Consider the following 115,343-nt stretch of genomic DNA (forward strand, 5'->3'; position numbering starts at 1 on the left):
CGACAAACTACTTCCAGCAAGCACTTACGAAGAGCTTCTTTCCTTGTGGGAACGTGATCGAGGATACCGATCAAAGGATCCAGTAGTCTACGTTGAAAGGCCGGTTCTTGTCTATCCTGTCTCTGTACTATGCGACTTCCATCTTTCGATTCCTGTGCGCAAGAACTGTTCCTTGCGAGATTGGATTGGCCAACGTTCTGACAGAGGCGTTATTGAGAATGTGAATCAAGTTAACTATTTTTGGAAGGTTGAGCCTGATTGCATCGAGTCAGTCACGAAAGAGCTTTGGACTGCTGGGTTCTTTAATGCGAGTGAACATTTTGAAATTGGAGGTTGGGATGGCGAACTCCAGCTACCACTTTTCAGGCACATCAAGCAGTTGGAAAGGCATTTGTTCAAAAGCAAGTAGCTCTTACTTGTTACCGGCCTTTTTGGTGTCGGTCAAGAAAAGGTGTCAGGACTCTTTTTCGGCTCTGTGAGTTCTGTTAAACTCACAGAATGGGTCGAGCCAAACGCGCTGACGAGGCGGGAGCGATTTACCACGCGTTGAACCGTGGCAACGGCAGGGCTACGATTTTCCACAAGCCGGAAGACTACGATGCCTTCGAACGCATTTTGGCCCAAGGGCTGGAGCGATACCCGTGTCAATTGCTCGCCTACCAGTTGATGCCCAATCACTGGCATTTGGTCCGTCAGCTGTTACCGGCCTTTTTGATGTCGCATTTTTGGCCGAAATGAGACTGGGTGGATTTTTGGTTCTTCTGAGGGGTGCGTGGCCGAATTGTTGCGAAGATTGGAGAGGCCTCTCTGTTACCGGCCTTTTTGATGTCGCATTTTTGGCCGAATTGAGACTGGGTGGATTTTTGGTTCTCTTGAGGGGTGCGTGGCCGAATTGTTGCGAAGATTGGAGAGACCTCTCGACGGCGTTTTCTCAATCGACTCTCTTGGGATGGTCTTGGCCGAATTGAGATCGGATGGTTTCATTGACCAGAAGTGACTCATTGTTCACGGTCTCTTTCTGCGATCGCTCGGGCCGGATCGACTCGACAGCGCATCAAAAATGCGACCGTCCTTTTGGAACGGTCGCATTGCGATCTGCTTGTTTCCGATGATACCGGCACGATGCGGTGGCAACAGGTTTAGCTCACGAAGATTGTGATGAGGCCTGTTGCGACGGGGCGGATTGGCCGAGGTCGCTTCGGTATTGCTCCAGCCAACCTTCCAGGATTTTCACCGCCGGCAAGAAGTCGTGCCCGTAGTGCATCATCAAGTCGATGTTGTTGGTGTTCTCCCCGCAACAGAAGCAATGAGCCATGTTGTTTTTCGGATTCACCGTCGCACGTACTTCGCCGCAACGGGGACACTGAAAACGAAAGTATCCGTCCGCTTGTTTCCCGATCGGACCGCGACGACCCAGTCGACATACGGTCAATTTCATCGGTAATTCGTTGCGAATCGCTCGCAGGAGTTGTTTGGTAATCATAGGCTTGCCCGAAGGGTGAAGTAAAGAAGTGGGTGGGGATGATCTTCAAAAATCCGTCAGGTCGACCTCCTTTTGCCAGTGGGGTTGCATCAGCACGCGGTTGACCAAGTCGATGTCGATCGTCGTGCCGGACGACGCACGCACCGCTTCGAGCATCGAAGCCAGACAGAGGTTGCGGCAACGACGAAGCACTCCGTCGGCGGTGCGGATGATCAACTCGATCGCACCGGCGGTGAACGTGTTGTGCCCCAATCCGATGCGATCAAGCTGGCCCTCGATGAACTCACGCATCGCGTCTTCGTGAAGACGTTTGGTTATGACCGAGTAGGTCACACCGCCTTTTCGTAGGTCATGCTGTGCATGACGAAATACGGTACGCTTGCCGTCGCGCTCGGAGGCCCGGATTCAGGAAACGCTTCGTGACATGCGGTATCACCTCGTAGTGATGAACGGATGGTGTCATGCACAGCATGACTTACTGGAATCTCTGTTCGTTTTTATTGCTCTCCACCATTCGATGATTTGCATTGCTGGGCCACTGTGTCGATCGCGCTGGCCGGATCGGCTCGCCGCTATCGTCGCATGCAAAATGCAACCGCTGTCGCACAGCGGTTGCATCTCGATGGTTTTCGCTACAGGGCTAAGTTCAGGGCGACTTCACCCGCGCATTGCGATGAACACGCTGGGAACGGTTCTTCTGTCTGACCCATCTGCGCTTGCTGCTGTTCCAGCCAGGTTGGCAATCTGACAACAGTGAATTTCGTGGAACTCCAGGGAACCATTCATTGAATGTACGCCAACGATCGCCCGGCTTTCGCTGGGTTGGTAGACTTGGTGGACTACGGAGCTTCGCTGGGGTCAGGCCTTGCATTGGGTTTTCGACGGTAATAGATTCGACAGCCGTCTGATCCTCCTCCGCTCCAGGGTTGACCATGCCTCGTCCTCACCGCGTCCAGTTCCCCGGGGCTATTTATCACCTGATCACCCGGGGTGATGGCCGACGGGCACTGTTTCACGATGAGGGACACTACGAACGCTTCACCCGTGGACTCACTGAGCAAGTCTCCCGGTGCGGCTGGGAGGTCTTTGCGTTTTGCTGGATGCCCAATCACATCCACGCGCTCGTTCGCACACCCGAGCCGAACCTGGCCACCGGCATGCAGCACTGGCTTTCCGGATACGCCAACTGGTATGCCAAACGCAACCGACGCACCGGGCATCTGTACCAGGGTCGCTACAAGGCCTTCACGGCGGGGCCGATGCGAATAAGGCCTACCGGAAATACGTCAGCGAGGGTTTGGCCCAGGGGCATGACCTTTTGAAGGACACGATGCACGGCTGGGTGTACGGCAGCGAGTCGTTTCTTCGTCGGATGTTGGAATTGGCCGAGAGCGGGGACGAGACCAGGCATCGCAGCGTCAGCCGTCGATTATTTAGCGTCGATCCGGCAGAACTGATTGCAGCGGTCGCCGAAGACCATGGCGTGGCCGCGTCGGACCACGCAGTGTTTCGCTCCTCAGCTCCCGGTCGGGACATGGCGGCGTGGCTGTGTCGTCGGTGGACCGGGGCGACTTTGGCAGAATTGGGCGAGGCGTTCGGTGTCAGCGGAATAGGCAGCGTCTCGGGGCTTGTCCGCCGAGCCGAGCGACGACATGCCGAGTCGCCGTCGTGGCGACGACGGGCGGCTTCGATTGAGGACAGACTGCAACTGAAAACCCAATGCAAAGCCTGACCCCGGCGAAGCCCTTCCCGGACAGTGTTGACTTCCGACAGTGCCTACTTTCGTGCGGTGCGTGGGGCGTCGTCCAAGTATCGCTCGGTCATTCGGGCACGGTACTCCATCATGCTGTTGGCTCCTTGGAAACCGACAACCGTTTCGTCCCAATTGAGTTCTTTATTGAGCAGGTGTCCGTTGTCCATGTCGAACTTGATCGTTCCATTGCTTAGCTGCTGAACGACTTGAGCCCGGATGGATTCGTCATCCATGGGAGTGAGTGGTTCGCTGCGGATGGAGATCGTAGCGACGCCGCTTTTTACCTTTTCCAGCGTGTACAACTCGCGGATCTTGATGATCTTCATCGTCGCTTCTTCCGTCCGCGTCTTCACTTCACGGGGCACCGCCCAAGAACCGCCGATGGCGATGGGCTCTTCAGGAAAGGCGATCACGAGCGAGCCCATCCCCAGATTGGCTTTGCTGCCGCCGAAGTCTTCACGGTCGGTCTCCTGACCGCGCGGATTGATCGTCACGGTGGAAAGTTTTTCACCGATCTGCTCGGCGACTTTGCCGAACATCGTCGGTGCAATTTCTCCCGACGTGCTGCTCCAACGAACCTCTTCCTTGTCACCTTGCTGTTGCGTCATCTCGACGGTGTCAACGATGTGATCAAAAGTCATCTTCTCGCCGTCGACGTTGACCACATCCCAGTGACGATGACTGATGGTGTGAACCTGTGAAACGTCTTCGGTTCCCTCGATCCGCGTTTTGGTTTTCGCCATGTGGGTGACTTCAAAATGAAGTTGCTGTCCATCGGCGATGGAATGCCGCAGCAGGTAGGTCTGGCCATCGACTTTTGCGTCGTCGTCGGCACATACATGGGACAGAGGTGCGATGCAAATCAGGGTGACGGCGGCGGTCACGGACAAAAAACTCGAAGCAAATCGAAACACGATCACGGTCTCCATACACGGAATCGGAGGGACGGGGAAAACGTGCTCGTGAAACTCGCAGAATCGTTATGCCGCGGCAAGACGGATTCTGGATGGCGAGGCGGCGTGTCGCACAGTCGGATGCAATGCACGCATTGCTCAGCGCGCGATAGAGAACAACCGGTTCTTCCATTCCTAGTGCAACGTCCAAGCTAACCCTGGACTGTTCAAAGTTTGGTGTTGACATTGTTTTTTCAGTCCATGTTTTTGTTCTATGCATCGCAATCGAAGTGAGCCTCAGGCGCTAGCCGTGGGCCGGCACCACAATCCGCCTCAGGCCCACGGCTAGCGCCTGAGGCTCACTGGGGCTACCAGCTGCGCCGGCAGTAGGGACATAGCCCAGTCCGTACCCAGGGTTGCAGCGTCATTCGCCAAGGCGAATGACGGCTTTGACCCTGGGCTATGCTGTCAAGCGTCTTCGGCGTAGGGAGAAAGGATGCGCATGCCAATCCCCAAGTCTTGAACAGCCCTGTGCGTAAAACCCGTGGTCTGACGGCCAGCGGCTATGGCTCCCGTCCAGCGTTTGATAGCACAACCATGCTAAGCGGGACGCTCTCTATGGCACTGTGGCTGATGAATCCAGTGACAATCCTTGGACACTCTTAGCCCGGATTATTCACGCCACTGACTACAGCCTTCGCAATACGTTTGCACCAAACGGTTTACGCGGATTGGCACGAAAACAGTCTGCGCATATCAGCCGGGTTATCGCGCAGCAAAAAGCTCGAACTCGCCAATAGCGAAGAGTTCGAGCTGTTGTTTTAAGAGGCTTTGAGAGGGGAGCGGAACTACTTGAGTTCGATGCTTCCGCCGGCTTCTTCGATTTCTGCCTTGATCTTGTCGGCGTCTTCTTTCGAAACGCCTTCTTTGAGCGTTGCAGGAACGCCTTCGACCATCTTCTTGGCTTCCATCAGCGAAGCACCGGTGAGGTTCTTGACGACCTTGACGACGTTGAGCTTCTTGTCGCCGAAACCGGTCAGGATGACGTCGAACTCGGTTTGCTCAGCAGCGGCTTCTTCAGTCGCAGCGGGACCGGCCATCATGATTGCGCCACCACCGGCGGCAGGCTCGATGCCGTGCACGTCTTTGAGGTAGTCGCTCAACTCTTTGGCTTGCTTCAGGGTCAATTCGGCGATCTTGTCGCCCATTTCTTTTGCTTCGGCGCTGAACTCAGCGACTGCGGTTGCTTCTTCGGACATATCACTTACCTCAAAAAACGGATGGACGGTTGTTTGTAAAGAAGAAAAGGGAGGGTGTTGGTTTCAGCTTCTGGCGAATCACTCGTCGCCGTCGCCGATCTGCTTGATTTGGCTGTTGAGCTTCTTGCCGGGGCCAAGCATCGCGGCGGACAGTCGGGCTCCAGGGCCGAGAATCTGTCCAACCAGCATCGAAATCTGTTCTTCGCGGGATGGCCATTTACTGACCGCACGAACGCCTTCGGCATCGAGGGCTTCGCCATCCATGACACCGCCGCTGGTTTTAAAGACATCGAATTTATCTTTGTCTTTATCCAGTCGAACGATTTCTTTGACCAGCGAGACGAAGTCGTCGCCACCAAAGCACACAGCGACTTGGCCCGCTGCGCCTTCGAAGGCAGGAGCCAGTGAGGTTCCCTCGGTTGCTCGGCGAGCAAGCGATTTCTTAACGACGACCAAGGTGATGTTCTTGCTCGCCAATTCAGTGCGTAGTTCGTTGGTCGTGTTGGCATCCATTCCAGGATAGGTGACCAGCACGGCGTCTTTGACACCGTCGAGTCGCCGCTGGATATCGCGGGTCACGAGTTGTTTGACGTATTTACTCATCGGATAGGTTCACTGCGAGATTCGCGAATGGTTTTGTTGGGGTCCGCTGTGTCAAGTTCAACGCTGTGAAGATGACTGAGCAGTACTCGTTAGCAAGCAACACGAACACTGGGGCTCATCGTCGCACAAATCGCTACGCCTTTGACGTAAGTTCCTTTGACGGCCTGCGGCTTGAGGCTGTCAACGAACTTGATGAATGCGTTGATATTATCGACAAGCTTGGGGGTGTCAAAGCTGATCTTTCCGACCATCGCATGGACGTTTCCGCCCTTGTCATTTCGGAATTCAACCTTACCCGCCTTGTACTCACCAACCACCTTGGCGACATCAGGGGTCACGGTTCCGGCACGTGGGCTGGGCATCAAACCACGGGGACCGAGTACACGTCCCAAAGGACCGACCAGCCCCATCATGTCGGGTGCAGCGATACAAACATCAAAGTCTGTCCAGCCGTCTTTGATCTTCTTGGCCAAGTCATCCTGTCCGACCTCATCGGCACCGGCTTGCTCAGCGGCTTTGGCGGCGTCGCCTTTGGCGAAAACGACAACCCGCTGCGTCTTTCCAATCCCGTGGGGCAGAACCAAGCTGCCGCGAATGATCTGATCGGCTTGATTGGGATCAACACCCAGACGCATGTGGATTTCGACCGTTTGATCAAACTTGGTCGAATCGTATTTCTTGAGAGCCTCAACTGCCTCACTGAGAGGAAGCAAGCTGGATGGCTGTTTTTTGATAGCAGCGCGGTAGCGCTTTGATTTTTTACCCATATTTTCACGACTCGAGTTGGTCGGGTGGTTTTAGCAAAATCACCAGTCCCGCCGGAACGACAAGCCCAGCGGCGGCAAATTCTCCCACTTCATCTCAGCTCTTATCGGCTGAGAGGATGGGGAATGTTGCGAATTTCGGCGATGCCGTCAACGCCAAAACACCGCAACGAGGCGACTTTTTTGTCGAATCGGCTCTCGGACGCAAGATGGGGGCCGAAAAATGAGGGCAAAACTCGGTTTTGGCTGAGTGATTGTGGTGGATCCGACGACGGCAACAGGATACCAGCTATCTGGAATGCGGCTTCAAGTGACCGAGGATGTGCCCGAGTAACTCCCGGGCTGCTTCGACTTGGCGGTCTTCCCGAGCCTTCGCTCGGAGCCGAATGCCGATCGTGGACGCCTCGATGTCGCCGTTTGTTCGACGGGCAAACCCGATGAAGACCTGACCGTCCTGCTCTGGCGGCGCCCCCGGCCCCAGGTGCCCGGTGATCGAGCCCGCGATGTCGGCTTGGCGGGTATTTCGCAACGCTCCCACTGCCATTTGCTGGGCTACTTGGGGGCTGACCGCCGTGAATTGGTTCAAGATCTCAGGTGACACCTCCAACCACTGCGACTTCGTGGCCTCTTGATAGACCACTGCCGAGCCGCAGAGCCAAGAGGAGATTCCGGGGACAGTTGCCAAGCTGGCCGCAGCCAACCCCGCCGTGCAGCTTTCCGCGAGGACCAATTGAGTCCGTGATCCTGCGAGTTGCTCGGCCAAAAGCAATGCCGCTTGCTTCAGATCGCTTGCTGAAGTTGTTGTCATGGGCGATGGGAGGTGGGGAAAAGGATCGGCTTTTGATTCGATTGCTCATTGGCCACAGCGCGATAGAGAACGCGCGGTTTCCGAGTATAGGCGTAAGAACCGGACGCTATCGCGTGGCGGCTAATAGACGCAGAGTGTTTTGATTCACCGCAATAATGTCCCAAGTTCTATTCACCCGTCGCCGAAGGTTAGCCCGAATTATTCATGCGGATGATTGATTTTAGCGCAAGCAGATTCTCGACAATGAGTTACGTCACCGCTGGGAAATGCAGATTGCTTTTCATAACCCGACGACCTAAGAATCCACCCCACGGTTCCATGAAAAAAAGCCGCCCGCGGCGGGGCGCGGACGGCTTGGCAAAACGATTCGCAAACGAGTCATCTCATGGGCGTCTGACACCGCCCACTGTAGATCAGCTATTGGAGATTTCTTCGCCGACTTCTTCGCTGTCCAGCGCTTCGGCGTCGTCGGTCATCACGGCTTCGTCGTCCAATGGTGCCGCGAATCCGCCTGCTGCCATCACCTTTTGGGTGATTTCATCGCGGACATCGACGTTCTCGATCAGGAAATTACGAGCCTTTTCCTTTCCTTGACCCAAATAGGTCTCACCATATTTGAACCACGCCCCGCTGCGGGTGACGACACCGTGGGTGGCACCCAGATCCAACAAGTCGCCTTCGTAGCTGATGCCGTTGGAGTGCATCATGTCGAACTCAGCAACTCGGAACGGAGGTGCAACCTTGTTCTTGACGATCTTTGCTTTCACACGTTGACCGACTTGCTCCTCGCCATCCTTCAGTGCACCGGTGCGACGCACATCGATTCGGCAGGAAGCGTAGAACTTCAAGGCACGACCACCGGGAGTCGTTTCGGGGCTGCCGAACATCACACCGACCTTTTCACGGATCTGGTTGATGAAGATCACCGCGCACTTGCTCTTGGCGATCGCTCCGGTCAGCTTTCGCATCGACTGGCTCATCAAGCGAGCTTGCAAGCCGACGTGGCTGTCGCCGATTTCGCCTTCCAATTCTTTCTTGGGAACCAATGCCGCGACCGAGTCGATCACGATCACATCGACCGCGTTGCTCTTGATCAGCATTTCGCAGATCTGCATGGCTTCTTCACCACTGCTGGGCTGGCTGACCAACAAGGTGTCCAGTTCGACACCGAGCTTCTTGGCCCAACTGGGGTCGAAAGCGTGTTCGGCATCGATGATCGCCGCGATCCCTTCCTGCTTTTGTGCTTCCGCACAAACGTGCAAGGCCAGCGTCGTTTTACCGCTGGACTCTGGGCCATAGATTTCGATGATTCGGCCACGTGGGATGCCTTGGCCGCCCAACGCCATGTCCAAACTCAGACTTCCCGTCGGGATGCCTTCGATTGTCAAGCAGTGCGACGCACCCAAAGGCATGATCGAGCCTTCGCCGAACGCTTTGTCGATCTGCTCCAGCGTGGTCTTCAGTCCCGGTTCGCGTTCCAACACTGCTTTGAGTTTTGGATCGACAGCAGGCTTCTTTGATTTGGTCGGTGCTTTTGTTTTCTTTGCCATCAATTAAATCTCCCCGAGCAGTGACATGTAGAACGAGATGGTCATGGTAGCGATCTGTGGAGATAACGGCAACCAAATGAACCCTCTTGCTGGCGGTCGACTCTTATCGAACCTCACCAAGCTTTGACACAAGTAGTATTCGCGATCCTGAGGACACGTCTGGTCCGGTGACGCTGTAACCTGGAAAAAGCTATGATCGAAGTCCCGATATCCCCCTACGCTGCCCGACAAAGACTGCCTAGCTTAACAGCAACTGTCGCAATCGTTGTCACCCTATCGGAAACAGCCTCTGACAAGCCATGATGGCGAAACACTGATCGGCAACGCCTCTGGATCAAAGAGACCATTGAATTGAGTGATGAATCCTCCCAGCCGAACGATGACTCTGAGCCGTTGACCGTTGACACGGTGCTCGGCGCGGGCGGATTGATCTCACGACGTCTGGCCAACTACGAGCCACGCGCCGCACAGCTTGAAATGGCCAACGCGGTAGCTCAAGCGCTGGCGGAAAAGAAGCACTTGATCGCCGAAGCAGGCACGGGAACAGGAAAGAGCTTTGCCTATCTGATCCCGGCTGTCTTGCATGCCACCGATAGCACGACGTTGATCAACCCTGCCAAGCCCAACGAAAAACCTCGCCGACCGCGAATCCTGATTTCCACGCATACGATCAGTCTGCAAGAACAACTGCTCGCCAAAGACGTTCCTTTGATCAACAGCGTGATCCCTCGCGAGTTTTCCGCGGTGTTGGTCAAAGGACGCAGCAATTACATCTCGTTGCGTCGTCTGGATCGGACGTTGGGCAAGATGACTTCGCTACTGACGTCCGATGTTCAATACGCGCAAATGCGGGAGATCCAAAAATGGTCCAAGACCACGACCGACGGGACTCGCGCCACGCTGCCGATCAAACCGGACGGCCAAGTCTGGGACGAAGTGGGCAGTGACACGGGCAATTGTCTTCGGCAAAACTGCCCGACCTTCAAAGACTGCTTTTATTTCAAAGCTCGACGACGAGCCAGTCATGCCCAGTTGCTGATCGTCAACCACGCGATGTTCTTTAGCGATCTCGCGTTGCGTCGCGATGGCGTCTCGCTATTGCCCGACTACGACGCTGTCATCTTGGACGAATGCCACACGATCGAGTCCGTTGCCAGCGATCATTTGGGTCTGCGGTTGACCAGCGGTCAGTTCACCTATTTGTTTGATCGCCTGTACAACGATCAAAAACAAAAGGGTTTGCTTGTCGACAAGCAGCTTCGCGGCCTGCAAGGCGAAGTCGATCGATTGCGTTTCGCACACAGCGAGTTCTTTGCCGACATCTTGGACTGGTGGAAACGTCACGGTCAAGAAAACGGACGTGTGCATCATCCCGACTTGGTCGACAACCCGCTTTCCGAACCCATGCGTGCCCTGGCGCGAAAGCTGTCCCAGCAGGCTGACGGAGAGAAGAACGAATCCGAGCGCAAGGAGTTTGAGTCGGCACGTGATCGCTTGCTCGTGCTGGCGGATTCATTGCAGTTGTGGATCACGCAATCGCAATCCGATTCGGTCTACTGGTTGGAAAAGACCGCGATGCGTCGCGGAGGCGAACGGGTGACCCTGGCGTCCTCGCCGATCGATGTGGGGCAATCGTTGCGTGAGACACTTTTCCAGTCCGATACGATCAAGAGCGTGATCATGACCAGTGCGACGCTCGCCACGGGTGATGACGACAAGTTCCAGTTCTTTCGATCCCGGATCGGGCTTACCGGAGGGCTCTCCGTTCGTGTGGGCAGCCCCTTTGATTACGAAAAACAATGCCAACTGGTCGTCGTTCGTGACTTGCCCGATCCCTCTCGTGAACGTGACGCGTTCGAGAAACTGTTGCCCGAACAGATCAAGCGATTTGCCGGTCACACCGACGGCCATGCCTTTGTCTTGTTCACCAGCTATGACTTATTGAAACGATGCGCCGAGTCGTTGAGTCGTTGGATGATCGATGAGGGACTTGAGCTGTACACGCAAGGCGGCGATGTGCAGCGAAGTCAGCTGTTGGATCAGTTCCGCGCAAATCCACGCGGCATCCTGTTCGGCACGGATAGCTTTTGGCAGGGCGTCGATGTGCCCGGAGACGCGCTGACCAACGTGATCATCACCAAGCTGCCGTTCGCGGTTCCCAATCATCCTTTGTTGGAAGCAAGGCTGGATGCCATCCGCGCCTCAGGCGGAAACCCATTTGCCGACTATCAACTGCCCGAAGCGGTGATCAAGTTTCGGCAGGGTTTTGGGCGTCTGATCCGCACACGTCAAGACTCCGGTATGGTCGTAGTGCTCGATCCCAGGATCGCGACGAAGCCCTACGGAAAGACTTTCCTGGAGCCACTGCCCAAAATGCCGGTGCACTTTGTCTCCAAAGTCCCCAAGCAGAAAACGTCGACGAAACGAAAGTAGGCGACGTTACCTTTCTTTCACGCCACCGATGACCGGCGACCTCTTCGATTGGCACGCCATTGCTTGACGCCATCGACGAGAATCTTAAGCCACGCGATGCTGAAGACCATGCCGATCATGGTGGCCGGCCAGTCGCCGATGCGAACGTAAAGGCTTGTCCGGTCATCCAGACGCGGTTTCGCAATCACCGCGCCGTCGTCACCACGCGGAACAGAGTCGATGATCCGACCGCAACTGTCGATCCAAACCGTCGGCCCGTTGTTCGCCGCCGACAGGATCGGGCGTCGACATCCCACCGCAACCAATTGGGCGCAACGTTGATGATGATCGATCACGGCCGAGTCGTCGAACCAACCATCGTTGGTCACCGTGACGATGACCTCTGGTGCACCACCATTGTCGGATCGCAACTGGGAAACATGCCTGATGGTCACACGCTCCACAGCGGTCTCGATGCACAAGTTGGGTGCCACAGTGGTCGAGCCGACGTCAAATCGCCGTGGTCCGTCGCCTGAGGTGACCATCGGTATCAAAGCGTGCAGTGACGGGATGTGCCCGATCAACGGAACGTATTCACCGAACATCACCAAGTGATTCTTGCCGTACCACTGGGCGACACGCGATTGCTGGTCGACGTGGACCACACCGCTGAAGATGTCTTGTTGCTGCTCGACACGTAGCACCCCACAGCCGACGATCAGTTGCGGCAGCGTGTCTGCTTTACCGGCAATCTGTTCTTGAACACGTCGCGCACGGAACTCAAACGCGGCTCGTTGTTGATTCAATAAACTGGTCAACTCCGTCGCCGTCAGATTCTCGGTCGCGGCGATCTCCGCTGAACCATCTCCGTCGATCCAGGGCAAGTCGGCCGTGAACATCGACTCCGGCCAAACCACGACATCGACGATTTGGTCAGCCTGTTGGACGGCCTGTGCGGATTGACGGACATAGGCGTCAAAGATTTCCAACGCGCGCTTTTTGTCTTGTTCGTACTCCACCGGCTCGCCGCGTTGCACCAAAGCAAACACCGTGGAGCCGTTGCGTGTGGGTTGCGACAACCGATAGCGACCGTAGCCAAGCGTTGCACCCAACAGGATCGCCGCAACTGCAAACGCAGCGATCCCGTTTTTGTCTCTCTCTCGCCATAGCTGGTACATCGCGGCGCTCACTAATGCGATGACAAAACTGACCGCGTAGGTCCCACCAAGGTCCGCGATCTGGATCATCGTCGGGATGTCGGCCATCGTGTGCCCGAGCATCGCGGCGGAGATCCCCGTCAACATGTAGTTGCGAACCCACTCGGCACCGACCCAAGCGATCGGGAATGCGAGGAACATCGGCACCGACCACCGACGCAGTCGTCGAGTCACCGCGATCGCTGCGACGGGATAAACGGCCAAGTAACAGGCAAGTGCGATCCAACATGGATAGATCAGCGGATTGGCGTGGCGAAGTCCTTGTAGGCTGACCAGCCAGTACAGAGCCGCCGCCGCGTACAAATACAGGTAGTCGCGTCTCGTGCTGGAAATCGACTCGCCGCAGTGCATCCAGGGAATCAACGCGACGAACGCCAGGGGCCAAAATCCGAGCGGCGGCTGCGAGCACCACAGCAAGACCGCCCCCAACAGGGCGTACTTGCGTGAATCAGGTGGGGAATCGGGGAGGTTCATGGCGGCATGTTAGAAAAACCGCCCGCCGGGCGATATTGGGATATTTTCAAGCGGAGGACTCAACCATGCTAAATTGATGGCAGGCTGACACCGGCACCGCCCCACTTGCGTCGCGGTCCTATACTTCACGCACTGCTTCACTCAACGCAGCACGGTTCGCCGCCTCGACGACTCTTTTTCCGCTCCTCCAATCTCCAGTCAACGACATGGATTCGCCAGAATTTTTGGGACCTTATCGCATCGGCGAAAAACTCGGGCGAGGCGGCATGGGCACTGTTTATGCCGGGGTCCACGAAAAGACCGGCGAGCGAGTGGCGGTGAAACTGATCGCGGAGCATGTTTCCGATGAGATGCGATTTCGTCGTCGGTTTGACGCGGAAGTCGAAACACTGAAGCGACTGCGGCATCCCAACATCGTTCGCCTGATCGGCTATGGCGAACAAGAAGGTCGGCTTTTCTACTCCATGGAACTGGTCCAAGGAGAATCGTTGCTCGCCAGGCTGAAGCGAGAAAAACGGTTGCCGTGGATGTTTGTTTTGGACGTCGCGATCCAAGTCTGCTCGGCGTTGAAGCACGCCCATGACTTGGGGGTCATTCACCGCGACCTCAAACCCGCCAATTTGGTTTTGACGCCCAGCGGCGAAATCAAGCTGGTGGATTTTGGCATCGCGAAAATCTTTGGCCACGAACAAACCGCCGAAGGCTCCGTGTTGGGCACCGCCGACTACATGGCACCTGAACAAGCCACGGGCGCAGGCATCACCTCGCGTGTGGATTTGTATGCGTTGGGCTGCGTGATGTACGCGATGCTGTGTGGCAGGCCGCCGTTTCGTGGCAAGACGGTCTCGCAGGTCATCGAGATGGTGAAATCCAAAGACCCCGCGCCGCTGGATTTGATCGATCCCGAATTGCCGGAGGACATTGTTCAGATCGTCCATCATCTGCTCGCCAAAGACCCTGCGGATCGCCCCCCGACAGCCCTGGCGGTCAACAACCGACTCAAGGCAATGCGTGCCGGTTTGAGCCGTCAGATGACCCTCAATGGCGACAACCTCGATACCGGAATTGAGGAACCGCATGTCGAGATCCGCACCCATGGGATTGATCTCAGCGACGAAGCAATTGCAGGTCTAGACTCCACCGGGTCCGCCGCTACACGTCCTCATGACAATCAAACCAATGTTCATACAGGAAATGCAAAGAAAGGGCCACTGACGCGACTGGAAAACCAACGGCAAATGTCAGCCGATCCGTCGGCCGGGACAGCGGATCCATCGGCCGGAACAGTGCACGAGCCCGGTGCCGCCCCTGGGGACAACACGCTGCCAATGATCGGCAAGGCCACGAAAACGCCGCAAACTGGAACGGGATTCACGACCGGCCGCTCGGAAAACGAAGCGACCGACGATGCCTACATGGGAACCAGGGACACGCATTTCCAAACCGTTGCCGATTCCGACACCGACGGCGGCTTCTTTCGCACAACGAACGTCGAAAGCGACGGCAAAGCCAAACACGTTTTTTCGATCGCGGCTTTGGTGATCGGCTTGATTCTCGCGATCGTCGCTGTGTTTTACGCGATGCGAAAACCGACCGCAGATCAGTTGCTGGCAACGATCGACAACGCCGTTGCGGCCGGCCAAACAGACGAAGCCCAACGAGACATCGAGCGTTTTCTGAAACTCCATCCACAACATCCACGGGTCGACGAACTGTCTGAACTGCGTCAATCCTACCAGCTCGACGGCACACTGCGTCGGCTGCGATTGCAGTCCAAAATCAGAACCTCACAGCCTCCGGTTTATGAAACGGAGTTCCTGGCCGCAATGGAATTGCGACGCACCGAACCGGATCAAGCTCAAGAAAAACTACAGCAGTGGCTCAGCGTCTTTGTCGACCCGGACATGACTGCCGCAGACCCTCGCACGGAGCTGCAGACGCTGGCCGAGTTTGAGCTCGCACGGTTGAAACGAGATCGTCCCGCCGCAGAGAACGAACGGAGGCTGGACGAGCTGCTCTCTCGCGTGGGCAGCGCGATGGAGTTGCCCAAAGAGGAATCGATGGAGCGTTTGAGGGCGATCATCAAACTCTATGAAGACGAAGCTTGGGCCGCCCCGGCGGTCCAGGCCGCACGCGATCAACTCAATCGGTGACGATGCGAAAGTTGGTTTTGTGGCACTGCGGCGATCCGCAGGTTGCTGCCACGTGCTCCGGCGCTGGAGAATGCTGACTTAGTGAGCCGTGACGCGTAAGCGGCCGGGCCTACCGCATTGCCCGGTGCCTTACGGCCCACGGCTCACCTGGGTTCCTGGTTTCGATTAAGTCAGCAGTCTCCGCAGCTGGAGGAGGTCGGATCGAGCGAAGCAAGATCCGGGAGGGGGCCTACACTGTGCAAACCTCACTGAATTGTTCAACCGGCGCGCATTGCCCTGGGCTGTTCAAAATTTGGTGTTGACATTGTTTTTTCAGTCCATGTTTTTGTCCCATGCATCGAAATCAAAGTGAGCCTCAGGCGCTAGCCGTGGGCCGGCACCACAATCCGCCTCAGGCCCACGGCTAGCGCCTGAGGCTCACTGGGGCGACCAGCTGCGCCGGCAGCATGGACATAAACTTGCGCAAACCCAAAAAGACACAACCCCAAACTTTGAACAGCCCAGGCACTTGCCCGCCAGTTACCAAACCAATCCGGCGTCACCCAGACGTTGTTTGGTTTCCGCCATCAACGCGTCTTCCTCTGCCAGCGTCGGTGCCACGTAGGTCACGCTGAATCGCAGGAACGATCCGGCGTCGTCCCACGGCACGGTCACGATGCCGAACTGCTCGATCAAATAACGCGTCGCGTCTTCCGCTGCGGCAAAGGATTCGCCGGACTTGGTTCCGCTGGGCGACTTGACGTACAGAAAGTAGCTGCCGCCGGGCATTTCGCATTGGAAGCCGCATTCACGCAGCGTTTCGACGAGTTTTTGCATCCGGCGTCGATACTTGGCATTGATCCGCTCGGGGATCGAATCGTCGTCCAACGCGGCCGCGGCGGCTTTTTGTGTGGCGATGAACTGCCCGCTGTCGCTGTTGTCTTTGACATCGGCAAAGGCGGAAACGATTCGTTCGTGTCCGCACACGAATCCCATCCGCCAGCCGATCATGTCATAGCCCTTGCTCATGCTGTGCGCCTCGACACCGACATCCAATGCGCCGGGCGTTTCCAAAAAGCTGCGAGGCTTGCCGTCGAACGTCAGCATGATGTGGGCAGCGTCGTGGACCACGATGAACTGTTTTTCTTTGGCCAAGGCGACGACCTTTTCAAAGAACTCAGGCGGTGCCGTCTTGCCCGTCGGTGAATTGGGATAGTTGATCACCAGCATCTTGGTGCGACGATAGATGTCCTCGGGCACCGAATCCAAGTCCGGCAGGAAATCGTTCTCGGCCAACAGCGGCAATCGATACACTTCTCCGCCGTAGTACCTCGTGTGCGTGCCGGCGACGGGATAGCCGGGAACGGTCATCATCGTGATATCGCCAGGGTTGATGAAACACGCGGGCAACATCGCGTAGGCCGGTTTGCTGCCGATACAGTGATTGATTTGCGTTGCAGGATTCAGCTCGACGCCGAAATGTCGCTTCATGAAACGAGCTGCGGCTTGCTTGTACTCGATGACGCCGTTGTCGGCGTATCCGCGGTTTTCAACGCGGTTGATTTCCGCTGCCATCACATTGCGAACCGATTCATCGGCCATGGAATCGTTTTCCCCGATCCCAAAATCAAGCAGCTTTCGGTCGGGATGTGCCGCCATCGCATTCCGCTTGGCGCGTTTGATTTTTTCAAACTTGTAGATCTCGGTGCCCTTGCCATAGTTGGCACCTCCGATTCGCTCGGCAAAGAGCGACTGGAAATAGGGATCGGTGACGGTCGTCTCGTGAGCGTTTTCTGAAGCGGTCGACATGGCAGCAATCTACAGGGGGAAAGAAATCCAACGGTATCGTCGTTTCTGGCAAGTCGTCCTTCAGGGCGACCACCAGCCAGCCAGCCAGCCAGCGGGGCAACCCGGTGACGACCCCAGCAGGGTATTTCCGTCGTGGATTTACGACAAGTAGCCGCGCAGGACGATATCCTTTGCAAATCTTAACCGTCCGCCCGCCGGGCAGCTTCCCCGAGCCGCATCATCGTCACTCACGGAGGGGTCGCATCAAATTGGCACAGCCGGATCTGGGCGAAACCGATCTGGTTTGATTCATCGAAAATGCTGGAAACCGCCATTGCATCGCACTATCCGGCGGGAATGTTATCGTGTCGACGCGAGCCCCATCCCTGAGACCTGTTGCTGAGTCATCTCAACAGTCACTTCCAATGGGATTCGAGTTCGGCCTTCGCCTTCCACGAATCGAAAAGGAGTTTCGTCTCCATGAAAAATATCTTTTATCTCTCGGCGGCATTGGCTGTTTTGGTCACCAGCCAACAAGCCGACGCCGGTTGGTACGACAACCAACCGTCCGTTCTGGTCGCCCAACAAGACGGCGGGGCAGCAGCGGGATCGGCAGCGACGATCGTCGATCAAGCCGCCCCTCTGACTGATGGGGCACTGCCTGATGGGGCACTGCCTGATGGGGCACTGTCCGACAATGCTCCTATGCCGCCCGCCCCCGTGCTGACTCCGTTGCCCGAGCCTGCGTTGGACGATCAAGCGATGCCGGCAGCGGATCAGATTCCGATCCCTGAACCGGACGCCTCGAACTTGCCCGACCCTGTCATGGTTTCAGAAACGGCTCCGTCGACGACCGCGGCTCAGGCGGTAACGCCCCACCATCATCACCATCATCATGCGGCTCCTCCCAAATCTTGTCTGCACAAGTTGTGGGCTTTGGAGCAGAAGAAGATGGCGTGGTTGAAACATACGCTGCTGCATCATTGATCGCAGCACGGTATCCATCGCTCAAGAAGCTTGCCAGCGTCTCGAACGCCCGCGTGATTCATCACGCGGGCGTTTTTTCGTGTGCGCAGTTGCCAACTTGACCAAAGAGCAACGACCTATCTATTGGAGCGTCCCGTAATGGGATTCGCCAGAATTCCTGCCGTTACGGATTTCTGGCGAAATCCACTACGCGAACCAAAATCCAAGCCCACATGAACGACTCACCCTACACTCATTCTGATCGCACGTGGCCACTGCCACGTACTCCTTGGGCAATGCGAATGGGATGGCATGACCTGCTGTTTGCCCATTGGCCTGTTGATGCTCAGAGTTTGCGAGCCATCATTCCCGAGCCGCTCGAATTGGATCTCTATGATGGCCAAGCATGGATCGGGGTCGTTCCCTTTCGCATGTCCGACGTCGCGCCTCGATGCATTCCCGCACTTCCCGGCATCAGCGCGTTTCCCGAATTGAACGTGCGGACCTACGTCACCTATGACGGCAAGCCCGGTGTCTGGTTCTTTTCGCTCGACGCGGCCAACCGGCTGGCTGTCCGTGCCGCCCGACTGGCCTTTGCATTGCCCTACATGGATGCCGAGATGTCACTGCGAATCGACAACGGCACCTATCAATACTCTTCCCACAGAACGCATCGGGGCGAGCCACCGGCACGATTCATAGCGTCCTATCAACCTCAGGGGCCGGTCTGGCACGCACAGCCGGCGACGTTGGAACATTGGCTGACCGCACGATACTGCCTGTACAGCTCGCGTTGGCGCAAACAGGGTGATGCGGCATCACCGATCTATCGCGGCGAAATCGATCACGACCCGTGGCCGCTGCAAAATGCGACCTGTCGGATTTCAGAAAACACGCTGTGCGATCCCATCGGTTTGCCGTTGCCCGGTGACCCGCATTTGCTGTTCGTCAAAGACATCCACGTTCATGCGTGGTGGATTCACAAGATTTGATATCAACGACATTCATCAATCTGCCTTTACGCAAAGGGTGTCGCCGTCTATCAACATGCTCACGTCGCGCAAATCCAGCGTGACAATGAACTTGAATTGCTAGCAACGGTTTGCGAGATGAACATAAAGCGTCTTTTGCCATGGCTGATCGGCGTTGTCGTTTTGGGGCTGCGATGGACCTGTCGCGTTCGATACCACAACGATCTCCGCGCGAAGTTGAAATCACAAGGGACGCCGTACATCTACGTCGGTCTGCACGCGCATCAATTGGGAGCCATCATTGCTGCCGAGCCGGGCACCGGCGCGATGGTTTCTCGATCGCTGGACGGCGAGCTGATCGTCAACGCGTTGCAACATGCCAAATGTGTGCCGGTACGCGGCAGTGGTGGTCGGGCATCCAAAGGAGGCGCGTCTGCGTTTCGGGCGTTGGTCGAGCATGTGGAAAACGGGCAGCCCGCATTCTTGGCGGTGGATGGCCCCCGTGGCCCGAGGGGCAAGGTCTATCCGGGTGCTGCCAAGCTTTCACAAAAGACACGGGCGGCGGTGCTCATCGCGATTGCGATTCCCAGTCGTCGGATCGTCATCAAGAAGGCTTGGGATCGACTGCAGATCCCGTTGCCTTTCTCTCGGGTCGAGATCACGTTTTGCGATCCACTGTTTCCCCAGTTGGGAGAATCGGTGGAAGATTTCTCCGCTCGCATCGAGTGGGCGATTGCGGACTTGGAGCGTCAATTGGATCCTGCCGAGGCACCTGATCTGCTGAATTCTGAGCCGATCGAATTGCCTCGCGCGGCTTAGCCGGGGCCGCTGAAAGTTTGGTGTTGACATTGTTTTTCATTCCATGTTTTCGTTCCATGCATCGCAATCAGAGTGAGCCTCAGGCGCTAGCCGTGGGCCGGCACCACAATCCGCCTCAGGCCCACGGCTAGCGCCTGAGGCTCACTGGGGCTACCATCTGCGCCGGCAGTAGGGACATAAACTTGCGCAAACCCAAAAAGACACAACACCAGACTTTGAGCAGTCCAGGCGGCAACAGCGGCACAAAGCGGATGGTGGTGTTCGTTTTCGACTCGAAGAGTCGAACGACAATTGTCGCTCGACTTTCCAAGTCGATGGCGTACCCCGCCAAGCGTTTTTCCGTTTCCAATCGTTGACGTCCGCAGCCCAGCCCAGCCCTCCTTCCTCGCATTCGTCCTCCTCTGGCCCAGACGCTACAATGGCTGGGATTGTGACAGGCTGTTTTACTTTGATACGGTCCCTGCTGTCGAAACTGACTTCCCACCTGAGCTTTCTGACTCGGGCCAACCCACCACGGAGAACTCCTGAGATGATGAAACAACTGACCGCATTCGCCGCGATCGTGATGCTGACCGGAACGGCCTTTGCCGCCGACGTGGATCTCAAAGGAATCCAGTGCGTCGTTGCCGCCAAGCCCGTCGACGCGTCGAAATCGGCTGAGTACAAGGACGGCAAAGTTTATTTCTGTTGCGGCGGGTGCGCGGGCAAGTTTGCCAAGGACAGCAAGCCGTTTGCAGAAAAAGCCAACCATCAATTGGTTGCGACCAAGCAGTACGCACAAAAGGGCTGTCCCTTCAGCGGCGGCCCTGTCGATCCCGAAGTGTTCACCATGATCGGCGAGACCAAGGTCGGTTTCTGCTGTGCAGGCTGCAAGGGGAAAGTGGACAAGGCCGCCGATGACGACGCCAAGCGAAAACTGGTTTTCAACGAAAAGACTTTTGAAAAGACCTTTGAGAAGGCCAAGAAAGAAACCAGCCGCTGAGCTGGTTTGAATCACCACAACATTGCGATGATCAAGCCGGTCACCTTTCTCGGGTGGCCGGCTTTTTTTGTTGGATGTGCAAAACTTCGCGAGATAACTTTTATTCCCGCCGGAACCCGTCTGGTCGTTCTGCGACTAGACTATCACGACCAACCAAGACTCCTGTTTCCGCCATAACCAATCGTTTCCTTCCATGATCGACCGTCGTCATTTCCTCCTTGCCGCGAGCGCGTCCGCAGCGTCCGCTTGCTTGCTCGCCAAATCCGGTTCGGCGTCACCCGCCCCCAATCCCCAAACCGATGCGGCTCAAACCGATGCGGCTCAGACCGGCAAGATGCCGGTTCAGTTTTCGCTCAATACCAGCACGATCCGCGGACACAAACTGTCGATTACAGAACAAGTGGACGTCGCATCCAATGCGGGCTACGACGGCATCGAACCTTGGATTCGAGACTTGGAAGAATACGTCACGGGTGGTGGAAACTTGCCCGATCTAAAGAAACGCATCGAGGATTCAGGTCTCGCCGTTGTCAGCGCCATCGGATTTGCCAAGTGGATCGTCGACGACGATGCGGAGCGCGCCGCGGGGCTTGAGCAAGCCAAACGCGACATGGAGCTGGTCAAAGCCATCGGTGGAACGCGGATGGCCGCGCCACCGATCGGTGCTCATGGCGGCAAGGACACCTCACCGCCATTGGAAGTCATCGCCCAGCGGTATCGCGCGCTTTTGGAAGTAGGCGATGCGACAGGTGTTGTGCCTCAACTGGAACTGTGGGGATTTTCGCCGACACTGAGCAAGCTGCCCGAATTGGCGTACGTTGCCGCAGGTGCCGAGCACGACAGCGCCTGTGTGTTGCCCGATTTTTATCACATCTACAAAGGCGGCAGCGACTTCTCCGCACTCGGCATGATCGAAGCATCACGGATGCACTGCTTTCACATCAACGACTACCCCGACAATCCGCCGCGAAAGGACATCGCCGACAAAGACCGCGTGTTCCCGGGCGACGGCGTTTGTGCTTTGCCGCAAATCATTCGTGGCCTGATCGACAATGGTTTCACCGGAACGTTCTCTCTTGAGTTGTTCAACCCTGAGTACTGGCAACGAGACGCTCTGGAGGTCGCTAAGGAAGGTCTGGAGAAATCCAAAGCCGTGGTCTCACAGGCAATCGCTTTGTAGCCATCGCCGCTCGACGTTGAGGCCAGAGGCAGATGAGGCTTTACCTGTCGTGGACGAGGTAACGAGTCCTGGGCTGCTCAAAGTTTGGTGTTGTGTCTTTTTGGGTTTGCGCAAGTTCATGTCCCTGCTGCCGGCCCCAGTGAGCCTCAGGCGCTAGCCGTGGGCCTGAGGCGGATTGTGGTGCCGGCCCACGGCTAGCGTCTGAGGCTCACTTTGATTGCGATGCATGGAACAAAAACATGGACTGAAAAAACAATGTCAACCCCAAACTTTGAGCAGTCGCAGCCCTAGCGAACGCAGCGATACACAAAGGCCGGCGGTAGGTTTCTCCACACGGTATGGCTTCGCTCCACCGATGAGAACGAGTCTCTCAACCGGCGTGAAAACCTCCGTCCCGCCGGCAACACAACGCCTTGCCAATAGGCGAACGTCGCGAACTGACCGCCGGGCCTGAGTCGGCTTAGCATCGTTTCGATGATCTGCGTCTGCAGCGACTCAGAAAACGACGCCCAGGGCAACCCACAGATGATCGCGTCGATCTGATCGATGGATTCCTGTTCGCAAAGACGATCCAGCTCCGTCACGCTGTCTTCGTAGATGGTCGCCGTGGGACATCGCATGCGGGCTTGCGCGGCCATCTCGGGTGATCGTTCGATTGCAAAAAACGTTGCCTCAGGGTGCAAGCACTTCAACACGCCTTCGGTGAACACGCCGGTTCCAGGTCCGAACTCCACCACACTTCTGGCCTGATCCCACTGAAACCAATCCACCATCGCGTCGACCAAACCCGGACTGCTGGGCGCGATCGCGCCGACTTGGGTCGGGTGTCGCAGGAACTCCTTGATGAACGTCAATGTTTCTCGCACGTTTTCGACAGACTCGTGAGCTGGGTGGCTGATGGCAGGATTGGATGACAGCGGCTTGGTATCTTGGCACGTTGTCGGCCGGTTTCCAATCCGACCGGCAGACCGATACACTACCACGATGCGAGTTCCCACCCATCAACGAGGCCGCTTCACCGGTGCCAATATGACACCCATGATTGATGTGGTGTTTCTGTTGATCATCTTTTTCTTGGTCTCGAGCCACATGGCACGCCAAGAAAACCATTTGCCGGTGGATTTGCCGGTCGCAGCCAGCCATCAGGTGCTCGATCCCGAGTCGACATCGCTCACCATCACGGTCGGTGACGATTCCCAGTGGCGGCTGGGCGGCGAAGTGGTCCTGGAGTCACAGATCAGGCAGGCGATGGCAGACGCACTGGCTCGCGACGGTGCCGCCGCAGCCGTTCGCATTCGTACCGATTCGATCGTCCCGTATCGCCAAGTCGAGCCGATCCTGCGTGCAGCCGCCCAGATAGGAGTCTTTGACGTCTCCATTGCCGTGCAAGATCCGGCAGACATTCGCTAAAAAGATCATTCAGGGACTGAAAAGATCCTGCTGGCGTTTTGAGTAGATTCATAATGTCCCCACATGGGGCGAGTCCCTGCGGATGCCAAGTCGATACAATCGACCCGTCCGTGAAATCACTGCCTGCAAGAACACTGCCCCCTTCCAGATGGCCGACTCACATCGAGGGCCATCCGCTGAGCCGTCACCAATAGGTTTTCCTTTGAACCAGTCCACTTCCCACGACGATGACTTCGTCGCGCCCACAGCCCATGGTGCGACGGATATCGGAAAGAAACGAGCCGTCAATCAGGACCAGTTCCTGATCGCCGAACTGAACAAATCGATGTTGGTGTCGTCCACCAGCCTCAGCTTGACGGGACAGTTCCGTTTGTTTGGCCGAGTCCAGGGACAAGTCCTGTTGGTTGCTGACGGAATGGGCGGCCACGCGGCGGGCGAAAAAGCAAGTTCGTTGGCGATCGATCACTTGGTCACCCGATTGCTCAACAGTGTTCACTGGTTCTTTCAGTCTGACAGCGAAGACGAGACAGCATTCCTGGACTCGATGAAGAAACTCTTTCAAGACGCTCACGCGAGAATCTTGGCCGAGTCCGCCGAACACGTCGATGAACGTGGTATGGGTACCACACTGACGATGGCCTACATCATGTGGCCGCGAATGTATGTGATCCACGCCGGAGACAGCCGCTGTTATTTGGTTCGAGACGGAATCGCCCAACAGGAAACAACCGACCACACACTGGCCAGAAAAATGGTCGAGGCTGGCGGAATGAAACCGGAAGACGAATCGACGAGCCGCTGGAGCAACGTGCTGTGGAACGTCTTGGGCGGAACCAGCGAGGCCGAATTGTCCGCAGAAGTCCGCCGAGTTGATTTGGTCGAAGGTGACGTGGTGCTGTTGTGCAGCGACGGACTGTATCGCTACCTGGACGGCGCGGCGATCGCCGAGCAAGTCGGAAAGCAAAATGCACTGCCAGAGCTTTGCAAGACCCTGATCCAGATGGCCAACGACGCGGGCGGCGAAGACAACATCACGGTCGTTGTCGCCAAACCAGAACCCAACCATTTGGCGTCTCACGAAAGGGTCGCTCAGTGCCCTGACGAAGTTTCCACGATTGTGACAAGCAACTCCAGCATCGCATTGGACGACACGCTACCTGACGACACGTTGCCAGGCGAATGAGCCACGCACCCGCTCAATTGCGGCCGCCGGTCGGTCTCGTCGTCGGTGGCATCTGCGGGATGATTTCAGCGTTTCTGTATACGGGCGCCAACATTGCGCTCAGACAGAGCGTTGCCTTGGACCCGTTCTTGGTCGCAGCCGTCAAGGCTCTGCCGACCGTGGTGGTATTGCTGCCGATGCTGATCTGGATGCGGCAAGCCGGTCGACCGATCGCGACCAGCACTCAGTGGGTGGGACGATTTATCCTCGTGGCTTTGATCGGACAGTTCGTCGGCAACGGAGCTTTTCAGGTCGCGCTGCAGCAAATCGGCCTGGCCGCTTCTGTGCCGATCACTCTGGGTGTCTTGATCATCGGCGGTGCCATTTTGGGACGGTTGATTCTGGGCGAGCCCGTCAGCAAGGTAAAGATCTTGGCGATGGTCACCCTGATCGCCGCGGTGATCATCCTCTCGCTTCCCCACTCCGGTGAGTCCAATCTCGATTCGGTTTCCAAGACTGATGTTCTCTGGGGAGCCGGGTTTCTCTGGGGAGCACTGTGCGCCGCCGCGTCCGGTGCAGCCTATTCGCTCTTTGGCGTCACCATGCGTCAAGCCATGACCGGTGGGTTGTCCGCGCCGGTTGCGATGTTCATCAGCGGATGCGTCGGCTCGGTTTCTCTCTGGTCGTTTTATCTTGTGCGGTCAGGTTGGCAGCAGCTCTGGGTGGTCACCGCGGATCAGTGGTGGGTGATGCTGATTGCAGGCATTTTGAACTTCAGCGCCTTTGTGGCCTTGGCGATTGCGCTCAAAGCATTGCCCGTTGTTGCGGTCAATCTGATCAACGCGTCCCAGGTCGCGATGGCTGCCTTGGCCGGCGTCCTGATGTTTCATGAACCCCTCACCGGCACCCTGATGTCGGGAATCGCATTGACCTTCACCGGCCTGCTGATCCTGACCGCTGGACGCCGTAAAGGTTGAACGGGGGCTCACGCAGATTTTGACGCTATCGAAGACTTCCGATCGCTCTACAATGCTGTAACCGGCCTCGAACTCGCCGTTTGCCCCCTGTTTGAAGCGTTTTCTGATGCAATTACCGATCATCGACCAGCCCGAAATCGACGCTGCCGCCAAACTGGCGCCCGCGATGTCGCGTGATTATCTTTCCAATCTGACCGCCGGTGGTCGCGTTCCCACCGGGCCTGTCGCGGCACGTTCCTTACCGATGACCATGCGTGAGGCGCGCAAACGGGGCTGGGATGAACTGGATGTCGTGTTCATCACCGGTGACGCGTACATCGACCATCCAAGCTTTGCGATGGCCATTTTGGGCCGTGTCCTGGAGGCGGCCGGTTATCGGGTCGGAATCATCAGCCAACCCGAGTGGCGGAACTGCGATGCTTGGAAAGAGTTCGGTCGACCACGCCTTTTCTTCGGCGTCAGTGCGGGCAACATGGATTCGATGATCAACCACTACACCGCGAACAAGAAAGTCCGAAACGACGACGCGTACTCGCCCGGTGGTCGCATCGGCCGTCGCCCCGACCGCGCGACACTGGCGTACTGTCAGCGGGCTCGGGAAGCGTTCAAGGGTGTTCCCGTGATCGCCGGCGGTGTGGAAGCTTCGCTGCGTCGCTTAGCCCACTACGACTATTGGAGCGACAAGGTCAAACGCAGCATCCTGATGGACAGCAAGGCAGACCTCGTCGCCTTTGGCATGGGCGAGAACGCGATTGTGGAAATCGCGCGGAGGCTGGAGGCGGGCGAGACGGTCAAGGACCTGCGTGACATGCGAGGTGTCGCCTACACCCTGGGGGCATCCGAGGAGATTCCCGAGGATGCACTGCGGCTGCCCAGTTACGAAGAAGTCTGCAGCGACAAAATGGCGTTCGCCGAAGCGACACGGATCATCCACAACGAAACCAATCCGCACAACGCGCAGCGGTTGGTGCAGCAGCACGCAGCGCAAGCGGTCGTTTGCAACGTCCCGCAGATGCCGATCTCCGAAGCCGCGATGGATCAGATCTACGGATTACCCTACACCCGTCAGCCGCACCCGATCTACAAGGAACCCATTCCCGCGTACGAGATGATCAAAAATTCCGTCACGATCATGCGAGGCTGTTTCGGTGGCTGCACCTTTTGTTCGATCACGGCTCACCAGGGACGCATCATCCAGTCCCGCAGCAAAGAATCGGTGCTCAAGGAAATCTCCAAGATGGCCGAGGAAAAATCCTTCACCGGCGTGGTCAGTGACATCGGCGGCCCGACAGCCAATATGTACCAAATGCAGTGCACCAAGCCGGAGGTGGAAGCGGTCTGCCGACGTCAATCTTGTGTGCATCCCAAGATTTGCAAGCTGCTGGGTGTCGATCACACACCGGTCATCGAACTGATGCGAGAAGCACGAAGTCTGCCGGGTGTAAAGAAAGTGCTTGTGGCCAGTGGCATCCGCATGGACTTGGCCCGTACTTCACCGGAGTACCTCAAGGAACTGACCGAGCACCACGTCGGCGGAAAACTGAAAGTCGCGCCGGAACACGTCGATGCCGGTACGCTTCACAAAATGCGCAAGCCCAAGAACGACGACTTTGAACACTTCACCGAAGTCTTTGAGAAAGAATCCAAACGCGTTGGTAAGAAACAGTTCATCGTGCCGTACTTCATCGCCTCGCACCCGGGCAGCGACGTCAATGCGATGATCGAGCTGGCGTTGTTCCTCAAGCGAAACGGCTACAAGCCTGATGCGGTGCAAGATTTCATTCCTGCGCCCTTGGATGTCGCAACCACGATGTACTACACCGAGATGGATCCGTTTACCAAGCAACCCGTGTACATCGCCAAAGCGATGAAAGAACGCAAGATGCAGCGGGCGTTGATGCAATTCTTCAAGCCTGAGAACTACTTCGAGGTCCGCGAGGCGCTGCGATCAGTTGGCCGCACGGACTTGATCGGCGACGGCTGTGACAGCCTGATCCCATCACGACCACCATTGGAAGCGGTCAAGAAGCGTCGCAAGGACGCGAATAAACGATTCCGGGGCGACTACGTCCACACCATCCCCGGCACCGAAGATGCAGCGGCGCCAGCAGACGCCGGTGAAGAGTTAAAAAAAGGCAGCAAGAAACAACGCCGAAACCGCAAGAGCACCGGCTACCGCCCCAAACGCCGAGGCGCCGATAACTGAGAACAACGCCGCCCAACATTCATCAACCGCCCCCTCTGCTTCACTCGTCTCATAGGTCTCATAGGTCTCATCTGTCCCATAAGTCCCATCCGCGACGACGGAACCACGTGGAGACAACGCCCAAGCAAACGAGATGGATTGCAACCCTCTCAGCCGGCCCGTGCGATTCGCGAAAGTAGATCGATGAGGATCGCGTGTTGTTTGTCCGGGTCGAATCGCATTGCAGCAGTAGCGATTGCATTTTGCGAGAGCTGGGACCGCAATTCAGAATCGTTCGCGATGCGCATCAGTGATTCTGCATGTGCATCGATATCTCCGGGGGGAAACAGGAGAGAATTGTGTTCATGGCTGAGAAAGGTTGATGGTCCAGCGTGCCGGCCTGTCACGACGGGTAACCCAGCCCCCAAAGCCTCTGCAAATGCGACGCCAAAGGCTTCACATTGATTGGTCACCGGATCCTGGCGAGTATGCGCAGTAAAGACGTGCGATTCGCCAAATAGCTTGGCGCCCTGCGCGGCGCTGACAACTCCAGGAAAGTCGACCAGGTGATCGACTCTCAGACGGATCGCCAGATTGCGACATTCGTTGAACAGCGTTCCGCCCCCCGCCATCACGAGCCTCGCCCTCAAGCCGCGACTGACTGCCAATGCGAATGCCCGCAACGTTTCGATAGGCCCTTTAAAGCCGACGAACCTCCCCAAGTACAAGAAATGCACAAGATCAGTACTCACTCGAGTAGCGGTTCGAGTGATTGGCACTCCGAAGTACCAAGTGGTGACGCGATCCTCAGCTATGCCGTGTTCGATCAGTCGATGCCGAGTGAAGTCAGAATTTGCGATCATGTGAGAGTACTGACTCAGTCGCACGACTCGCTGCAAATAGCCATCCGAGTATCGTCGCCGACCCTTGGCGTTCTTGAGATCGAACGTCACGTCGTACCCATGGCAGTGAACTGCCAATGGAGTTCGCAGGCTTCTCCAGCACGAATCAAGCCGGGTCGCCAAGTTCACGTAGTGGCAGTACACGAGGTTTGCCCGGGCACCTCGCACAGAGCTGACCAGAGCACGACGACGTGGTGGTGCAAATATGAAATCGTCGGTCAAGCGAGTCTTACGCACCAACGACCACCACTGCCGCATGAGAGACAACGTGTTCGATGAAGTCGAGCCACTGGTGTCAAAGTAGGCGTCGCCACAGATGTACTGTTGCATGGCGTCTCGAATTCTCGCCAGCCACAACTCACTTGATCGATTGAAATAATGGGCCACCAAGTAGGCTCTTAATTCCATATTGGATACTCCCTATGGCCTGAACAAGAACAAAACAAAATGACCAAGGCCCATCCGTGCAGCTGCATCGTCAAGTCTAGATAGACGCCTATTGAATTCACTGTGGCTTTTGAGCTACGAGGAAATACCCAAGTGGGTACTTGGGTGAAGTTCGTTGAGAAATTCGTTTCCCAATGCCAGTCCGAACAAACCTTGCGACAAACCATTGAACAAACGAGGCGGCAATGCGGCCAACCACCGGAGTCATTGAAAGCGTCTTTGCTGCAAGATCCCCGACCACTTCAGGGATTCCCCCGATCGCCTCCAATCGCACCATCTGAAGCCCTGATCCCGACACGAATCGCTTCAATGCAAACTCAGTGTAGCGGTAGTAGTCATGCGGTGATTCATGAATGCAGTAATAGAAAGGCACGTTAAGGATGAGTTTACCGCCCGGCGAAAGAATTCGAGCAATGTCCTTGATCAAGGCGTCCGGCGTTGGGATGTGCTCCAGTACGTCTGACAGAAGAACGGTATCGAACTCTTGCTCCCCAAACGGTAGCGGCTGCGAAAGGTCGTGTTCGACATCGAGATGCTGAACGTTGTGCGGCGAAGCTTGCCAGTCTACGCAGACGACTTCGGCGACGTGAGGGCGGTACAAAGCATAGAGCGGGACCGTTCCGCAACCGACATCGAGCAGGCGCCCACGGGAGTGTCGAGGCAGATTCTCTGCGTACAACCGCGCAACTAGGTCGCCAATCAATCTCGACGAAACTCCCACCAATGCCGGATCACGAGACGCGACGGCGGATGAACCACGCAGTACATATTTTCCCGGTTTCCAATCGCTCTCGTTCTTCATCGTTTCAGTATCCCAGATTCCTCGATTATCTACTCGTGTTTTCGCTGGCAGTATCTTCATCGACTGGGCCATCGCTGACTGGGCCATCGCTGACTGCGCCATCGCTGACTGGGCCATCGCTGACTGGGCCATCATGACGATTGCCCTTCGACAAGAATCCCACCATCGCGATGCCTCGCCTAAAGTCAGAGGCTCGGGGAATCCAGATGTCCCTCCATTTCGATCCGGTTTTGGAAACGAAGCTAATGCTCAGGATCAAACTGATGCAAATGAGAGACACTGACGTTGCAATGGCAGCGCCAACGACCCCAAGCCCCGGGATCAGGAGCGTGTTGAGCACACAGTTGACGACCAACCCAACGACAGATGCATTGAGCGTTGCTCGAAACTCTGTCACGACGGCTAAGTACGCCGAAATCGCCCGGGCAGGCGTCAGTACGATGTACCCCGGCAAGATCCACCACAGGGGCTTCATCGAGTCGGCGAATGCATCGCCCCAAATCGCACGCAAAAACCAGGGACTGGCCAAAGCAATCAAAACTCCTGCAAAGACGGTAAATAGCGTTATGCAGCGACTGGCATCGCAGACGTCAGTCGCATTCATCTCCTTGCGAGCAACCGACGGATACAACACAAAGCCAACCGAATCGCCCAAGTGGTTGAGTTGTGAAGCGAGGAATACAGCAGGAACATAGATTCCGAGCGATTCCTCGCCGACGAAATATGCCAATAAAAAGAGGTCAAAGCGGTAGATGAGAAGTTGAGATATTCGATTCAGGCTCGATCTCCAACTGCGTTGGAACAACTCCTTCAAGCTACTGAGACGAGCAGTTCGACGTTCGGCAACATCTGGCGATTCATCTTGGAGCCCAATCGCCCAAACCATTGCCACAGATGTGATCGCTACGTAAGTGCTGGCCAATACGATCAACGCGGCCTCGGGCGTCAAGAGTTCGCTCCACCAAAGGGCAGCGATTATCGGTAGATTCAGCAGTGGTGGCAGCAAGATCAGGGCGTTGGCAAGACTTGTCTTTCGCAAACGACGCAGAACTCCAATTTCCAGTAGATGCACAAGGGTTGAAAGGGAGATCACACAGCATGCAACAACGGATGCCCAACTCACCTGATCGACAAGCAGAAACATCAGACAGCATGTGACAACTGCTGTTGGCAATAGCATCGCAAAGAGGTACCAGAGGACGATGCGATCAACTCGCGGACGTCCAATGGTTGTATCCGCCGGCATGCTGACGATGGCGGTGCCGACTCCTGCCTCGCACACTTGCCCGATTTGAACCGCTAGGTTTGTTACAAGCTGATATCGTCCGTAACCCGCGACCCCCAACCCACGCCCCAGCACTGACGCTGACAGAACGCCGACCGCGGTTGTGCTGATGCTCCGGAGCAATGTGAACCGAATCGCCGAACTGGAGTGTTCTCGATGTGTAGCAACTGGAGCGTCACTCATGGTGATCGAGTTTTCGACACACGCTCATCAGGCTCTGCCCATACGTCTTCTTGCGTCGGAAGATTGTTCTCGACATTTTGCCACCGCCTATTCCTCCAGGCGAAAAATCGATAGCCCTGAGATCGAAGCAACTCATAAACATCTGACACATCAAATCCGGCCGCGGTGGACGTAATGGTGTTGATCTCGATGATGATGCTGGGCCGGAACCGAGCAAGGCTTTGCTTGGCCCCTGAAAGTACTTTGAGCTCGAATCCTTCGACATCAATCTTTACAACATCAAGACGGTCCAAGCTCATTGACCGAACCAAATTGTCGAGCATGCAGACTTCGGCTTCGGCGGTCGCCGCATGGTCCGATGAAATGGGGACGAAGCTGGTGAGCAACGAATCGTTGCACTGGTAGAGTGTTTCGGTTCCTTCTTGATCACCTAACGCAATGGGCAGTACAGAGACGTTCGTTAAATGATTCGCAGTGATGTTTGCCTCTAAATTGGTTCGAACGATCGGATTAGGTTCAATGGCCAATATCTTAGCCTGGGGCTTATCGATGGCCATCGCAACGGTGAATTCGCCGACATTCGCCCCCACATCCAGAAAAACACCGTCTGTCGGAAGCAGTTTTTTTGCCAATTGGACCTGCTGGCGATGATGCCGGCCAATCCAAAAAAAGAGATTGCCAATTCGTTCTGAGCGGTCGACGATCATTCGTTGACCCCCGCCTGGCAAGATGATTTCAACCGGCTGCTGGCTGGCTGCACGGCATCGTTCGATATCGCGTCGCTGCAGATGAGTGACCCATGGTCTGAAACCACCGGCGTAGGGCAGTCGATTCAGTTGTCTGGATACAGCGGCGAGCGTTTCCACGTTGAGAAATGTCGGCATCGATCGACTGTGTTGGATTTGGTTGAGAACAAGAACGATACCTGTTCACTGGATGCGATTCAGCGAAGAAGTTTCAGTGAGATTCGGGCAGCCAGAAACGTCGCGGTAGCTGATTCGTTTCGAAACACCCCGCACGTCAGAAGTTGTCGGATGCCACGTACGGCCCTTCACTCAATCATACTCATCGACTTGGGTGTCATTGCCACCTCGGTTTGCTCTGCCGCCCCTCAATCCGTTGGGTTGGCTGATGGCGATGAGGCTGATGGAGAGATCCGCGTTGACGGCTTCGGCGAGCTGCTCGCACAGTGCCATTGGGCTCGTCGCGTCGCCTTCCTCGGCCTCGTCAAGTCGATTCTTGACGTGCAGCCGATCGAGTGATTCCGGCATCACCTCGTAGGCATTGGAGTACCAGGCGACCGCGCGATCCTGAGCGGCTTGGCGATATGCACCGCGGGCACGGCGACTGAGATTCCACCAGCCATCGCCGATCGCAACGCTATCGACATAACTCTTGCTTCCTTGCAAATCCAGTTTCGCAATCTCCATCACCTCTTCGTTCCCCCCCTCGGCGATCAATGGCAGACCGGTACCCCAATCGCCTTTGATGAAGCACAGAAAACGCCCAAAGGCCGCGCCGGCTTCGACATTCGCAGGGTCATTTCGATAAATCGATAGGGCTTCCGCGGCTTTGTCGAACTCCTTTTGGGCCGCCAGGATCTGAGATTTGACCTTGTTGAGTAAACGTGGGATGTCTTCATCACGTTGCTGCCCCGTCAAACGATAGGCCAGACGCGCCACCGCAGCGGCTTGCAAGAAATCGTTGTCGACGACCCCGGCGTGGATGACGTGTGCGGCGCGAGTGATGATGGGGTTTCCATCAACTGAGTCAGGATCACGACCGGACAACGCATCGTTGAACGCGAGCAACCACTCGACGGTTTCGTCATACGCGTCGACTTCGAAGCGTCCGACGCGCTGGTCAATTCCTTGAATGAGCTCCGCCGCGCCGCCGGAGTCGACAGCCAGTCGCAGAGCAGCGGTCTGCAGGGCGTAGGCTCCCGCGACATCGTCCTCCATCGCCATGGCTTGTGCCAGCAAAGTCTTTGCAAGCTCTCGTTTGTCATCGTCGTACCTGGCTTCGCGAATCTGCTCGGCGAACACTTTGCGAAGCTTTTCTTGTGCGATGGCCAAATCGGCTGCACTGGGAACGGTCTCACGGACCACGACGGGTTCCGGTGCGACCGGGGCTTGTTCGGGTGGTCCACTGGGCAATCTGGAGTTGTCGTCGAGCATCTCCTCCGGTTTGGTAGACGTTGCAACAGCGGCTTCAGAGACTTCGGAGATCGTTATTTCGCGGTGAATCTTTCCTGCGAGTTGACCGTCGCCTTTGTCACAGGTCAACGCATTGAAGACTTCTATGTTGGAAAGGCCAGATGAAATCAGAACCGGCCAGCCGTTTGCCCACGCCGCGTAGGTTCCGTCTTTCCTCAGTCCGCCCAACACGGTCTTGAAGTCCGTGTCGAACGAATAAGAAAAGTCATCCGGTTTGGTCCACTCGACCGCCATGCTGTCAGGGACTTCGAGCAGTAGGATCGTGTTCTCCACTCCGTCCTCGATGCGATTGAATCGTCGAACTTGAGTACCTTGTTCGAAAATGGCGTCTGATCCACACGGGACCAAATAGTTGGTCTTGGTGTCAAAACGCTCTGGAGACACGTATTCGTCCGGGATGTACTGCAACAGCGAAAGATTGGGTTCTTTATTCCACGGTTTTTCGGGGTCAAATTTCTTGTAGAGTTCCTCGTAACCTAGATAGGGAAGCAACTCGACTCGCCACGAAAGCGTCGCGATCCCGTTTCCTGCCACGCGGTATCGAACGGGAAAGCCAGCATACTTGACCGAGTGTTTTTGCAGTGCATCGGCAATCTTTTCAATGTTGGAAACCGCGCGTTTGCGTCGCTCGGTGTCATTGAGCGGTTCGGCGGGAACCCGCTCGCTGATCGGCAGTAATGCGGGTTTCGCCGGCTCACCGGCGTCGCCGCTGGCAGTGGACTCGTCCGTTTTCGTAGCAACGTCTGATGCGGGCATCGCCCCAGGTTGCTCGTTGACGACGGGTGCCGGCGGCGGCGTGTCAGGCTTTTCATCTTGATCTTTCATTGCTTGATTGCGTGCCTGGCGTGCCTTGGCAGCCGCCATCATGCGATCGGCTTGGCTTTGTCCACAACCGGAGAGCAACAACGAAAGAACTGCGAGCGATCCAATGAATCGCGTCGCGATGGAGGGCTTGCCGTCTGTTTGAGATCGAGTGTTGACCATTTTTCTAATTGGGTTTTATCTGAATGTGGTTGGATCAGTTGCTCAGCAGTACCCTGCGGAGAAATTGATGCGTCAGTGCTCCACCACCGAGGCACCAAGTTTGAACGATCTCAAATCGATCATTTTGGTTTTGTGCATCGTTAAAAACGAGCTCCAGTCGACTGCGAGTTTCCGCCAACCGGTTCTCAACCGCAGCGTACTGCGACGCAGGTGACTGGATGGCAGCCGGGTTCCGTTTCAACTTTTCGGCGTCATCGTGCGTCACCTTATTGGACTTCGCAAGCAGGCTGGTCAAATCCTCGCTGCCATTCTCGATCGACCAAGACCACTGAGTCTCGGCGGACACCAAGACCACACTGGTCTTCTCCGCTCCACAATCAATGAATGCGATCGTGGGCGTTTTGGTAGATGCTGTCGTCGTTTCCATCTCGGCGATCGACTCGCTTTCGGGCTCGCTTTCGTCGGATTTGGACTTCTTTTTTGGTTTCTCTTTCTCGTCCTTGGTGGGATTGAGTAACTCGGGAAACTCGCAGACGGCGAAATTGACCAATGCCATGGCATCGCCTTGCATCCCAGAGACATCCAGTCCCAGCCCTTTGAGCAACTCGATGCGTTGCTCGACGGCGTGTTTGCGAGCGGCGACGATGGTGGCGGGGCGACCATGCTGCGACTCTTTCTCAAGTTCAGCCACCCACTTCACCGCGATCAACTCGTCCAGCGGAATGGGAATTCTTGCCTCGATTTCATTGTCTAAATGGGGACCGACCATCTTATCCGCCAGTGGCGGCAGTCGAACGAACCGACTGACCAGTTGACGTGACGGCAAGTTGACCCATATCGCTGCATCGGCGAGATCTTTCGATTCCAGCATCTTGGTGATGCACTGGCCGATCACTTCGCTGTGCTGGGCTTCGGAGCCTCGGCGACACAGCGGTGCATCGAACTCATCGATGAAGCAATCCGTGAAAGTGATCCCGGTTTCTCCGACAGCCAAGCATACCGCCCGGACACCGGATGCACCGATATCGATTCCCCAGCACTTCTTAGGCTTCTTTCTCAGGCTGCTGAGAAAACCTTTCTTGGGGGCGAACTGTTCCTTGATGCGACCTTGACCCAAACCCTGCAGCGCCAGTCCGAGTGCAACATTCATTCTGCCCGCGGCGGCTTTCATTTCTGGTGCGTCGAGTCCGCTGACGCAGGTGGGAACCCCCAGATAACCCAGGGGACCACCGCACCAGCTATCGACCACTGGCAACAAAGTCGGAAACGGATTTTTGGGTTCACGCTTCTTTTGCTTGAGGTCGGTCGCCAGACGCTGCACCCATCGTTTTGCGGAGGGATCATCAGGCGCATCCTTCGTCCAGCGAACCGCGAGTCGCCCCAGCACGGGAGTTGCGTAGGGCTCCACCTCAAACTGATGAGCCATCCACCTCAGGTTGTCCACGGACAATCGCATTTTCTCAAAGGCGTCGTCCTGGCCGATGGACGGGACACTGTCCAAGACGCTGACGGCATCGTCGTATCGGTGTGCATCCAAGTATTTCTTGCACCGCGAAAGCAGTTTTTTGGTGACGGCACGAGCCAAACGCTGGTAGTCCTGTTGGTCCGGCTCCAATTGCAACAGTTGGTCCAATAGCGGGCCAGCGAGTGCCCAGTCCTTCTTTGCGATGGCTGCCTGAGCGTCTCGCTCATAGCTGCCCAGTTGGTCACGCAGGGTGGTCGCCTTTTCGAGGATCGACTTGGACTCCAAATCGAGCAGATTGGTCGGAACCTTGCTGAGCAACTCGATGACGGTGACGTGGTCTTTTCTGGCGTTGGCTTCTTTCGCCCGCTGAATCACTTCGCTCGCCTGGCTGACTTCGCGACTGGCAAGCTGCTGGACCTTCTCTGCGGCAATCTTGGCCTTTTTCGCTAGATCCGCATATCGATAGTCTGTGACGGTCGAGACACGTTTCAACAAGGACTGAGCGCGATCGAAATCGTGTTGTTTGGCGACCGCGATCGCTTCTCCCATCCAAGTCTCGTATTTCTCGCGATTCGTCTCGACTGTTTTCTTCAGGTCATGGCCGCATGTCCCGCAGAACGCCTGACCTAGAAGAGTCGGTTTGCTGCATCCAGGACATTGTTCGTGCAGTGCGTGTCCGCAGCCTTGACAGAATTGCGCATCGGACAGGTTGGGGGCCTCACAGGCGCCGCAATTGATGGTCTGACCGGAGAGTGAGTGAGCGGATGCCATGAAAATGTTGCTCAGCGTGTTCCTTGAACAAATGACGGATGGTGGGGCAGGCAGTGAGACGGCCTGAACCTCAACGTTGATCCAGATCGACGACCGCTCCCATCAACGGAAACCAATTGGAAAAGTCGTGGTTCTGTGGATCGCCGACTTGAACATATCCGTGTTTTTCGTCTGCATTAAAGGTCACCATCGGGCAATCTTTGGGAACAATGATGCTCAATCGATAACTGCCTTCGGTCGTGGTCGGTGTGAGTTCCGCACGCAATTGCTTGGGCTCGATGTCCAAGACCTCCACATGACGAGAGATGTCTCCGCGAACTCGACAGATCAAGTGAAATCGGTGCTCCTTGCTCGAGTCCAGCGTTCCGATCTCCAGCCCTTGCTCCATGTGAATGTCGGGGCTGTAAAAGTTGATCGGTGCGCGGACGGTGCCCTTGTACTGAATCTCGTGTTCGATCGTCTCACTGCCATCAGCGGGGCGGACGACCAAAGTCAGCTTTCCGGTGTAGTCTTCGTGCGAATTGGTGGAGGTGAACAGGTTCAGTTTCCAAGCCGAGCGTGGATACTTGTCGGCCAATTCTGGTGCGGAGTTGTCGATCGGTTCGGCGTGCCATTCAAACGGCTCGCGATCTGCGCGAACGTCTTCGATGACAAAGTCTTCCCAAAGTTGGCTAAACACCACAAACCTGGAATCGGTTTCCACTCCCGGATCCGTCTTGTTGAAACCGATCGAGTCCGGAGCAATGAACTTCGCCCGGACTTCGCCGACAACCGCCAGTTCGATCGTCTCGTGCTCCGGATCATTGGTGACCAACACCGCAGTCTGGCGGTACTTTTCGGCTTGGTATCCCGTATTCCAAGTCAGCGTCACGGTGGTCTCTTCACCTGGCATGACGAGTCCGTCCTTCAAGTCTCCGACGGTGCATTTGCAACTGGTTTCACGCAGGGTCAGAGTCAGTGGATCGGTGCCGGTATTGCCGATCGTGAAGGTGTGTGACTCTGTGGTGTGGGGATCGATCATTCCGAAATCGTGCGAGCGTTTCTTCAAGCTCACTTTCGGACGCGCCGCTTCGCCAAGCTCCTTGACCTGCTGAAGCTTCTCTTTTCGCTGCTTCAACGCCGTGAGTTTAGCCTCGTATTCGGCGCGACGGCTGTCGGGAACCCCGAACGGCTTGTAGGTCACCGTCAACGCGAACGCTGCCGTCACACAGGCGAAGACCAAGAGGAATGCAAGAAACCAACTGAAACGTTTGGCGAAGGTATTCATGTTTTGTTTTGAGTTGTAGCGTAGAACGAAAAAGCCCTCGCGGCTGCATGGCAACCGCGAGGACCGAGTTTTCAAGGTGATTATGCTGCGTTAAGCAACGTTAGGATCACTCGAAGACACCTTTGAAGTACATGTCGTTGAGGAACAGTCCACCGAAGAACTGGTCGCGGCTCATTTCGACGGTGTCGTCAGCATATCCCACTCCGTCCACTTCGGTTTCTGACAGACCGGTGACGCCGAAGCCTGGGTTCAGGAAGCCGTCGGCGTTGTCGTCATAGAAGGTCTTGACCGAGCCGTCACCCATCAGGATGTTGGCCGAACCTTGGTGAAGAGCGAACCAGTCACGAGTGTCTTGCAGGTAGACGCCGTATCCGGTCGATGCAGCACCAACGCCAATGCCGGTTCCTTGAGGAGAAGCACAAGCAGCGGTCGTGGGCTGGCTACGCTCGCAGCTCAGTTGGTTTGCCAAGGTCACGCCACCACCGATCAGGTTGATCGACTTGCTGCCGGTGTCCCAGTAAGCAGGACCGTCGTTGAACGCTTCGGTGAGCAACTCACCAGCTTTGATCAACTCTTTGCTGGTCGCGTCGTTCAACGCAGTACCATAGTGGTCGTCTGGGCTGATGATGAGGTCAGCACCCAGGATGGCTTCGTCGATGTCACCAGGAGCGGCACAGCCGATCAGGCCAACGTTGCTGGAGCTGACGCGGCTCTTGTCCAAAACGGAAGCAGCCAGAGGACCGGTCGTTCCACCGAGTCCCTTGAACTTGCCACCGGTCAACGAGAACAACTCGTTCTTGGTGGTGTCGACCAAACCAGTTGCGGTTTCGGTCTTGATCATTCCACGGACCAAGTGCCAGCTAGCTGCGTAGTTGGTGTTGAAGCCGTTTTCCAAGAAGTAACGAGCAACCAGAGAGGCACGCTCTGCACTGCTTGCATCGGTTCCGGCGAAGCCAGTTGAACCAGCGCTGGGGCCGTTGACGCCAGCCCAGCTCGTCATGTTTCCACAGAGACCTTTGCTCAAACGAGCAAGAGGAGCATTGTCCTTGCTGTCGTTGGTGTCGCCGCCGATCAAGTCGTTGAGCTTCTCCGAACCCTTCAGAGGATTCGATGGGTCCAACGATTCGTTCATGTTTGCGTCACCGATGTTGACCAAGTCAGCGACCCAGCCGTAGGTGTCCATGCAGCCATCGCGCTTGAAGTCGCTAGCACCCGAGCACAAGGCGCCACCGGGGTTACGGACACTGTACTTGAACAGACCAATACCAACGTTCTTGAGGTTGGCACGGCACTGAGCAGCACGAGCTGCTTCACGTGCCTTGGTGATTGCTGGCAACAACAAAGCTGCCAACAGAGCGATGATGGCGATAACCACCAACAACTCGATCAGGGTAAAACCTGCATTTCGCTTACGCGACATCTCAAAATTCCTTTCGGATTTCTCTGGACGAGCGGTACATTGCTCGGCCAAAATGGGGGAACTACCAGCAGGGGGAAGCGGCGAGACTCCGATGGCATGGTCGTTGACTCCGACCGCCTCGCCATCCTCGTCGCTTCTCCTGCACCACTACAAATACGGACTGAATTCGCACGCGTTGCTTCAGGCAACGCCGTCTCTCCTCCGCGGTTCCTGAACATCAGATCAGGTTGGCGAAATTAGAAACCATTCAAGCGAAAGCAGTATTCAGTCAGTGTTAGAAACGCGTGAATCTGTCTGAGGACTTTCTTTCGCTCGTCAGCGTCGATGGTGATTCCCAATCGGTCATCCCAACTCCACGTGACGCGGGTCATTTCAACAAGGAAAAGTCGATCCACAACTTCAAATTGTCGATCTCATCGAGTCTTCATCATTCCTTTGCAAAGACGGATTCGGGCGAGAGACCGCAAACGCAGTAAACACCAATGAATTCCGGGGAAATCACCCAGAAGGGCCAGGAACGCTTCACACTTTCTTAACAAAATGGGCGAGCGGGGAATCGTGCTTTGCGGGGGCACGTCAGCCTAGCCCGGATCATATTCATCAGCCGGCACGCGATAGCGTCCGGTTCCCGAGTACAGGTGCAAGAACCGGACGCTATCGCGTGGCGGCTGATGTGCGCAGACTGTTTTCGTGCCAATCCGCGCAAGCCGTTTCACGCAAACGTGTTGTGAGTCGCATGAATCATTCGGGCTAGTGCCGTGTCCAATCCAAGAATTAGGGTTACCCGTAGCGAAAGTCGTCAAGACTTTCGGCAATCTGCACGTTGCCGAAACTCTTGACGAGCTTCGCTACCCGAAAACCAAGCTGACGAGAAGCACTCGTGCCAAGATCATGAGTTGAGCTTTGATACCAGCACGAAGCGCAAGTGAGTGATTCACGGCGCTTCGTTCACTCGATTGCGTTTCGTGCTGGTATTTGCCTTGCTTCCAAGCAACGTCAATTCAAATTCGCAGCACTAGAAAGACTGACGTACGGGTTTCGAATTAGCGGTATGTCAGTCTAGAAAGACTGACGTACTTATTGTCACTGGTTCAGTTGTTCCTGGATCACTTCGCCAGAGGCTCGGGTTCCAAGTGCTCCCCATAATCCGTACGGGCTCATCGAGCCGACGGTGCTGTGGCCGGTGCCATTGGTCCATACGTTGGAATCGTGAACATCACCGGCTTCGATGGAGTCGCTCAAAAAGACCACCGCACCATCGCCCATCAGCACATGGACACCGCCCTGGTGACGACTGCTCGGTGGTGCCATTCCCATCGAACTGGCATCGCCCGTCGCACCGCCGCCCAGGCACACCATTCGGTTGGGAGGCAAAATGGTGTTCATTGCGGTAAAGGAGGTTCCGCCGGACGCCCAACGAGCGCCACGTCCTTCGGCCGATCCCGCGAGCGTGGGCGCGTTACCTCCGTCGGTACCCGTCGACCAAAAACGCGGTCGATTCGGACTGACAAACATTTCGTCATGCTCGCAGACATCGGGCTCGTCGCGAATTTCATCCGATTCGACTTGGATCGCCGCGATCGTTCTCACGTCACGATCGCCCAGATCGGTTGCGATTTCTCCACCAAAGATCGTATTGGATAGCCCGTCCAGCACATCACGAAAACGCATCTTTCGGCGTGCCACGAATGCGCCACGACACGAAGCATTGGCATCGATCGCGACGCTCGACGGTGCGGGGTTCTGTACGATAAAGTTGTTGGCGATCCACGGACCTTGGTCCATCATCGGAGTGGAGTCACCCAGGCAAGCGGCGTAGTTGGTCCGCCCGAAGGCTGGGAGCCCTTGCCCGGGATCGCTCGGGCATCGCAATGTTGGGATTTCGATCTGCCAAGGAACATAGCCTGCTTGCGACGTCCGTGGTCCCATCGCAGGCCATGGCGGAGTGCGAACGGCTGTGCTGCTAAAGATCTGTTGATTTGGGTTGGAGATCTGCTCCCAAATGCCTTGTTGCTCAAAGAATGGGGTCAAGCCGACCCAGATCGACAAGTCCATTCGGTTGTCCTGATCGGTCGTGCCATCCAGGCCGTTTACCCAAGTCCCACCTTTGTAAGTAGGCAGTTGTTTGTAAGTGCCGTGATAGTTTTGGATGGCAAGACCGAGTTGTTTGAAGTTGTTGCTGCAGCTCATTCGTCGCGCCGCTTCTCGCGCGGCTTGGACTGCGGGCAACAGCAGTCCGACCAAAATGCCAATGATGGCGATGACAACAAGCAGTTCAACAAGCGTGAAACCGTGTGAGCGTCGCAGTGAGGGTGAACAGGGACGCGAGGATGAAAGGGATGAATCCATGACCAGGGAGCTCTATTTGAAAGTATGAATGCAGGGATAACTCATCGATGGAAGCCATACCGGCGAACATCGATCGTGCAGCGCAAGCGATACTCGCGGAGGAGTTTCGCTACGTGCAAACTTGGAGTTGAATCAGCGCTGACGTGTCAAACACGCAGTGCATTCATCGGTGGTCCGCGTGTCAGATTGGCGGACGAGAGGAGCAACGGCAGCAGTGGAGCATCGCTTACCGCAGCGATGTCGGTGACGATGACAATGCCAGTGATCGTGGCATCTACGGTCACACGATCGGTGGTCAGTGTTCGCGCCGTACACAGCAAACACAAATCGGAGCATTCGTGATGACTGCCGCGGTCATATTGCGGCACCGTAGAGCCATCCGAGCAGTCGGCACCAACCTCAGCCGCCTCGCTAGGCTGGCACGCGGAGGCAACCGAGGGCGTGAAGGAGCTGCAACAACCACCGCAACAGTCGGGCGATGGCTCAGCATCGCAAACCGCGACATTCAGTGATTCACACCGTTCGGCTCGGTCGCCGTCTTGCTGGTGATCGTGGTCGGTGGCGTCGACATGGCAGCAAGAAACGCTGCCACCGGTTGCCACGTGATGGCCATGATGGTGCATCGCCGGCAGGAGTAAACCTCCCACCAGATAGCCCAGCAAAGCGATTCGAGCAACGAGTTGTGACACAGACGGGTCCAAGAGCCAATTTCAAACAGAAATCACTGATTCACCCTAAACAAACGGCCGTCCCAGCAAAAGGGCGATCCGTGTAAATCTTTGGTGAAATCCAGAACATAGGGCCGACGCCACCTGTCAATTTGCGGCAAAGATCCCTCGGTCTGAATGCTACGAACACGGACAGCATCGGGTTCGGCGAAGGGCATTTGGCAACCACTGTCACCTCCCTCTGGAGACCTGGGTGAGGTCGCGATCAGCCGCTGAGGCGAATGCGAGGGAGGGGGGCGGTCTGAGCAATTGAGCGTTTGGGATTGGGAAAACGCTTGCCGGGGCACGCTATCGATTTGGAAAATCGAGCGACATTGTCGTTCGACTTTCCAAGTCGAAAACGAACGCTACCAACCGCCTTAATCCGCGACGCACACTGTCACCTTCCCAAAGGAACTTGGGTGAGGTCGCGATCAGCCGCTGAGGCGAATGCGAGGGAGGGGGGCGGTCTGAGCAATTGAGCGTTTGGGATTGGGAAAACGCTTGCCGGGGCACGCTATCGATTTGGAAAATCGAGCGACATTGTCGTTCGACTTTCCAAGTCGAAAACGAACGCTACCAACCGCCTTAATCCGCGACGCACACTGTCACCTTCCCAAAGGAACTTGGGTGAGGTCGCGTTTAGCCGTTGAGGCGACTGCGAGGGAGGGGGGCGGCCTGAGCAATTGAGCGTTTGGGATTGGGAAAACGCTTGCCGGGGCACGCTATCGATTTGGAAAATCGAGCGACATTGTCGTTCGACTCTCCAAGTCGAAAACGAACAGCCCAGGCTTGCCCGGGATTTATTTTTCCGGACCTCCATCGGGTGCCCTGCCCGGGAGTGGACTGGCTATACTCACAGCTCGTTCCCGGCGTCGTGGAGGGTGTATCGAGCTACTCATCACGGTCAGCGGGATTAGAGTCCGTCTTGTTTGGTATTGGAGTAACTCAAGATGCGCAATCATGTTTTGAATCGAGTGCTGTCGACGCTGGCACTCATGCTTGTAATCAGTCCGACCGCCGACGCGGGTGGGTTCCTGAAGCGATTGCTGGGGCGCTGTGATCGACCATCAAGCAGCGTATGTGTCACGCCGCCGGTTTCCACGCCACCCGTCCAATGCAATCCCTGCTGCCAACCCACTGTTGTGGTGAATCCGTGCGGTGGTCAGGTCGGCACAGAAGTCATGCCGATGCAGAGCGTCGTCTATTCCACGCCGGTAACGATCGCGGCCCCCTTAGGCTGCGCACCCTGCGGCGAATTCTCTACATCCGTTGGATTCTCTGCTTCTATCGCCGACACGAAGCCGTGCTGTTGGAATTACGAGCGTCTTGATGGAGAAGGAACGGATCTGTCCATCGCGGACATTGAAAAGATCAACAAGGGAGGCTATTGGACACTCATTCAGAGACGGACGGACCCGGATGAGACGATTCCCTACGTGGCTCTCGAGTGGGAGCAAGATCCGAATAAAGTACCGAACCCAAAAGTGGCCCCCAAATCAGACCCCATCTATCAAATTACGCAACATTCTTGGTGCAAAGTGATGGAGTACCTGAAAACTACCGTGCGATTGAAGGATAACTTCACGGCACCAACAGATGTGTCGCGTGAAGAAAAAGAAGCATTTGATCTTATTGAAACCGCTCGGCGAACGGTACGCGACGGAAGGGAAACACAACCGTCAGATACTGACGGATTTGACCAAACCGTAAAAACTCTCTTTAACTGCACCGTCTGCAATGCACCAAACTTTGGTTGCTCCTATGGAGGCGGATACGAGGCCTACATGAAATGTATGTCAGAGCGAATGGCGGGTTGTCTGCAGTGTTTTACTTGCAGCAGTTCTGGGTGTGTTGAGGGCAACTGCTCTGAAGGATACTGCAAACAGAATTGCTGCGGCGTTGTCGAACAATGGTGATTGTTGCTCAACCACAGCATCAAACCATAATCGCTTGTGGATTTCGTCGTAGGTTGGCGGCAGTGCGATAAGTCCTGGCCGCTGACGCGTCGCGGCTCACGATGGGATGAAATTTCGGGCTACTGTGAATCATTCTGCACCAAGTAGATCGACTCCAGCGGCGCGCGATGGAGCGCCGACTCTGGATTGTAGCGATGATACGGCAATGCATTGAGATGCAGATTGGTGCGAATGAACATCCCCTTAACGTTTCCCGTCAGCCAAGAACCGCAGATGGGGTCGTTGATGAATAAGCCCCAGCGATTCGGGATCAACGTGTCGAACCGCCTTGGATACGCGTTTCCTAAATATTCCTCGTAGTCTCCACCTGCCCTGCCAATTTCCAGCACGTGGAGCCATGGAATGCCATCGTTGTACGTGCTGCGCACCGCTACATTGAATTCATCGTACGTCGGCAGTCGATAGCCGTTGATCTTTAAGTTCGGCGTCCATGGATTATGATAAAAACCGTCCTCCTGTTTCTTGTCTCGTTCGGCATTGTAGGAGTAGACGGGCTGAAGCCCGTTCCGCTTGCTCAGCCAATTGCAAAACGAAACCGCGTGGCGAAGGTCGATGTTGCTGATCGGGTAACTGAGGTCGCCTTGGAGTTCCACAGGCATACGCCCCTCAGGAAGGTACTCAACACGATCGGTCTTGCCGTCGGCCAGGGGAGCGGGATCGTCGAGAAACTCTTTATACAGTCGTCGTGTCACAGGCTGCATCGCGAACCAAACATTGACGACGACTTTCCCAATATGAGGTTCATCTTGTGTTCGAGGAATCTCGTAGAAAGGGTATTCCCCGGCATCAATTTTGCGCATCGGAATGCTTTCAGGTCCGATTTTCCAATTGGCGTTGGCCGGCGGTTGCACCGCAATCGTTGAAACGTCGTCGCCCATGTGAGTGGCCAAGAATCGTCCCATCGAATGCATGCTTGCCTTGGGGTGATTGATGAGCGGTTCGTAATCCAGACCGATTTCTTCTGCTCGAAGTTGCTCCTTGCGAAACGATCCCAACACCACACCTGTGTGATAACGGATGTCATCATCATCGGTTTGCGTGAACAGAGTTGCCCAGGGTTTCGCACTGCCGTGAAATCGACTGACTTCGGTCAAGAAAGCACAGTCGATCTTTGCATCGTCCGTGCCTTGCAAATAGCTCTCGGCGACCGACGTATCTCCCAGTTCGACCAACAGTGCGGCGGCGCGAGCACTGGCAATAGACGACTTTGAGTCGCTCAACAGTTTCAACACAGCCGGTGCATCCGTCATGCGTTTTGCCGTTGCCGCGATGGGTTCAAAGTATTCCGTCGGCGCGGTTTCGATGCCGCTGGCGAGCTGGCTGAATGAAGTCAATTGCGATTGCAAATAGAGGTTTGCTCTCAGGGACGCTTCGGGATTGAGCGAGTTGCTCCAGGGCCGCAATGCATCGACCGCGTCAGAGCCAAATTTGTCCAAATCCGCCATGTGTTCTTTGATGTCTCCGGCGGGGCCATGGATCAACGCATCGATCTTGGATGCCAACTCAGATCGCCGAGACTCCGCGGACTCTTGCCTCGCATGGATCGCCTCACTTCGTTGATGCCATGCGACGATGGACATGCCCACAAAGGCCAGTAAAGCCAACGCGGTCATCGAGATGCGACCACTGTGGTGACGTGTCGCCGCTCGCAGAAAGCTTCTTTGGGTCGCGTTCTTCTTGGTCCCAAATGGCGACATCGCCACCAACGTCAGGTATTCAACGTAGCCCGGCATCGTTCCGCTGCCCGGTCGTGTTGCCCAAGACCGACTCAGCTCGTTCAAACGAACACCGACGCGACCCCGCAGTGTTTGTTTTTTGGTTCGATCAATCCACTGGCGAATGGGTTGGACGAGAAAATCGTGCGAGAGCCGATACTGTGTGTGGTTTGCCGTCTCGCCAACCCCGTCGACTTGTACACCTGAGCCATAGTCGTTTTGAACAACGCCAATGACGCAGACGTCTTCCCCGAGAATCCGCAAACAGTCTTCCAGCAGGTGTCCGTGACCCGATCCTGCCAGCAAGGCGGCCAATTCAGCTTTGGTTTTCGTGTTGGTCATTACCGAGTCGCCCTCGAGCGGCAGCAGTGCTTCCAGGATCGGCAGAACGGCCGGCGCAACGCGGCGATACTCGGGAGATCTGGAACCGGTGCCCGATGTCGGTGTGAACAATTCTTGGAAGAACAAGCTGCACGCGCCCGAGACGCCACCCGCCGCCTTCAGTCCACGCGGCGACCAGTCCTGCAGCCGCAACATTTGCGAGAACATCACCAAATGAACGCAGATCACCGAACCGCCCACACTGAGTTCGTCGATGGCTTGGGTGATGAATTGCGATTGCTTGGACGAGAGAGGTTCCGGGGACTTGGGCAGTGTTCCCGATTCACGACCGATCGCTTCCAAGATCCGGCTTGCATGATCACGATCCAACAGGTCCACCGAAGCGATATTGCGTCCTTCCTGGAGTGGGATCTCCAACCATTTCAAAAACTCGGTCGCCGCCATCCAGTAGTCGTCACGAATCACGACCAACGCACGAATGTGTTGTCCGTCGCACTGCCGCAGAGCTTCGGCAAAATCACGGCGTTCCTCCAACGTCGCCTCACGCGACCAAGCCTCAAACTGATCAAACACGATCAGTAACTTGCGGAACGGATGACTCGATTCGTCGCTTCGCAACCGCGTCAAAACGTCTCGCAGCGACGAACCTGTGTTCTTTTCGCTGGGAATCTGCGAGGCGATGATGCGAATGATGCGATCGGCCAAATCGCCCGGTCGGCATTCGACATAGGCGGTACAGACACCGGGACCCAGGTTGGGGATCAATCCGGCGCGGACGTACGAAGATTTTCCGGAGCCACTGGGGCCGTACAGCACGCCGACGGGATGTTCCTTGTCGGGCTGGTCACTGTGAACCCAGTGCCGCCAAAAGAGGATTGATTCGGGCAGCCCAGAATGATCGCGTGGGCCAGGGATCAGCTCCAAATAGGCGTCCGTATCGTCTTCCGTGTAAGGCTGCAAACCACGCGACCGCACGCTGATCTTGGAACTGCGGACGGAGCTCTCATTGCGACTGGAGAGATCCGACCCCGGATGCGACACACTTACCAAGGCTTGACCCATGTATGACTGTTGCCAACGGGTCAGATCATCAATCAGTGCTTGCGCCGAGTCGTACCGATCCGACATGCGTTTTTCCAAACAACGCAAAACAATTCGCTGCATCTCGGGATCGATGGCAGTGTTGAACTGTCGCGGCGGTGGCACTTCTTTTTTCAACGTCGCCAACAAGACGGCCTTGCCATCTGGACCCACAAATGGTCGCGTGTTGGTCAGCATCAAATACATCACGACGCCGAGCGCAAAGATATCGGCGCGGCCATCAATACGGTGTGATTCCCCGCGGATTTGTTCGGGTGACATGTACCCCGGAGTGCCGCCCAGTCGCCCGGCCATGTCATCGGGAAAATAGGCCACGGCCAACCCAAAATCCAACAGTTTAATGTTGCCATCATCGGTGACGAACAAATTGCTTGGCTTGATGTCGCTGTGGACAAGTTTCCGGTTGTGGGCGTGCTTGAGCGCCTCAGCGACCTGTAGCACGATTTGAGCGACCTCGCCGAGCGTCAAGTTCTTCTTTTTCAAATGGTCTGTCAGCGTGCAACCCGACAGACACTCCATCACAATCAACAGCTCACGCTTGGAGATTGTGATCAAGTCATAGATCGAAACGATCCCTGGGTGGCTCAGTGATGCGACCGCTTTGGCTTCATCACGCACACGACCAGCGACAAAGCTGATCAGACCCGACGACTGCTTGATCGCAACGGGTCGATTGAGCTCGATGTCGCGGGCGCGAAACACCCTGCCAAAACCACCCGCACCGATCTGTTCCTGTATCTCATATCGACCCTCGATACGCGTCCCGACTTCATAGGGCTCTCGACGAACCGAGACAGTATCATCGAGGTCGTCGAGACCAGACGATTCGGCGGCATACTCCTTGGTCGGTAATTGATCACCGTGCTTCTGAGTGAGTTCACCTGCTGTTAACGGCGAATCGCTGACGGGATCCACAATGGGTTCGTCACTGCTAATGCCGGCGCTATCGGTTACCTCACTGATCGCATCGACATCCTCGATCGGTGAGCCTGATGACTCAGACTCATGATTCACGACACTCGAACTCTCGTCCATCGGATCGTTCCCCTCGGGCAATCGGCTTTGTAGTCCTAGAGAGGTAAAGGTTAGCCGTTGTGTCGGTCGAAATCAATCATTCACGCGGCGAATCCGGCTTCCGCTGAGCTTTGCAATGAATTCTCCTTTTTCTACCTCAGGACGGTCTGCTTGCCGCGTATAAGGACTTGAATGGATCGCTTTTCAACGCAGAGCCTTTGATTCTTGTCGTCTATCAGCCTGTTGATTTAGTGAGCCGCGACGCGTGAGCGGCCGGGCCATACGCATTGCCCGAGGCCTTACGGCCAACGGCTCACCAGTACTTCAGCAACACCAAATAAATCAACAGGCTGCTATGCCTCCACCAGATGAACATTTATCCGATGAACATCTGGTCGACCGGTGGCGACAGCACAACGACCAATCCGCCATCGCTGAATTGGCTGAACGCTATTTGGAAAGGTTTTACGCGACCGCGCGGGCGATGACGCTTCGCTGCACGCAGGCCGAAGACGTTGCGCAGGAAACGATGCTCAAGATCGTTCGTTCGATCGGCTCGTTCGACTCCCGCAAGTCCTTCCGCACTTGGTCGTACACGATCTTGCTGAACACGGTTCGTTCCCACCAGCGACGCAGCAGTATTCGATCACAACGCACCGATGCTTCCGTCGATGTCGGACAGATCGCCATCCACCAGCACACCTTGGAAACACAACTCGTCGAGAATGAAACTCGTCAGAAAATCCAACAGGAGCTTGCAAACCTGTCTGATAAGCAACGCACCGCGATCGTGCTGACCTTGATGGACGGGCTCGCGGCGGCCGCGGTCGCTGAAATGGAGAACTGCAGCGTTGATGCCATCTATCAACGTGTCGCCGAAGCTCGAAAGACACTTCGCAATGCACCTTCGCTGAAACAATTTTGGCAAGACGACCGATGATCACCACAACAAACGATCGTAGATCGACCCCATCGGAGGAATCTCGATGACAACGCCTTCGGATGACCAGCAACTCGATCGCATGTTGCAAGACTTGCACGACGGTTTGCAATGCAACACACAACAACGAGACCGAATGCGACAGCGATTTCTTGAGTCACTGTCAGAGGATGTTTTGCCTGAGAATGTTCTACCTGACGACTCACTGCCCACAGAATCGTCGTCCACTGACATGATCCCACAAGTTGATCGCGGTGGACGCTGGTTACCGCTCATGGTGGTTCTGTCATTGGCTGCCGCCATTCTCGCCGCCGTATTCTTGATACCGTGGCAGAATGATTCCGACACCTCAACGGCGATGCATTCGACGGACCCCAGCACCAGTTCAACGATTGATACGCCATCGGTTGATTCATTAGCGTTCACCTCCGGAGATCTCCAGCGAAGTGCAATCTTGACGTGTGAAGTTCAACGCCTCTTTGAGACGCAGGTTCAGTTGATTCATCGACATGACGAACGCATCGATTTTGATTTTGCAGACGACAGTACGATGCGGTCAACATCGGCAGCACCAACAACGGCATCGACTCGGCTGATCATCCGATTCGTCTTACAACACCGAAACGATGATTTGGCTTGGCAAACGGTTCAGACTCACGAGGTGATCGGCAGTAACGATCAACAATTCTCGTTCTCTCATGCCGATGGACTTTCGCTGCGATATTGGTCTCACCTGTTGCCGGACGACACGTTGTGGACAGAAGTCGCGGTTTCACCAACGAGCCAGTCCACTGCGGAGACCGCCAGCTTGCACTGCCGCCCCAACCAACCCAAGCTCGCTTGGACAAGAACGATCAATGGCCAAGCGTGGCGGTTGCTCATCGTCCATGAACTTCTTGGCACTTGTGACGGAGAGGTGATCTGATGCTCATTCGATGTCTGGTCATCCTGGTGCTTGCATGTTCCTGCGTCTGGGCGCGAGGCGAGACCACCTCCCTTGCCCTGACAACGACCCTTTCCGATTCAGAAACGAGCTCGCGTCAGACTTTGGCGACCTCGTTCGTTGACTTGCTGGAAATGCAGGTCGGTCAAATCGATTCGTTTCAGGTCATCCAGCGTCAACAATTGACGTTAGTCCTGCAGGAGCAGCTCTTGGCCACGGCATTTGCCGACACGCAGAAGGACATGATTAAACTGGAAAAACTGCTCTCGGCCGACTGGATTGTCGACGCGCAGTTGCTCGCTGGTCAGGGGACGCCTGAAAAGACACAGATGTTGATTCGAGTGGTCGAATCCAAGACCGGAGTGGTTCGTGGGGTCACGATGGCACTGATCGATGCCGCCTCTCTGGAAGAGTCTGCCGAGCAAGTCACCCGCTACCTGGGGACGCTGCATGAGTCACCGCAAGACGCCAACGTGACCGTTGCCGTGGGGGCCTTTGAAAGCGAGGCACGATTCGTTCGCTTGCGACCACTGGAACTAGGTGTGCGTGACATGCTGACGAATGAACTGCTGCATCACAGTCGCTTTCACGTCTTGCAACGATCGGACATGGGTGACTTGGTTCGCGAGATGGAGTTGATCCATGCTGGCTACGTTGACGCAAGCTCGCTGCCCAAAACCATGCCGCGACGTTCCGCCGCCTACTTTGTGGGCGGAACCATCGACGAGCGGAACTCAGGCGGTTTGTTAGAAATCCATGTTTCTGGCCAAGTCACCCAAGCGGGCCAGTCCGAACCACTGTATGAGTTTCAGTTTCAATCCGAGCCGATTGAATTGGCAGGCGAGTTGTCCAAGGTCGCACTGGTGGTCGCAGGTGTTCTCGCCAAGGAAGCACAACTCCCCCAGCAAGAACACGTGGAGCGAGCACCAGCCGACTCGGCGACTCCAAAGACAGACGGCGAAACGCAATCGTTGCTGCAGCTCGTCCTGCGTGATCTGTATCGTTTCCGCATTCAGTCACCGATCACGGGTGGTGAACATAGTTTTCGAATTCCCGGCATCGATCTACGGGAAAAGAACGCGGACGAGACAACGCCCAAGTTCGAATCGCGTGGCTATTGGGCTTCAGCCGTCAAACCGAATTCGATCCTCGGTTCACACTTGCTGAGAAAATCGATCGATCGCTTGGAAACCATCCTGTACATCGATCCCGACAACATCGTTGCGGCCTACTGTCTCGCATTCTGCTTTCGGCATCAAATCGACGGTGTTTTCAATCCTCAACGAGCCACCGAACTATTGCGTGAAATCGCCCATCGGCATCCAGACAGCGAGTGGACCCCGTTGTCGCTTCATTTGCTCTGTGGAGTCGGACGAGACCATCGATTTGGAACCAATCGCCTCCTCTCTCCCGAACTCAGTCGCCTGTCGACCGAAAACGTCATTTTCGCATTCGAAAAGATGCCGCCCAAGAACCGCGATTTGCAATGGGTTCACATCTTGCAACTGCTTCGCTTCCCCTATCTGCAACCTGCCGACGCGCAGTCATTGATGCCCGTGATGCAAATGGCGGCTCGCCGGATCGACGAGACAGACAACGACATGGTCCAGAAAGGGCTTGCAACACAATGCAGTCGAATCGCTCAGATGCTGGGAACAACCGAGGCGGAGGAACTGATCCGATCTTGGATCGGTGGCGAACACAAATGGAAACATCACGCCGCTTGCAGGTCCCTGGCGACCAAAGCGAATAAGGAACACGATCACGATGCGGCGGCACTTTGGTATCAACGAGCAGCGGATCCCTTGCGTGAAAGCGAGGAATACGCCGAACGCTATGCGTACGAGAATCTGCTGATTCATTCAGCAACCCATTGGCGTCTGGCCGGTCAAGTCGAGCGTGCGATACGTACCTTGGATTCCTTTTCTCCAAGCGTTCCCAAATCGCTGAATCATGGCTACTACGAAATCGAGCGTGGCCACTGCCTTCTGGATAGCGGGCAAAAACGCCAAGCCGTCGAAACATGGGTCTCGGCCGCCGAATCGATTCCGTACCTGATCAATCGTGCTTCGTTGTCGCAGGCGATCACCCAGGCTGGCGGTGTGCCGTTGCGTGAAGACCGCGAGGTCGATGTCCGTTACTTGACCGCTGCCGACGGATACCCACGTACATGCACCGCCCTTACAACCGATGGATCAACGATCTACTGCGCCGGGTACGAGAAAACGAACCATCGCGTTTTCGCTTTTCATATTCCGACACAGACCTGGAGGATCCTCAAGCTAGAAACCGACCGCGTCACCTGCATGCAGTATCAAGACGGCAGCCTTTGGGTCGGCACTGATCAAGACGGCCTGTGGCGATGCGATATCGCCGCCAACCAATGGCACCACTGGGGCGTCGGCGAAGGCTTACCGGATTCGCACGTCGAATCCCTCGCCGTCAGTGCAGGAGACTGCTACGTCGGAGTCGGCACGCTCAGAGGAGGCGGCCTGATCAAAATCGATACGAGTGGCAGCATGCAGATCTTTGAAGGCCTGCACGCTCCCAGCCAAGCGCCCACGCACATCATCATCAATGACGATCGCATTTTGGCGCGGACGCCGAAGTCGATCAGCAGGTATGACCGCCACAAGAAAGCTTGGAGTCCACTTCAAATCTCTACGCCGAAATCCCCATTGATCTTTGTGGGAACCTCTGGACTGTGGGCCTCCACCAGTCAGCGAGAATTGTATCCGCTCAATCAAGACGACATCGCAGAGGATCACTTCAAGGATGCTTGGTATCCCTCGGGCGGTCTGAAGGTTGGTTACGTCGTGAAATTCGTGATCGAACGACAGGATGAGATCTGGTTCGGCGGCACGCCCTATGAGTCATTTCTCTGCAGCGGCGTCTATCGCGTCGACAAACGTACGGGCAACTTCACGATGTTCGGTCCGCGTGACGGATTCAGAATGGATCGCTACTACTCCACCGACGGAGGCGTTTGGGCTGCCGACCGACTATGGCTGGCGACCCATGCCGGACTTGTCGAACTGAAACCGAAACCCCCACGCGAAACGGAGCAGCCAAGTGATGAACAATAGTCTGTGTCAGATCAACGTGCCGTGTTTCGTCACGAAAGCCGTCTTGGCTTTCGCTATTTTGCTCTGTGGCATGAACGATCACGAAGCGATCGCTCAAGTCATCCCCGGTCAGACCGATCAATTCGCGGGCTCACTGTGCAAACTTGCCATCGTTCCCCCAAAGTCAATCGATCAGCCACGAGTCACGTGGCGATTGACGACCGCCAACCGTACGCTCGGCCAAGGGGTCAGCGAACTTGGGCCCGTTGCTATCGACGACGATACACGCGACGAGAAACCAAACACCAAATGGGTCTTCGCCTTCAAGACACCTGACCTTGATGACGGCGTCGTCCTCAGCGTGGACCTCTATTTTCACTTCGGTGACCCATCTGCCGAAATCCACCACCCCATCCGTTTGCACGCGACGGATTGCTTTACCGCTGTTCATCAAACCATCCAGGATCACGGGATCGCAATTTACGATCCAACCGGCGATACACTCGCCGCACTCCAGCCGCTCTCGCTGAACCCGCGCGTTGTGTCATCACTGAAACACGTCGATGACGAGGCGATCGTGGTACTGGGCGAAGCGATCGCGTGGGACAAACGAACCATGCAGTACGTCAAGCAGCTTGTCGCTGATGGAAAGTGGGTGATCGTCCTGCGTCCTACCGACGAATCCCAATGGCCGTTGCCATTGTCGGCCACAAGTATCCGAAATCTCGAATTCAAACCACTTGTGGAAAGTCGATGGATCCCCAAAAAGCTCGACGCAAAATTCTTTGACCAAGTCACCGGATGGGAACTCCGCGTTTCACGTGGTGAATTGCTACTGGCTCCCGCGATTGGACCTCAGATTTTTCAACTTGCGGAGTATCAATCACAGGCAGACCACGGCGGTTGCCTGTTTGTCGGCGTCTCGCTGGTCGAACGCTGGAAAACCTCGCCTGTGCCGCGTGAATTGCTGAAACACATGCTTGTTCACATCCTGCCAAAACAACAACCCATCCAAAACCCCTGAGAGGACGAACCATGTTCAACACGAGATCCATTCTCTGCGCAGCCATCACATTGGTGCTGGCGTTTTGCGGTCACCTTTCAGCAGCCGAACCAAAGCTGCCGGTTTCCGCTGCGATCTTGCCCTTTGAAAGCCGCGGCGATGTTGCTGAGCAAGCCGCGCAGGTGACGCAGCTGCTCCTGGCAAACTTGATCACGTCGGAAAGCGTGATGCTGGTGGAACGCCAAGCAATCGACGAGGTGTTTGAAGAATTGAAACTCAGCAAGTCCGGCGCCGTCAAAGCCTCCGACGCTGTCCGAGTCGGCGAATTGTCGGGCGCAAAGCTGTTGATCACCGGTAGCGTTTTGCAAGTCAACGGTGACCTGTACTTGATCGCAAAAGTCATTGGGACAGAAACAAGCCGCTTGGCCGGAGCATCAGTCAAAGGAGCCGAAAACGCCGATTTGGGAACTTTGGTCGAACAGCTTGCCGCCGAGATCAATCAGGTGGTCGCCCAGAAAGCCGAATCGATTCTGCCCAAGACAATCTCGGTCGATGATTGGATTCAACAGGCAAAGAAAACACTCAAGGGCAAGAAACTACCGTCCGTCACGGTCGCCGTCACTGAACAACACCTCGGACAGCAAACCTTTGATCCAGCAGCGCAAACGGAAATGGAGCGACTGCTGACCGAACTGGGTTTCAACGTGATCGCATCCGACAGCGCCGCTGCGATCCGAGCCGATATCTTGATCAAAGGCGAAGCATTGTCGCAGTTTGCCACCAGCCGATCCGATCTCGTCTCCGTCAAATGTCGCGTCGAGACGCAAGTCACACATCAAGCGGATGGCAATGTATTGACTTCCGACTCGGAAACGACGATGTCGATCGGACTTGCCGAACAGCTTGCCGCCAAACAGGGACTTCAGGACGCCGCCCAACAACTGGTCAAGCGTTTGATTGCGAAGCTCGTGAAGTAGTGTCCTGACGACTGCTTTCCAGCTTCGGTTGTAGACGTCGCCGTTGAGCGGCAATCGATATCCCGGTCGCGACGATCGCCGCACCGGGATAGACCAACGATGAAAGCTGACTGTTCGTTGCCTCGGAAACGGGGACCACGATCGGTGACGATTGCTCTCCCGCCATCGCCGCCAACACCGCATCCCGCGTCTCGTTGATCCCCAAGTCAGACCTTCCAGAGTCCATCCTGGACCCTGCGATCAGTTCAACGCTGCGATGCAAACCGACCGTCGCGTTGAGAACGACATCGACAATCGAGTCCTCCAGGGTCAACCCGGCCGGAATGCTCTCGGTGCTCCTCAACTCGATCAAACCGGTCTGCTCGCCAAACCAAGACGCGATCGCGGCGTCCGTGATCCGCGGATGCGTGTGTCGCCTTGGCAGAGACGACTCAATCGCATCCGACTCAGGATAAATCAACGAAGGTGACGCGTTGCGTGCGATCTCACGCAAACGTTTCAACGATTGCGAGTCGATCTGCCAATCGCCGTCTGCGGAATCGTCTGCGGAATCACTCTCGTTGGACCGCAACTCACGACGCAGCAACGGAACCGTCTCGATCATGCCCACGCTGGAACGATCTCCAGACGAAACGTTGGCACCAAACGATTCTGAATAAAGACTCGGTGATGACTGGTCAGTTGCTCCGCTTGATTGGCCTTCATTCAGCCGACGTTCCTCAGACACCCTCGTGACGTCCGACACATTGGCGGTCGATACATTGGCGGTCGATACCGTTGCCGCTGAGGCAACCACGCCAGGATTCTTGTTTGACTGCCGCGCCGGGTCCTCAGGCGGGTTTGACGAATCGGCCGATGACGCAGCGGGCTGGGTCGACTTCTCGCCGACTTGCCCCGACCTGCTTGCGATCTCCGATCCGATGGGCAATGAAGCCGATGTCAGCGTGGTCGGCGCTGACCGCAGGCTTGGCGAGGACATGACGCGCGACGGCACTCGCTCAACCGGCATCTCGATCAAGATAGTCAGTCGGGTGATCTCGGGGACAAGCACAGGCGGTGCTTGCGTCCGACGCGCTAAAACGTCGACGACGAAAGGCTCAATTCGGATCACCGTGGTCGGCCTGATTTCATTCGCAAGACTTTGCACCGGCGATTCCGAACGCACCATCATCCCATCGCAATGGCGATCCTGATGACGTTCCAGTGAGTGCGAAAACACGCCGCCAGCTAGCAGGCAACGAGATTCCAGTTGCTCCAGCAACAATGCGCGGGTGAGCTCAGAGTCTTTCATGAATCGCCCCTTCCATTGGTCACGGCCCGGTAGTTTTCCCGATGTTTACGCAGAAACTGACGGTACCGTTTGACTTCCGGTGCCAATCGAACCGCAAGCGACTGCGCCTTGATCGCGTCCTGATAGGTTACCGAAGCGGCCTCGTTTTGGCCAAGCTGTTGTTGTAGGAATCCCAAGTTGTTCAGCACGCCGCCGAGCATGGATTGTATCTCCGCGTCCGAACCGAACTCCAAGGCAAGCGGACGACCTTGATCAAGTGCCTCTTGAAACGTCTGGGCGGCTCGCTGAAGTTCTCCCATTTGAGAATAGGCAAGCCCCAAGTGATTGAGCCCGATGACAAGGTCACGTTGATAGGTGGGCTGATCCGGCCAGCGGACGAGCAATTGTCTTGCGATCTCGATGCCACGCCCAAACGTGTCGATCGCCTCGTCGAGCTGTCCAGCAGACGATTGCGATGCCCCCAGCGTGTTCAAGGTCACCACGACCTGTGTCGCCAACTTTGCATTGCCCGGATCCGATTCCAATGCATCGGTCTGTTGAGAGAGCGCCCGTCCCGCATAGTCGATCGCACGCTCGGGAGCCTGCTTGGCCAGCAACCCGCTGAGGTTCGAAAACACGGTGGCGAGTTGCTGTTGAGTTTCAGCATCTGCGGCCCGGCGTGGGTCGGTCTCCAGCAACGAAACCGCTTCGAGGTAAGTCTTCTCTGCTTCATCGATCGCCATCGAATCGGCGAGCAGCAATCCCAGATTGTTCAGCGTCGTCGCCAACGCCAGCCTTGCCTGGTGTCGCTCGGTGTCGGCCAAATTCTCCGCAGCAAGCCATTCTCGTTGTGAACCAATCGCGCGTGCAAAGAATCGAGCGGCTTCTGCCAGTTGGCCGGATTTCGCCAAGGCTTGCGCGAGATTGTTTTGACTGGTCGCCCAGTCAGGGCGAATCGAGTCGTCGCTCTCGGCGAGCTCGGCGTACAATGTTTCGCTGCGACGTAACGAATCAATGGCGTCAGCGGTCTCTCCGAGTTCACTTTGTAAGCCGCCGATTTTTCCAAACGTGATGGCGATGTCTTGCTTGGAGCTCGGATCGTTGTCTGCGATGGCGGCAAAGGTTTGGTAGTAGCCGAGTGTTTCCTTGAGCAACGTGCTGCGCACCGGTCCCGCAGCCGGGATGCCCTCCAGCAATTCAGCCATCTGAGACCCCAAGCGATCGACCGCGTCACGCCAGAGTTGCTCGTTGCGAAACGCTCGATTCGCGTTCGCTTCGGACACTCGCATTTGATTGGCGATCATGGCAGTGCTGGTCGCCAATCCGACCAATCCCAGCAAACCGACAGCAGCAACACTGAGAACCGTCGTGCGGTACCGCGATGCCAGTCGGCCGATCCGATCCAAGACCGTGGGCGGACGCGCCATCGTGGGTTCACCAGAAAGCACGCGTCGCAAATCGTCGGCGAAATCGGCTCCTGTTTCGTACCGGCCGTCCCGGTTTTTGGAAAGCGCTTTGGCGATCACCGTTTCCAAATCTCTGGGCAGATCGCTGCGCAACTGCCTCAACGGCGTGATCTCGTGCTGGTCGATCATTTTCAGAATGGTCGGCGCGTCATTTCCCTGGTGAGCCGGTCGCAATGTCAGCATCTCGTAGGCAGTGGCCGCCAGCGAATAAACATCCGTACGACTGTCCACCAAAGCCGTTTGGCCCCGAGCCTGCTCTGGGCTCATGTATCGCATCGTACCGATTACATCACCCGACCGCGTCAGTGATACCTCTGTTTGGCACCGCGCCAGGCCAAAGTCTGTGATCCAAATCTTTTCATTCTGGTCCAACATCAAGTTGGATGGTTTGACGTCGCGGTGCACGACCCCCGTCTCGTGCGCCGCGTGCAAAGCGTCCGCGATATCAATGGTCCATTTCAGAATGGTCCGCCAATCGGTGCGTTCCATCCCGCCTCGCACGCCGGCATCGTATCCGCTGCTCGATTCATGTTTGGCCAACCACGCGTCCACCGACTCGCCGTCGATCAACTGCATCGCGTAGTAGTGGATTCCCTTTTCACTGCCGACGCTGTGAACAGGGACGATGTTGGGATGCTGCAGCAATCCGGCCGCGTGAGCTTCGTTCTTGAATCGCACGATCTGCTTGGAATCGAGCAAAGAAGCGATCGGCAACAGCTTGATCGCCACGCGACGATTCAACGATTCCTGCATCGCTTCGTAAACGATGCCCATCCCGCCTCGGCCGATCTCTCGCGTGATCGTGAAATCACCCAGTTGCATCGTGCCCGTCGCGATCGCCGCAAGAGATTCATCGATCCCCGATGCGTTGAAATTCTGCGCGTTGAAACCCACAGCCACGCCATACAATGCATTGAGTTTCTCAAGGTACGCATGGAAGACCGGTGCAATGTCCGGGTTCGCCCGCGAAAGCTCATCCACGTCCAACGGCTGGCCGTTTTCCAAACCGACAAGGTATCGATCCAATTGCTCCGTCAGCCGTGTTTGCTGATCCTCCGTCAGCCCGTCCAAAAGAGACGGCTCGGCGTCGATGCTGGCATCAATGAAAGACTGATTGAGGGCGACCATCAAACCTGCTCCCCAGCAGACTCGTCACCGGATTTCAGATCACCAATCGTGCGGAAAGCCTCCAACGCGCGAAGCCACAGCATCCTCACCGCACCACAATTGCGATCCATCCGCGTTGCAATCTCCTCGAACGAAAGACCTTGCAGGACTCGCAACGTGATGACTTCGCGGTAAGACGGCTTGAGCTGACTGAGCTGATTGGCCAGTTCCACGCAGCGTTCACGCGCCTGCATCGGCGCGCTAGGGGATGGACCGACAGCGGGCAGAATCGCCGCGAAATTCGACGCCGACTCCTCCAATCGGTTGGTGACATGATCCAACGAGATCTCACGACGCACGTCGCGTTTTTCCACCTTGATGTGCTTGGCAAAGCTACGGTGCAGCGTGTGGATCAAAATGCTGCGGAGCCAACACAGCAACTCACCCTGACTCTGACCGCGAAAATCACCAAAATCCCGGTGTGCCGCCATCATGGCTTCCTGAACGATATCGGAGGGGTTCAGCCGACGACGCAGTCGACGGTCCAACTGCGTGCTGGCCAGCACCGTCAAATAGTTTCCGTACCACTGCAACAGCCGCCCCAACGCGTCGCGATCGCCTGCCCGAGCAAGCGACAGCAATTGCGAAAACTCACCATCACCCGTGCGGTGATCCGAGTTTCGGGAATGCGACGAATCGGTACTCAACACGTCATGGGACTCGGCAGAAGAGGAAAAGCAACCTAAAAGGCAAACACTGCACTAGTGCATCGTCCAGTCTTAGAACGTGGGTTCGGTAGATGAGCCGTTTTGGCGTTAGCCACGGTTTTCGTGACACAACCGTGGCTAACGCCAAAACGGCTAACCCCAAAATCAAGACCGGACACTGCACTAGGGACTTCATTCTCTCGGGCAGTGTTCCGCCTAGGTTCATCAACGGATGGTTTCACGTCACGTCCACACGATTTTAGTGTCTACCACGCAGAAATCGACCGACAAGTCCCCTGCCGATGGCGTTGAAAACAGCGTCCGCCAGCTCTGCATGGCGGTGCGGGTGCCCACCGATTTCAGGCGATTGCACCGGTTGCGTTGCCGCCAGTGCACTGAGCTCCTCCAGGGAAACCCCTCCGTCGGCATCGGTGTCGGCAGCGGAAATTTTATTCCACCGCCGCGTCGACACTTCGGTTTCCACCAGCAACCCGTCGTCATCGGCATCCAATGAGTTAAACGCCTCCTGCTGGGCAGCGGTGATCGCCGACTGCAACTCGTCCAAACTGACCAGGGCGTCACCGTCCGCGTCGGCCTCCCGTGTGGTCAGTTTTTCCCACAACCGCATCGAAACTTCATCCTCTGAAATCGCCCCATCGGCGTCGGCATCAAATCGAGTGATGATCGCTTCGGCGTCAGCTCCGAACAAACCTAAAAGCGGAGCACGATGAGGGCCACGTCGACCAAGAAACTGGCCAAAGAGCCCGACAAATTGTTCGCCGGAGTGTTCACCGCTATGATCGCCGCTGTAATCGCCGCTGTGATCGCCATCATGACAATCTTCGTCGCCCTCGGTGTCATCTGTCACACCGCCGTCGTCGATCATCTCGTCGGCATCGTCCGTTTCATTGGTGTCGTCAGTTTCGTCGGTTTCGTCATTTGTGTCGGTAGTATCGGTCGTGGTTGTCTCGTCAGCCGCTGCTGATGCCGTGTTGGAATTGCCCATCGCGTTGATGACCGTCAGTGCGTCCAACGCAGTGATCTTGCCGTCGCCCGTGCTGTCGCACAACCCGATCACTTCCACATCGCCCAGTGAATCAGAGTTCAGTGAATCAGAGTTCAGTGAATCAGAGTTCAGTGAATCGGACAATGACTTTGCGATCTGGTTGATGATCATCAACGCATCCATCGCAGTCGTGACGTTGTCGCCGTTGACATCCGTGGGGTTGACGTAGTTCTGAAAAACGATTTCCACGTCCAGCCGACCGCCGAAACGATGCCAACGACCGCCCCGACGCCAACGGTTGCGTGGGAACGGATTGTCATCTGTGTCACCCGGATCCATATCCGACGTACCGGTTTGGTCCGTCGGTGTATCATCCGTCGGCGTTTCGTCCACGACGGTGTCGTCGCCAACCGGGTCGTCCACCGTACTGTCCGTGACGGTGGAACTTTCGGCGGCCGCGTACAGCGTTTGGATCGCTGCTGCATCGCTCGCATCTAGTGTGTCAAAGGATTGACTGGGCGACACGAACGGCGCCAACACGCTATCGCTGAACGAGTTGTGATCCAAACCGAGCGAGTGCCCGATTTCATGAACGGCGACATAGACGAGATCGAATGCGCGGTTGCCCAATGCATTGCCGACTTCCCAAGCCTCCGAAATGTCAAACTGAATGTCACCAGCGATCCTGGCCGGGTTCACATCGTCAGGGAAATAGGCCTGCGCGAGCGTCCGACCGACACCGTCGATGTTCGTGAATGAGATGTCGATCGAATCCCGCAGCCCCGGCTGGTTTGTCGGAGTAAACGTGATGTCGGCCGCACTGGACCACGCATCCAACGCCGTCTGGATCGCTGCGTTGGTCTCCGCTTGTGAGAGTGAACTGGGCGAGTTGGCGACATAATACGTCAGCTCGACGCTGCCCAGGCCGGGGCCATCCCACCCCAAACTGGCGGCCAGCACACGACGGGTTTCCAAGGGTTGGGCTGCCAGCCGACGACGTTTGATTCTTCTATCACGCTGTTTCACGGATCGAAACATTCTGTTTTCCCTCTGACCTCAATGAAATGTGGAAGCAGCGATCGCTCTTCCCACAGATAGGTAGGGGAGTTTTTTGTCCCGACGTGTCACGTTCTCACTCAGAAATTCGTCATCACCTCAAAATCCACCCCTCGAATCCGGTCTCCGCCACCGGAAATCACGACATCTTGCGTGTCGCCCGTCTCCGACAAACGGACTTGATAGCTACCCGTTTCGGGGAACGATCGAAAGCGATAATTGCCCCGTTGGTCCGTCACGGCAGTGTCAATCACCGCTCCGCCAACACTGAGCAACTCCAACGTAAAACCGGCCACTCCTGTGATGCGATCGTCCACCGTAGAACTCATCGCATCCAGTGCAGCTTTTCCCGTCAGGCCGGATGCCATGGCCACTGTGACCCGCCCGCGGACTTCGGATTGCATGAAGAACACATTTGCCTGCAATCCATCCAACTGCGTGTTCCGCTCGATCACATCAGCAAGTGTCGTCTCGGAAATGAATCTCAGTTCATCGCCTGAAAAAATGTTTTCAAAGTAAAACCGGTCGCCGTCACGCGATCGACCGAATTGGTCTGCAATGATCGCCGCGGTCAACTCGCCCACCGACGAGTCACTCAGGTGATCTTCCGCCATCAAACCGACCCACAAATCGATGTCGTTGACGTCCCCGTAGAGACGGCTCAGTTCGTCTTGGAGCATCACATCACTGGTGATGGCATCAAACGATTCGACTGGGTCCAATCCAAAGGCAACACGAGTCGTGTTGTAGTCGCTCAAACCGTGGTCACGACCACGTTGGATGTTCATCGCGACCAAATCCATTCCACCAGCTCCGGGCGGACCAAACAGAAAATTACGCAGACCGTCGACAACCCCAACGTCCACTTCCAGTGATCGTGTCGAGGCAGCGTATTTCAGAATCGAATCGATCCCGGTTTCTTCCAACATCACAGAATGAAAGAACGCATCCTTCAGCGGAACCGCATCACGTACCGGTCGTCCCTCGTTGTCAAGAAACTTGATGTCTTCGTTCAACGTGCTGTGACCAAAGCGATATGCCGCCGTCGAAAACTCCGTCACGATCCCAGGATTGACTTGGGCGTCATAGCCGGCATACCGGGCAACGGAGTGCACGCCCAGCAATGCGGGCAAGTATTCATGGTAGGTGATCGATTGGATTTGCCCGATCACGATCGCTCTGGCGCGTTGATAGATCTGCTCGTCCGTGGCCGCAGGATCTTCGTCAGCAATCCGATCGGCGAGCCGGTTGTGCTCGCGGACAAACAGCGTGTGAATCGCGGTCAACGAAAGATTTTCGCTCGCACGCACGTCGCCCGCGATCACCATCCCGGCGTCATCCATCGGCAGCAGTCCCTCTGCGGTGATCGTCAATCGACCGCCAACGAAGGAACGCAGCGCATGGGCCGTCTCGATATCGCTGCCATAGACCTGTGACCCGTCAATGTACGCAGTGATTTCATTGACGTGCTGAGCCGGGTTGCCCGCCGACGTGCCCGTTCCCTCTTGGATCATTGACCGTTTGAATGGCATGACGACTTCGCCTGTGCCGCCAGGATCAAACATGGGATCGCCCATCGGGATCGCAATGTCAAACGCATCGCCATCCTCTACAGACTCGGTCAGCCCCAAGTCATGATCAACGAATTGTCCCCAAACCGACAGAAACGCCGACAATCCACGTTCACTGCGAGCCGCCGTCTGCGCTGCCCCGGCAATCGCATTGCTGATCTCTCGGGGACTAGGTCGATCGGCCCCGCCCGGCGATGCGATTCCATCGCCGTACTGCGCCGCCGCGGCACGCAGCAATGTTTGTCCCGAACTGCCCCAATCGGGATGTTCAATATGATTGCCCGAACCATCGATCGATCGAACTTCGCTGGGCAGCATCGGTAACAACGTGATCGGCTCGTCCGCCGGATCGGGATCGTCCAAACCCATGCGATCTCGTCGAACGCGGTTGATGACCATCAGGGCATCCAAGGCACTCCGCCGCCCATCACCATTGACATCACTGAACATTTCTTTGTCGATGCTCTCATCACCGTGCATCGCATTGATCACCAACAAAGCGTCGATGGCAGAGACCACGCCATCATCATTGACGTCTTCGGCATCGAAAACGTTGTGCCGATAGCTGTCGACATCCCCGGCCATCATCTGACGCGACTCCAACGCCTCAGCAAACAATCTCCGATTGGCTCTCCGACGAGGTGACGATCGATGCGGCTTGTGAACGCGCGGCTCAGAACGAACCGTTTTTCGTTGCAATGTTTGGATTGAGAGGATGGAAAGCAATCGCATGAATGTCGGTCGGGGCGTTGGGCTCAGGATTGAGTCGCCAGTTTAGTCCGTCAAACGCCTGTTTGTCATATTCACAGCCGTACACCCACAGCCCAAGACGCGGCTCATATGTGCTGATTTCGCACTAATCCGGGCTAGGAGTTTGTTGGCACAGCGTGTGCACCTGTGCCGTCTGTGTCGCCCCTTTGTGTCGCCACGTCTTTGCCCCCCGCAATTTCGCCGCCCCCCGTAGCGACTCTCCCCCCACGATTTTGCGTGGCAAAAACCGAATGAATTTCCACCCATCCAACTCCAACGCAAACCTTTCGGAGCTATCCCGCATGTCTCGACGATGGATTTTCCGCCCCACTCGACGCTTTTTTGTCCTCGGATGCCTGCTAGTCCTGTCACCAGGGCTCAGCGTGGCAGAGAAAAATGGCGATCCAACCGGGGCGTCTCCTGAACTCACCGAAACTCAGATTCAATGCCGCCAATTGGTGGACAAAGGACTTGAGTACCTCGCCAAAGAGGGACAATCCGATGCCGGCACGTTTTCGGACAAGGTCGGACCGGGCGTGACGGCGCTGGCACTGACCGCCGCCATGAAGAACGGTCGTGATGTGAACGATCCGATGGTCGCCAAGGGACTGGATGCCCTGGAGGGATTCATCAAACCCGATGGCGGAATCTATGGCAGCGGCCGTCTGAAAAACTACGAAACTTGCGTCGCCATGGTCTGCTTTGCCCAAGCCAATCAGTCGGGCAAGTACACCGAGACCTTGCAACGAGCCAAAGAATTTGTCACCGGAGTCCAACTCGATGGTGCGAATCGCGATCCGTCGGACCCTTGGTATGGCGGCGTCGGCTATGGCGGACCGGGACGTCCCGACCTGTCCAATACAGGCTATTTCATCGAAGCTCTTCGCGCCGCAAAGTCCGAACCCAGTGACCCGGCGATCAAGAAAGCACTGGCGTTTGTTTCCCGATGCCAAAACCTTGACTCAGAGCATAACGACACCGAGTTTGCCTCCAAAGTCAACGACGGTGGATTCTATTACGAAATCCCCACGACCAAAATCGACCCGAGCACTTCAGAGGAACGCTTCACCGCCGACGGTGGACTTCGCAGCTACGGCTCGATGTCCTACACGGGACTCAAAAGCATGATCTTTGCCGGCCTGACCTCCGACGATCCCCGAGTGAAAGCCGCAGTGCAGTGGGTCACCGATCACTACGACGTCAAGAATAACCCAGGAATGGGTTCCGCCGGACTGTACTACTACTATCACACCTTCGCAGCAGGGCTCAGCGCCGCAGACATCGAGTCACTCAAGACGACTGATGGAACCACGCATGACTGGAAAGCAGACTTGGTCGACGAACTTGCAAGCCGTCAGAACGAAGACGGGTCCTGGAGCAATGACAACTCACGCTGGTTTGAGAGCGACAAGAACCTCGCCACGGCGTTCTCTCTGATGGCCTTGTCATACTGTCGCTAAAGCTGCTCATCACGAACACATCCACGCCATGCATTCGCCTGCCCTATTACTCCTCCGCTATGCCTTGCCCCTCGTGATCGCCACCCTTTCGGTGCAACACACGTCGCTTTCATGGCAAGGCAAACGGGTGCGACTGGCTGTTCAAATCAAGACCTTGAACGCCATCGCGGAACCGCTGCGAGAATCCTGGCCGCGGCAGGACGGAGAGGTCGCGCCGATCGGTCCGTTCATGGCTTATCCATTTGGCCACCCCAGAACATTGCTGCTGTTGCAACCGCCCCAGGTTGCAACGGGCGGAATCAGTGTCACGGAAATTCAACGCGATCCCAATGGTGCGATCAAGTTGAAACTCAATGGGGTTGAGCATGATGACTGGGTGGAATGGCACCCACAGAATAGTCGTCCGCATTCGTTCGTCGGTGGACTTGGCGATCGACACCGATTGCTGATGTCAGCAGAAATCGGCAGCGGGTGGCACCTGGTGCGTTACGATTTTCACGTGGCTTCGTCCATTCCGTAAGCCCGCAAGCGTTCACGCAACGTACCACGATGGATGCCAAGCAACTCGGCCGCTTTTGCGCGGTTGCCGGCCGTATGCTTGAGCAACTCATCGAACAACGGCGGTTCCGTTGCCGCCAGAAAATCAGCGTGCAACGTTTGCGTATCAGGTTGCAAATCCTGCAGCATGGTCTTTGCCCATTGACGCACCATCTGGTCGAGTGTCGCCTGACCAAAGGAATTTCGCGATGATGGATCACGTCCCGGTTTCGCCGGCGGAAAATCGTTGATGATCAAGCGACGACCGCGAGCGACCACGGCCGCATGTTCGATCGCGTTGCGTAGCTCACGTATGTTTCCGTACCACGGTCGCTCAGCAAGCTCAGCGAGAAGCGTTTCATCGATGGCCTCGTCAGCAGCGGTATACTTCATCGACTCCAAAAAATACAAACACAACGCAGCGATGTCTTCGGGCCGCTCACGCAGCGGTGGCAAATGAATTTGCATGCCAGTCAAACGATGAAAGAGATCTTCACGAAAGTCCCCCCTGGCAACGGCGTCATGCAAATCACAGTTCGTGGCGGCAAGGATTCGCACGTCCGCCGACATCGGTCGGACATCGCCCACTCGACTGAACTGGCCTTGCTCCAGCACCCTCAACAGCTTGACTTGAATTCCCAGCGGCAAGTCTCCGATCTCGTCCAGCAAAACCGTTCCCGTCTCGGCTCGCTCAAACAACCCGGCGCGATCATCCGCCGCTCCCGTGAACGCACCTTTGACGTGACCGAACAACTCACTTTCAATCAAATCAGGATTCAAGGCCACCGGCGCGATGGGAACGTAGGGACCGTCGGATCGCCGACTGTGTCGATGAATCGCGGCGGCAACCAGTTCCTTGCCGGTGCCGGTCTCACCGGTGATCAAAACCGACAAATCGCTTTCGGCAACCAACGCGATCTGACGAAACACTTGCTGCATCGCGGGTGATCGACCGACCAACACCGAGGGGTCGACGTTCATCGGACCGGTCGCTCGAGGAGTTGCCCGGGAAGTCTCGCGACTGGCCGATTTCAACAACGCCTGTCGGCACGCCCGCGAAGCATCCTGCAGTGCGAACGGCTTGGTCAAATAGTCCGTCGCACCGTTCTTCACAGCCGATACCGCTGTCTCCAAATCGCCAAAAGCAGTGATCACAATCACGGGGGCATTTCTAGACGCCTGCAAGAACTTCGGAAGCGCTGTGATGCCGTCTTCATTTGGCAAACGGACATCCAAGATGATCAGATCCGGGGCGTGCTCGGCTGCCTTCTCCAGTCCCTCCTCGGCCGAAGATGCCGTGTAGACGCGGTGCCCATCTTGGCTGAGCATCTTTTCGAATGCCCAGCAGATCGAGGGTTCGTCATCGACCACCAAAACCGACTGTTGTGTCGTACTCATTCGCTTCCCGCCGTCCTTTCGACAGCCACATCCATTTCAAAGATTGTCCACTGCTCATCGCGTCGCCAGCGGACGGAGCCACCCAGATAGTCCGCTGCCCGACGAACCACCGGCAACCCCAGCCCCATGCCTTCCGGCTTGCTGGTCACAAAGGGCTCGAACAACTCATCAGCGACCTCGTCGGGCACGCCCGCTCCGTTGTCCGAGATGCGAAATCGCACTTGACTTTCATCCGCGTTCTCGTCGGCTCGTCCCAATTCGATTTTGACTTGATCTGCGGCCTGCATCGCGTTGTGAATCAAATTGGTCATCGCCGCCACCAACGTCGGACCGTCGCGAACCACCGCAGATTCGATCGAGCGATCCATCTGCCACTGCAGCTTCACACGCAAATGCTTTGCCAGCGGTGTCAGGCTGGTCTGCAAATCGTTCCAGCATTCTCTCAGCATCACCGGACGATCCTGATCCTGGCGTCCCGACGCGACCAGCAACAGACGCCGAACATAGTCTTCTGACGACTCAATCTGTTTGATGGCAACGTCAAGACTATCGTCCATCTTCTGATCGCAAGACATCGCGTGCAACTCCACCGCCATGCGAGCCCCGGTCAGGCTGTTGCGCAACTGATGTGCCATGCCGCCTGCGATTTGATGCAACAGTTTTTCACTCTGCTGGCGATTGACCTGCTTCCAAAGCTGTCCCAGTTGCCCCGCCATCGCATCGACGGCCTGCCCCAACCGGCCCACTTCGTCGGGTCCGTGATCGGTTACTTGATCGGACACTGCGGTTTGAAAGTCACCACCAGCGACCGCTTCCACTCGCCGTTGCAGCTTCGTCAATCGGCCGACCAACCGAGTGCTCAACAGCAACGTCAGCGAGCTGATTGCCAAAATCGTCGAGAGCCCCGTGATCAGCGGCAACAAAGCCGCACGCCGCCGCGTCGCATCAACTTGCCTGCGATCAAACAACACGGCCACGCTGAGAACGCCGTCCGAGCGAGCGTACCCCTGCGTGGTCTCAAAACGGTGCACGATATAGTTCTCAGCATCCAAGATCTCGTCGCCCGAACCCGACGTGGTGCTGTTGAGCTGCCGATCCGAGGGCCCCAAAGTCACCAGTTGCGTCTGAGTCAACTTGGCCAGCGAGTCCAAGACAATTTGGTTCAGTGGAAAAGGGGCGTTCTGTAGAGCAGCTTGGATACCCGCGAAACGCGAGTCCACATCATCCTGAGCCCAGCGGGCGCCCAGCCGAGAGGACACCACCGCCACGACCACCGCAGCCCCCAAAGCAACAGCAACGATCGGCCCCAGTAGCCGAAAGCGAAGAGATCGAAAGGCGGATGGCGTGGTCAACGATCAGTTGTTGTTATTGTTCAGCAAGCCGACGGGGACGACGCCGTAGATTCCTCGAGTGAAGACTTGATCGATCCAGTTGTCGAGCACTTCGATCGGTCGTGCGGGCACGATGACGACGTCGTTGTCGCGGAGCCAAATCTCGTCCGCGGGCGTGGGTCGCTTTCCATAGATCGCGCCTTGTAAGTCCAGCATGGTGGAGATCAATCGCCAATCTTCGGCGCGGCGGAACACCACGACTTGACGCAGATTAGCACCGGGCAAATGACCACCGGCTGCTGCGATCGCACCCAACACCGTCGTGGGACCTTGCAGTTCGACCCGCGCCGGCTGGCCGACTTGTCCCAGCACGTGAACGAAATGGGGAGCTTGTTGACTCAGAATCGGTTCGGTTTCCAAGCCCACTACCAGTTCACCGTAGCGAAGATTGATTTCTCGTTTCAGCTCACCGAGTGAGAAACCTTGAACGCAAATCCCGCCGATGCCGGGCAGACGAATCTTGCCGTCGGGCATCACGGTGATGTTCAATGCTTGCTGCTGCAAGCCGCTGGCTCCACCGACCGCGTTTCGAATGTCTTCGGCCAGCGTGTTGACTTTCACAGGTGTGACATCGATCGATGGTTCGTCGTAGAGATCCTTGTACTTTTCCTCCAACACTTTGCGAAGTTGGGGAACCGTCAAGCCCTTGGCTTGCACCTGTCCCACCAATCGTACCGTGATCGTGCCGTCGGGTTGAACGACGAGGCCTCGTTCCAAGCTGCCTCGATCCAAGTCTGTGTCGGCCACTGACTCAATGAGGACTTCGTCGCCCGGTGCTAAACGATACTCGCCGGTTTCTTGTCGACGCGTGATCAAGTAGATGATTTGCAGTTGGTCGCCCGGTCGCAGACGGTACTCACCCAAGTGCGCATAGCGACTGGGTCCCGCGTAACCGCCGGGACCGTAGTTGTCCAGCGCGATGGGTCGCATGTCGCGCCATCGCGATTCCGCACCACAATTATCAGCACAATCGACTCCCATCATGCATTTCTGGCAACCGCCTTTGCACGGATAACCGCCTTCGCTACGACGGCATCCACAATTCTGTTCCACTGACAACGAGGGAACCAATGCGGACGCGACATGGTTGCTCGCGGCGGGCGTCTGAGCCGGCGTCGCGGGTGCACCCGCAATGAACCACATCGCGACAACGTACGATGCGAGACACAGTCGATGGTGGTGTGTGTTGAACATAGTGCGAATGAACAGTCGACGTGGTAGGGACGCGAATAAAGTGCCAGTGCGAATCAAAGGATTGATTCTCCGTTGAATCACCACATCTCGGTGACTTTGTCGAGGAAACGTTGCACGTTGGATACCGGAGCGGGTTGAAACCCGCCGGACTGAATGAATCGCGGATCGGGGACGTGCGGCTGAGCCGACGGCGAGTTCACGTACGGGCTGGCCGACGGAACGCCATCGACGACCGATCCTGTGCCAAACGTCGTTGATCCGGTAGCTGAAACGGGAAATGGCGAAACGGGAGCCTGAGCGATTGTACCTGCCCCCGCTTGGGATGCATTCATCCGATAAGAGACCGGCACAACGGGCAGCCCCTGCGGTTGCATTGCCGATGCGTTGGAAAGCGGCGTTGCAATGCTGGTTTGATGGATACTGGGCGAAACCGATGCGAATTGCTCGGGTGTCAGCTGGATGATGTCCGGCACACGAGGGCTCTCCGATGGCGGCGACAAATCGTTCCGCAATTGCGCGGTCAATTGCATAGCCGCTTCACGATCACCGCTGCGGCTCATCACGGTTGCCAAGGCCTGCGCGGTGTCGGCTGCCGGCTGGATGTTCATCGCGTGCTCCAGCGTCCACATGGCCTCTTTGTCCAATCCCATGTCAGCGAGTTGCTGCCCGAGTCGTTTGGCAAGTGATCCGTTGCCGGGTTGACCTTGAAATGCAGCGCGACGCAGACACAGGGCTGTGACGGCGGGCATCCGATCGGCTTCATCACGCCCCAATTCGATGGCGGCCAATAGATCGAGAGTTGCGGCCGTTGAAACGTGGTAGCTCGCCATGCGGCCGAGCAATTGCCGGGCGTGATCCAGATAGCGGTCAGCGGCCTCGGACGGCGTCATGCCATCCAGTGGCACTTCGTGCAGGATGGACGTGGCGTGAGATCGAATCAGTCGAGAGATTCCGTCTTCGTCAAGTGTTTCACTGTGAAGACCAAAATCCCGTGCTTCGCGAATCGCCGTCTTGGCTTCAGAGAGTTGTTCGCTTGCGCTCTTGGAATCAACCGGCGCGGCGAGCTGCCGCTGGGCAACATCAATGGCTTGGGCGGCGTAGCTGAGTGACTGCCACGCAGACGTTTCTGCCGACATCCACGCTTTGACGCTGTACTCGCGACTGGCGTCATCCAAACGCTCCAACGCTAGCTTGCGACAGGTCGATGGGGTGACCGACTGCAGCCATTGCGATTTGGGCTCTGGTTGTTTTGTTCGAGCGGTCACGTCAGCCGGCTGCATCGGTGTTGCCGCGGGCAACGCTGGGATCAAATCCTGACGCACCGACACGCTTTGGCTGACGTCGGGCTGCGTTTTGACGGACGCCGGCGGTCGCTGACTCGGCTGAGAAATGGGAGCCGTTGCGGGTTGTGCTACCACAGCCCCAAGCTGCTCAGCGTGCAGGCCAAGCGGTGGCGGTGGAGGCAAGTACGTTGGTCGCGAAAGGTTCGGCGGAACGGCCGGCATCGCATTGGACGCAGCAACGATGGGAGCGAAAACAGGACGGTCGTCTTGAGACGGAGTCGGCAGACGTTGAGGAATCGGCCGAGCAGCGGCGGCTGGACGCAATGACGCTGCGATTGCCGGCAAATCACTCGATGCGACTTGCTGGTGAACGTACGCGGGTCGCTGCGTCATCGGCGGCGTGACGTTCGAAGTCGCCGGTGGGGCTGGCAATCGTATCGCCGCAATGGGAGCCGATTTCACCGCCGGAGCTGATTCCATCTCGGTCGTCGATGAGCTTGTACCATCCTTCGAGCGGTCGTTCCGCTGATCAGCTTCCGCAGACTCGCTAAAGAATGGATTCAGGTAGGTATCCGCCACGAGGTTGGCGGCGGGGCAAGCGAGCAGCAGCGCCAGGAACACTCGGCGAAGTCTACGACGCGACCATTCCGCACGGCGTCCGCTGTTCTGTGTCATAGTTAGCATCCCTGCAACCAAGCTTTCGCTAGCCCTGTTGAGCTAGCATTCCGATCCAATGATTTCAACCGTCGCAACCCTGAGGACACGACGTTGTGGGAGTAATCGGACCAAACGCACCAGAGATCATTGACAAACCCTGCCGGTACGATCGTCGCGACCAATCCCGGCCAGAGGAACTGGCATAACCGACAAAGCTTAACAGCCGGGGAGTCAGGCTGGAGAAGGCCGTCCGTAGTGATAGCCTTGGCCGAGATCGAAGCCGAGATCTTTGCAGGCTTCGGCTTCCTCGAGTGTCTCGACACCCTCCGCCAGTGCTCGTATTTCTAAGTCTCTGACCATTTGCACCAACGTTTGCAGCATTCGTCGCCGATGCGTGTCTGCGGTATCGATCGCACGGATGAGCGAGATGTCAAACTTGACAAAATTTGGACGCGATTCGATCAGTTCGGCCAATCGCGCCTGACCGGCACCAAAATCGTCAAATGCGAGCCGGATATCCAGGTCCTTCATGGCACTGGAAAGCTCTGACATCAGTCGACGATTGGTCACCGCGGCTTCATGGATTTCGAGGACCAGGTCGGTGTTGCCCGACATCTCGCGGACTTTGACCAGGGAATGAATCAATCCCTGGCTGTCGGTCATTTCCTTGGGGTGTGTGTTGACAAACAGGGTCGGATGGCCGGGCAATTCTCGCCCTACTCGAATGCCTTCCCAGCGGAGCAACCGACTCAGTTCGACTTCCATGTTCAACTGCTCAGCGGCTTGAAACATAGCACCGACGGACTCGAGGCCAAAAACGCTACCGCGTCCCAGCACTTCGTATCCCACTGTCGCGTTGTCATCGATGTCGATGATCACTTGAAAGTGGGGACGGACGAGACGTTGGTTCATCATCCGATCGAACTGAACGAGCGCCAGGGCTTCGTCACAGACATTTCGAGCGAGGGTTCCGGAGGCATGTCCGGTGGGCGACTGACGGAGCACCCGAAAGGGCGCTTCGGCAAAATGGATCAGGTCCTCTTCACCCACCGGGACTTCTTCCGTGACACGCTTGCCGTTGACGTAAGTCCCGTTGGTGCTACCCAAGTCTTGCAGATAGAGTCGGCCTTCACGCACGCTCAGTCGGGCATGGTTGCCGCTGACGGTTCGATATTGCAACCTCAATGCGTTTCCGGATTTGCGACCCACGACAAAATCCGGCTCGTCGATCGCGAAATGGCGTAGCGAATCTTCGGGTTGTAGGGATCCCGAGAGAAACCACACATCGCCGTGCACGACCGTGCTCGTACGAAGTCGATCAAAGGCGACGCTATCGATCGAAGGCATGTGAATTCGTCCAGAACCAGCGTGAAGGATGAAGGCAGTAATCAGTGAAAACATAGGTTGCATACAACGCGTGGCGACTGGCGTCACATTTTTCTTGCTCTCACCGCGGTTGAAATGCTTCGCCCTGCGAATTCTCGCTGCATCACGGACTGAGTTTCATCAGACACTAAGTGCGAGCTAGTTTTCAACCGATCGGTCTGCCAGTGCCGAACCAATCACCGTCCTTGAAAACCTCATATTCGTCATGAACTCTCTGATCCACGAAACACAATCGATCGATGGAAGCCTGCTGGGTAGCCTGCTGACCGACGACACGTTCTGGCCGACAGAACCACAGAGTCTCGAGGAAACAGGATTGAGCGAGTCATTCATCGAGGGATTGGTGCTCAAGATCGTTCGTCAGGGAGGAACATTGAGCGGGCGTTCGACGTCGGAGAAAGTAGGACTGCCGTTTCGCGTTGTGGAACCACTGTTGGATGTTCTGCGAACGCGCAAGCTGATCGCACACGTCCGTCCGGCTCCTTTCAACGACTACTACTATTCACTGACCGAACTGGGCCAAACTCGTGCTCAGCAATGCATCAAGCAATGCAGTTACGTCGGCCCCGCGCCTGTCCCTCTGTCCGACTACGTGCTCAGCGTGGAGGCCCAAGCGGCCGGGCTGGACCCGATCTCGCAAGACGAATTGCGTCGTGCGTTGGCCGGGATCTCCTACCAGATGGATCTGTTGGAAGAGATCGGACCTGCAATCAACAGCAATACAGGCATGTTTCTGTTCGGTGATCCGGGCAATGGCAAGACAACGCTGGCGAAATGCCTGACGACTTGCTTGGGCCAAGAAATCTGGATCCCGCATGCGATTTTGGATGACGGCAATCTGATCAAGCTGCAAGATGACGCGTTTCATCACACAGCACCGGTGCCGGAATCCAACAGCAATTTCCTCAAAGCGCAAGAGTGGGATCGCCGTTGGGTTCGCATCCAGCGTCCCACAGTGATGGTCGGTGGCGAACTGGTAATGGACAATCTGGAAGTGCGTCATGATCCACGCAGCAACATCAGCGAGGCACCGTTGCAAATGAAGAGCAATTGCGGCTGCCTGCTCATCGATGACTTTGGACGCCAACGCATCGCGCCGGAGGAGTTGCTCAATCGATGGATCGTTCCGTTGGAGAATCGCTGCGACTTCTTGACCTTGCCGACCGGAAAGAAGATTCAGATTCCGTTTGCGCAGATGCTGATCTTTTCGACCAATCTGGATCCAAACTCGTTGGTCGACGAAGCGTTCTTGCGTCGCGTGCCGTACAAGATCTTTGTCGGCGATCCCGGACCGGATGAGTTTCGCAGGCTGATGGAAAGCGTCGCGGAGAAGATCGGTTTTCCCAAAACACCCGAAGCCGCCGAACATTTGTTGGCTTACTACCAAAAGAGCAAACGCAAGATGCGTCGATGCCATCCACGTGACTTGCTGACTCAAGTCGCCAACTACTGTCGGTATCGTCAGATTCCTTTGACGATTCGCCCCGAGTATCTCGACCGTGCATGTCGAACCTATTTCAGCCATCTGTAAACGAACCGCAAGTGGTCCTCGTGCCGGATGGCACTGTTCCCTGATCTGTCACATCTCCTGAATTCCCGATGAAGACCGAAACCGAAAAGAAGATTCAACCCGGATACGAGCCGATCAGCGGCTACGTATTGGAACAGTTGATCGGTCGTGGTGGTTATGGCGAAGTCTGGCGGGCAGTGGCTCCGGGTGGATTGAAAAAGGCGGTGAAGTTTGTCTTCGGCCAACACGATGAACACCGCGCTCAGCAGGAACTGAAATCGCTCGAACGTATCAAGTGTGTTCAGCACCCCTTCATTCTGACCTTGGAACGATTTGAGTTGATCGACAATCAGCTCGTGATCGTGACCGAACTGGCAGACGGATCGCTCGAAGACATCTTTCAACAACACCGTGACCGCGGGTCATGCGGCATTCCGCGTGCTGCGTTGTTGTCGTATTTGAAAGACACCGCCGATGCATTGGACTACTTGCATCAGCTCTATCAACTGCAGCACTTGGACATCAAGCCGGCCAATCTGCTGATCGTCGGTGGCCACGTCAAGGTCGCCGACTTTGGACTGTTGAAGGACTTGGGTGAATCGGACTGCAGTTTGGTCGGTGGATTGACGCCCATTTATGCGCCCCCGGAACTCTTTGACGGGCGGCCGAGCATGCACAGCGACCAGTACAGTCTGGCGGTCATGTATCAGGAATTGGTCAGTGGTGTCCGACCATTCACCGGACGTACCATTGCTCAATTGGCGACTCAGCACGTCCACAATGCGCCGAATCTTGAGTCGCTGCCAGCGGCAGACCGACCGATCGTTGCGCGGGCCTTGGAAAAATCTCCCGAACGACGCTTCGGCAGTTGCACGGAATTCGTCTCCAAGCTGACAACACCGCGATCAACTCCCTCTGTTTCCTCCAGCCACGAGAGTGAGCCTCCGCAGGAGCCCACAGAGCATCGTGTCGAAGATCTGCCTCAATTGCAGGCGGCTTCTGGGCTCAAGCATGGAATCATGTCTCGCGATGCGTTGGTCATTGCCTTGGGGGGAACCGGGGCTGACATCCTGCACGCGCTGCGTCGACGAGTCGCCGAAATGCACTCGGCCCCGCCGGTTCGTCTGCACAGTGTGCTGATCGATACCGATCCGATCGCTTTGCAAGCCGCCAAGGTCATCGAACCGACGGATTGGATGCCCGGCTGCCGAGTGATCGACACGCCGCTGCGAAGAGCAACCGAGTATCGTGAACGTGGCACCGAACACTTGAGAACGCTCTCCCGACGCTGGATCTATAACATTCCTCGCAGCGGGACAACCGAAGGCATGCGGCCGCTGGGCCGCCTGGCTCTGGTCGATCATGCCGCTGCTGTGACCCGCGGCATCAAGAATGCGATCGCCGAACTGAAGTCCGATGGGGATGAAGATGACCTCTCGATCTACGTCGTGGGCTCCCTTTCGGGAGGAACCGGCAGCGGCATGTACATCGATGTCGTGCACCTGCTGCGATACTTGTTGGACGACGCCGGCTTGGAGAGGCTGGAGATCATTTCCCTGCTGACGACCAATCGAATGAAGGGAGACCCCAATCGCGTTCTGGGGCTTCATGGCACGCATGCCGCGTTGCATGAGATGATGCACTTCATGAAAATCGAAAACGGCTATCCCGGGGATCCCGGGGCCGGCTGGCCAAGCATTCCTGCAGCTCGTACTCCACTAAAAAGCGCCTACTTATTTCCTCAATCCGATGCGCAGGGTGCTCGATCACCGCGCGAGATCGCGACGGAGTACCTGTGGGCAGACGCCACGGCCTGCGGTCACTTGCTCGAAACCGGACGGCGTCTGGTCGAGTCCGACGACTTGGTGATGGACCAACCACAAATCCGTTCCGCTTCGATGGTTTGGATCGGTGACGCCAGACGAGTCCAGGCCGGTGTCTTAGCTCAGCCGACGACTCGATTGTTGTTGATGCAATGGCTCGGTGATCCCAAATCTGCGGCTGAACTTGCACGTCCCGTCGTCGATCGCACCATCCGCCGATCCTTTTTGAATCACGAATCATGGATCAAGCAGTCCTTGCAGTACTTTGGCAAAGATCGAGCAGATCGCCGCACCGCGTTGATGGAACACCTGCGCACCATCACGCCGGACAGACTTAGCATCGCCGATGTCGCTCATGCGGAAACGGTGAAGTGGTTGCAGAGCATCATCGATGGCGAACGTGAACTGATCGCCGTTCAAGAAATCACGCGAAACATCCAACATGAGATTTCCATCCGACTACAAGATCGCCGCATGAACCTCGCATCGGCGATCGAGGCTCTGTCGACTCTCGAAAACCACATCGCATCGATGATACCAAGCCTGATCGAACAGGCTGAGTCTGCCCTGCCAGCCGCTCCCCATTCCGGTTCGAACCAAACTCTACCGTCCTCGCTGGGTAACTTGCGGGTACTGCGGACCGCGTGCGATCGTGGAGAAACTGTGATGCAAGCTGTCGCAGCGAGACTCGCAGCCGATACAGCGCATGCCCTGAAAGCAGAACTTTCCAAGTTAAAGGAAGACATCTGTGACGGTGCCGCCAAAGTAGCGCTCGCAATCAGTCGACTGTCCGAGGACACAAACCAGCGCGGCAATCCATGGGATACCATGGATGGGCAAAGTCGATCTCAATTCCAGCCGCTATTGGAGAGTCTGCACGCTCGGGCATCCAGCCAATGGCTGATCAAGCTGGCTGGACCAAACATTCAATCGGTCAGCGTCGATGCGATGAACACCGCGATCAGCGGGCTTGCCATGAGCCTCATCGGTGAGTTGTTGGAACATCTGGGCAGCGAAAGGATCGCTCAATCGATGGAAAGCGATTCAAGACTGGGGCTCAATGACTCCGGTTCAGGCAAGGAGACAGCTGCCATGTCGAGCGTGGGTTCCGATTCGATCGGAATGACAGGCACACATTCCCTGAGCGAGAACAGAGAAACGACGAGCGCACCCGTTCCGCTCAACATGTCTGATGCGTTGGTTGCCGTGCGACCACCGCTGCTGCAATGCGGCGGAAAACAACGTTTATTCCTGGTTTGCAGCTCTGACAACGAGTGCGAGAAATTCGAGTCCGAGATCCGCCAATCGCACGAGGGCACACTGACAACCTTTGTGGCTCGCTCCGCTGCGTCGATGTTGATTCACGAAGCCCAGCAAATACCGCTGGACCGAGTCATTCGTTTGCTGGGTTCCGTAACGGGTGATGACGGCAGGATCAGCGGTCGACTGCACGCTCGAACCGACGTCCAGTTCGACAAACCTTAACCGTGACAGGCTGCCGCCACACTGCATCCGCTGCAACCGCCACTGCCACAGCCGCTCGATTCGCCACCGCAACCGGGTCCGCAGCCCTCTTGCAACAGCTTTGCAAAATGATCCGAGCGGACCGTCTCTTCGTAACAGGCCGCAATCTGCGCCGAGATCCGTTCGGCTATCGCATCGACGTCACCCAGAAAGTGCATCACCAGCGCGCCGCCATTGATCATCTGATCCACATCCAACAAGACCGCTTGGCTGCCCGCCTCGGCCAACGCCCGTCGACAGCTCTCCACGGCATCACGCTTGTGTTGCTCCAGTCGTTCAATCAGCAATTCATCCGATGCGTCGGTCGGCCTCAGAATCTTGTACCCCGGTGCCGCATCGGCCAACTGCCGACTTTGCGCCGCCGGCGACGTGGAACTGCGTCCACAGACGACCCCCAGCTCCAGGCCACGTGGTGATCGCAGCACAACTCGACAGCCGTGCTCCAAAGTCAGGAGGGAGCCGGCCACACGGACCTGCGCCAGTGCCCCCACGCGGACGAAATACTGTTCCATTGGGTTTTTCAATCACAAAATAGTCAGGTGACTTGTCGGATCGCTCCGCTCTGCCCACCATGGTGGTCGATTTGCCCACGCATCGCAAACCAGCCTTCCCAAAACGGCAAAATGAGCACAGAAATCGACTCCGCCCCCTCCTCTCTCGAATCGTCCGTGGATAGCCGCGAGCGGGATTTTGACCAATTGGCCTCCGACGTCCTGGAGGGCAAATCGATCAGTCGCGAAGACGCCCTGGCCATCCTGAATTGCCCCGATGACGAGATTTTGTCTCTGCTGGCCGCCGGCTTTCGGATTCGAAAACGCTTTTTCGGCAAGACAGTGCAGCTGTACTTTCTGATGAACGCCAAAAGCGGTTTGTGCCCCGAGGATTGCCACTATTGCAGTCAATCCAAGATTTCCGACGCACCGGTGCCGAAGTACAACATTCTCAAACGTGACAAGTTGATGGATGCGGCGAAAATTGCCGCCGAGCAAGGTGCCAAGACCTACTGCTTGGTCATCTCAGCTCGTGGCCCCAACGAACGCGAAATGACCGCGGTGGAAACCATCGTCCCGGAAATCAAACAGAAATATGGCTTGGACATCTGTGCCTGCCTGGGACTGCTGACGCGGGAGCAAGCCGACCGACTCAAGGCATGCGGCGTGGACCGCGTCAATCACAACCTCAACACCAGCGAAGACCACTACGCAGATATCTGCACGACACACACCTACGCCGATCGCGTCCAAACCCTTCGTCACGTCCGTGACGCAGGCATGGAAATGTGCAGCGGCGGCATCATCGGCATGGGCGAAACGCATGACGACATCGTCTCGATGGCGATGGATCTGCGAGACTTGGGCGTGCAATCCATCCCGCTGAATTTCCTCAACTCCATCGACGGCACACCGCTGCAGGGCAAGAAAGACTTGAGCCCTCAAGATTGCCTCCGCGCGCTGGCCATGTTCCGATTCGTCAATCCGGATCGCGAACTGCGAATCTCCGGCGGTCGTGAAATCCACCTTCGCTCACTCCAGTCGCTCGGACTCTATGTCGCCAACAGCGTGTTCGTCGGCGACTACCTGACGACCAAAGGACAAGCACCCGAGGAAGACTACCAGATGGTCCGCGATCTCGGTTTCGAAGTCACCACGTCAGTAGGCGACTGAAGGAGTCGGTGTCCGGTTACACATTTGCCGCCCGTCGGGTAGGTAGTGTTCCGTTGAGCGTCGCCTACGGCTTTTGAGGTTGCGCCTTTTTGGGTAACCCGCTGCGCAAGCGAGTGATTCATGGCGATGCTGCGTCGCTGACAAAGTGTTCTGTTCCCGTCACTCTCTGGGGCAAATCGCCCGTGCAGTGTTACAATGCCGCAGGTGTTTTTCCAAACTACGAAACACGTCTGCACATCGAAAGAAGCGACGAATTGGCTGACCGCACTTCCATCTCACAAACCTACTCTGAAGTCACACGGGCTGCTGCTCTCGGGCTTGTAGTGAACCTGACTTTAGGAGTCGTGAAACTCATCGGTGGAATCGTCGGCAACTCCTTTGCCCTCATCGCTGATGCGGTCAATTCCATCGGCGATGTCGTGACGACAGTGATTGTTCTCTTCGCTCTCCGAGTGGCTCAGCGTCCCGCTGACGCTGAACATCCTTACGGCCACACACGAGCAGAAGGGATTGCGGCATCGAACGTGGCTTTGCTTGTCATCATCTCGGCCCTCATGGTCGGCTGGGAGGCGATTCGTCGGATCACGAATCAGCACGACATTCCTCCCATCTGGACCCTTTGGATCGCCGGCGCCAATATCCTCATCAAAGAGAGCCTCTATCAGTACAACGTGCGTGTTGGAAAACGCACCGGATCATCCGCCATCATTGCAAATGCATGGGACCACCGCAGCGACGCCTTGTGTGCGCTCGCCGTACTGATCGGCTTGGGCACAATTCGATTCGGTGGATCACAATTCGTCTGGGCCGACGAAGTGGCCTCGTTGATTGTGGTCGCTTTCATTGTCTGGTCTGGGGTTCAACTGTTCCGCTCCAGTGCGAGCGAACTGATGGACGTGCAGGCCGATTCCGAGTTCGTGGATCGAATTCGTGCAGTGGCGATGGCGGTCGCTGGTATTGAGGAAGTAGAAACTCTCTGGGTGCGTAAATCTGGTCTGGAGTTCTTTGCTGACATTCACATTGAAGTCGATCAACAACTCACAGTCGCAGAAGGACACCGCATTGGCCATCAAGTGAAGGATCGATTGCTCGCAGAGTTTCCGAACCTGAAAGATGTCCTTGTACATCTGGAACCATTTCCGCACACGCCCGATGCCATATGAACAAGAAGCCCCCACTGGAAACACAGCAGCACGGCGAGTAAGTGCAAAAAAATACTCGTGCTGCAACCCTCCACACATCTTTTTGCCCATTCTGTCTGCTCTCTGCCACAACGCAGCTCTTTGCCTCGTCGCTGACGTAGTGCTCTGTCCCTGTTTGCTCTGCTGTTTGCTCAAAAAACTGGCTCCCCTCTCCCCCAAGAATTTCGCGAAACAAGCCAGCCATCGCCAACGACGACGTCGCGAAAATATTGGGGGAGAGGGGCAGGGGGTGAGGGGGCATGCGTCGCCACCCGACGTGCGAGTGAACAACCAGGAAAACGCGAACGAGATTGCCGTCGGTTGGAGGAAGGACTCACGCGAAGGCGCTAAAGCGCGAAGCTGAGGTCGAAATCATTTTCTTCGCGATTTCGCGTGAGCTAAGTCGAATCTGAAAGCCGCGGAGGCGGCGGAAGCGTAAAGCCTGGGACGTCAGTCCCAGGTCACCTACGCAACGATTCCAGGCAAGCCGCGGAGGCGGCGACAGAGTGCGGGCGATCCTCCGGTGTATCTGTCGCCGCGTCGCGGCTTTCCTGTCGCGATGTTGTGCCCCCATGGGGCTCACGCCCCATGCTTTACGCTGCCGTCGCATCCGCGACTGAGAACCGGCGAGATGCTGTCATCTCGGTGAAAGTGCCTTTTCCCGAGAAGGCCGTGTGATCCTCGTAATTCGAATCCATCTTCTTGCGTACAATGCAGTTGAGCGAGTGATTTAGAAAGCATAAAACTCGCTCAGCCAGCCACCATTGTGCCAATTGAAGTGCCTCATGTTGTTCAAGAGCAACTCTCGTCTCGGGAACTTGATCCTTGTCGCGATTGCAGTTTTCGCGGCCGTGAGCTTGTCTCGCATGGGGTTAGCGTACGCGCAGATCCAGCGGCTTCACACACGAATTGTCGAACTGGAACGACAAGACTCGATTAGGAAAGGCATCAACGCCGCGATTCGGGATCAGTACCAGTCCATTGGACGAATTCGCGAAAAAGCAGAGGAGAAGTTTACGGACTTGCAACTCAAATACGGAGGTTTGGTTGATCGAGGCGGCTCTGTCTTTTCGTTTCGGAGTGTTCCAAGCATTCAAATCGAAGAAGAATCACCACCGATCATCTTTCGTGTCATCGTGCCAGAGGGTCGTACCGTGTGGCTTCGTTATGGTGTTTTCCCCAGCAACAATGACATTGTGAAAAACCCACACATGTTCCGATCAGCTGATGGGTTAGCCAAGGGAACAGCATTTCAGCATGAAGGGGTTTTTCAGCACCTACTTCCGACCGGTCCACACCTCATCTCGATTCGATGCGAGATCGGAGTGAAAGTCCCGATCGAAGTTTTGCTGGACGATCGACGTATTTTGTCAACGGTCTACGAGAGCGGATTCTTTACGTACTACGGCCGTGACCAGGCATATCAGCACGAACAAGGAGACAGAGAAGTCGGACAAAGATTGCCGTGGCTCTTTTCGAGCGAGATGTACCCACAGACGAATTCAGAGGCGTCTTTCGAACCTGCACCGCATGCTTGCTCCATCTGGCTCAGTGAAGACAAACTCGACGTCGCTCCGTTTCCGCATTAACCTTGGATACCGAACAAATACAATCCGTGTCGTCAACACCGCTTGCGCGACAACGTGTGCCTGTTGGAAACGTCATTTTGTTTTCCATTCTTGCAACGGTGACGGCGTGGGCACTCATTCGCCATTCCTCGCTACGTGTTGAAATTGAAGAATTGACCGAACGCATCAATGAACTTGATCCCAGTGATACTCAGCGTTCTCAAGCATACATGAACTCGCAGTACGACAAGCGATATGTCTTCTCTGTCATGCGGTCTTGTCGTGCTGCAAACGACATTCCTCGATTCGCGTGTTCCCGCATCATTGTCCAGAAAAAGGGGAGAGATGGTTCGCTGTTTTATGTGCCGAAGGGAAATCACAAGCTTTTGGTGAGGGCCAGTTGGCGGAAAAGTGAGAAGGATGCGAGAGCAATTGACGATTTGTTCAACGAATATCCAAATACAAACGGACAATCGTGGACGATCAAGTTACAGGGCGATAGCGGCTACTACTGCCATTGGTTGAGCGAAGACGATCCAGGCACAATTGGTTGGCGTCTGACATCAAACAACGAAGAATTTGAAACGGTCTCAGCCGATCTTCCACTTTTTAACTTTTCAGAATCTGACGTTAGCTGGACCAACGGAGGTACGGAGATGCGATTCCCCAACGCGTTGATGGGTCATGACCATTCCGATCGCCCCACTGCCTCAGTGAGTCTTGGCCACTGGGATCGAGTTGGCAAGAATGACAACGAAACTTGGTGTGTGCGGTTCGCGGCTGAAATCATTTCTGACACCCCTGCGGTGATTTGCGTAGAAAGCACGCAATGGTTTGAAGGAACCAATGAAAGGAAGATCATTGGAGAATACGTCGGAGACGGGAGATTCCTATTCCTTTCGCGTTGACGCACGGAGCTAAGTTCCCCTTAACCGCGTTAAAAACCCCCTTTCTGGTCTTACGAAGACGCGAAGGGGGGGTACCTGCTTTCACGCCTTCGCGTGAGCAAAGTCGAATCTGAAAGCCGCGGAGACGGCGGAAGCGTATAGCCTGGGACGTCAGTCCCAGGTCACCTATGCAACGGTGCTAGGCAAGCCGCGGAGGCGGCGGCAGATTGCGGGCGATCCTCCGATGTATCTATCGCCGCGTTGCGGCTTTTCTGTTGCGGTGATGCCACCCATGGGGCTCACGCCCCATGCTTTAAGCTGCAGTCGCATCCGCGACTGGGAACTGGCGACAACAACGGGGACAGACCGCTTTCTTGATGACGCCAATTCGCATTCCCCGGTTGTCAGGGGGCGGCGATGCCGTCACGATGGGGCTCTTCTTTATTGAGCTTTTCGCTTTGTCTGGGGGCAAATTGGGGTGCGGAGCACATGCTAGCACGACTGAAAACGTTTACGTTGCTGGGCATCGAAGCGATGCCGGTCGACGTGGAAGTCGATATCTCGCCAGCGGCAATGCCCAAGACCATTCTGGTCGGATTGCCCGACACGGCCGTCAAAGAATCCACACACCGCGTCGAACGGGCGATCGTCAACAGCGGCTTCACCCGCCCCCACGACCGTGTCGTGATCAACTTGGCACCCGGTGACCTGCCCAAACAAGCCGCTTCGTTTGACTTGCCCGTCGCTCTGGGCGTCCTGGCGGGCAGCGGACAACTGATCCCCGATCGACTGGAACACTACGCGATCGTCGGCGAACTGGCTTTGGAAGGTTTCACTCGCCCGGTGAAAGGTGCCCTGTCGATCGCGATCGAGACCGCTAAGAACGAAGGACTACGCGGCATCGTGCTGCCGGCCGAGAACGCAGGCGAAGCCGCCGTGGTGGAAGGCATCGAAGTGATCCCGGTGGAAAGCCTCGCGCAAGCCGTCGCGTTCATGGCCGGTGAAATCGACATCGCGCCGGCGCCCAGTCGCCTGACCGAGCTGTTCGAACAATTCAGCATCTACGACGTGGACTTCGGCGACGTGCGAGGCCAAGAGTCTGCCAAGCGAGCCATGACCCTGGCCGCCGCCGGACGCCACAACCTGATCATGATCGGTCCACCGGGATCGGGTAAAACGATGCTCGCCAAACGCATGCCCACGGTCTTGCCGCAACTGGGCGCGCCCGAGTCGATCGAGACCACGCGGATCTATAGCGCATTGGGGCAACTGCCGTCCGGACAACCGTTGCTCGCGCGGCGTCCCTTTCGTAGTCCCCACCACACGATCAGCGACGCCGGTTTGGTCGGAGGCGGCAGCCCTCCCTCGCCAGGCGAGATCAGCAAAGCACACAATGGGATCCTGTTTCTGGACGAGTTGCCCGAGTTCAACCGCAAGACGCTTGAGGTCATGCGGCAACCACTGGAAGACGGCGTGGTCACCATCTCACGAGCGTTGCGTTCGACGACCTTTCCCGCGGACTTCATGCTCATCGCGGCGGCTAATCCTTGTCCATGCGGTTATCGCTCCGATCCCCGACGCGCGTGCAACTGCACGCCGCCGCAGGTGGAGAAGTACATGAGCAAGATCTCGGGACCGTTGATGGACCGCATCGACATTCATATCGAAGTCCCCGCGGTGCCGTTCGACGAGCTGGCGGGCAAGTCCGCAGCCGGCACCAATAGCCAAGCCATGCGTGACGATGTCGCGCGAGCGCGGGAGGCTCAGTCCGATCGTTTCTCCGACGGTCCCGCGGACGTCCGTTACAACGCCCAGATGACGAGCCGACAAGTGCGTGAGTTCTGCAAGCTCACCACGACCTGCCAACAAATGCTTCGACACAGCGTCGAGGAAATGGGTTTGTCCGCCCGAGCGCACGACAAGATCTTACGCGTCGCCCGCACGATCGCGGACGTCGCCTCTGCACCGGACATCAACGAAGAGCACCTCGCCGAAGCCATCGGCTACCGAAGCCTCGACCGAGACTTGTGGACATAGCCACGGTTCTCAAGCATGCCAAAGGGGTCAGACCTACTTGTTTTAGTTTGGGGCCCAGCTGGGCTGCGGTTTTCCTTTCTCAGCCGGAAAGATCGATGCTTTTTTCTTTCTATCGCAGTGAATGAAAGACTTGCTCGCGTCAAACCGTCAGCTCGAATCTTTTTGCCCACCCATTTTTCTGACTACTGGACACCTGACTCGATACAAGAACCTTTCCAGTTCCGCGTCACTGCCACGATGAGTTCGGTAAAGTTTTCTTGCGAAGTCGTTATTCTTTCGCGGGGAGTTCGCCTGCTGCGTATCGGGACGGAGCAAGGGCAGAAAAATGTGTGGGCAAGACAATGAAGTGCTCAGAAGTGCTCGGGATAGAAGACGCCTTGTGCACACACGGAAGCGGGTAGGTCTCTTTGTGTTTTAGGTTGGAGGCGAGTTAGGCTGCGGTTTTCCATTCGCAGTCGCGAACATCGATGCTCAGAGCACGTCGCTGTGCCCAACGCGGCGCACCCTGGGACGATGAACGCTGGACCGAATCGATCGCGCGACGACTGAACCTCGAGTCCACCCTGCGATCAAAGGTGAATCCCTTGAGTCCAAAAAGAAGGCGAAACGCAAAATAAAGAGTCCTGACACCTTTTGGCTTCGTTTCATTTGCTGGCGGAGGAGGGATAGGGCTGGCGATTTTGGAATCGTTGACGAAGGTATTCGTAACGCTGCCTTTGATCCGCCGGCGCGTCGCTGATTGCGGCCTCCAATTCCTTGGACGCAGCGTTAAAGTCACCGTCTTGTGCCAACGCGACCGCGAGCGCCAAGCGATAACCCCAGCTCTTTTTGCTGTCCAACTCCAAGGCTCGGCGGGCATGAACGACAGCTTGCTTGCCGTCTCTGATCGGCCCGGTGCCGTAGGACCATCCAAGTTTGTAGTGAGCCAATGTGTAATCGGGATTGGCCAGGACGGCTTTCTTGTAATGGGCTATCCCCGTGGAATACTCTCGCGTGCCATATGCTTTCTCGGCTTGGGCGAATTCGTAGCGAGCCAAATAATCGAGCGAGATATTCAGTAGCTCCTGCAATTGCCCATCGTTGCGGACATCCGGAATGCCGGGCAACGTAGCGACTTCGATTTCATCGGGTCGATCCGATCGTTGCTCCGCGATAAACGCCTCGCGATTCAATGGAATCGTTTTTCGAGCCTTTCTGGTCTCATAGGCCGCAATCTCTTCAGTCAATTTCTGAAAGTACGGTGACGCCGTCTGCCGAGCATTCGACTTCTCCTGGATTGACTCCAGTAGCTTTTCGTTGATTCCAAAATCCAATGGGGAAAAGGAGGCAGGCAGTATCTTGTCGAATTCCACCGCGTAAGGAATTGACGATTCACGCTGTTCCGTCGACCAAGTCATCGAGGGCGCCGTGACATCGGCGGCAACTCCTCGCATCTGGGTGCTGTCACCAGAAGGTCGATAAAAGCGTTGCGATGCCAATTTCGTGACACCCATCTCCCCGTTCTGCGAATCTCTCTGGGTTTCCTTTGCCAGATCCCAAAGGCTGTACACTACACCCGATCCATGAGTGCCTGGATCGCCGACGATGATTGCCCGTCGGTAGTCCTGCAATGCTCCCGCCAGAATCTCGGCTCCGCTAGAAGTCCTAGCCGAGGTCAGGATCACGACAGGCTTATCTGGAACGAGAGCGGAACCCCTACCAGCATACTGTTGGACTTGTCCGTCACGCCCCTTGACCTGCACGACGTTACCCTGCCCGACGAACAGGCCTGTCGTGTCGATGCACTCCACGAGGCTGCCGCCCGAATTGGTTCGCAGATCCAGCACAATCATGTCGACTTGCCGGGACTGAAAATCGGAGAGGATCTTGTGTATGTCACGAGTCGCTGAGGTCCTGAGTTGTTGTTTTTCGTCCTTGATCCCCACATCTCGATAAAAGTAGCCGAGATAGATGTACCCGACCTTTCCGTCGCGACCGTCAGGCAATAGTTCGCCGCTCAAGACCGTTGACTGAGCGGTTTGCAAATCGAAAAGTTCCCGTGTGATTGAATAGGTCTTTGTTTCGAAGCCACCTCGGGGGATGACTTTGAGTCGAACGACCGTATTGGGCGTGCCACGAATCAGCTGCACAACATCGGCCAATTTTTTCTCGCGGATGTCCAGCAGTTCCCCGGAGTCTCCTTCGGCGACCGCAATGATACGATCGCCGACCTTTAACTTTCCGTGTTTATACGACGGACTACCGTAAACGATGGCTGCGACCTGAACATCACTGTCAACAATCTTCAACGACGCACCGATTCCCGTCAATTGCTGTTCGTTCTGAATGACAAAATCCCGCCAGCTCGAGGGCGAAATGTATTTGCTCTGGGGGTCATACGAACTGAGCAAAATCGACAATGCATCTTCCAAAAGATCCTCGTCGGACCTCTGCACAAGCTGATTGAGACGGGATGTCAAACGCACTTGAATCTTATGTCGGGCTTCATCGATATCGCTGCCACCGGCGATCTCTTGAAGCAACCAATACTTCAAGTATTTTCTCCATCGTTCTTGCAGGTCTGCCTCACTCGAGGCGAAAGGGCTGGACAAAAAGTCCGTGTCGATCGATTCATCGACATCAAAGTCATGAGTTTGATTCAGTAATGCTGGTAAACGCTCCGCTCTCTCGGCTACACGCTGGGTAAGACGCCGAAAGAATGTATAGAAGAACTCAATATCACCATCACGATACAGCGAATCCAATTCATATTCATAGCGTTTGAACTCATCAATGTCGGAGCGAAAGAGATACAGCCGTCTTGGATCAAATCCATCAACCATATGACTGAATGCGCGGCGGCTGATTTCATCGTCCAGGGGTCGGCCCGACAGGTGATGTTGAGCCAACATCGAGATTGCCGCCTTGACCACCATGACAGTCTTGGCGTCCGGCCCCGACAGATTGCGGAACTCTACGACGGGTTTCGAAGGAGTCGCTTTCGTCGTGGCTTCAGACTCTGCGGTTGCCGTCGACACGACGCTGCCCGGCAATTTGGCAGAATCTCGGTTCTGCATTGCGGCATCGCTGTAAATCGTGATCACCATCTCACCGCCCTTTGCCATGGTTCCGCCGGCCACCGGATTCTGTTCATAGACCGTGTGTGGCTGCACGCCCACCGGTGCAGGCAATCCAACCTTGAACTTCGCTGTCAAACCGGCGGCCGCGACAGCTTTCTTGGCGTCGGTAGCAGATCGTCCAATCAATACCGGAACATTTTTCCCCGACCGATTCACGGGGTTCGTTGAGTCGATGCTGACGTCTTGTCCAACCAGAACTTTTCCGGATGCTTGGTTGATCGTCGCAATCACCATCGAGTCATCCGACTGGCTGATGGTCGCGGTACCCACCGACGCTTCCCCCACACCGGGAACATCAACATAGATATTGCATTTGTCTCCTACCGCGGGGAGCAAATCACCCTGAATCTCTAAGCCAAGCTTGGTACCCTCGACGGATGTAATCACGCCTGCGAGATCATCCGCGACAACAACCGATGTCAGGACTGATGAGAAAACCATGCACGGGAAAACAAGTTGCTTGATCAGGTTCATTTCGACGTCTTGATGAGTTGACCGGTTCACGCGACAGAACGCTCATTCCGGATGTTTAATTTGCTGGACCCCTGAGACCAGTTTACCTCCCCAAACGAGCCGGGATTTAAGATCGATCCTTATTGTTGATCCAATCTCGCAAAATGGAGTGTAGACAATTGTTCAGCAGCGATGGCATCCAACGAAGGTAGCCGTCAGTTGTTCCCTCCGCCGAGACAAGCTCGACGAAAGGAGCTGGACTGCTCAAAGTTTGGTGTTGTTTCTTTTTGGGTTTGCGCAAGTTTATGTCGCTATTGCCGGCGCAGCTGGTGGCCCCCAGTGAGCCTCTGTCGCTAGCCGTGGGCCTGAGGCGGATTGTGGTGCCGGCCCACGGCTAGCGTCTGAGGCTCACTTTGATTGCGATGCATGGAACAAAAACATGGATTGAAAAAACAATGTCAACACCAAACGTTGAGCAGTCCAGCATAAAGGTCGGCAACTGTGGTCGCTCGGCATGGGCGGGCGATATCGCGTAGAATGGGCCGCGGTGCCGGGGCGTTCTCGAATGCGGAGTCCAGGAGCGAACAAAATGATTGAGCGAGTGGAGATCGGGGGATTGCAGTTTGTTGCCGATTCACAAGGCCGCTGCTGGGACGCAAAAATACCGTTGGACGGCTGGAACGAAGACGGTTCGCCGCTGCAGATGCCGATTCGCATCGAAGCCGGTAGCGATGACTACGCGTCGAAAATCGACCAGCCGAGCGACGCTCAGGTTGCCGCCGTCGAGTTTATCCTCGGCAATGGGAAACGTGTCTCTCAAGAAATCTTGGCCGAGGCGTTTGCTTATGCCAGTGACTATTGCCAAGACGATGAGTGGATGGAAGAGTCGATTCAATCGATCGACGACCTTCGTGATAGCCTGGAATCGCCGGAGTTGCTGGTCCAGATCCAGGAAGTCGATGGCATGGCCTGGTACGCCTTGGGCGCATCGGTGGACTGGGACATGGAACACGATTTTGGCATCGCGATGTGGAAAGACATCGTGTTGGAAGTCGGCCATGCGGATGTCACCTTCTCGACACCTAGCGGACTGATCTATCGCTGCATCGACCCGCAGCGGGAACCGACCAGAGAACGCGTGCTGGGCCAATTGCAACGCGAATGCGAGGAGATGGACGAACAAGCGATGGCGGTTTTCTGGGAAAACCTGCCGGCGGGGATTCAACTGGCCACGGCGATTTGTATCGAAGACCACGAGTTGGTGAAAACGTTGACCGAGCAAGGTGCCGACATCAATGCACCCACCGGGGATTATCCCGCAGCCATCTTTCGCGCGATGGAAACCCAAGAACCCGACACGGTGAAGCGGATGATTGCCGCGGGCGCTTCGCTGAAGGTCAAGAACGAACTGGACATGACGCCGCTGCAATGGGCTCAACACATGGTCGGCATGCACGAGCGGGGCGAACGCATGCGAAGTGGTGACTCAGGTGCGATCAACGAGATGCTCCGGGAATTGATGGGCGGTGATGACGACCATCCGTTGCAATCGATCATGGACGATTTGCAAGCTCTGCAGGGCGAAGGCGGCATGATCGGTGATGCCGCCAAGAACATGGCAGGCACTTGGGAGAAACTCGCCGGCGGCATGGATGCTCGCATGGCGGATGCGCCCGAAGCAGAACGTCAGCACTTGCAAGGCGTCCAGGACGAAGGGAAGCAGTTCGCAGAAAACTGGCGTCAGATTGCTCAACTGATTCAGAACGCTTCGTCGCAAGGCTGAACGCTGGGTGGCAGGGTTTGTGCTTGAACGGCTGAAGCCTGGACTCCAACAGGGACTGATCATTGGAATTGGATGTCGCTGCTGACCGTTGCGCCGCGGTGATCGATGACTTCGATGAACCACGTGTTGGCTTGGGTCGGTGGTTTTGCCGCAGTCACTTCGCTCTCACCAATTGTTGCGGCGATCGTTTCCCACTTTCGTTTGGATCGTGGTCCGTCATCTGTGGTGTAGTTGAGTGCAGCGCTCGTCAGCGGAGACTTGCTGTGCACTGGCATACGAACGATCTCTTCCGTCACCGCGACGTCACCGGTCTTCGGTAGAGGTTCGCCATCGAGGCAATGGGAATCGATGAACAATCCGATCTCCTTTGGTGCCCAACCTGCCGGATGGCTGTGTCGCATGTTGACTTCCATCCGCATCTGCTTTTCGCCGGGAACGACGGCAAAGGATTTCTGATAACTGTCCATCGGATAATGAATGTCGTTGGTGCCATTGACGAACAAGATCGGTACTTTGCAATCGACCAGCGAGCTGGATGGATCGTACGCCGCGATCCACGACTCACGTCGGTCGCCCAACGCGTCGATGGAGGGTTTCTGAACCGATTCGCCTTCGTACAAGAAGCCGCAACCGTAGACGGGCACGGCGGCGCGAAAACGGTGATCCACCGAAGCAACCAAGCACGTCGTGTAGCCTCCCCAACTGATCCCCGTCACGGCAGTTCGATCCTTGATGACATCAGGCAGCGACCTCAGCAGTGTGTGCGCGCGGATCACGCTGGCGACGGCGTGGTAGGGCCAATCATCTGAAATGTCTCCGCCGATACAGTCAAACTTCTGTGGATGTCCCTGCTCGGGGCCTCCGTTGCTCAGTCGTGTGCGGGTGTCTCGTTTGGCGGCTTGGTTTGCGACGGGGACGCCTTGTTCGTCGTAAATCGGGTCGATCGGTCGGCAGCCGGACAAGTCCATCGCGATCGCGGCGTATCCACGTTTGGCCCACAACCAAGCCCACTCGGCGAACGCGGTGCCACCACCGCCGTGGATCAACACGACCCCGGGAAACTTTGCGTTGGGCTCGGCCAGTCCGAGAGTTGCCGGCGACGCGAAAAACGCAAAGACTTCTGAGGGTTGGCCTTGAAAGGGCTCGCTTGTGTAGAGCAACGAGTGGACGGGACCGGATTGTGAAACCCAACGCATCGGAACGTCTTGGCTCAGCCGTTCCAAATCCCACCGAGCGATGCCGATCGGTTCTTGCGCCGTCGCGGCGGTTTGTTCTTGGGCGTTGCTGTGGCCGCAGAGGGCGATCATCACGGCGAGTGCGAGGAGTGCCGTGCGATGAGAGATAGCGGGATGGATCATGGGATTTTGAAACTCGGCTGTTAAGACAACGGGGAGCGAATAGTTTAACTCGTCGGCGGGCGGCACACGTAGACGCGTCTCTCCGAGACGCGAAATGTTTCGTGCCGCGGAGAGGCACGGCTACGTGAGATTGGAATAGACTGTGTGAACGCATCTTTTGCTTCGTCGTTTTCACCAATGCATCAGGGCACCTACATGTTTCTTCGTCCGTTCGTGGTTGTTGTCGTTGCCGTCACTGCGACCCTTTTGACAAATTCACTCCTGGCGGTGGAATCTCGCAAGGCGAATGCCAAGCCAAACGTGTTGTTCATTGCGATCGACGACATGAACGACTGGACGGGATTCCTGGGCGGGCATCCTCAAGCGATGACACCGAACCTGGATCGTTTGGCCAAACGCGGCGTGAACTTCACCAATGCGCACTGCATCGCGCCTGCGTGTTCACCGTGCCGACTGGGATTGCTATACGGCGTGCAACCGTTTCACTCGGGGCTGTATCCGTTTTACGATCATGGCAAGATTCCCAAAGCGGTGCTGGGAAAATACACCAGTTTGCCGAAACATTTTCGCAACAACGGTTATCACGCTTACGGTGCCGGCAAGATCTTTCACGGATCCAAAGCGATGCCGGACGACTGGGATGACTATTTGAAACAGTCCGGAGTGAAACTGAACTACGCGTCGGAGTTGGGGTATCAGCAAGGCAAGTCGGCGAAGATGGCATTCTGCCCAACGACCAATGAACTGGCAGATCATCCCGATCATCAAGTCGCATCGTATGGCATAGATGTCTTGTCACGCGAGCATGATCAGCCATTCTTTCTTGCCGTCGGGATCGTCAAACCGCACCTCGCATTTGTATGTCCACAACAGTTCTTTGATGCGTTGCCGGAAAAGATCACGCCGCCGTTGATTCGTCGCAACGATTTGGTCGATGTGCCCTTTGCGGCTCGCGCGATGGCGAACTTGAACGACGACTATCGATTCCGGACGGACGAGGCATGGGAGAACGTTCATCGATCCTATCTCGCTTGCATCGCTTGGGCGGATTTCAACATCGGTCGTGTACTCGACGCGTTGGATGCGTCACCGTATGCCGACAACACCGTCGTCGTGCTTTGGTCCGACCACGGATATCACCAAGGAGAGAAGCGTAGTTTTCGCAAGTTCTCGCTTTGGGAAGAATCCACGCGTGTACCGTTTGTGATCTTCGATCCTCGGATCCATAGCGGGGCAGCCAACCGCGAATGCAAAGAAGCCGTTTCGTTGATTCATGTCTATCCAACGCTATGTGAGCTGGCCGGGCTCCAGTCGCCCGACTATGTCGACGGCACAAGCCTGGTCGCGCAGTTGCGTGATCCCGGTGCACCGCTTGTCGAGCCCGCGATCACGACTTGGGGACGCGGCAACTACAGCGTCCGCGACGAACGGTTTCGTTTCACGCGATATTTTGATGAGTCCACTGAGCTGTACGATCATGAGGTGGACCCCAATGAATGGAACAATCTGACGGATGATGCGAGTTTGGCGAAAGTGAAGTCCGAATTGGCGGGACATATACCTGGCGAGGAAGCACCGCTGGTTCGAGAAGGCATCGCGTTGTGGAATGTGATCGACGCGGATCGTCCCGAGCGGCTGAAGTCCTTTGAGCAGAAAGACTGGCCGGCTTGGCTGGAAAAGATACGACCGCGTTTGGAGTGACCAGCGGTAGATAGAAAAACATCTTTCGCTCGACGGTGGTGTTTTGATACGTCCGTTGGCATGACCGTCACCAAGATCATTGTCCGAGATACCATGAAATGGATCCGCCGGCTGTTGCCCGGCGCGGTCGTCTTATTAATCGTGATGTTGCTGCTGCATGGATGGTCAGGAACGGCACAGGCGATTCGTGTGCAAACTCATGCGATGTTGACGGGCTTTTTCGGACCGGGAGACGACGTGGCTGGTGTGATCGCTCACACGTTGCCATTGGCGCTGGCGTCGGCATTGGCAACGTTTGCGGTGGTCAGCAAATGGCTGACCTTTGAATCGTTCTCCTCCGTCGTGATCTTGTCCTGTATCATTTTGGCCGGGACAAGCGTGGGCGGATTCTTGCGATGCGTGTTGCCGCAACCAGCGAGCGTCGTGACACAAGTCGACGACGCGAGCCCGTTACCGTCCTTGGCAGTGATCGATGTGAAACCGTCCGCCGCGCCAGTGGATCAACTACGACAACTCGATTGGTGGGCAAAGCCGGATTTGTCTCGCGCGGCGCAACGCGAGATCGCGCCGGTGGCATTGTTCCCCAAAGCTTCCGGCTTGATCGGTTTGGTCTTTACCATGTTCAATCAAGTACTTGGATTCATGGTCGCCTATCAGCCTCGATTGTTCGCCGCCGCCGTGATTGCGGGTGGGTCGTTGGGGTGGGGCTGGCACAGCAAGCTGCAATCGCTGCAGCAGAGAGTGCTGGAGTTTGCTGACGGGGAGACGCTGGATGGCGATGTCGTCCAAGAGCGTTTGCCTCGTCGCCGCGCGGCGTGAGGTGACAAACAAAAATGACCCGCAGACGACAGGTGTCGCGTGCGGGTCATTTGTGATTTGGAGTGAACGATCGGGTTGCCTGCGTTTGGAACGCGATCGATCAGCTGGCGATCAATCGTCGGCCAGAGGCTCTTTCTTTTCGGTGATCACTTCGCACTCTTCCGACTTGGTCGCGTTGAGTTCGATGTAGCTCTTCCATTCTTCGGGCAGGTTATCTTCGTGGAAGATCGCTTCGACGGGGCATTCGGGCACGCACGCTTCGCAGTCGATGCATTCTTCTGGGTGGATGTAGACCATCTGATCACCTTCGTAGAAACATTCTACGGGGCAAACGACGACGCAATCCGTGTATTTACATCCCGAGCATGGCTCGGCAACAACGTGAGTCATGGTGGAGACCTTTTTCTTTTCTGCTCTGCAAGTCTGGTGCGAATGAAAAACGAACGAGAGCCCCGAGGCCGCCCGTCACCTTTCCGCCCCCAATATATCGGCGAGACAAGCAATTGACTGTACCCCAAGGCACCAAATTGCCCGACTGGCATTTTTTCACAGCGGATTAAAGGCTCGGGAGGCCGGTTGGGGCAACGCTGAGACGCACTATTGACAGTCGAAAAACCAGCTCGGAGCGCAAGCGAGTGAATTTGGCGTCTCATTGACTCGCTCGCGCGTCGTGCTGATATGTCTCACGTTTCAGCGAATAAAATTCTTCACAGCGTTGCCGCTCAGGGCGGTCCTGGATCGACATTTTCGGCCTCTGGCTGGCTCTTCAAACGCCTTCGGCGGGATCATCAAACGCCTTCGGCGGGATCATCAAACGCCTTCGGCGGGCTCATTTAACGCTTTCGGCGGGCTCATTTAACGCTTTTTGCCACTGGCGGTCCTGCCCCACAAGCGTGACAATCGCCGATCCACTTCTGATTCCGACCCCTAGCGAAACCTCATATTCCCGTGTCAGACACCGATCCGGCGGCCACCGATTTCCTGCCCCCAGCCGCCACCCCCTCAACCACCTTGCGTCTGCGACCCGGGCGTCATTTCCCCTTCCTGGCGCGACATCCATGGGTTCACGCCCATGCGATGGCGGAGGATGGACGGGATTTGGCGTGTGGACAAGTCGTCGACTTGATCGATCACGACGGCAATTGGGTCGCCCGCGGGATCATCAATCCCAACAGCCGTTTGAGGGTCCGCTTGTATGTTTTCACCTCGGACGTCTCGATCGACGAGACGCTGTGGCGGGAGCGGATCGACGCGGCGATCGCACGTCGTCGATTGAATTCGACGATGGATCGCCAAGCCGCCGAGCGATTGATCTTCAGTGAATCCGATTTGATCAGCGGATTGATCGTCGACCGCTACGCGGATTGTTTGGGAGTCCAGTTCACCGCCGGCGCGTTGTTGCCGTGGCGTGAAGCGATTTTGCGTCATTTGCACGAGGTCCTGGAGCCCCGCCAGATCGTGGTCAAAGTCGATGAACGGACAGCGAAATTCGAGGGCATGGAGCCCGAGGAGGGGACCGTTTGGTCGGCGACCGCCGCTGGCGAAATCCCACAAGCGGACGTCGGAAACCCGACGGAGTTCACCGGAACGGTTCATTACCAGCAAAACGGGTTGCAGCTGGCGGTGGACCTGTTGGGCGGTCAGAAAACCGGAGGTTACCTCGATCAACGAAACAATCACGCGGTCGCTGCGGGGTATTGCCATGGACGTCGCGTTCTAGATGTGTGCTGCTACACCGGTGGCTTTGGGTTGGTCGCAGCCAAAGCCGGTGCGGCCGGCGTCGTCGGGGTGGACTCCAGTCAAATCGCGTTGGACGCTGCGGCCAGTGCGGCGGCGGAGAACGGCATTGAGAACATCGAGTTCATTCGCAAGGACTGCTTTGACGCGTTGAAGCAAATGGGTGAACAGGGGGACCGTTTCGACGTCGTGGTCTTGGACCCGCCGCGGTTTGCCGGGTCGCGAAAACAGGTGGATTCCGCGATCAGGGCTTATCGCCGACTCAACGGGCTGGCAGTCGACTTGCTGCCACCGGGCGGTATTTTGGTGACCTGCAGTTGTTCGGGGAGGGTGTCGCGAGCCGATTTCATGAACATGTTGTTGGACGTGGGCAGGCGGCGCGGCCGAGATATCATTTTGCTGGAAAATCGCGGGCCATCGTCCGACCACCCCGTGGCGGCCTCGTGCCCGGAAAGCGACTACTTGAAATGTTTGATTTGCCAGGTGATGTGAAGCACCTGATCCGGCAAGCAGTACCGTCTATACTGGTGTAAACGAGCACGCCCCTTGCCGGTTCCGGGCAGACTGCTGCGGAACATGTCGGACGAGAGTTTATGACGTACAATTAGCATCGACGTGGTTCCGTTCATCGCGGCACAATATCCTTTTCATCGATCGGACACCGACGTGCATACTGATTCTATTCTTGTTGGAGATGGCCCATGTCGGGCGTGACGCTCAAGGTTCTGCACGGTGCCGACCGGGGGCGGGTCTATGCAGACTTGGAACCGCCGCTGACCGTCGGTCGTGAGGAAGGCAACGACATCCAGCTCAATGATGAACGAGTCAGTCGTTGTCACTTCAAAATCCAACGTGACAACGATCGCTTGGTGTTGACCGATTTGGACAGCACCAACGGCACCAAAGTCAACGGAGTGGAATGCCCGCTGAAGATCCTCCGCAGTGGAGACTTGATCGCCGTGGGCCGCAGCCTGATGCTGGTCGGCAGCGAAGAAGAGATCGCCGAGCGATTGGCGAGCATGGGCAGCGACAACCAAACGCTTTCACGCGAACTCGCATCGTCGGACAGCAGCGTTGCGATGGACTTGGGCAACGGTTCCCAGTCACCGTTTCACATGGATCTTGCACAAGTTCGCGAGTTGCCGTCGATCCCGGACAATCTGAGTCCTGGCCAAAAGGCGCAGCTCTGCGAAATCCTGGACTTCCTGCAAACACGTTTGTGCAAACTGGTGCAGACGGCAAAGATCGATGAGAACAGTGGTCAAGTCACTTTGTCGTTGCCGGCGTGGCAGCGATTGTTGGGCGCGCAAGCCCGACTGAGTGAGATGCACCGCCAAATCGCGGACCCGGATTGGCCCGACGAAACGCCGTAGGCGTGTGGAGAACAACGAATGTAGCTTGGGCACTCTTGCCCGAGAGATCACCGACGGGCAAGAGTGCCCATCCTACTTTTGTTTACCGCATGCGGATTGTCGTTCGACTCTCCGAGTCGACAACGTACAGCGGAGAACGCTATCGACTTGGAAAGTCGAGCGACAATGGCTCATGCGCGCGGGTGAAACTGCTTGTGTACGCGTTTGAGTCGCGAGTGTTCCACGTGAGTGTAGATCTGCGTCGTTTGAATGCTGGCGTGTCCCAGCATCTCTTGGACTTGACGTAAATCCGCGCCGCCGGCCAACAGGTGTGTGGCAAAACTATGTCGCAGCGAGTGTGGGCTCATCTTGTCGTCGATTCCGACGCGACGTGCGTAGCGTTTGACCAGACGCCATAGTTGAATTCGATCCAAAGCTCGGCCGCCGCGTGAGAGAAAGAGTTCTTCGGGAGGATGCAACGCTTTCTCGGCCAACTCGCCACGCAGGTCACTCATGTATCGCTCGATCGCCTCGATCGCTTTGGTCCCCACGGGCACCATCCGTTGTTTGCCACCTTTGCCCTCGCATCGCAAGTGTCGTTGAGGCAGCGAGAGATCGCGGACACGCAAGTTACAGACTTCGGAAGCCCGGCAACCGGTCGCGTAAAGGACTTCCAGCATCGCGACGTCACGCAAGTAGAACGAGTCGGATTTACGGGGCGCGGCGAGGAACGCATCGACTTGTCGGCGTGACAGGACGCCGGGCATGCGTTGCCACATTTTTTGCGCGGCCAGCAGATCGGCGGGATTCTCGATGACGACGCCTTCGAGCTGCAGGTACTTGAAAAAGGTCCGCACAGCGACGATGTTGCGGGCCATCGAGCTGGGAGCCAGTTGGGCGGCTTGCAGGGTGCCCATGTAATTCGTCAGGTCACCCACCGCGATCCGAGCCAGGGAGCGGTCACCCAGCCATTCAAAGAATTTCGTCAGGTCGCGTCCGTAGGCGGCGATCGTGTTGTCCGCCAAATGGCATTCGCCACGCAGGTATTTGAGAAACTCCTCGCGGTGCGTGTCGGTGGGCTGCGAGGACTTTGCCGGTGGACCGGATTCTTGCAGCAATTGCAGTTTCGTTCGTCGTTTTGCCAAAGCGGGCTCCTGGAAGGCAAAAAAACGCGGCGGGTTGGCGTTTCCCTGGCGTAGCTTTCCGAGTACGAAAGCAATTCTGGGGCGGCGATTTGCTGTCCCATTTTTACTATCGGTTCCCATCGATCTCACGCAACAACCTTTGCCATGAATGTCTTAGTTGTCGGCGGTGCCGGCTATATCGGTTCTCACGCCGTCCGATTGCTCGTTGATGCCGGGCACGACGTCTGGGTCTATGACAACCTTTCTCGCGGCCATCGTCAGGCGGTCCCTGAGGGGCGTCTGATCGAGGGCGAGCTGTCCGATCGGGCCACGTTGGTCGCTGCATTGCGGGACAAGCAGATCGAAGCCGTCATGCACTTCGCCGCCTTTGCCCTGGTCAACGAATCGGTCAACGACCCGGCCTTGTACTACCGAAACAACGTGGTCGCCGCGATCGATTTGCTCGACGCGATGCGTGAAGCGGACGTTAAGAAAATCGTTTTCAGCAGCACGACGGCGACCTATGGCGAACCGGACGTGGTACCGATCCCGGAAACAACACCACAGAAACCGATCAATCCCTACGGTTTCACCAAGCTGGTGTTTGAGCAGGCGCTTGCGGACTACGCAGCTGCCTACGGGTTTGCCTATGCGGCGCTGCGATATTTCAACGCCGCCGGTGCGCGTCCGGACGGGACGATCGGCGAAGATCACGATCCGGAGTCGCACATCATCCCGATCGTGTTGCAGGTTGCTCTGGGTCAGCGTGACAAGATCACGATCTTTGGCGACGACTACGCCACGCCCGATGGAACCTGCGTCCGCGACTACATCCACGTCGACGACTTGGGCGACGCCCACCTGCGCGCCCTGGAGCGGCTGGAGCCTGGCAAAGGACTGTGCGTGAATCTGGGCACCGGCCGCGGCACCAGCGTTCGCGAGATCGTCGAGGCCTGTCGCGCGGTCACCGGGCATCCGATTCCCGAGACGATGGGCCAGCGTCGTGCCGGGGATCCCCCCGAGCTGATCGCTGATGCCCGCTTGGCCAAGCAGTTATTGGGTTGGACGCCGAAGTACACCGATGTACGGCAAATCGTCGAAACCGCCTGGAATTGGCACAAATCCCACCCCAAGGGGTACGCCAAGAGCTGAGCGAGCTTGGGCTGCGGGTCATCTTGTCTTTCGTTTGACCCGATTTTCGTTTGACCCACAGCCGAAGGCGCAGGAGTGGGTGACCCAAAACGTCGGCATGACGTATTGCTGCGCCTTCGGCTGCGGGTCAAACAGGCTGGAACGACGACAGCGAGTAAATGCATAAGGGCAGCTCAAATCTTCTCCGTTCGATGTTTTTTTGAGGCTGCTATACTAGGTCAATGCGTTCTTCTCCGTACGCACGCCCCAGTTCCCGAGAGACCGATATGCGATTTGTTGGCTTATTCGCCCTGTGGATCACGATTTTGCTTGTGGCCGACTCCGTGTTTGCAGCGGACCTATCGTCCCGCGAGCGAAAGATGGTCGAGACGGTCAACGCCACGCTTCGCCGCGCCGGTGCCAGCTATTCCGCCGGCAACCATGACGAAGCCGCCAAGAGCGTTCGTGCGGCGATGGAGCAGTTGGATCTCGCCGTGCGTGTCGGTGGTCCGAGCGTGTTTGATGAGTTGGAACCGGCAATGAAACGGATCGCGACGGCGCGTACGATGCTGGAGTTGGAGGGCGTTTCCCTGCCACCATTCCGCAAACCAGAGCGTCCCGCTGCAAAGCCCGCAGCGGAGACTCCCGCGGCCAATCCGGCTCAGCCCGGCATGACCCCTGACGGCAAGCCAACCATGGGATTCTTTGACCCCAAGGGTGGCATCAGCTTTACCAAACAAGTCGCACCGATTCTGGTGGGACGATGCGGCGGCTGCCACGTCCAAAGCAGCAAGGGCGGATTCAACACGGCGTCTTACGCTGCGTTGATGAAGGGGCCGCCCGAAGGCGTCGTGGTCTTCGCCGGTGATGTCATCGGTAGCCGTTTGATCGAAACGATCGAGACCGGCGACATGCCCCGCGGCGGCGGCAAAGTCTCGCCAGCGGAATTGAACGTGCTGAAAGTCTGGATTTCGGAGGGTGCCCGCTTTGACGGCCCGGACCCGGCCGCCGCAATCACCGCGGCCGGCGCGCCCGCACCTGCCCCGATGCCCAACGTGCCACCGCCGACTGCTAAGAAAGCAACCGGCAACGAAACCGTCAGCTTCGCATCGGACGTCGCACCTCTGTTGATCGAGAACTGCGTCGGTTGTCACATCGATGCGATGCAAGTGCGAGGAGGACTGAGAATGGATACCTTTGCACAATTGTTGCGAGGTGGAGACAGCGGACAGATCGTCACGGCCGGACAAGGCGAACAGAGCTTGCTCGTCAAGAAACTACGCGGAACCGCAGCCGACGGCGATCGCATGCCCGCCGGACGTCCACCATTGTCCGATGACTCCATTGCGTTGATCAGCAAATGGATCGACGAGGGCGCAGCGATTGATGGGCCGGAGGCACAGCCGATCAAAGTGATGAGCCAGTTGGCTTGGGCATCCAAAGCAACCACGGAGGAAATGTCCGCGCGTCGAGCAGAGTTGGCCGACAAGAACATGCAACTCATCGCGATGTCCAACGCCCAGCCGCAAACTGAAGAAACCGAACACTTTCGCGTCATCGGCACCGGGTCCTCGGCGACGTTGGGAGCGGTTGCTCAGGCGGCCGAAAAGCACATGAAGACCGTGCGTGATCTGGTCGATGGCGGGGCAGGCGCGGATTACTTTCACGGAAAAGCAACGATCTTTGTGTTGCCCAAACGCTACGACTACAGCGAGTTTGCCAAGATGGTCGAGCAACGCAGCATCCCCACGGAGTGGACCGGACACTGGTCATTTGACGGCATCGACGCTTATCTCGCAGTGGTCGCGACCGACCGTGACGAAGAAGACGAGGTCTCTGCTCGTGTGCTCGGCCCGCTCACGTCGCTGGCCGTTGCCACGCGAGGAAGCGATGTGCCGCGTTGGTTCGCCGAAGGAATCGGAGTGAATATCGGTGCTCGCGGTCAAGCGACCACACGAAATGAAAAGCAGCGACAGCAAGCCGAACTGGTCGAAGCGGTCGGGCTGCTGAAAAACGCGAAATCATTTTTGGAGAACAAGATGACCGCCGAGCACACCGACCGAGTCGGTGCGGCGTTGGCAATGACGATGCTGGATCGTACGCGTCGCAGCTCGCTCAATGCCGTCTTGCGGGCATTGTCCGCCGGCGAACCTTTTGAAGTCGCCTTTGCCAAGGGATTCGGCGGTCCACCGGAAACGTACATCGAGAATTTCCGTTCTTGGGTGCAGTGACCAAATTCTCTGCCCCACCCTCACCTCACCGTAATGGGAACGCCGCGCATCGGGTCGACGCGTCACCTTTTGTTCGCCACACACACCCGCGAACCTTTTGCTCTGGACGCATGTCCGCTTGAAAAATTGGCCGCGACGACCAGAATCGGCGGTATCTCCCCTTCTTTCTCAGCCAACCAAAACAGGCGGACGCAGCGATGATCGTGGTCATGGAACAAGGTGCAACGGACGAACAAGTCCAAGCCACCGTCAAACGGATCGAGAGCCTGGGGCTCAAAGCGTCGGTCATCGTGGGCACCGAGCGGACGGTCGTCGCGGCCATCGGCGAGAAACGCGAGCACGCCAAAGAGTCCTTGGAAAGCGGCGAGGGGGTGGCCACGGTCACACCGATTTCCGCCCCGTACAAGATGGCCAGCCGCGAAGTCCGGCCCGAACCGAGCTGTATCACGACGCTGGATTTCGCCGCCGGAGCGGGCAAGATCGGTTACGTCGCCGGCCCGTGCAGCGTCGAAAGCGAAGAGCAGATCCTGGCCACCGCACGAGCCGTCAAAGCCGCCGGAGCGACCGGCTTGCGTGGCGGTGCGTTCAAACCACGTACCAGCCCGTACAGTTTCCAGGGACTCAAGGAAGACGGGCTGAAGATGCTGGCCGCCGCGAGAAGCGAAACCGGCCTGGCGGTCTTCACCGAAGTGATGAGCACCGAGGATGTCGACCTTGTCGCTCGTTACGCCGATGTCCTGCAAGTCGGTGCACGCAACATGCAAAACTATCGCTTGCTCGAAGCCGTAGGGCGGGCCGGCAAACCCGTCCTACTCAAACGCGGTGCGTCGGCCACGATGGACGAGTTCTTGCTCGCCGCGGAATACATCCTCAACGAAGGCAACGATCAAGTCATGCTGTGTGAGCGTGGCATCCGCACGTTCGAAAGCCACACGCGATTCACTCTGCCACTTGCCAGCGTGACCTACTTGCATCGCCGCACTCACTTGCCCGTCATTATCGACCCCAGCCACGGCACCGGTCACACCTACATGGTTTGTGACATGGCCGTCGCTGCCATTGCCGCAGGCGCAGATGGCTTGATCATCGAAGTCCACCCGGACCCGTCTACCGCGGCGAGCGATGGTTACCAGTCGCAAACCTTTGATGAATTCCAGCGGACAATGAATCGATGCAAGATCGTGGCCGATGCTCTGGCTGGCGTGAAATAACCCGTGTCCACACCTGACGAATCAAACGACGACTCGGACCCACGCGCATCCGCTGCCAGCTCTGCACAAGATCGCACGCTGCAACAGTACCACCAGTGGATGCAAATCAATGCGATGTCGCATCTGCTACGCACTGCCCGTACGTCAGGAGTCTTGGATGCGTTGCGTGGGGGGCAAAAGACGTTGGATCAACTCTGCGCGGACTTATCGCTGGACACTGCGATCACCTCATTGTTCCTGGACGCGCTGATCTCGATCGGGATTGTCGAGCAATACGGCGAAGATTTCGCGCTCGCGCGGGCGGCTCAATTGTTGTGCCAGTACGACCATGATTTCGGTGATGAAGCCTGGTCGGGACTTGAGCAGAAACTGCGTGAGGGTCGTCCCAACGTGGCTGCACCGGAGATGGATCAAGCGATGGTCGATCACACGGCGGCGACGCAGTGGTCGCAAACCGGCGCGGCGATCCAAGCCGCAGAGATCTTGAACATCGGTGGCGAAGGCGAACCGCAAGGCGTCAGGATCTTGGACCTGGGATGCGGCTCGGCCGTTTTCAGTTGTGCGATCGCCCATCACGATCCCCAATCGACTCTCGTCGCGGTGGACCATCGCGGTGCGCTCCAAGCGGCCAAATCGACCGGCGACTCGATCGAACTTTCCGATCGCATGGAGTTGGTCGAAGCCGATTTGCAGTCGGGTGAAATGGACTGGGCCGACACTTTGGACGAGGCATCGTTTGACTTGGTGCTGTTGGCTCAGCGATTGAGCGTGTTGAGCTCCGAGGCTGCTGTATCGATGCTGGGCGTGGCGGCCAAGCTGACCAAGCCGGGCGGACGTGTCGTGTTGGTCGACGTCTTTCGCGGCCAATCGCGACCGACGCTGACGGAGTCCATCGGCGCGTTACGGATTGCGACCGGGACGGGCGCGGGTTACGTCCGCAGCCTCAAAGAAGCCCAGCAACTCATGTTGGGAGCCGGCTTGGGCGAAATTCAATTCACGTACTTGGCCGCCAGCCGAGAACACCTCGGAATGATGGTCGCCCGAAAAATCACGTAGCCGCGTCTCTCCGAGACACGAAATCCAGAGTCATTGTCGCTCGACGTTCCACGTCGATAGCGGGCTGCAGCGTTTCGCACGCAATTGCCAGACGCGTTCTCAGCGAAGCCGCTCGTCAGTCCGTCCACGTCTCTCCGGACGCGAAATCCAGAGCCTCGCCCACCGTCCGGCCCGCCCAAAGCTATCAACCGCCGGCCTGAAACGACCCAAATTCCCAATTCGCACCCAAAAATCGGCCCCAAACTGGCAATCGTCCATTGACGACCTGCCGGGGTCATTCGTAGGATGCTGGGCCAAATTCATCCCAAATTCCCTTTACAGACTGACAGACAGAAGCCATGGCTGTCCCCAAGCGAAAACACTCCAACAGCCGTAGCGGCAAACGTCGTAGCCACCACAAGGTCAAACGCCGCCAGGTCGGCTATTGCCCACAGTGCAACACCGCCACGCCGACGCACACGATCTGCCCGAAATGCGGCTACTATCAAGGTCGTACTGTCGTCGAATCCACCGAAGAATAGAACTTCGGTCGGCGAAATTCTTTCTGGCCGTCTGTGACTCGTTGGTTCTGTACCGATCGGTTCTGTGCTCATCGGTTTCATTCTCATCCGAGAATCCCGACGTCTGCGGTACGTGTCGATAGCGGACCGCATCAACAGCGGTTCCACCAATCAAAGTCGGACCTAGCGGAGGAAGCCCCGTGTCATTGGACGTGAAGAAGGCCGGGATTCTGTTCCCCGGTCAAGGCGCTCAGAATGTCGGTATGGGCCGCTGGTTGTGCGAAACCTACCCGACTGCAAAGAAGCTCTTTGACGAGGCGGGCGAGATCCTCGGTTACGACCTCGCGCAATTGTGCCAAGACGGCCCCGCTGAAAAACTCAACCAGACCGAGTTCAGTCAGCCCGCTTTGTTTGTCGTCGGGATGGCCGCCGCCAACGTCTTGGCCGAGCATCATCCCGAGCGTATCGAGTCCGTCGTCGCCACGGCCGGATTGAGCTTGGGCGAATACACCGCAGTTTGCTTTGCCGGTGGTCTCGATTTCCCCGATGCGTTGCGATTGGTTCACCGACGCGGCGTCGCCATGCAAGCCGCTGCGGATGCAGTGGACAGTGGCATGGCCAGCGTCCTGGGCATGTCGCTGCAGGAAGTCCAAAAGCTTTGTGATGACCATCGCGGCGACGGCGAAATCCTGCAACCCGCCAACTTGCTCTGCTCGGGCAACATCGCCGTCTCAGGACACACCGCCGCCGTGGATCGCCTGGAAGCCTCCGGTGCCAAAGCGGTACGTCTTGCCGTCGCCGGTGCCTTTCACACGCCGTTGATGCAACCAGCCGTTCAGAGTTTGCAAGAAGCGCTCGCGGAGATGCCGATTCGACAAACCCGAATCCCCGTCTACAGCAACGTGGACGCCAAACCGCACCAGGCCCCCGATGAGATCCGGGACTTGCTCAGCCGACAAGTCGTCCAGCCGGTGCAGTGGGAAGCTTCGATCGAGCAGATGATCGACGACGGCATTGAAGGATTCTTGGAAGCCGGCACCGGCAAAGTCCTGCGTGGCATCCTGAAACGCATCGACAAGTTCGGCCGCAAAGGTCCCACCGATGGCTTCGGCGACGGGGACTGAACCCGAGAAACAAACCGAGAATGACCCAATAAGCCTTTGTCGATCGCACAGGCGATCCAGCACCCCAACCCAATCACGTCTTTCACCTTCCAATCCCAACCATCCATCATGACGCTCTCCATCTCTGCCGACCTTTCCGATCAAGTCGCCGTTGTCACGGGAGCCTCACAAGGGCTAGGCAAAGCCGTCGCGATCGCCCTGGGCGCCAACGGTGCCACCGTCGTTTGTCTGGCTCGCAATGCTGAGAAACTTGCCGCCACGGTCAGTGAGATCGAAGCCGCCGGTGGAAAGGCTCAAGCGGTCGCCTGTGACGTCACCGATCGAGCAGCCGCGGCGGCCGCGATCGAAGGCGCCGCCAAAGAACACGGACGGCTGGACATCCTGGTCAACAACGCCGGCGTCACGCGTGACAAGCTGATGCGTGGGATGTCCGACGATGAATGGGATACGGTGATCGCGACCAACCTGACATCGTGTTTCGTGTGCTGCCGAGCCGCCGCCGGGATCATGCGTCGAGCCAAGTACGGGCGGATCATCAACATGGCCAGCATTTCGGGGTTGATCGGCAACCCAGGCCAAGCCAACTACAGCGCCAGCAAGGCGGGCATGATCGGCATGACGCGGACGATGAGCAAAGAACTTGTCAGCCGCGGCGTGACCGTCAACGCAGTGGCACCGGGATTCATCGCCAGCGAGATGACCGCCGAGTTGGGCGACGTGGTTTTGGAAGAAGTGAAAAAACGCATTCCCGCTAAACGCGTCGGAGATCCCGAAGACGTCGCCGCCGCAGTTCTCTTCCTGGCATCCAAGAGCGCCGGCTACATCTCCGGCCAAACCATCGTCGTCGACGGCGGCATGGTCGGCTAAAGCAATCGTAGGTCATGCTCTGCATGACGAAATGCGGCACGCCTGTCTTGACGCTTGGCGACCCGGATTCGCGGGAACCTCATAGTGCTTCGTCCAGTCTTAGAACGCGGGTTCGATCAATGAGCCGTTTTGGCGTTAGCCACGGTTTTCGCGACACAACCGTGGCTATCGCCAAAACGGCTAACCCCAAAATCAAGTCTGGACGATGCACTAGTGCTGCGGGAACGAATTGAGCTTGCTTCATAACCCGACGCGTCAGCGAGGGATTTTCCCGTTATCCCTCGCTGACGCGTCGGGTTAGGAAATCTTCAAGCCACATTAGTTCGTTCCCGCGGCACTAGTGACATCAGGTGCGGCCCGGTTTTGTTCTACGGATCACGTCATGCAAAGCATGACCTACCAACGGTCCCTCGATGCGGGACCGTTTTTTTGTGTGAACCTGTTTCACCCGCCGTGACTCTTGTTGGGTAAGGCACACTCCCTGCACCTCTCGCCCTCTCGGGATTCCTGAATCATGCACTAGCAACTTCATCTTCAACATCTGAACTCAAGGTGGTCGCGTCTACCGCGGTGGTAGAGCTACGCGCCCATCTTCGTTTTCCTATGTTGGAGCAAGCAAGATGTTGCGAGAAAGTGATTTCGATTCCACCCTCGGCCGAGTTGTCGTCTGCCAAGTCGTCGTTGCCCGTTCTTTCCGCGTCATGGTCACGCAAGCCGGCGGCGATGTGGCTCTCTTTCAAGCTGCCCCCACGCTGGGAGCGGCACGTCGGATTGCGGAGGCAGCCTGCCTTCGCCACCAAGCCCGTTTGGAACGAGAGCATCACGTCGTGATGGCCGATCCCAGGCGACCACGTCGGGTGTACGTCGAACAGTGGGTCGGCACGGCGATCGAGGGCGAGTGGGCACCGGTCCCGCAAATCCAAGGCGGCTTTCAACGCTACTTTAGCGACGAAGCACCCGGTGTGGAGCAGCGACGAATCCGCAGCGGCGAATGGGTTCGCTGTGTTCTGCTGGACGAAAGGACGCGGCGTGGTGGCTGGAGAGCAAGGCTGGAGGGCAAACGCCACATCGGTCCGGTCCTCGGTGACCCGCCCGCTGGGATCAAAGCGGGCGACACGGTGCTGCTAAAATTGAGCAGCCTGTCGCATCGCAGCCACGCCGCCCAATTTGCCTGGACATAGAGCTGGACAGGACAGCATTTCGGTTGAACACGAAGGCCGACTTGCTAGAGTAGAACCCAGTCAATCCGCCTCGATTCTGGATTTCTTTCATGCAACGACTCTTGCCACACGTTTTGCTTTGTGTTCTCTCGCTGGCCTGGATGCCGCAACTCGCCAACGCGAGACAATGGTCCAGCACCAACGGTGCCTACACACTCGAAGCCGAGTTGATCGCTTTCAATGACACAACCGTCGTACTGCGTCGGTTGAAGGGCAGCCTCGTTGCCGTCGAACTGGCCGAGCTTTCCGACGCCGACAAAGAGTACGTCCGGTCAAAAGAGGCCGCCGAGCAAACGGAAAAGGAATCCAGCCAACTGCAAACTTGGACCTCGGCGAGAGGCCTGAAGGTACGTGGCAGGGTGTTGGCGTACGGCAGGAAACAACTGAACGTTCAGCGACAGCTCGGCAAGGTGATGATCAATGATCAGCCCTTTGACCGACTCAGTGATCTTAAGAAAACCGTGGTATTGCGTACGCTCTCACATCTGGAGGGCACCGAAATGGACAAAACCGGCCTGGAAAAGTGGGCCCGGACGTTGGGACCGAACATCAAGAGCTACCCGCTGGAGGGCGTGTTGATGGAACTGGAAAGCGGAGACGTCATCGGCGTTCCGTTCTTTCTCTTTTCACCCGAGGACCTGGCCATCCTGGAGCCGGGATGGAATCAGTGGGTCGCGCAAACGGCAGACGAAGAAGCCAGGAGCCGCGAAGACTTGCTCGTTCAATCCCAGGCGGCGGAGTACCATCGTGACCGCCAGCAGCAACAACAGATGGAGATGTTGAAGCTGGAAATGATCGGGCGTGCGACCGGCTTGATCAAGGTCTGGGAAGTCCTTTTGGAACCCGCCGGAGTGGCCTACGGTCGCCGCATCGTTGTTCCTGTTCACGCCAATGATAGTGAGACCGCTTCCCAGATGGTTTTGCAACAGTATCCAGGCTACAAGATCATCGCGGTGAAACGTTCCCGCCGACTGTAGAGACACGTAGCCGAGCCTCACCGAGGCTCGGAGTTTCGCGTCTCGGGGGACGTGCGGTAAACAATTGTCGCTCGACTTTCCAAGTCGATAGCGTTCTCCACTGTACGTTGTCGACTCGGAGAGTCGAACGACAATCCGCAAGCGGTAACTTATTAATCGCACGTCCCGAGAGACGCGAATACGTGAAGTCCAGCGACTGTCGATCGCACGGAGTGTCATTCGCTCCGCATTCCACCTCCATTGAAAGAACGAACGGTCACCAGTGAAAAAACGAGTCAAAGAATACTGGAGATCGTTCTCCTTCGTCGGGCTCACGATCGCGACGGTTTTCTTTTCCATCTCAGTTACCCCTTCACTGCTGCCCCGCAACTATCTGTTTCAAGGATTGCTTTCGGGTTTTTCGATCGCAATCGGCTACGCCCTCGGTGTCGCTTCGGTTGCCCTCTATCTATTTCTGGAACTGCGTCAGCCGAGCGGTCGCATCCAACTCATCTCAAAACGCATCACGGTCGGCGTGGTTGCGATCGTTTTCGTGACATTCCTGTGGCGAATGACCTATTGGCAGAACTCGATTCGCGAGTTGATGGAGATGCCACTGCTGGAGACGGCATATCCCTATCGAACCGCCGCGATCGCTCTCCTTTGGGGAGCCTTGCTGGTTGCTGCCGGGCGACTCTTTCTCGCCGCATGTCGCTACGTCGCGACCAAGCTACAAAGTTTCCTGCCACGACGCATCGCGTTGGCATCCGGCTTCGCTCTGGTTGCCTTTCTGACGTTCTTTTTGACCAACGATCTGCTCGCGGTCGGCTTGCTGAATGTTGCCGATTCGTTTTTCTTGAACCTGGATGAGCATGCGGAAGAAAGCGAGACGCAACCCTCACGCGAGTTGCAAACCGGCAGCACAGAGTCCCTGGTCGCATGGCAATCGATTGGTCGCCAAGGGAAAAGCTTCTTGGTCGATGGACCGACACGCGAACAAATCAGCGAATTCTTGGGGCGAGAGGCAAAGGATCCGATTCGTGTTTACGTCGGCATGCGTTCGCGTTCGACACCTGAGGAGCGTGCCGAGTTGGCGTTGCAGGAATTGATACGAGTGGGCGGCTTTGATCGCTCGGTACTGATCATCGCAACACCGACTGGAACCGGATGGCTGGATCCCTCCGCGGTCGACACCGTGGAATACCTTCACGGTGGCGATACCGCGATGGTCAGCACCCAGTACTCGTACTTGCCCAGTTGGATCACGATCTTGGTCGACCCTCGACGATCGATCGATTCCGCAGTCGCGCTTTTTGACGAGATTTACGGCCACTGGAAGACGTTGCCCAAGGACTCTCGCCCGCGTCTTTACTTGCAAGGCCTGAGCCTCGGTTCACTGGGCTCTGAGATGTCGGCGGACATGTACAGCATCTTTGAAGATCCGATTGACGGAGCTTTGTGGAGCGGTCCTCCATTCCCGAGTGCCCATTGGCGTCAGGCCGTCCGCAACCGAAACGAAGGAACACCGATCTGGATGCCCGAGTTTCGCGACGGTCGCATGTTGCGATTCACAGCTCAGGAAAACCATTTGGATTCCGGCAAGGCATGGGGACCGATGCGAAGTGTTTACATTCAATACGCAAGTGACCCGATGGTCTGGTTTTCCCCCGAGCTTGCCTGGAGTCGACCGGAGTGGCTCGGCGATGAGCGTGGACCAGACGTTTCTCCACAATTGCGTTGGTATCCCTTAGTGACTTTCCTGCAAGTCGCTTTCGACCTGCCGATGGCGACCACCGTTCCGATCGGATACGGACACAACTACTCGCCATCCAGTTACATCGACGGTTGGATCTCCGTCACGCAACCGCCACAGTGGGATCAGAACATGACTCGACGTCTGAAGACCATGTTCGCGGAGCGAACGGCCCCCAAACCATGACGCGTGCAAGAGTGAATCGCGATCCAGTTGCGTTTGACCCGTAGCCGAAGGCGTAGGCGGAAGCGTAGGCGGAAGCAGCGTCTGAGTTTGCGGTGTAATCCGGTTGGTTGCGGCGATGACGCCTGCGGCTAGTCGTTAAACGACGTCCACTGCCACCTCTCCCAGCTGCGCCGGGGGAGGTGACTGAAACTTGCGGATCGCTGCTTGATCACAACCCGAATTCCTAAGACAGACGCTCATTCAACCGCGGGTTGCCACCACGATCAATACGACCAGCAAAACGATGGCAACGGAGGCGAGTCCCGCGATCATCATGCCACGTTTGGCCGTTCGTTCGCGGCGTGTTTTTCCCAAGTCGTTCGCACCCGAGAGGCGTTGAACCTGGGACTCGTCTTCGATCGGTCGGTTCAATGGATTCTCGGTGACCTTCTTTTGAGGCCTCGACGAACTGCGACGCGAAAACGGGGTGTCTTCATAGCCAAACGTTTCACCCGCCGACGGCAACGCTTGAGCGAGTTCCGGTAACACTTCGCTTGCTTCCCGCCACTGGGGCCAACCGTCTCGCCAAAGCAACGATTTGGTCGCCACACGACCTTCGTCGATCCATTGCTGCAAGACATCTCCCGTTGCCGGACCATACTGACCGCCGCTGGGAGGTCGGACGTACCAATTCGCGGTGGGGTCACCCGAGAGCAACTCCAGAGAGCTGATCGGGTGAGAGGATGCCCGTTGTGTACTGCTGGTTTCCGTCTGGCTTTGCTTGCTCGCCGGCTGCCGTGACGTGACATCTCCCGTGCCATGATCGGACGGATCCGCCGGCTGGGAGGTTGCGGCGTCGCGGAGCGGAATACGAAAACGAACACGGCACGCGGGACAGATGCCACGCTTGCCAGCGAGTTCCTGTTTGATGTTCAGTGCTTTACCACACGCGTGGCAGGCGAAGTGGATGCCCATGAGACGTCAGAGTGCGGGACATGAAAACGGAGACGAGAACTTAACGAACACTATAGTCCAACCCTCCGCCTGACGCGTCACCACAGCTCCCAGTGGCCCGCCCAGACGATGTACAGGCCGAGAATCAAGTTGGTGACAGCGTGAGCTAGCACGCAATTCCAGAACCGGTTGGTTCGGACCATCAGCCAAGTTACCAACGAAAACCAGACCGCAGCGGCAAAAAACTCCGACGGATGCGTTAACACCCCGTAACCGGTCCCGGCAATCAATCCGGTCCATCCAACCGATTTCAAAGGTAAATATTCCCATTCACCCTGATCGACCGCTCGCATGAAGAATCCCCTTAGGAACAGCTCCTCTGCAATCGGGACGCACACCACCAGCAACGCAAAGCGAAAACCCAGGAAGGCGTACAGGCTGCTTGCCTCCGGATAGGCTTGCCAGGGATCCAGTCCACTACGTTGCCCCAACAGTGATTCCGAAAACCCCAATGCGGCGGTCAACTGCGACTCGATCCCCCATCTACACAGTGCGATCCAAATGACGCCGCCGATCACGCCGACCAGCAGTCCCCAATGGTCGACTCGGAGGGGAAAGACATTCAGGATGGTTTTCGCGAACAAACCGATCGCGCATGCCATCGCCACGACACGAATCACGTTCATCCACAGGAACGGCATGGGGTCGATGCCGCTGGGACCGTCAACGCGTTCGTGCGGAACGATCGCGCTGATGAAAAAGAACAACGCGATCGGCAAGCACATCGCGAGCAAGATCGCGTGCGTTCGAATCCACTGCATCGAGGCCCTCAGTTGACCGAGGGATCAAGTTCGCGGGCGTACACCGCCAAGTTGGTTTCAAAGGTTTCGGCTTTGATTTTGAACTCCGGATTGGCATCCGTGTAGCGATTGCAGTGATCGACCAACACGCGATACAGAAATCGAAACAGGTGACGCGGCACACGCAAGGATTGGAATGCCGAGATCATTCTCTGGTAATCCAAATCGGATTGAAACAGATCCTTGGGTTCTGGCGAGCGTCCCTGATCGGCACACGCCATCATGCGTGCACGCGCCAAGTCGTACAACGATTCGCCGGTCCATTGAAACGACGGGATGACGTTTTGCTTGTCCAGACGCGCACGTTCGTGAAAGTCACGTGACTCTCGCTCCATGTCGCGATGCAACTCTTGCGGCAGCATCATCTTGAAACCCAAGCCGGGATGTTTCAGCAGCTTATTGTCCAGGATCGGCCAAACAAAACGCCGCATCAACTCGGGCTTGCCGCCGGTCATGTGGGGCTCATCGACACGGTCCATCAACACGATCGTCCCCTTGTAGCCTAGACGATCCAGCACCGACTGAAGCTTGTTAAGCAACTCATAACGATCGTCGGTTCGGTCGTAGCGGGGCAACGGTTGACTAGCGAGTTCTTTGTCGGGAATCCAGTGCAGAACCTTTCGCATCGAACCGATCTCGCGACGCCCGACTCGCATGTGACGCCGAATGCCCATCGCGGCCCATTGGCACTTGGACAGCCGAATCAAATAGGGCGCGGCACCGATCACGATCAACAACGGGGCGACCCACAGGTAATCCCAAACGGTCGACGGAGCGTCACTGACCTGTTCCTCCGTCGCGGTGTCCTCGGCCAACATTGACGCCATTTGGACTTGCGGTTTGGCAGCGCCCGCCTGAACGTCCTGCGGCTGTGTTTCTCCGCTGCCGCGTATCATCAACCAGAGGAACAACAACAACACGGCGACCGCCCAAACGGCGGCGAACCATCCGCTCGCCTTCGCCATGAAATTGCCATACCGCAAATGTTTTCGCAACGAATCCCAACGTCCGGTAAAGGATGAATCGTTGGATTGGTCGTAGCAAGCGGCCAACAGCAACAGGTCCCGGGATGCGGTGCGATCCAAGTTTCGCAATTGCTGTTTATCCAGGTCGCTGCCGTTCTCATCCGTCTTGAGCACTTGATCAACCAATTGCGTCACGCCCAAGCACAGGATGGAATCCATGTGGTCCCACAAACGCCACGCATCGAGCACGCGTTCAGGTTTGCGAGTGGTGCGACGACTGAGTCGTTCGCAAAAATGGTCCAAGAAGGGATTGAAATCGTCGTAGCGAATCACATACACCCGCTTGCCCGGGTGTTCGTCGTTGTACTGGCGCAGATGACGATCGATCTGCAGTCGCATCGCCGTTTTTCCAGAGCCCTTGGGGCCAAAGATCATTGCCGTCGAAGGTTCACTGGGATCTCCGTAGACTTTATCCCAGATCGGATGATAAGCGCTGCTGATGCAGTATTCTTTGAATACTGGATCGGTCTGCGCGTCTTCTTCGGCGAACGGGTTGCGAACAATCCCGTGGTGTTCCAAGAAACTCTGAATGTTCATGACGTGTGCTTCGTGCGAGGGTCAGGCCAGTGGTGGGTAGAACCCGACGTCGATTACTTTTCGATCGACTTGATCATCTTGACGAACGCTTCGTGATTGTCGGCGATGACTTCCGCAGGCCCGATCAACTTCACAAAGAACGTTCGGCCTTTGGGTTCGACAAGGATCGCACCGGCCATCGCGTAGTTTTCTCGCTGGACGACTTTGCC

The 115,343-nt window shown here is 56.6% G+C and carries 88 protein-coding genes (2 of these 88 running past the window's edge); 45 read left to right on the top strand and 43 right to left on the bottom strand.

Annotated elements, in window-relative coordinates; genetic code table 11:
- Both Pla52nx_RS32110 and Pla52nx_RS32115 read left to right on the top strand, forming a co-directional pair.
- Window positions 1-409 carry the final stretch of a hypothetical protein gene (locus Pla52nx_RS32110; protein ID WP_146523117.1) on the top strand. It extends 419 nt beyond the left edge of the window, so 409 of the gene's 828 nt are visible here — the last part of the coding sequence; its start codon lies off the left edge, out of view; its stop codon occupies window positions 407-409.
- Window positions 410-498: 89 nt separating this feature from the next.
- Window positions 499-738 carry a transposase gene (locus tag Pla52nx_RS32115; RefSeq protein ID WP_146523116.1) on the top strand — a complete coding sequence of 80 codons (240 nt, stop codon included), beginning with the start codon at window positions 499-501 and terminating at the stop codon, window positions 736-738.
- A 406-nt stretch (window positions 739-1,144) separates the two neighbouring features.
- Here Pla52nx_RS32115 and Pla52nx_RS32120 read toward each other — a convergent pair whose 3' ends face one another.
- From Pla52nx_RS32120 to Pla52nx_RS32130, 3 genes are read right to left on the bottom strand one after another with little or no spacing between them, the layout of a single operon-like run.
- Complete coding sequence (locus Pla52nx_RS32120) at window positions 1,145-1,483, bottom strand: hypothetical protein (protein WP_146523115.1); 339 nt, start codon at window positions 1,481-1,483, stop codon at window positions 1,145-1,147.
- A gap of 45 nt (window positions 1,484-1,528) precedes the next feature.
- Window positions 1,529-1,774 carry a hypothetical protein gene (locus tag Pla52nx_RS32125; RefSeq protein WP_146523114.1) on the bottom strand — a complete coding sequence of 82 codons (246 nt, stop codon included), beginning with the start codon at window positions 1,772-1,774 and terminating at the stop codon, window positions 1,529-1,531.
- 38 nt (window positions 1,775-1,812) lie between these two features.
- Window positions 1,813-1,950: a hypothetical protein gene (locus tag Pla52nx_RS32130; protein WP_342190304.1), complete on the bottom strand. Its 138-nt coding sequence runs from the start codon at window positions 1,948-1,950 to the stop codon at window positions 1,813-1,815.
- A gap of 465 nt (window positions 1,951-2,415) precedes the next feature.
- On the opposite strand from Pla52nx_RS32130, the gene Pla52nx_RS32135 reads away from it, so the two are divergent.
- Window positions 2,416-2,805 carry a transposase gene (locus tag Pla52nx_RS32135; RefSeq protein ID WP_146523113.1) on the top strand — a complete coding sequence of 130 codons (390 nt, stop codon included), beginning with the start codon at window positions 2,416-2,418 and terminating at the stop codon, window positions 2,803-2,805.
- A gap of 8 nt (window positions 2,806-2,813) precedes the next feature.
- Entirely contained in the window at window positions 2,814-3,215 is a 402-nt protein-coding gene (locus Pla52nx_RS32140; protein ID WP_146523112.1) for a hypothetical protein, read from the top strand.
- 44 nt (window positions 3,216-3,259) lie between these two features.
- Here the strand turns inward: Pla52nx_RS32140 and Pla52nx_RS32145 are convergent, their stop codons facing one another.
- From Pla52nx_RS32145 to recA, 6 genes are all read right to left on the bottom strand, one after another.
- On the bottom strand, window positions 3,260-4,150 hold the full coding sequence (locus tag Pla52nx_RS32145; protein ID WP_146523111.1) for a DUF6263 family protein: 891 nt from the start codon (window positions 4,148-4,150) through the stop codon (window positions 3,260-3,262).
- An 827-nt stretch (window positions 4,151-4,977) separates the two neighbouring features.
- On the bottom strand, window positions 4,978-5,388 hold the full coding sequence (rplL, locus tag Pla52nx_RS32150) for a 50S ribosomal protein L7/L12 (protein ID WP_146523110.1): 411 nt from the start codon (window positions 5,386-5,388) through the stop codon (window positions 4,978-4,980).
- A gap of 78 nt (window positions 5,389-5,466) precedes the next feature.
- Complete coding sequence (gene rplJ / locus Pla52nx_RS32155; RefSeq protein WP_146523109.1) at window positions 5,467-5,991, bottom strand: 50S ribosomal protein L10; 525 nt, start codon at window positions 5,989-5,991, stop codon at window positions 5,467-5,469.
- Window positions 5,992-6,080: 89 nt separating this feature from the next.
- Window positions 6,081-6,758, bottom strand: coding sequence for a 50S ribosomal protein L1 (gene rplA / locus Pla52nx_RS32160; RefSeq protein WP_146523108.1), 678 nt, complete (start codon window positions 6,756-6,758; stop codon window positions 6,081-6,083).
- A gap of 286 nt (window positions 6,759-7,044) precedes the next feature.
- Window positions 7,045-7,563, bottom strand: coding sequence for a CinA family protein (locus Pla52nx_RS32165; RefSeq protein WP_146523107.1), 519 nt, complete (start codon window positions 7,561-7,563; stop codon window positions 7,045-7,047).
- Window positions 7,564-7,976: 413 nt separating this feature from the next.
- A complete protein-coding gene (gene recA / locus Pla52nx_RS32170; protein WP_146523106.1) occupies window positions 7,977-9,113 on the bottom strand; it encodes a recombinase RecA in 1,137 nt (378 codons plus the stop codon).
- 477 nt (window positions 9,114-9,590) lie between these two features.
- On the opposite strand from recA, the gene Pla52nx_RS32175 reads away from it, so the two are divergent.
- Window positions 9,591-11,546, top strand: coding sequence for an ATP-dependent DNA helicase (locus Pla52nx_RS32175; protein ID WP_231742723.1), 1,956 nt, complete (start codon window positions 9,591-9,593; stop codon window positions 11,544-11,546).
- 17 nt (window positions 11,547-11,563) lie between these two features.
- On the opposite strand, the gene lnt is transcribed toward Pla52nx_RS32175, so the two are convergent.
- Window positions 11,564-13,216, bottom strand: a complete 1,653-nt coding sequence (gene lnt / locus Pla52nx_RS32180) for an apolipoprotein N-acyltransferase (RefSeq protein ID WP_146523105.1) — start codon at window positions 13,214-13,216, stop codon at window positions 11,564-11,566.
- 206 nt (window positions 13,217-13,422) lie between these two features.
- Here lnt and Pla52nx_RS32185 point away from each other — a divergent pair, with 206 nt between their 5' ends.
- Window positions 13,423-15,369, top strand: coding sequence for a serine/threonine protein kinase (locus Pla52nx_RS32185; protein ID WP_146523104.1), 1,947 nt, complete (start codon window positions 13,423-13,425; stop codon window positions 15,367-15,369).
- A 519-nt stretch (window positions 15,370-15,888) separates the two neighbouring features.
- Here the strand turns inward: Pla52nx_RS32185 and Pla52nx_RS32190 are convergent.
- Window positions 15,889-17,157, bottom strand: coding sequence for an LL-diaminopimelate aminotransferase (locus Pla52nx_RS32190; protein ID WP_146523103.1), 1,269 nt, complete (start codon window positions 17,155-17,157; stop codon window positions 15,889-15,891).
- A 459-nt stretch (window positions 17,158-17,616) separates the two neighbouring features.
- On the opposite strand from Pla52nx_RS32190, the gene Pla52nx_RS32195 reads away from it, so the two are divergent.
- From Pla52nx_RS32195 to Pla52nx_RS32215, 5 genes are all read left to right on the top strand, one after another.
- Window positions 17,617-18,123 carry a hypothetical protein gene (locus Pla52nx_RS32195; protein WP_146523102.1) on the top strand — a complete coding sequence of 169 codons (507 nt, stop codon included), beginning with the start codon at window positions 17,617-17,619 and terminating at the stop codon, window positions 18,121-18,123.
- 212 nt (window positions 18,124-18,335) lie between these two features.
- Window positions 18,336-19,094, top strand: coding sequence for a YqjF family protein (locus tag Pla52nx_RS32200; protein ID WP_146523101.1), 759 nt, complete (start codon window positions 18,336-18,338; stop codon window positions 19,092-19,094).
- A gap of 117 nt (window positions 19,095-19,211) precedes the next feature.
- Window positions 19,212-19,892: a DUF374 domain-containing protein gene (locus tag Pla52nx_RS32205; protein ID WP_146523100.1), complete on the top strand. Its 681-nt coding sequence runs from the start codon at window positions 19,212-19,214 to the stop codon at window positions 19,890-19,892.
- Window positions 19,893-20,421: 529 nt separating this feature from the next.
- Entirely contained in the window at window positions 20,422-20,874 is a 453-nt protein-coding gene (locus tag Pla52nx_RS32210) for a hypothetical protein (RefSeq protein ID WP_146523099.1), read from the top strand.
- Between the two features lie 193 nt (window positions 20,875-21,067).
- Complete coding sequence (locus tag Pla52nx_RS32215; RefSeq protein ID WP_146523098.1) at window positions 21,068-22,054, top strand: sugar phosphate isomerase/epimerase family protein; 987 nt, start codon at window positions 21,068-21,070, stop codon at window positions 22,052-22,054.
- 287 nt (window positions 22,055-22,341) lie between these two features.
- Here the strand turns inward: Pla52nx_RS32215 and Pla52nx_RS32220 are convergent, their stop codons facing one another.
- On the bottom strand, window positions 22,342-22,920 hold the full coding sequence (locus Pla52nx_RS32220; RefSeq protein ID WP_231742719.1) for a class I SAM-dependent methyltransferase: 579 nt from the start codon (window positions 22,918-22,920) through the stop codon (window positions 22,342-22,344).
- 118 nt (window positions 22,921-23,038) lie between these two features.
- Here Pla52nx_RS32220 and Pla52nx_RS32225 point away from each other — a divergent pair, with 118 nt between their 5' ends.
- The 4 genes from Pla52nx_RS32225 (at window position 23,039) to Pla52nx_RS32240 (ending at window position 27,809) form a co-directional block, all read left to right on the top strand.
- Window positions 23,039-23,464 (top strand): ExbD/TolR family protein, encoded by a 426-nt coding sequence (locus Pla52nx_RS32225; protein ID WP_197455053.1) that lies wholly within the window; start codon window positions 23,039-23,041, stop codon window positions 23,462-23,464.
- Between the two features lie 202 nt (window positions 23,465-23,666).
- Window positions 23,667-24,647: a PP2C family protein-serine/threonine phosphatase gene (locus Pla52nx_RS32230; protein ID WP_231742717.1), complete on the top strand. Its 981-nt coding sequence runs from the start codon at window positions 23,667-23,669 to the stop codon at window positions 24,645-24,647.
- The gene (locus Pla52nx_RS32235; protein WP_146523095.1) at window positions 24,644-25,603 is read left to right on the top strand and encodes a DMT family transporter; all 960 of its coding nucleotides are present in this window, start codon (window positions 24,644-24,646) and stop codon (window positions 25,601-25,603) included. Before Pla52nx_RS32230 ends, Pla52nx_RS32235 begins: the two co-directional genes overlap by 4 nt.
- A 106-nt stretch (window positions 25,604-25,709) precedes the next feature.
- Window positions 25,710-27,809 carry a YgiQ family radical SAM protein gene (locus Pla52nx_RS32240; protein WP_231742708.1) on the top strand — a complete coding sequence of 700 codons (2,100 nt, stop codon included), beginning with the start codon at window positions 25,710-25,712 and terminating at the stop codon, window positions 27,807-27,809.
- 149 nt (window positions 27,810-27,958) lie between these two features.
- Here Pla52nx_RS32240 and Pla52nx_RS32245 read toward each other — a convergent pair whose 3' ends face one another.
- The 11 genes from Pla52nx_RS32245 to Pla52nx_RS32295 all read right to left on the bottom strand — a co-directional run bounded on the left by Pla52nx_RS32245 (window position 27,959) and on the right by Pla52nx_RS32295 (window position 42,568).
- Complete coding sequence (locus tag Pla52nx_RS32245; RefSeq protein WP_146523094.1) at window positions 27,959-29,098, bottom strand: glycosyltransferase family 4 protein; 1,140 nt, start codon at window positions 29,096-29,098, stop codon at window positions 27,959-27,961.
- A gap of 97 nt (window positions 29,099-29,195) precedes the next feature.
- Entirely contained in the window at window positions 29,196-29,939 is a 744-nt protein-coding gene (locus Pla52nx_RS32250; RefSeq protein WP_231742707.1) for a class I SAM-dependent methyltransferase, read from the bottom strand.
- A 25-nt stretch (window positions 29,940-29,964) separates the two neighbouring features.
- Window positions 29,965-31,407, bottom strand: a complete 1,443-nt coding sequence (locus Pla52nx_RS32255) for a lipopolysaccharide biosynthesis protein (protein ID WP_146523092.1) — start codon at window positions 31,405-31,407, stop codon at window positions 29,965-29,967.
- A complete protein-coding gene (locus Pla52nx_RS32260) occupies window positions 31,404-32,291 on the bottom strand; it encodes an FkbM family methyltransferase (RefSeq protein ID WP_146523091.1) in 888 nt (295 codons plus the stop codon). Before Pla52nx_RS32260 ends, Pla52nx_RS32255 begins: the two co-directional genes overlap by 4 nt.
- Before the next feature lie 171 nt (window positions 32,292-32,462).
- Window positions 32,463-34,607, bottom strand: coding sequence for a DUF1559 domain-containing protein (locus Pla52nx_RS32265; RefSeq protein WP_146523090.1), 2,145 nt, complete (start codon window positions 34,605-34,607; stop codon window positions 32,463-32,465).
- Window positions 34,608-34,641: 34 nt separating this feature from the next.
- The gene (gene pilM / locus Pla52nx_RS32270; protein WP_146523089.1) at window positions 34,642-36,843 is read right to left on the bottom strand and encodes a pilus assembly protein PilM; all 2,202 of its coding nucleotides are present in this window, start codon (window positions 36,841-36,843) and stop codon (window positions 34,642-34,644) included.
- Window positions 36,844-36,913: 70 nt separating this feature from the next.
- Window positions 36,914-38,110, bottom strand: coding sequence for a DUF1573 domain-containing protein (locus tag Pla52nx_RS32275; protein WP_146523088.1), 1,197 nt, complete (start codon window positions 38,108-38,110; stop codon window positions 36,914-36,916).
- A 106-nt stretch (window positions 38,111-38,216) separates the two neighbouring features.
- Window positions 38,217-39,530, bottom strand: a complete 1,314-nt coding sequence (locus Pla52nx_RS32280; protein WP_146523087.1) for a DUF1559 domain-containing protein — start codon at window positions 39,528-39,530, stop codon at window positions 38,217-38,219.
- 236 nt (window positions 39,531-39,766) lie between these two features.
- Complete coding sequence (locus tag Pla52nx_RS32285) at window positions 39,767-39,901, bottom strand: hypothetical protein (RefSeq protein ID WP_261344282.1); 135 nt, start codon at window positions 39,899-39,901, stop codon at window positions 39,767-39,769.
- 712 nt (window positions 39,902-40,613) lie between these two features.
- On the bottom strand, window positions 40,614-41,879 hold the full coding sequence (locus Pla52nx_RS32290) for a DUF1559 domain-containing protein (protein ID WP_146523086.1): 1,266 nt from the start codon (window positions 41,877-41,879) through the stop codon (window positions 40,614-40,616).
- Between the two features lie 146 nt (window positions 41,880-42,025).
- Window positions 42,026-42,568, bottom strand: coding sequence for a hypothetical protein (locus tag Pla52nx_RS32295; RefSeq protein WP_146523085.1), 543 nt, complete (start codon window positions 42,566-42,568; stop codon window positions 42,026-42,028).
- Between the two features lie 995 nt (window positions 42,569-43,563).
- Between Pla52nx_RS32295 and Pla52nx_RS32300 the strand changes: the two genes are divergently transcribed.
- Window positions 43,564-44,505: a hypothetical protein gene (locus Pla52nx_RS32300; protein WP_146523084.1), complete on the top strand. Its 942-nt coding sequence runs from the start codon at window positions 43,564-43,566 to the stop codon at window positions 44,503-44,505.
- A 119-nt stretch (window positions 44,506-44,624) separates the two neighbouring features.
- Here Pla52nx_RS32300 and Pla52nx_RS32305 read toward each other — a convergent pair whose 3' ends face one another.
- A complete protein-coding gene (locus tag Pla52nx_RS32305) occupies window positions 44,625-48,758 on the bottom strand; it encodes a serine/threonine-protein kinase (protein ID WP_146523083.1) in 4,134 nt (1,377 codons plus the stop codon).
- A 334-nt stretch (window positions 48,759-49,092) separates the two neighbouring features.
- On the opposite strand from Pla52nx_RS32305, the gene Pla52nx_RS32310 reads away from it, so the two are divergent.
- From Pla52nx_RS32310 to Pla52nx_RS32330, 5 genes are read left to right on the top strand one after another with little or no spacing between them, the layout of a single operon-like run.
- Complete coding sequence (locus Pla52nx_RS32310) at window positions 49,093-49,677, top strand: RNA polymerase sigma factor (RefSeq protein WP_146523082.1); 585 nt, start codon at window positions 49,093-49,095, stop codon at window positions 49,675-49,677.
- A 46-nt stretch (window positions 49,678-49,723) separates the two neighbouring features.
- Complete coding sequence (locus tag Pla52nx_RS32315; protein ID WP_146523081.1) at window positions 49,724-50,602, top strand: hypothetical protein; 879 nt, start codon at window positions 49,724-49,726, stop codon at window positions 50,600-50,602.
- Window positions 50,602-53,706, top strand: a complete 3,105-nt coding sequence (locus Pla52nx_RS32320; protein WP_146523080.1) for a CsgG/HfaB family protein — start codon at window positions 50,602-50,604, stop codon at window positions 53,704-53,706. The genes Pla52nx_RS32315 and Pla52nx_RS32320 overlap by 1 nt, the downstream gene beginning before the upstream one ends.
- Window positions 53,696-54,709 carry a hypothetical protein gene (locus Pla52nx_RS32325; protein ID WP_146523079.1) on the top strand — a complete coding sequence of 338 codons (1,014 nt, stop codon included), beginning with the start codon at window positions 53,696-53,698 and terminating at the stop codon, window positions 54,707-54,709. The genes Pla52nx_RS32320 and Pla52nx_RS32325 overlap by 11 nt, the downstream gene beginning before the upstream one ends.
- A gap of 11 nt (window positions 54,710-54,720) precedes the next feature.
- Window positions 54,721-55,665, top strand: a complete 945-nt coding sequence (locus Pla52nx_RS32330; RefSeq protein ID WP_146523078.1) for a CsgG/HfaB family protein — start codon at window positions 54,721-54,723, stop codon at window positions 55,663-55,665.
- On the opposite strand, the gene Pla52nx_RS32335 is transcribed toward Pla52nx_RS32330, so the two are convergent.
- The 5 genes from Pla52nx_RS32335 to Pla52nx_RS32355 all read right to left on the bottom strand — a co-directional run bounded on the left by Pla52nx_RS32335 (window position 55,634) and on the right by Pla52nx_RS32355 (window position 64,436).
- Window positions 55,634-56,956, bottom strand: a complete 1,323-nt coding sequence (locus Pla52nx_RS32335) for a hypothetical protein (RefSeq protein ID WP_197455051.1) — start codon at window positions 56,954-56,956, stop codon at window positions 55,634-55,636. The two genes, Pla52nx_RS32330 and Pla52nx_RS32335, sit on opposite strands and share 32 nt — an antisense overlap.
- Window positions 56,953-59,529: a serine/threonine-protein kinase gene (locus Pla52nx_RS32340; protein WP_146523075.1), complete on the bottom strand. Its 2,577-nt coding sequence runs from the start codon at window positions 59,527-59,529 to the stop codon at window positions 56,953-56,955. The genes Pla52nx_RS32335 and Pla52nx_RS32340 overlap by 4 nt, the downstream gene beginning before the upstream one ends.
- Window positions 59,529-60,218, bottom strand: a complete 690-nt coding sequence (locus Pla52nx_RS32345) for a sigma-70 family RNA polymerase sigma factor (RefSeq protein WP_390620415.1) — start codon at window positions 60,216-60,218, stop codon at window positions 59,529-59,531. The genes Pla52nx_RS32340 and Pla52nx_RS32345 overlap by 1 nt, the downstream gene beginning before the upstream one ends.
- 256 nt (window positions 60,219-60,474) lie before the next feature.
- Window positions 60,475-62,259, bottom strand: coding sequence for a matrixin family metalloprotease (locus Pla52nx_RS32350; protein WP_146523074.1), 1,785 nt, complete (start codon window positions 62,257-62,259; stop codon window positions 60,475-60,477).
- 98 nt (window positions 62,260-62,357) lie between these two features.
- Window positions 62,358-64,436: a peroxidase family protein gene (locus Pla52nx_RS32355; protein WP_315855018.1), complete on the bottom strand. Its 2,079-nt coding sequence runs from the start codon at window positions 64,434-64,436 to the stop codon at window positions 62,358-62,360.
- A 464-nt stretch (window positions 64,437-64,900) separates the two neighbouring features.
- Here Pla52nx_RS32355 and Pla52nx_RS32360 point away from each other — a divergent pair, with 464 nt between their 5' ends.
- A complete protein-coding gene (locus tag Pla52nx_RS32360) occupies window positions 64,901-66,058 on the top strand; it encodes a prenyltransferase/squalene oxidase repeat-containing protein (protein WP_146523072.1) in 1,158 nt (385 codons plus the stop codon).
- 28 nt (window positions 66,059-66,086) lie between these two features.
- Window positions 66,087-66,578 carry a hypothetical protein gene (locus Pla52nx_RS32365; protein ID WP_146523071.1) on the top strand — a complete coding sequence of 164 codons (492 nt, stop codon included), beginning with the start codon at window positions 66,087-66,089 and terminating at the stop codon, window positions 66,576-66,578.
- On the opposite strand, the gene Pla52nx_RS32370 is transcribed toward Pla52nx_RS32365, so the two are convergent.
- The 5 genes from Pla52nx_RS32370 to Pla52nx_RS32390 form a co-directional block, all read right to left on the bottom strand.
- Window positions 66,554-67,993: a sigma-54-dependent transcriptional regulator gene (locus tag Pla52nx_RS32370; protein ID WP_146523070.1), complete on the bottom strand. Its 1,440-nt coding sequence runs from the start codon at window positions 67,991-67,993 to the stop codon at window positions 66,554-66,556. The genes Pla52nx_RS32365 and Pla52nx_RS32370 overlap by 25 nt on opposite strands.
- The gene (locus tag Pla52nx_RS32375) at window positions 67,990-69,345 is read right to left on the bottom strand and encodes a sensor histidine kinase (protein WP_231742702.1); all 1,356 of its coding nucleotides are present in this window, start codon (window positions 69,343-69,345) and stop codon (window positions 67,990-67,992) included. Before Pla52nx_RS32375 ends, Pla52nx_RS32370 begins: the two co-directional genes overlap by 4 nt.
- 3 nt (window positions 69,346-69,348) lie before the next feature.
- Complete coding sequence (locus tag Pla52nx_RS32380) at window positions 69,349-70,578, bottom strand: polysaccharide biosynthesis/export family protein (protein ID WP_197455050.1); 1,230 nt, start codon at window positions 70,576-70,578, stop codon at window positions 69,349-69,351.
- A gap of 77 nt (window positions 70,579-70,655) precedes the next feature.
- Window positions 70,656-72,536: a hypothetical protein gene (locus Pla52nx_RS32385; RefSeq protein WP_146523069.1), complete on the bottom strand. Its 1,881-nt coding sequence runs from the start codon at window positions 72,534-72,536 to the stop codon at window positions 70,656-70,658.
- Window positions 72,537-72,749: 213 nt separating this feature from the next.
- Entirely contained in the window at window positions 72,750-73,865 is a 1,116-nt protein-coding gene (locus tag Pla52nx_RS32390; RefSeq protein WP_146523068.1) for an EAL domain-containing protein, read from the bottom strand.
- A 244-nt stretch (window positions 73,866-74,109) separates the two neighbouring features.
- Between Pla52nx_RS32390 and Pla52nx_RS32395 the strand changes: the two genes are divergently transcribed.
- Window positions 74,110-75,435 (top strand): AAA family ATPase, encoded by a 1,326-nt coding sequence (locus tag Pla52nx_RS32395; protein WP_146523067.1) that lies wholly within the window; start codon window positions 74,110-74,112, stop codon window positions 75,433-75,435.
- Between the two features lie 68 nt (window positions 75,436-75,503).
- Window positions 75,504-78,722 carry a protein kinase domain-containing protein gene (locus tag Pla52nx_RS32400; protein ID WP_146523066.1) on the top strand — a complete coding sequence of 1,073 codons (3,219 nt, stop codon included), beginning with the start codon at window positions 75,504-75,506 and terminating at the stop codon, window positions 78,720-78,722.
- Here the strand turns inward: Pla52nx_RS32400 and Pla52nx_RS32405 are convergent.
- Window positions 78,719-79,273, bottom strand: a complete 555-nt coding sequence (locus Pla52nx_RS32405) for a hypothetical protein (protein ID WP_146523065.1) — start codon at window positions 79,271-79,273, stop codon at window positions 78,719-78,721. The two genes, Pla52nx_RS32400 and Pla52nx_RS32405, sit on opposite strands and share 4 nt — an antisense overlap.
- A 111-nt stretch (window positions 79,274-79,384) precedes the next feature.
- Between Pla52nx_RS32405 and bioB the strand changes: the two genes are divergently transcribed.
- The 5 genes from bioB (at window position 79,385) to Pla52nx_RS32430 (ending at window position 86,098) form a co-directional block, all read left to right on the top strand.
- Window positions 79,385-80,425: a biotin synthase BioB gene (bioB, locus tag Pla52nx_RS32410; protein ID WP_146523064.1), complete on the top strand. Its 1,041-nt coding sequence runs from the start codon at window positions 79,385-79,387 to the stop codon at window positions 80,423-80,425.
- Between the two features lie 182 nt (window positions 80,426-80,607).
- A complete protein-coding gene (locus Pla52nx_RS32415) occupies window positions 80,608-81,588 on the top strand; it encodes a cation diffusion facilitator family transporter (RefSeq protein ID WP_342190305.1) in 981 nt (326 codons plus the stop codon).
- 803 nt (window positions 81,589-82,391) lie between these two features.
- Window positions 82,392-83,195, top strand: a complete 804-nt coding sequence (locus tag Pla52nx_RS32420; protein ID WP_146523063.1) for a hypothetical protein — start codon at window positions 82,392-82,394, stop codon at window positions 83,193-83,195.
- A 77-nt stretch (window positions 83,196-83,272) separates the two neighbouring features.
- Window positions 83,273-84,082: a hypothetical protein gene (locus Pla52nx_RS32425; protein ID WP_146523062.1), complete on the top strand. Its 810-nt coding sequence runs from the start codon at window positions 83,273-83,275 to the stop codon at window positions 84,080-84,082.
- A gap of 468 nt (window positions 84,083-84,550) precedes the next feature.
- Window positions 84,551-86,098, top strand: coding sequence for a YifB family Mg chelatase-like AAA ATPase (locus tag Pla52nx_RS32430; protein WP_146523061.1), 1,548 nt, complete (start codon window positions 84,551-84,553; stop codon window positions 86,096-86,098).
- A 644-nt stretch (window positions 86,099-86,742) separates the two neighbouring features.
- Here Pla52nx_RS32430 and Pla52nx_RS32435 read toward each other — a convergent pair.
- The gene (locus tag Pla52nx_RS32435; RefSeq protein ID WP_197455049.1) at window positions 86,743-89,658 is read right to left on the bottom strand and encodes a carboxy terminal-processing peptidase; all 2,916 of its coding nucleotides are present in this window, start codon (window positions 89,656-89,658) and stop codon (window positions 86,743-86,745) included.
- Between the two features lie 601 nt (window positions 89,659-90,259).
- Here Pla52nx_RS32435 and Pla52nx_RS32440 point away from each other — a divergent pair.
- The gene (locus Pla52nx_RS32440; RefSeq protein WP_146523059.1) at window positions 90,260-91,453 is read left to right on the top strand and encodes a DUF6985 domain-containing protein; all 1,194 of its coding nucleotides are present in this window, start codon (window positions 90,260-90,262) and stop codon (window positions 91,451-91,453) included.
- Window positions 91,454-91,512: 59 nt separating this feature from the next.
- Here the strand turns inward: Pla52nx_RS32440 and Pla52nx_RS32445 are convergent, their stop codons facing one another.
- Complete coding sequence (locus Pla52nx_RS32445; protein WP_146523058.1) at window positions 91,513-92,811, bottom strand: alpha/beta hydrolase family protein; 1,299 nt, start codon at window positions 92,809-92,811, stop codon at window positions 91,513-91,515.
- A gap of 195 nt (window positions 92,812-93,006) precedes the next feature.
- Here Pla52nx_RS32445 and Pla52nx_RS32450 point away from each other — a divergent pair, with 195 nt between their 5' ends.
- Together Pla52nx_RS32450 and Pla52nx_RS32455 are read left to right on the top strand one after the other, a co-directional pair.
- The gene (locus Pla52nx_RS32450; protein WP_342190306.1) at window positions 93,007-94,512 is read left to right on the top strand and encodes a sulfatase; all 1,506 of its coding nucleotides are present in this window, start codon (window positions 93,007-93,009) and stop codon (window positions 94,510-94,512) included.
- Window positions 94,513-94,572: 60 nt separating this feature from the next.
- On the top strand, window positions 94,573-95,331 hold the full coding sequence (locus Pla52nx_RS32455) for a hypothetical protein (RefSeq protein ID WP_197455047.1): 759 nt from the start codon (window positions 94,573-94,575) through the stop codon (window positions 95,329-95,331).
- Window positions 95,332-95,442: 111 nt separating this feature from the next.
- Here Pla52nx_RS32455 and Pla52nx_RS32460 read toward each other — a convergent pair whose 3' ends face one another.
- Window positions 95,443-95,721 carry a ferredoxin family protein gene (locus Pla52nx_RS32460; protein ID WP_146523055.1) on the bottom strand — a complete coding sequence of 93 codons (279 nt, stop codon included), beginning with the start codon at window positions 95,719-95,721 and terminating at the stop codon, window positions 95,443-95,445.
- Window positions 95,722-96,312: 591 nt separating this feature from the next.
- Between Pla52nx_RS32460 and Pla52nx_RS32465 the strand changes: the two genes are divergently transcribed.
- Window positions 96,313-97,560, top strand: a complete 1,248-nt coding sequence (locus Pla52nx_RS32465) for a class I SAM-dependent rRNA methyltransferase (RefSeq protein WP_408022650.1) — start codon at window positions 96,313-96,315, stop codon at window positions 97,558-97,560.
- A gap of 209 nt (window positions 97,561-97,769) precedes the next feature.
- Window positions 97,770-98,441: an FHA domain-containing protein gene (locus tag Pla52nx_RS32470; protein ID WP_146523054.1), complete on the top strand. Its 672-nt coding sequence runs from the start codon at window positions 97,770-97,772 to the stop codon at window positions 98,439-98,441.
- A gap of 170 nt (window positions 98,442-98,611) precedes the next feature.
- Here the strand turns inward: Pla52nx_RS32470 and xerD are convergent, their stop codons facing one another.
- Window positions 98,612-99,565, bottom strand: coding sequence for a site-specific tyrosine recombinase XerD (xerD, locus tag Pla52nx_RS32475; RefSeq protein WP_231742694.1), 954 nt, complete (start codon window positions 99,563-99,565; stop codon window positions 98,612-98,614).
- A gap of 144 nt (window positions 99,566-99,709) precedes the next feature.
- Here xerD and galE point away from each other — a divergent pair, with 144 nt between their 5' ends.
- The 10 genes from galE to Pla52nx_RS32525 all read left to right on the top strand — a co-directional run bounded on the left by galE (window position 99,710) and on the right by Pla52nx_RS32525 (window position 111,779).
- Complete coding sequence (galE, locus tag Pla52nx_RS32480) at window positions 99,710-100,696, top strand: UDP-glucose 4-epimerase GalE (RefSeq protein WP_146523052.1); 987 nt, start codon at window positions 99,710-99,712, stop codon at window positions 100,694-100,696.
- Window positions 100,697-100,962: 266 nt separating this feature from the next.
- Window positions 100,963-102,906, top strand: coding sequence for a c-type cytochrome domain-containing protein (locus Pla52nx_RS32485; RefSeq protein WP_197455046.1), 1,944 nt, complete (start codon window positions 100,963-100,965; stop codon window positions 102,904-102,906).
- A gap of 197 nt (window positions 102,907-103,103) precedes the next feature.
- Window positions 103,104-104,117, top strand: a complete 1,014-nt coding sequence (gene aroF / locus Pla52nx_RS32490; RefSeq protein WP_146523050.1) for a 3-deoxy-7-phosphoheptulonate synthase — start codon at window positions 103,104-103,106, stop codon at window positions 104,115-104,117.
- 3 nt (window positions 104,118-104,120) lie between these two features.
- A complete protein-coding gene (locus tag Pla52nx_RS32495; protein ID WP_231742691.1) occupies window positions 104,121-105,173 on the top strand; it encodes a methyltransferase domain-containing protein in 1,053 nt (350 codons plus the stop codon).
- 338 nt (window positions 105,174-105,511) lie between these two features.
- Entirely contained in the window at window positions 105,512-105,694 is a 183-nt protein-coding gene (gene rpmF, locus Pla52nx_RS32500) for a 50S ribosomal protein L32 (protein ID WP_146523049.1), read from the top strand.
- Between the two features lie 179 nt (window positions 105,695-105,873).
- Window positions 105,874-106,797 (top strand): ACP S-malonyltransferase, encoded by a 924-nt coding sequence (gene fabD / locus Pla52nx_RS32505; RefSeq protein ID WP_146523048.1) that lies wholly within the window; start codon window positions 105,874-105,876, stop codon window positions 106,795-106,797.
- A 108-nt stretch (window positions 106,798-106,905) separates the two neighbouring features.
- Window positions 106,906-107,664 carry a 3-oxoacyl-[acyl-carrier-protein] reductase gene (fabG, locus tag Pla52nx_RS32510; protein WP_146523047.1) on the top strand — a complete coding sequence of 253 codons (759 nt, stop codon included), beginning with the start codon at window positions 106,906-106,908 and terminating at the stop codon, window positions 107,662-107,664.
- 620 nt (window positions 107,665-108,284) lie between these two features.
- Window positions 108,285-108,845 (top strand): hypothetical protein, encoded by a 561-nt coding sequence (locus tag Pla52nx_RS32515; protein ID WP_146523046.1) that lies wholly within the window; start codon window positions 108,285-108,287, stop codon window positions 108,843-108,845.
- An 89-nt stretch (window positions 108,846-108,934) separates the two neighbouring features.
- A complete protein-coding gene (locus Pla52nx_RS32520) occupies window positions 108,935-109,861 on the top strand; it encodes an SHD1 domain-containing protein (RefSeq protein ID WP_231742690.1) in 927 nt (308 codons plus the stop codon).
- A gap of 262 nt (window positions 109,862-110,123) precedes the next feature.
- Window positions 110,124-111,779 carry an alpha/beta hydrolase gene (locus Pla52nx_RS32525; RefSeq protein WP_146523045.1) on the top strand — a complete coding sequence of 552 codons (1,656 nt, stop codon included), beginning with the start codon at window positions 110,124-110,126 and terminating at the stop codon, window positions 111,777-111,779.
- A gap of 240 nt (window positions 111,780-112,019) precedes the next feature.
- Here Pla52nx_RS32525 and Pla52nx_RS32530 read toward each other — a convergent pair whose 3' ends face one another.
- From Pla52nx_RS32530 to Pla52nx_RS32545, 4 genes are all read right to left on the bottom strand, one after another.
- Window positions 112,020-112,733: a DUF4339 domain-containing protein gene (locus Pla52nx_RS32530; protein WP_146523044.1), complete on the bottom strand. Its 714-nt coding sequence runs from the start codon at window positions 112,731-112,733 to the stop codon at window positions 112,020-112,022.
- 77 nt (window positions 112,734-112,810) lie between these two features.
- The gene (locus Pla52nx_RS32535; RefSeq protein WP_146523043.1) at window positions 112,811-113,533 is read right to left on the bottom strand and encodes a CAAX prenyl protease-related protein; all 723 of its coding nucleotides are present in this window, start codon (window positions 113,531-113,533) and stop codon (window positions 112,811-112,813) included.
- An 8-nt stretch (window positions 113,534-113,541) separates the two neighbouring features.
- On the bottom strand, window positions 113,542-115,134 hold the full coding sequence (locus Pla52nx_RS32540) for a hypothetical protein (RefSeq protein ID WP_146523042.1): 1,593 nt from the start codon (window positions 115,132-115,134) through the stop codon (window positions 113,542-113,544).
- Between the two features lie 53 nt (window positions 115,135-115,187).
- Window positions 115,188-115,343: the 3' portion of a hypothetical protein gene (locus Pla52nx_RS32545; RefSeq protein ID WP_146523041.1), read on the bottom strand. It continues 453 nt past the right edge of the window; the window shows 156 of its 609 coding nt (coding positions 454-609); its start codon lies beyond the right edge, outside the window; it ends in the stop codon at window positions 115,188-115,190.

The organism is Stieleria varia (assembly GCF_038443385.1).
Classification (GTDB): domain Bacteria; phylum Planctomycetota; class Planctomycetia; order Pirellulales; family Pirellulaceae; genus Stieleria; species Stieleria varia.

What these genes read in the sequence shown, in the direction of transcription:
- Pla52nx_RS32115 (WP_146523116.1), top strand. Translation starts at nt 499, where the DNA reads ATGGGTCGAGCCAAACGCGCTGACGAGGCGGGAGCGATTTACCACGCG.
- Pla52nx_RS32120 (WP_146523115.1), bottom strand. Translation starts at nt 1,483, where the DNA reads ATGATTACCAAACAACTCCTGCGAGCGATTCGCAACGAATTACCGATG.
- Pla52nx_RS32125 (WP_146523114.1), bottom strand. Translation starts at nt 1,774, where the DNA reads ATGCGTGAGTTCATCGAGGGCCAGCTTGATCGCATCGGATTGGGGCAC.
- Pla52nx_RS32135 (WP_146523113.1), top strand. Translation starts at nt 2,416, where the DNA reads ATGCCTCGTCCTCACCGCGTCCAGTTCCCCGGGGCTATTTATCACCTG.
- Pla52nx_RS32140 (WP_146523112.1), top strand. Translation starts at nt 2,814, where the DNA reads ATGCACGGCTGGGTGTACGGCAGCGAGTCGTTTCTTCGTCGGATGTTG.
- rplL (WP_146523110.1), bottom strand. Translation starts at nt 5,388, where the DNA reads ATGTCCGAAGAAGCAACCGCAGTCGCTGAGTTCAGCGCCGAAGCAAAA.
- rplJ (WP_146523109.1), bottom strand. Translation starts at nt 5,991, where the DNA reads ATGAGTAAATACGTCAAACAACTCGTGACCCGCGATATCCAGCGGCGA.
- rplA (WP_146523108.1), bottom strand. Translation starts at nt 6,758, where the DNA reads ATGGGTAAAAAATCAAAGCGCTACCGCGCTGCTATCAAAAAACAGCCA.
- Pla52nx_RS32165 (WP_146523107.1), bottom strand. Translation starts at nt 7,563, where the DNA reads ATGACAACAACTTCAGCAAGCGATCTGAAGCAAGCGGCATTGCTTTTG.
- recA (WP_146523106.1), bottom strand. Translation starts at nt 9,113, where the DNA reads ATGGCAAAGAAAACAAAAGCACCGACCAAATCAAAGAAGCCTGCTGTC.
- Pla52nx_RS32175 (WP_231742723.1), top strand. Translation starts at nt 9,591, where the DNA reads ATGGCCAACGCGGTAGCTCAAGCGCTGGCGGAAAAGAAGCACTTGATC.
- lnt (WP_146523105.1), bottom strand. Translation starts at nt 13,216, where the DNA reads ATGAACCTCCCCGATTCCCCACCTGATTCACGCAAGTACGCCCTGTTG.
- Pla52nx_RS32185 (WP_146523104.1), top strand. Translation starts at nt 13,423, where the DNA reads ATGGATTCGCCAGAATTTTTGGGACCTTATCGCATCGGCGAAAAACTC.
- Pla52nx_RS32190 (WP_146523103.1), bottom strand. Translation starts at nt 17,157, where the DNA reads ATGTCGACCGCTTCAGAAAACGCTCACGAGACGACCGTCACCGATCCC.
- Pla52nx_RS32195 (WP_146523102.1), top strand. Translation starts at nt 17,617, where the DNA reads ATGAAAAATATCTTTTATCTCTCGGCGGCATTGGCTGTTTTGGTCACC.
- Pla52nx_RS32200 (WP_146523101.1), top strand. Translation starts at nt 18,336, where the DNA reads ATGAACGACTCACCCTACACTCATTCTGATCGCACGTGGCCACTGCCA.
- Pla52nx_RS32205 (WP_146523100.1), top strand. Translation starts at nt 19,212, where the DNA reads ATGAACATAAAGCGTCTTTTGCCATGGCTGATCGGCGTTGTCGTTTTG.
- Pla52nx_RS32210 (WP_146523099.1), top strand. Translation starts at nt 20,422, where the DNA reads ATGATGAAACAACTGACCGCATTCGCCGCGATCGTGATGCTGACCGGA.
- Pla52nx_RS32215 (WP_146523098.1), top strand. Translation starts at nt 21,068, where the DNA reads ATGATCGACCGTCGTCATTTCCTCCTTGCCGCGAGCGCGTCCGCAGCG.
- Pla52nx_RS32225 (WP_197455053.1), top strand. Translation starts at nt 23,039, where the DNA reads ATGCGAGTTCCCACCCATCAACGAGGCCGCTTCACCGGTGCCAATATG.
- Pla52nx_RS32235 (WP_146523095.1), top strand. Translation starts at nt 24,644, where the DNA reads ATGAGCCACGCACCCGCTCAATTGCGGCCGCCGGTCGGTCTCGTCGTC.
- Pla52nx_RS32240 (WP_231742708.1), top strand. Translation starts at nt 25,710, where the DNA reads ATGCAATTACCGATCATCGACCAGCCCGAAATCGACGCTGCCGCCAAA.
- Pla52nx_RS32245 (WP_146523094.1), bottom strand. Translation starts at nt 29,098, where the DNA reads ATGGAATTAAGAGCCTACTTGGTGGCCCATTATTTCAATCGATCAAGT.
- Pla52nx_RS32250 (WP_231742707.1), bottom strand. Translation starts at nt 29,939, where the DNA reads ATGAAGAACGAGAGCGATTGGAAACCGGGAAAATATGTACTGCGTGGT.
- Pla52nx_RS32255 (WP_146523092.1), bottom strand. Translation starts at nt 31,407, where the DNA reads ATGAGTGACGCTCCAGTTGCTACACATCGAGAACACTCCAGTTCGGCG.
- Pla52nx_RS32260 (WP_146523091.1), bottom strand. Translation starts at nt 32,291, where the DNA reads ATGCCGACATTTCTCAACGTGGAAACGCTCGCCGCTGTATCCAGACAA.
- Pla52nx_RS32265 (WP_146523090.1), bottom strand. Translation starts at nt 34,607, where the DNA reads ATGGTCAACACTCGATCTCAAACAGACGGCAAGCCCTCCATCGCGACG.
- pilM (WP_146523089.1), bottom strand. Translation starts at nt 36,843, where the DNA reads ATGGCATCCGCTCACTCACTCTCCGGTCAGACCATCAATTGCGGCGCC.
- Pla52nx_RS32275 (WP_146523088.1), bottom strand. Translation starts at nt 38,110, where the DNA reads ATGAATACCTTCGCCAAACGTTTCAGTTGGTTTCTTGCATTCCTCTTG.
- Pla52nx_RS32280 (WP_146523087.1), bottom strand. Translation starts at nt 39,530, where the DNA reads ATGTCGCGTAAGCGAAATGCAGGTTTTACCCTGATCGAGTTGTTGGTG.
- Pla52nx_RS32285 (WP_261344282.1), bottom strand. Translation starts at nt 39,901, where the DNA reads ATGACCCGCGTCACGTGGAGTTGGGATGACCGATTGGGAATCACCATC.
- Pla52nx_RS32290 (WP_146523086.1), bottom strand. Translation starts at nt 41,879, where the DNA reads ATGGATTCATCCCTTTCATCCTCGCGTCCCTGTTCACCCTCACTGCGA.
- Pla52nx_RS32305 (WP_146523083.1), bottom strand. Translation starts at nt 48,758, where the DNA reads ATGGACGAGAGTTCGAGTGTCGTGAATCATGAGTCTGAGTCATCAGGC.
- Pla52nx_RS32310 (WP_146523082.1), top strand. Translation starts at nt 49,093, where the DNA reads ATGCCTCCACCAGATGAACATTTATCCGATGAACATCTGGTCGACCGG.
- Pla52nx_RS32315 (WP_146523081.1), top strand. Translation starts at nt 49,724, where the DNA reads ATGACAACGCCTTCGGATGACCAGCAACTCGATCGCATGTTGCAAGAC.
- Pla52nx_RS32320 (WP_146523080.1), top strand. Translation starts at nt 50,602, where the DNA reads ATGCTCATTCGATGTCTGGTCATCCTGGTGCTTGCATGTTCCTGCGTC.
- Pla52nx_RS32325 (WP_146523079.1), top strand. Translation starts at nt 53,696, where the DNA reads ATGAACAATAGTCTGTGTCAGATCAACGTGCCGTGTTTCGTCACGAAA.
- Pla52nx_RS32330 (WP_146523078.1), top strand. Translation starts at nt 54,721, where the DNA reads ATGTTCAACACGAGATCCATTCTCTGCGCAGCCATCACATTGGTGCTG.
- Pla52nx_RS32335 (WP_197455051.1), bottom strand. Translation starts at nt 56,956, where the DNA reads ATGAAAGACTCTGAGCTCACCCGCGCATTGTTGCTGGAGCAACTGGAA.
- Pla52nx_RS32340 (WP_146523075.1), bottom strand. Translation starts at nt 59,529, where the DNA reads ATGGTCGCCCTCAATCAGTCTTTCATTGATGCCAGCATCGACGCCGAG.
- Pla52nx_RS32350 (WP_146523074.1), bottom strand. Translation starts at nt 62,259, where the DNA reads ATGTTTCGATCCGTGAAACAGCGTGATAGAAGAATCAAACGTCGTCGG.
- Pla52nx_RS32355 (WP_315855018.1), bottom strand. Translation starts at nt 64,436, where the DNA reads ATGATGGCCGGGGATGTCGACAGCTATCGGCACAACGTTTTCGATGCC.
- Pla52nx_RS32360 (WP_146523072.1), top strand. Translation starts at nt 64,901, where the DNA reads ATGTCTCGACGATGGATTTTCCGCCCCACTCGACGCTTTTTTGTCCTC.
- Pla52nx_RS32365 (WP_146523071.1), top strand. Translation starts at nt 66,087, where the DNA reads ATGCATTCGCCTGCCCTATTACTCCTCCGCTATGCCTTGCCCCTCGTG.
- Pla52nx_RS32370 (WP_146523070.1), bottom strand. Translation starts at nt 67,993, where the DNA reads ATGAGTACGACACAACAGTCGGTTTTGGTGGTCGATGACGAACCCTCG.
- Pla52nx_RS32380 (WP_197455050.1), bottom strand. Translation starts at nt 70,578, where the DNA reads ATGTTCAACACACACCACCATCGACTGTGTCTCGCATCGTACGTTGTC.
- Pla52nx_RS32385 (WP_146523069.1), bottom strand. Translation starts at nt 72,536, where the DNA reads ATGACACAGAACAGCGGACGCCGTGCGGAATGGTCGCGTCGTAGACTT.
- Pla52nx_RS32390 (WP_146523068.1), bottom strand. Translation starts at nt 73,865, where the DNA reads ATGCCTTCGATCGATAGCGTCGCCTTTGATCGACTTCGTACGAGCACG.
- Pla52nx_RS32395 (WP_146523067.1), top strand. Translation starts at nt 74,110, where the DNA reads ATGAACTCTCTGATCCACGAAACACAATCGATCGATGGAAGCCTGCTG.
- Pla52nx_RS32400 (WP_146523066.1), top strand. Translation starts at nt 75,504, where the DNA reads ATGAAGACCGAAACCGAAAAGAAGATTCAACCCGGATACGAGCCGATC.
- Pla52nx_RS32405 (WP_146523065.1), bottom strand. Translation starts at nt 79,273, where the DNA reads ATGGAACAGTATTTCGTCCGCGTGGGGGCACTGGCGCAGGTCCGTGTG.
- bioB (WP_146523064.1), top strand. Translation starts at nt 79,385, where the DNA reads ATGAGCACAGAAATCGACTCCGCCCCCTCCTCTCTCGAATCGTCCGTG.
- Pla52nx_RS32420 (WP_146523063.1), top strand. Translation starts at nt 82,392, where the DNA reads ATGTTGTTCAAGAGCAACTCTCGTCTCGGGAACTTGATCCTTGTCGCG.
- Pla52nx_RS32430 (WP_146523061.1), top strand. Translation starts at nt 84,551, where the DNA reads ATGCTAGCACGACTGAAAACGTTTACGTTGCTGGGCATCGAAGCGATG.
- Pla52nx_RS32435 (WP_197455049.1), bottom strand. Translation starts at nt 89,658, where the DNA reads ATGGTTTTCTCATCAGTCCTGACATCGGTTGTTGTCGCGGATGATCTC.
- Pla52nx_RS32440 (WP_146523059.1), top strand. Translation starts at nt 90,260, where the DNA reads ATGATTGAGCGAGTGGAGATCGGGGGATTGCAGTTTGTTGCCGATTCA.
- Pla52nx_RS32445 (WP_146523058.1), bottom strand. Translation starts at nt 92,811, where the DNA reads ATGATCCATCCCGCTATCTCTCATCGCACGGCACTCCTCGCACTCGCC.
- Pla52nx_RS32450 (WP_342190306.1), top strand. Translation starts at nt 93,007, where the DNA reads ATGTTTCTTCGTCCGTTCGTGGTTGTTGTCGTTGCCGTCACTGCGACC.
- Pla52nx_RS32455 (WP_197455047.1), top strand. Translation starts at nt 94,573, where the DNA reads ATGACCGTCACCAAGATCATTGTCCGAGATACCATGAAATGGATCCGC.
- Pla52nx_RS32460 (WP_146523055.1), bottom strand. Translation starts at nt 95,721, where the DNA reads ATGACTCACGTTGTTGCCGAGCCATGCTCGGGATGTAAATACACGGAT.
- Pla52nx_RS32470 (WP_146523054.1), top strand. Translation starts at nt 97,770, where the DNA reads ATGTCGGGCGTGACGCTCAAGGTTCTGCACGGTGCCGACCGGGGGCGG.
- galE (WP_146523052.1), top strand. Translation starts at nt 99,710, where the DNA reads ATGAATGTCTTAGTTGTCGGCGGTGCCGGCTATATCGGTTCTCACGCC.
- Pla52nx_RS32485 (WP_197455046.1), top strand. Translation starts at nt 100,963, where the DNA reads ATGCGATTTGTTGGCTTATTCGCCCTGTGGATCACGATTTTGCTTGTG.
- aroF (WP_146523050.1), top strand. Translation starts at nt 103,104, where the DNA reads ATGATCGTGGTCATGGAACAAGGTGCAACGGACGAACAAGTCCAAGCC.
- rpmF (WP_146523049.1), top strand. Translation starts at nt 105,512, where the DNA reads ATGGCTGTCCCCAAGCGAAAACACTCCAACAGCCGTAGCGGCAAACGT.
- fabG (WP_146523047.1), top strand. Translation starts at nt 106,906, where the DNA reads ATGACGCTCTCCATCTCTGCCGACCTTTCCGATCAAGTCGCCGTTGTC.
- Pla52nx_RS32515 (WP_146523046.1), top strand. Translation starts at nt 108,285, where the DNA reads ATGTTGCGAGAAAGTGATTTCGATTCCACCCTCGGCCGAGTTGTCGTC.
- Pla52nx_RS32520 (WP_231742690.1), top strand. Translation starts at nt 108,935, where the DNA reads ATGCAACGACTCTTGCCACACGTTTTGCTTTGTGTTCTCTCGCTGGCC.
- Pla52nx_RS32530 (WP_146523044.1), bottom strand. Translation starts at nt 112,733, where the DNA reads ATGGGCATCCACTTCGCCTGCCACGCGTGTGGTAAAGCACTGAACATC.
- Pla52nx_RS32535 (WP_146523043.1), bottom strand. Translation starts at nt 113,533, where the DNA reads ATGCAGTGGATTCGAACGCACGCGATCTTGCTCGCGATGTGCTTGCCG.
- Pla52nx_RS32540 (WP_146523042.1), bottom strand. Translation starts at nt 115,134, where the DNA reads ATGAACATTCAGAGTTTCTTGGAACACCACGGGATTGTTCGCAACCCG.